Raw genomic sequence first — 115,343 nt, forward strand, 5'->3', positions numbered from 1 at the left:
AGACATGTTATCGAAGTGCTGAATGAGAGACATAAAAAAATCCGATATTATTTCTAATATCGGATTTTGAAGCCATGAAAAGATCAGTCAAGTGATCATAAAAATATTCTTAACTGATCTGCATTAAGCCATTTGGCTCGCTTTTTATTTTCTATTCTTGTCGGTAATCTTTGAAAAAACGCTGCATTTTCATCATTGCACTCGATAAATCATCTTTATTAGGTAAAAATACCAATCTAAAGTGATCAGGCTCTGGCCAGTTAAAGGCGCGCCCATGCACTAATAATATTTTTTCTGCTTTTAACAAATCAAACATCATTTGTTCATCGCTTTTAATATTGAATTTAGCGGTATCCACTTTAGGGAAAGCATAAAGCGCCCCTTTTGGCTTTTTACAACTAATTCCATCAATCGCATTTAAGCCGCGCCAAGCAATATCTCGCTGCACATATAAACGCCCACCGGGGTCTATTAAGCTATCAATTGATTGAACCCCTCCCAGTGCTTGCTGAATTGCATATTGTGCAGGCACATTGGCACAAAGACGCATTGAAGCAAGAATATCTAAGCCTTTAATTAAATCTGTCATTAATGCCGTGCGACCACTTAACACCATCCAGCCCATTCTCAGCCCAGCAGCACGGTATGTTTTAGCTAAGCCATTAAAGGTGATGATAGGGAGATCATCACATAATGAACCAATAGAAGTATGGGTAACGCCGTCGTATAGAATTTTCTCGTATATTTCATCGCTTAACAGCAGTAGTTTGTGCTCTCGAGCAATATTGATCAATTCTTCAAGCAAAGCGTCACTGTACACAGCCCCGGTTGGGTTGTTGGGATTAATCAGCACTAATGCTTTGGTTTTAGAAGTGATTTTACTCTTAATATCATCAATGTCAGGAAACCAATCTTGCTCTTCATCACACAAGTAGTGAACCGGATTACCACCTGCTAATCTTACCGAGGCTGTCCAAAGTGGATAATCTGGGGCAGGAATTAACACTTCATCATCATTATTCAACAGTGCTTGAGTAACCATTTGGATAAGTTCACTCACACCGTTACCAATGTAAATATTATCAACGTCTAAATTGTGTAAGCCACGCTGTTGGTAGTGCTGATAAATAGCAACACGCGCAGAATAAAGACCTTTAGAGTCACAGTACCCTTGAGCTGAATATAAATTACGGATGATATCGCGATGCATATCTTCTGGCATATCAAAACCAAATGCGGCGGGGTTACCTATATTAAGCTTTAATACCTTTTGGCCCTCATCCTCCATTTTTTTAGCTTGCACTAAAACGGGACCTCGGATGTCATAACAGACGCCGTCTAATTTATGACTCTTTTTTATTTCTGACATTGTTACCTCTAAAGAGCAAGTTAGTCATTAGACTAACGCAGTAAAGCCGTGAATTACTAGAAAAATTAAGCGCTTAAAACTGAAAAAAATTCACGTTAACACTCTTTTTTATTACTGTTAAAACACGCTTAGCGTCCAGCTAACCATGCATTTAGTTTTGCTTGTGAACCAGTAACTTGTGCCATTAATCCATGGGCTGCATTAACAGCCTGCTCGTCATTCCCGTTATTTAAATTATATTCAATTAAACGGGCAACTTCGGCTAAACTTGCCGCACCAAATTGAGCGGCGTTTGATTTAAGGCTATGAGAGTGGCGAATAGCAGCCTCTTTATCTTGCCCAATCGCAGCAATTGCTTCGTTACCCAATCGCTCAAATTCCGCACAACAAAATTCCAGCGTATCTGGAAATTGTTCTCCTAATAGCGATTCCATACTTTCTAAAGCGGATTCGTCAATATTGATCTCTGTCATATTCATGCCCTTCAATACGGTCCATCGATTTTCTTCTTATCTCTTACTCTATATCTAAGCACAAAAAAAACCAACTTTATTAGTGCAAAAATGTATAATTACGCCAAATGTACTAACGACATAGTGTATTCAATGGCACGCCCTCTTTGTAAACAGTGTAACTTTTCGCTAAGCACTTGTATTTGCAGCGCAATTACCCGTGTTAATAACCAAACTCAGGTTATTATTTTGCAGCACCCCAGTGAAGCAAAAGTTAGCAAAAATACGGCGCAGCTATTAGCTTTGGGTTTAACCCACTGTAAAATTATTAGAGGCGAAAATAATCAGGACTTCGCCAGTTTACAAGACCTGCCTATTGAATCGAGCGTATTACTCTACCCAAGCGAGAGCGCCGTAAAATTAGACCGACCGAATAGTAAAGAAAATCTACAAGAGATTACGCATTTAATTGTGATTGATGGTACATGGAATAAAGCCTTTAAAATTTTGCAATTAACCTCGTTATTACAACAGTTTAAAACGGTAAGCTTTAGCCATATCCCCACCAACCGTTATGCTATTCGTAAAGCCCCTAGAGCAGATAGTTTATCGACACTAGAAGCTGTAGCACATAGTTTATGGCTCATAGAAGCACTAAACCCTGCCCCCTTGTATGGTTTATTAGAGGAATTAATAAAAAAACAAACCCAACACATGCCCGCTCACGTAAAAGCACGTTACTTGTAATAAGCTGAAATAAAATAACCGATGCGTAATACCACATCTCGATTAAAACGCGGGTTTTCTCGCCAAGGTCCCGACTATCGTTTTGACGATCAAGTCGATTTTAGTGATATAAGAACCACATTTGGTTTTCGTTCTATGGTGGTTGGTAAATGGGTTACTAAAGAAGAGCGCTTTATTAGTGCCAACTTAATTTATGATGCGCTGGCTGATTTAGCGCAGATTTTGCATTTACCACCCACAGCCATTGGCCTGCGTGGCAAGCTTAATTTCGCTTTTGGTCACGGTGGACAAAAAGGCGTGCAAGCACATTATAATGCGTATGACCAAACCTTAGCACTGGCTAAAAATGCAGGCGGTGGCGCTTTAGCCCATGAATGGTTTCATGCTTTTGATCATCATATTAGTGAGCATTTGTTTAAATCAAAAACCCGCTTTGGTTTCGCTTCTAAGTTATGGTTATCAAACTCACCCGACTTAAGCCATCCACTTAATGATGCACTTAATCAATTTTATAAACAGGTGTTTTTAGAGCAAAGCGGTGAACATGCCAATGAATTTGTAAATAAATGCATTGCGTTTGATAAAGCGCATAATCAGCTGTATATGAGTATGCCAGAGGAGCTTGCTGCTCGGTGTTTTGAAGCCTGTATCAACGAGCATCAAACAATCAAAAACAGTTTTTTAGTCGGCGGTTTAAGTAATAATAACTTAATTTATCCTGAGCTAAATCACACGTTACACGCCAATGAAGCGCTTAACCATTATTTTCAACTATTAGGTTATGCGCTTCATCAACTAGAAAAATAAGCCATTGTTTAGCTCAGTTATTTATCGTCACTGATACGACTTGCTACCGCACTATTCTGATCTTTATATTTTGCATCAATGCGGGTGTTATAAGGGCTTTCACACGGACCGGTAAGTGTTTCAAAACTCATTGCGCCAATTTTCATCATAGGTCTGAGTGCAAGCGGCAGCTTACCAGAGTTATAAAACTCTAAAACAATATTACCACTCCAACCAGGATCGATTCTGTGTGCTGTAACATGCACCATTAAACCCAAACGTGCCAGCGATGAACGCCCGTCTAACCAACCAACAATGTCTGCAGGTAGGGTTACTTTTTCATAGGTTATTGCCAACGCAAGCTCGCCAGGATGTAGAAAAAACGCTTCGCCTTCAGCTAATACAATTTCGTCGCTCATGATTGATTCTAACGCTTTATTAAGCTGATCTTTTGGACCACTTAAATCAACATAAGCGGCATTATGGGCATGAAATGTTCTAAACTTATTACCTAAGCGAAGATCAGCGGTAACCCCTGAAATCATTTCACTCGTTGGCGCGGGCTCGATAACAATGCGCCCATCGTTTAAGTATTCTTTAATATGTGTATCTGAAAGTCTCATTTTTAATCTTCCGTAATCACAACGTCAATCGCGTTGTGATGTTGTTGATAGTAAAGCGTGCTGGCAACCAATCGCGCGGCCGCGCTGTAAGTTTTGCTAATAACCGCATCTGTATCATCGGCAATCAACTTACCTTGCTCAGAGGATTCTCTGATATCAATCGCAAGCGGAATATGCGAAAGCACAGGCACACCATGTTTAAGGGCTAATTTTTGCGCACCGTCTTTACCAAATACATGGTTGGCCTCGCCGCAATGCTCACAAATGTAATGGCTCATATTTTCAATCAAACCGAGCACTGGCACATTTACTTTATTAAACATAGCAATACCCTTTTGCGCATCAGCAAGCGCTAAGTCTTGTGGCGTCGTGACAATCACGGTGCCACTGGCTGGCACTTTTTGGCTCATGGTTAATTGAATATCACCGGTACCTGGCGGCATATCTACAATTAAATAATCAAGTTCACCCCAATCGGTTTCATTTAAAAGCTGACTAAGCGCCCCTGAGGCCATTGGACCGCGCCATACGGTGGCATCATCGCTGGGGACTAAAAAACCGATAGATTGCGCTTTAATACCATTGGCATCAAACGGTTGTAATTGTTTATTGTCTTTTGTAACCGGCTCACTGCCAACTAATCCTAACAACATAGGAATTGACGGACCGTAAATGTCGGCATCTAGTATGCCTACTTTTGCGCCTTCATTTTTAAGCGAGCCCGCAAGATTTACAGCCGTAGTAGATTTACCCACCCCACCTTTTCCTGAGGCGACTAAAACAATATGTTTAATGGCTTTAAATTTCGCAGCCTCTTTAAGGTGAACACTAGCCGTTACGTTTACATCAATCTTTAAACGCTCAGTCAAAAATTGAGCCACATGCGGCATTTCAGATTGCGCCGCAAAAGGGAGATTGAGTTTAACCGTAATTGATTTATCAGTGTTTTGAGTGATATCAGCAATGAAATCTTGCTCAATACCCACAGCGAAAGCGGCACTGCGATAGGCCGCTAGAGCAGAAATAATCGGTTGTTTTTGCACCGATTTTGCAGAGAATAGTTTCGACAGTCCAAACATAGCAATAAAATAGCGTTTCTTTGATGAAAAGTGCCACGGAATTATGTAACATTCAGGGCATTAACACCAGTCAATTAGTAAATATCGATAAGCAGTGTGCTTTGTTATCACTTTGCTTATCGATAATGTAATAATTTTCATCTGTTCCTGACTAGGAACGCTTAATTCGGAATGATTATGGCACAGCGAAAGATCCTGATTACTAGCGCATTACCTTATGCCAATGGCCCTACCCATTTAGGGCATTTATTAGAGTATATTCAAACTGATATTTGGTCGCGTTTTCAAAAACTACAAGGCCACGAAGCGTACTATGTGTGCGCCGATGATGCTCATGGCACACCTATTATGCTTAATGCGCAAAAACAAGGGATCACGCCTGAGGAAATGGTAAAAAACGTTAGTATCGAGCGCCAACGCGACTTTGCTGACTTTAATATCAAATTTGATAATTACCACAGTACCCATAGCCAAGAGAATAAAGAATTTAGTGAGCTTATTTATAATCGCCTTAACGATGCCGGTCATATTAAAAAGCACACTATTTCACAGTTATTCGATCCAGAAAAAGGCATTTTTCTGCCAGATCGCTTTGTCACTGGCACGTGTCCTACATGTAAATCAGAAGATCAGAACGGGGATAGCTGTGATGCCTGTGGCGCAACCTACAGCCCAACCGAGCTGATTAACCCACGCTCTGTTATGTCGGGTGCTGAGCCTATCTTAAAAGATTCTGAGCATTACTTTTTTGATTTACCCGCCTTTGAAGACATGCTTAAAGAGTGGCTACATTCAGGCACAATTCAACAAGAAATGGCTAACAAGTTAGATGAGTGGTTTGCCGATGGTCTCCAGCAATGGGACATTAGCCGTGATGCACCTTATTTTGGTTTTGAAATTCCAAACGCACCAGGTAAATACTTTTACGTATGGCTAGATGCGCCTATTGGTTATATGGCGAGCTTTAAAAACTTATGTGATAAACAGGGCATCGACTTTGATGCATTTTGGCAAGAAGGTTCAGACGCTGAGCTTTATCACTTTATTGGTAAAGACATCATCTATTTCCACAGTCTATTTTGGCCTGCCATGTTAGAAGGCGCTCAATTTAGAAAGCCAACTAACGTATTCGCCCATGGTTTTGTTACGGTCAATGGCGCAAAAATGTCTAAATCAAAAGGTACGTTTATTAAAGCGCGTACTTATTTAGATAACCTAGACCCAGAATTTTTACGTTACTACTACGCAGCTAAACTTAATAGTGGCATTACCGATTTAGATTTAAACCTTGAAGATTTTGCACAACGTGTAAACTCAGACTTAGTAGGTAAAGTAGTGAATATTGCCAGTCGTTGTGCTGGTTTTATTACTAAAAAGTTCGACGGTAAGCTGAGCAATACAGTTATGCAACCTCAACTGCTTGCAGAATTCCAGAACGCATCAGCGACAATCACCGAATATTACGAGAACCGTGAATACAGCCGTGCAATTCGTGAAATCATGGCACTTGCTGATAAAGCAAACCAGTTTATTGATAATGCCGCGCCTTGGGTGCTTATTAAAGATGAGTCAAAGCAAGAAGAAGCGCATCAGGTTTGCTCACTAGGACTTAACCTATTTCGCGTGTTGATCACTTACTTAAAACCAGTGCTACCTGGCATGGCAAGTAATGTTGAAGCCTTTTTAAATGATGAATTATCTTGGCAGGGTGCCCAAACAGCGCTAGTAAACCACCCTATCAATAAATTTAAGCCGTTAATGCAACGTGTAGAAATGGATAAAGTGAATAAAATGGTTGAAGAATCAAAAGAAAGCTTAGTTGCTGAAAAAGACAAAATCGATCCTAATAGCCCACTTGCAAAAGAGCCTATTAGCGAAGAGATTGAGTTTGATGACTTTGCAAAGGTAGACCTGCGTGTTGCTAAAATTGCCAAAGCAGAGCACGTAGAAGGCGCTGACAAGCTGCTTAAATTAACCCTTGATTTAGGCGGTGAAACTCGCCAAGTGTTTGCTGGAATTAAATCGGCTTACGCACCAGAAGACATTGAAGGTAAACTAACGGTAATGGTTGCTAACCTCAAACCACGTAAAATGCGTTTTGGAATGTCTGAAGGCATGGTACTTGCGGCAGGCCCTGGTGGTAAAGAAATTTACATTCTTAACCCAGACGACGGCTCTGAGCCGGGTATGCGCGTAATGTAATTATTATCGCTTAAAGCCGCTAATATTTAGCGGCTTTTTTTTCATCTGTTATTTAGCTATTCTAATGAGAATTTTTAACACTGCTATTCTCTGGTTTGCTCCCTGAAAATGATTAAGCATTATTGCGATTTGGTACTACTGCAACAACTTTTGCTAAGTGAATCACCAAGCTTTGCGAGCTAATATACACAAACCAGTTTATATAGCGCACTTGAGGGTAAAAGCCTTGCCCCTGATTACCATAAATCCAAAAAGCACCAATAATAGCATCAGCCAATGCAGCAAGGAAAAGTCCTAAGCTCACCCACACTATTGATTTGGGTGCGTTAATCCCACCATAGGCAACAACTAATACCAGACCCATAAGCCCAACAGCCGTTATCACTAAGCTATAAACCCCAGTCATAGCTAAAATAGTATCTCCTGCCCCCTCAAGATACATAGTAGAGAACGACGCACTAGTTAGCACCAACACAACAACAAAAAAAAGTGCACTTTTTATAAGCGACACCCGGCGTTTTAGATTAAAAGCTAACACACAGGCTATAAATAAAAGGCTGTAACCAGGTGCAAAAAATAAGATTGAATCCACTAAGTAATCATGTTTTATCAAGGTACTATAGCGATAATAGTGTTGGGGTAAATTAAAATTAACCACATCACCCGCGATACATAACAGAAAAGCGCCACAGCCTAAAAGAGCAATAAAGCGTAATTGTTGGTCTTTAAAACGTTTAAATACCCAAGCTGACATCGTTACACTATTAAACATAAGTAAGCAGAGCGAACTCAGAGTCAACAGCATTAAAACACGTTTATTTTCAGGCGCAAGTAGCCCTATTAACATCACAGCTAAAGCGCACAGCCAAGCTATAAAAGTAATAATTTGATGCGGATGTTTTATAGATAACGGATTAATTGCACTATCCAACCTTTAAAATTAATAACGTTAACTTAGCAAGTTTTTATCGCCCAAGGCTATTTTTTGTTTTGCATGTGTTGCATTTCTTTTTGTATTTTTAGCCGACATTGCGCTAACTGTTCGAGTCGAATTGCTTTAATAGCGGCTAATGGATCTTGTGCATTAAGTCCACCAGCATCATGGTTATTTTGTTGGTTTTTTATTTTACTCTCACCGTGCTTATTGTGCATATCTTTTCTCTTGAAACTGTTTATCGATTTTAGGCGCGGTGCCTTAAGTAAAAAAGTGCTTAAACGCTAAACGATTTACTTGAAAAACACCTGATACCCTGTATATTAGAATATTCTAATATTTAAAGGTGTATTATGCGCATTATTTTGCTTTTTTCCAGTTTATTTCTTTCATCCGCTGCTTTTGCTAACGATACCGACGAGGCACGACAAACCATTAAGGCATTTTCAAGTGATTTAAAACAGGTACTGGTTAGTACTATGAAACAAAGCGGCCCACTAGCGGCAATAAGTGTATGTAATACAGCTGCACCCGCTATCGCTTCACAACATAGCAATAGTCCTTGGCAAATTAGCCGTAGTGCTTTGAAAACTCGTAACTCAGATAATCAACCCGATGCATGGCTCAAAAATATTTTATTAAACTTTGAACAACGTAAGCTCAATGGCGAGCCGGTAGCAAGCATAGAATATCAAGAGCAAAGACCGGATGGCTGGTATTTTGTAAAAGCGATTCCTACTCAAAAAGCGTGTTTAGCGTGTCATGGCAGTCAGATTGACCCCACAGTTTCTAAAAAAATAACGACTTTATACCCTAATGATCAGGCAACTGATTTTAAACTGGGTGACATTCGTGGCGCATTTGTTGTTAAAAGGGCCAGTGAAAATTACCAATGATAATTCATTGACGATCAGCTATTAAATTTTACCGCATCGGATGCAATACGCTTTTTACGCCTAACATATAAAGCATGTGGCAGCATAAGTAATTGATTTAATAAAATAGCTAATACCAATGCAAACAACACTGCACTCGCGGTTAAAGGGATACCTAACTTAAAGTTATCAAGTGTATTTTGTAATCTGTCAACGCGCTCAGGGGAGAACATATACAGCATTTTTTGCACTAAATTACCTTGTTCAAAAATAGCCATCCCTTTTTTTAAATCGGCAAATTGCAGTAATGTTTGCTGTTTTTGATTTGCATCGGCTCTGACACTCGGTTCAGTGTTTGCTAAATGGCGGTTTATCATCGCTTGCGTGCTAGAAAAGTTATATTGCTTGGCCGTTTTTGCATAGCCATCAACTTGCCACTTGGTCGCATGATACAAACCCGCTAAATGTTGTTGGTAATGATCACTCAGCTGCGGTAGTTGCAATGAAACAATAAAAGCGCAAGCAAATAGTAGTTTATCAAACATCTTAATAATCATAGTTATGCCTTTTGCAGCTCTGATTTAAAAATGAGTACAGGTAACTATAACATACACTCATTATTTGCTAATTGAATTATAAAAGGACAGCTCGCTGCTTTTTTAGTTACCTTGCTTGGTGAAATTGGCGGTGCAAAGCATGAACTTGCTCTGCAAGTGCCGGTACTGGACCATAAACCGCCGCATTGGGAGAAATAGCCTCAATAGGCAAAGGATTGACCGGTGCTGTAGCAACGTGCATTTCACTTAGCCACGTGTTAACTGTGCAGTAGAACTCACATACATAATTCGCCCTAAGCCAACCCAAGCATGTGCCGCAGCACACATAGGACAGTCTTGCTTAGCCATTATAATAGTAAGTTTTTTATTCTAAACGCTTCAAAAATCGGTCACTTTTTGGCAAGTAGTAATCATCATAATCAAGCGAGACAATCACACGCTCTGCCCGACCAAGCAACTCATCACGTGGAATTAATCCAATAACCCGTGAGTCCGCACTGTTATCGCGGTTATCACCCATAACAAGATAATGATCTGCTGCTATCGATGTTGCCGAAAACTGCACTAAGCTTGCTGCCGATTTGGTAAGCCGTATGGTATGAGCATGCCCCTTTAAGTGCTCAGTTTTATCTAGCCACTGAATGCTCTTGTTTAAAGTGCTATAACTTACTTTCTCACCATTAATGGTCAATTCGTTGTTTTGAAATGAAATTGTATCACCTGGTGTGCCAATAACGCGTTTTATTAAACGGTTACCCGCCACCTTAGAATCAAATACAATAATATCGCCGGTTTTTGGTTCTGCCAGTCTTAACAGGGATACATGCGTAAATGGTATACGTAAATCATACACCATTTTATCGGTAAGGATTCGGTCGCCTTCTTCAATAGTCGGTTTCATTGAACCTGTTGGTACTTCGTACCAATCGGCGACGGCACTACGAAACACGCTCATTAAAATAATAAAAACAATAGGGCCTGTTGACCTTTGCGGATTGGAATTTGTTCAAACAAGGGGCGATTTAATCGCGGCGCGAGGTTTGTAACCTAGTGGGCTAAGTAAAAACCGAGTAACAAAGAGTTAATCGCCCCTTGGAAGAACCCTTTGGGCAATGCCTGTTTGGCATTGATGCTACGTTATCGCCTATTTATGGGGAATAACCACACCACATAGGCTCTGCCTTGCTTAAATACCAAACAGACTACTGCAAATTCAACCTTGAAAGGTTAACAGGCCCTTAAGAACGGTTATTTTTCCAAAATTTATAAAGTCGCTTCATGTTTTGTCTCTGCTATAGGTTAAGTATTTATTTAATTGTATAAATGCAGAGCCGTTCAAATGAGTGTGTAACAAAACATGTTTAGGGATAGAGACAAGCATAAAACATGCCTCTAAAGATAGTTTACTGCTGGTTTAACTTGTCTTTCGCTTCTTGTACTTTTGCAAAATCTAAACCTAATTCATCCGTTGCTTCTTTAATTAAATGAGGTTGGGTCATTACTACCGCCATCAATTGCTGCAGTTTTTCAGGTGGTATGCCCAGCTCTTGTACTAAAGCCATAGCCATCATTGGGTTTTGGGTAAATGCTTCAAATAATGCAGCTACTTTTTCATCGCTGACATTGTGCTCTTTTAATATTGCAATAATTGGATTCATTATTAACCTTAAAATCGAAATAGTTTGTTAAAGTATATGGCCTCATACAGGGATTAACAATATTAATCCCTGTGGCATTACTTGTTTCACTCTACCAACAATACAACTTTACCTGAGTTTTCATTACCCTCTAAAATGGCATGTGCCTCACTAGCTTGTTGCCATGGCATGGTTTTATAAATATTAAAGTCATACTTTTGATTGGCAATATCATCATAAAAGCGCGCTACAAATGCATCTTTTAACGCGCGTTTAAACGCAATACTGCGATTACGCAATGTGGAGGCATGAAACGAAATGCGCTTTTGTAATAAGCGTGCAAAATCGACTTCGGCAAAGCGACTATCTAAAAATGCGAGCATCACAATCTGACAATCCATTGCGGCCACTTTGGCATTTTTATTCAAATAGCGGCCAGAAACCGGATCGACTATGGCGTTTGCACTTAAGTTATGTGCCTTCATATATTCAACAAAATCAGTGGTTTTATAATTAATCACATGGTCAGCACCCAAGCCTTTAGCGTGTTCACATTTTTCATCAGACCCTGCTGTTATTACCACCTGTGCACCGGCACTTTTTGCCATTTGAATAGCCGCTCCGCCTACGCCACTGGCACCGGCATGAATAAGCGCCGTTTGCCCTGATTGTAGTTTTCCTAACTCAAAGAGTGCGCCAAAGGCAGTTAAATACACTTCACTAATAGCAGCACCTTGTGCCATAGAAATATTATCTGGCAATTCCATTAATTGCTGCGCATCTACCGCGACATATTCACTGTACGCACCACCGGCACATAGAGTAAAAATACGCTTATCTTGCCATTTAGGGTCTACCTCACTGCCAAGCTCACACACGGTACCTGCACATTCGAGTCCTAGTATAGGGCTATCCCCTTCAGGAGCAGGATACTTACCTTGGCGCTGCATACAATCGGCGCGGTTAACGCCAATCGCTGCTACTTTTACCAATACTTCATTACTGCTAATCTTCGGCTTGTCGGTTTGTTCAAACGCTAACTGCTGATCTTGATGTGAAATGTACTGCATAAATCTCCTCGTATTTTATTCTATTTGATTTTCGCCATACTTCGGCTTCAACTAACTCGTTATTTTCTGTGTAATATAATTAAAGTGTGTAGCGGTTAGTAATTTTATTGATGTAACCTCGGGGTTTTGGCACTGGCAAACACAAAGCCTGACAAAAAAAGCGAAGCCAACTAATATAAACCTCATAATACTCCTTTTGGAGTTAACAGCGCCTTAAGTACAAAAATTTAGCGCTGATTTAATCAGTTTATTGGCCTTTGTGGACTAAACTTTTTTCAATTTAGGCCGAACTCGTTGGGCAGTGCATGTTCTGCATTTATGCTGCGTTATCAGCAATTGCAGGGGAAGCCTTGCCTAAAAACACAACTTCGAATTTAACTATGAAAGATAAACAAAACTATAAATTATTAAAGCGCCAGCTTTGTTTATAAGGATATACATCAGGAAGCTGACCTTGCTCAATACCTTGCTGAGTCATTTGCCAGTACTTTGCCGTAAATAAGTCACTATGATAATGATTAAAATGGCTAAAGGCACTGCTGCTGGCACTAAAAAACACCTTAAATTGACTCGGGAATATATCATTTTGGTCTATATCAAAATAAGAATGTGAGCTTAATTCCTCTAACGCGTTGTCAGTATTTGGCACTTCTCTAAAATTACAATCAGTAAGAGGGCAAATTTCATCGTAATCATAAAATACCACTCGCCCCCAACGTGTCACGCCAAAGTTTTTCATTAGCATGTCACCGGCAAAAATATTTGCACTGGCAAGCTCTTTTATCGCTTTACCATAGTCAACCATCACCTGCTGCAGTGATTTACTGGTACATTGACCGATATATAAATTAAGCGGTGTCATTTTTCGCTCAACATAGACATGTTTGAGTATTAACGCTTTGCCCGAAATAATTAAGCTATTACCAATGTGTTTTTTCATTTCAGTAAGCAGTTCATCACTAAAACGACTTAAATCAAAGGCTAGGTATCTAAATTCATGAGTATCAACTAATCGCCCTACTCTATCAGCCTGTTTTACAAAGTTATACTTATCTTTTACCTGCTGTTTTGTCGCCGTTTTTGGTGCACTAAACTTATCTTTTATTACTTTGTACACATAGTCTAGGCCATCAATTGTAAAAACAAGCATCACCATACCTGGTGTACCTGGTGCTAAATGATATTTATATTGCTCGGGGCTACTTTTAGTCGTGTCCACCTTATAGCGATAAAATTCTGTTTTCGCATGTTTAATAAAACCAATCGCATTAAACAATTCAAACCGTTGTTTGTGAGGCATTAACACACTTAAGTAATCTACATACCGTGCAGGTTGGTCGGTATCTACCATAAAGTACGTGCGCGCAAAGCCAAATAACAAGCTCAGCTGATCAGCGCCCATCATTACAGCATCAATTGTAAGCCCGTCTGGGGTATTTAAAATGGCAATTGCAAAGGGCATATTATCGCCATTTTTAGCAATACATCGTCCTATTACATAACACGCTTTATTTCGGTAAAAGTGTGAGTTAGCGTACTCAATATAGCCGTCATTTAAACTTATTAGCTCATACACTTGTCGGCATTGTTGCTGCGCCCCTTGGGTTAACGTTGCTTGTAGTTTAGCTAAGTCCTCGTTTAAACTTTTAAATGGCACTCTAAACACTTGTTCATCAACTAAGGTTTTAACTGCGCTATCAAACCCTTCTTTTAAGGAAATACGACTCACAAGCCCTTCATAAGAACGTGGTTGCCCCCGGTACTTTGCTTTTAAGACAAATAAATGCACCGTACGAATTTTTTTATCATCCCAAATAGCGCCAAAAGTAGAATTAAAAAACGTATGTGCAATTGGCTGGTTTTCATGCTCTTTAACCATTTCGCCATAAATATTTTTTGCACGTTGCCATGTTTGCGGACAGTTTAGTTCATCATAGGCAATCACTTTAACGGCCTCACTCACCTGCTTTACTTGACGCTCATATACTTGCAAGCGCGCTCGCATTGCCGCTTGCACCTCATGATATTGGCGTTGTTCAAAGCGACTTTGTGCCCCTAAGGTAATATTTAAAAACTGTGCAAACATAGCTTCAAAGCCAGCAAATACAGCGCGTGCTAACTTAGTGGCTATGAGTTCTTGTATAGGATTGTGGGTAGACGTTAACGACGTGCTAGGCATAGTATAGGCGCTTCTATTTTTAGCAATTATGCTGATTATTTTTTATTAGAGGTTTACACCTTAGCAAGCACGCTTTAATTTAGATAATTAATACAGCAAATAAATAAAATTGATCATATGAATATAAGAAATGTCGATCTCAACCTACTCGTCTATTTAAATGTATTAATTGATGAAAAAAGTGTGTCTAAAGCGGCCAATAAACTCGCATTAACACAACCAGCTATGAGCAATGCGTTAAAACGCCTAAGAGATTTATTTGACGATCCTTTGCTGGTACGAGCTGCGGGCTCCATGACTCCAACAGCTAAAGCCCTTGCCCTTAAGCCCGAAATTGAAGCGCTGTTAAAAATGGCAGAAGAGATCACGCAACCAAGTGAGCAGTTTAATCCGGCTACCGCCCACGTGACGTTTCGTATTATGGCAAACGATTATTTAGAATCGACGCTAATTGCCCCCTTTATTTGCGAGCAGCTAGCTAAAAATCCGGGCATTGACTTCGATGTACTTAGCCCCAGCGACGTGAACCTACAGGATATGGAAAAAGGCACTATCGATTTGGCAATAAACCGTTTTAATGGTCTGCCGCGCTCTTTTCATCAAGCTACTGTATGGCGAGATAACTACTGTTGTTTAACCCATCCACATAATCCATTTTTAAACGATGCAAACTTAGACCAATACTTAAAAAGTGAACATATTTGGGTTAATCGAGCCGGCTGGGGCCCCGAACCCGCTGTAACCAATAAATCAGGTAAACAAAAATTAGGCTGGGTCGATGAGGCATTATGGCAATTAGAACAAACACGTAAAATAAGAGTGTTTACTCGTCATTACATGATTGCCAGTTTACTGTGTCAATCTGAGCAACTCATTGCAACCCTTCCGCGCCGTCAAGCAAAGCTTTTAACTAGCCATACTAATTTAGTGATTAGCCCTGTGCCATTTCAAATCGTCCCCATAGAAGTAAAAATGATATGGAGCCCGTTGTTACACCATACACCAGCGCACCAATGGCTTAGACGCGAGTTGTTGGCGTTTGCAAATACAGTGATTGATAGGTAAAGAATTAAAATATTGATAAAATCAATATCAGTTATTGAAAACAACAATTTCATTAATATTACACTTAGCGCTACAGTGAAATTAAGCCAACAAACTAAGAGTAATAATTATGCAAACATCAGCGAGCTTCACACAACAAGACGGATTATTCATTGATGCAAATTTACATCAATTCATTGAACAACAATTGTGTCGTAAAACAACACTTCAAACGCAACACGTTTACCAAGCGTTAGCCACGTTAGTTGATGAGTTTGGGTGTACATGTCGTAAAACAAAACACCAAGAAAACGACATTCTCGACGTGAATACTTTATTAAATGCATATCAACGTAAAAGTCATCCACATTGTCATGTAGATGCACAAACAACCGCAGCGGTTCTAGATGAATACTGTTGCCAAGTGCCTGCAATTATTGTGGTTGCTTTAATGGATACGCTTAGTGGCACACTCTGTGATGAGCCAAGCGCCCATAAACTTTACCACAGAGCTGCAGAGCTGACAGAGCGTCCATGCGTTCATCGCAAGCAAACAGCTAACGCCTCTGCAGCGTAAAATGCTGCCCTTTAAAAGTGCTCGATAACCTTGTTGGCAAATTGTTTGCAACTTAAGGTTGTCGAGTTATGATTTGATTGAGCTAAATCAAATGTAACCTGTCCACTGGCAAATGTGCTTTCAAGCGCGTTTTCAATTAAACAAGCAGCCTCACTCCATCCCATAAACTTAAGCATTAACACCGCACTCAATAAGCTACTGCTCGGATTTGCCTTATCTTGCCCTGCTATGCGCTCAAATGTACCATGTGTGGGTTCAAAAAACGCAACTTCGGTATTTAAGTTTGCCGCCGGCATAATCCCTACTCCACCGACTTGTGCACTGAGCATATCGGCCAAAAAGTCTCCGTTTTGATTAGTGGTGGCCACCACATCAAATTGAGCAGGATTCATTAAACACTGCTGAAGCATATTATCGGCAATTACTTCTTTAATAACCAGCGGCGGTAAATCAGCACGTTGTATTTCAAGCCAGCGCCCGTTTTGATGCTCAACGGCAGCATATTCACGTTTGGCCAGTGCAAATCCCCAACGCTTAAATGCGCCATCGGTAAACTTAAGTACATTACCTTTGTGAACTAAAGTGAGTGATTCACTATTATTTTTTAGGGCATAATTAATTGCATAGCGTATTAATCGCTCTGATCCCTCTTTAGAGATATTTTTAATACCTAAACCACATTCTTGGGTAAAACGAAGCCGTGTTACGCCCATTTCTTCACATAAAAAATCGAGCATTTTTTCACTTTCAACACTGCCCGCTTGCCACTCAATTCCTGAGTACACATCTTCACTGCTATCACGCAGCACAGTAATATGCGTGGTAAATGGGTTTTTTAAGGGTGACGGTAATGCACTAAATCCTTTAATGGTTCGCATATTTACATACAAATCCATTTCATGACGAAGCGCGACATTGAGCGAGCGAAACCCGCCTCCAAGCGGTGTGGTTAAAGGGCCTTTAATCGCGATTTTACACTCTCGTACTGCATTAATCGTTTCTTGAGGGAACCAATCACCGTCATAAAGCTTGGCAGCTTGCTCACCATTGTAAACTTGCATCCAATGAATTTTGCGTCTTGCGCCATAACTATGCTCTATGGCGGCATCCACTACTTTTCGCATCACTGGCATCACGTCCAGCCCAACGCCATCACCATCAATATAAGCAATAATAGGGTGTTCGGGTATATGCCACTGTCCTTGTTCATCAATAAGTATATTTTCACCATATTCTGGCACAGTAATATGTTGATATTGCATTGTTAACACCTAGAAAAACATCCTCTTTCCATTAAAGCATGTTAGTTAATAGGTGTCTGTAATTGCATTTTTATAATTGATATCACCGCAGCGAATAACTGCACGGTATTCACTATTAGTAAAAATGAGGGAACGATTTTTTAATCAAGATGGCATCAGACATTTTATTTAACACCCGACCAAATAGAACATTACTGAGTAGAGCATAAGTGCAGATTAATTTTAACCACCGGATAATTATAAAATTAACCTGCTAAATGAGATTATTTGTAATAGGCAAATAAGTATTTATTAAAACTATATTGGCTTTGTATAACCGCAATAACAAATCCAAGTCAGCAATTTGTTGATGTACATGGCGTAATAAAGACTGATCACGAGATTTTTTTGTGCTCAGTTTTATATTTTTATTGGCTTTTTTTGCGGCTAATTGTAAATCCAGTATCCACTTTTTTAGCCAAGCTAGGGTCATTTTGATAAAGTCCCATGGCGTAATATCTAAACTACCCTCCGCAGGATTTCCAGGTAATAAGAGGAAATCTATTGGCCATGTTTGCTATTGATCATTAATATATTCTTCTAGTGCTATAAAACTATGCGGCTTTAATGCTTTTTGCCATGTAGATAAAGGTGAATCGACTGGGCGTTGTAACTTAGTGTAAACCGTTTCTATTGTTTTAAAACTATTTACATAAGCACCAAACCAAACATGTAAGCCATGCTCTTCAATACGCTGCCCACGAGCCGCATTACGACCACTTGCGCCTTTACCACCTAAACGCCAACCTTGTTGGTATACAGTAATAGTTCGATGCTGTTGCCAATCACGCTGCTCAGTTAAATACAGTGCAGCAGTCATAGCCAATACACCACCAATTATCACAATTTTTTCTTGGCCCATGATAAATCCTTCTAAGCAATTTAAATTTTAGTTGTGGCTAACTGGTCAAAATCCATTTGAACATAAAATGGTAAGTGCAGCGTTTGACTACCTAACTTCAGACCAAACATATCGGCAAGGGGGAAACTATCTAATTTATTAAGATGTGAAGTAAACTCAGGTTTCAAAAATTTAAAATGATGTATTTTTTTAATCATAGAGGGTGAGTGCATTACGCTTTGGTATACCGCTGAATCACTACTGCCATCGAGAAATTGCTTAAACAATATTTGATCCATTTGTGGATTAACAAACCCACTCAATAGCTGCTTTAATAATGACAAATCAATGCCTAACTGTTTACGAGAAAACAAATTTGCTACTTGCTCACCAAAATCATCTAGGACAGAGAAAAAATCATTTTCGTGCCCCTGAGAATTTATTGTAATTGTAAATAGCTCATGCATTTGTAGCTTTGATTCAGTCGAAAAATGATCAATGCATTCTAAAGATAGTGAAAAATTCGAAAGCTCAGTTACACACTCGGGCATAATGTAATCACATAAGTATTTAATTATAGCCCCACGTTTCGCGACCATTAATGAGTGCATAAATGTTATTAACGCAGATAAATGCAGGATACAAATATAGGTAGGTTATATCCTCATCTTCAACTTTAGCGATAGGCAACCAAATGATAATATCTGTTTCTTGCATCCAACAATGCTGTTCGAAAGGCGGTGTCATTGAGACTATTTTTTCAATATCTGTAAATGTAATAAGTGCAAACTCGCCAAGTATTTTAAAACGAATATTCCCTTTAACGCCTACGTTTAGCGTTGAATCAATATATCTTTGTGATTTAGCTAATTCTATCTCAGCAAAAAAACCATACATAGTCGCAATGTGCATACGACAAGGCGGCTTTGCTATTGGATTAGATAAAAAATGTTGATATGGCGTAGATAGTGAGCTCATTTGACCCCCTCAGTTAAAAACTGAGTATAGTCAGATATATTCTGGTCTGTTGACCTTTGCAAATTAATATTTATGGCTATATGCGAATTCCACTCGATTCAAAGTATTTTAATAAATTGCTTGCAAAGTAAAATATTGTGAAGTAACATCGCTGCTTGGCTATAAAAAGCCCTAGCGGTTAACCTCTTTACCCTGATCCAGTAAGCCCCGCAAAACGTATATTCAAAAGCTAAGTTATTGTACGGCGAGAACCCCTATTAATACCTTGATGATTTATTTTTAATATCATCGTAAAAGTGTCATAAAGATCGTCAACACTGTAATGAAGCTAAACACAATGTGATTATTTATCATCTGTAATGTGCTTTAAGAAAAAGCCCAGAATAAATAACAAAAATAAAGTGAGTTTTATTATGTCATACAAATATAACGGATCTATGATCCAAATAGCACATCCAGTGCAATCAATTTCGGTTAACAAACATCGTGTAATCTTTAGCGATACACAAGGTTTGAAAAATGCATTGTTTCAAAAAGCAAGTGATGCACGTCAATTTGTAAAGTGGCTCAAAGCCAGCTAATTATCATTGATAAGTTAAACACTTATAAATAAATCTAAATGCCAGCGTGAAGCTGGCATTTTACTTTTTGGTGTATTATTGACTACACTTAAATCCTTGTTTATTTATTCGTTGTAGTGCCAATGCGGTTTTCGTGGTTAATACTGTTAGTCTGTGTATTTTTAAGCACAAAGTGTAATGCCAGAACAATAAAATGGTTAACACATGATTTTGCGCCCTACTACATTATAAGCGGGCCCAACAAATCCCAAGGTCGTGACGAAAGTATTATTTCGCTTTTAGAACAACAGCTGCCGCATATTACCTTTGAAAAAGTGATCATCCCCTCAGGTAAAGTGATTCAGGAACTCGCAAACCTGCAGTCTAATGCCTGTGCTTTGTCGCTCTATAAGAATAAATACCGCGAAGAGCGTGTTTATTTCACACATCAAAGCTCTACAGCAGGGCTTTCGCCATCGATTGCCATGCATACCAAGCTAAGTAGTGCGCTTGAGATTGAAGACGCAAAACCGGTGTCATTAACCAATTTATTAGTTAATAAAAAGCTTACCTTAGGTGTACCTATGAATCGCTCCTATGGCAGTGAAATTGATAAAATAATCAACACCACACCCGGTATAAATCTGGTCATTCGGCCAACCCGCGATACCCTCAGTACGTTAACATATATGCTTAACCTTAAAAGAATTGATATTTTATTAGGTTACCCAAGTGAACATTATTATTTAGCAAAAACAATGGGCTTTACTGATAATTTAACCCAGCGGGTGCTCACTGAAGCACCAGAAATAAGTTATGGTTACATTGGCTGTACTAAAAACGAGCAAGGTGCAGAGGATATTGCTACGCTTAATCAACAACTCAAACTGATTAAGCAGACTGAAGACTATAAACAGATATTAACTCGGTGGTTACCAAGTCATTTCAAACCCAAATTAGAAGCGCATTTACAATAATAAAAAGCTAAGCGTGTTACTAATTAGCGCTTAGCTTTTTTAAAATAGTCTTACTGGCGAATACCTTCAATAAATAAACCAATATCAACATGGGTAGATGCTGGGCCTAAGTTATAGTCAATACCGTAGTCGGCCAGTTTTAAGCTAGTTTCTCCTTCAAAACCAACACGGTAACCACCCCATGGATCTTTACCTTCACCAATTTTATCTATTTCAAAGGTAATTGTCTTCGTAACACCGTGTAGAGTAAAGTCACCGGTTACTGTGGCTTCTTCACCGTCTTCGTCAAACTTAATCGCTGTACTCTTAAAGCTTGCCTGTGGGTATTTGCTTACATTTAAAAAGTCACTACCACGTAAATGTTTATCACGTTCTGCGTGATTTGAATCTAGGCTTGCCGTATCAATATTTACACTAATTTGAGACGCATTTGGATTTTTAGCATCGTAGTTAAATTTGCCGTCAAAGGAATTAAAACGCCCGTGCAGCCAGCTATAGCCTAAATGTTTAATCTTAAAGTTTACAAAAGCATGCGCACCTTTTGTGTCAATAACATAATCTGCGGCATTCGCAGTGGTCGCTGTCATAAACATCGCTGCTGATAACGCTGAAGTTAAAAATAATTTTTTCATTTTAATCATCCTTTTGTAATGTGATCATTCTAATTAATGTTTTATCTTTATCGATAAAGTGATGTTTTAGCGCACCTAACACGTGCAATACTACAAATCCAATTAATAAGCATGCGCTATAGAAATGGATTTGCCCAGCTATATCAGCCTGAGAATCAAACGCAAAGTCGATAGCTTTTACATAAAAAAAGCCAAATACTTCTATGGGTCGTCCATCAGCCGTCGAAATTAAATACCCTGACACCATAATGATCAGTAAAAACAGATACATTAAAATATGTGCTGTTTGGGCTAATTGATTTAACTGCTTGTTACTGCCAATCGGACTTGGTTTAACACTAAAGTGTCGCCATAACAGCCTAAAAACAAAAACCGCTGCCAAGCTAAGGCCAATGCTTTTGTGTAGGTCTAATGATCCTTTATACCAACTATCATAATAAGTCAGCTCAACCATATATAAACCTAAACCAAACAGACCAAACACGGTCAGCGCCATTAGCCAGTGTAAAAATATAGCCACCACGCCATAGCTGGTTTTTGAGTTTTTAAACATTCCCTACTGCCAATCTCTTATTTAGTAATAACACTACGATATAATGATTTAGTGGTGATTAAAATAGCATATGTAAACACTTATCGTGCGTATACGCACAGTAAATGGTATAAGGTTAGTATAATTGCAAATAACGTTGAGAAGGAATTAGCTAGCAGCTGACTCGTTAAGAGACACGTATATTTGGCTATCAGGTTCAACCTGTAAGCAGGCAATCAGGCCCTCTTTTATTAGTTCTAACATAGCGATAAAACTAACAACAACCCCACTGCGTCCCTCTTCAAAGGTAAATAGTTGAGTAAACGCAACCGGCGCTTTTGATTGGGATAAGGTATTTAAAATCAAGCTCATGCGCTCACGCGTTGAAAGGCTTTCAGCGCTAATTAAATGATGCTCGAATGTTTTTGCACGCGCCATCACATCACTTAAAGCCAACAATAAGTCTTTAATGGCAAGGTCAGGTAATGGCTGGTTTTTTTCTGCTAGCTCTGGCACGCTTGCCTGCGCTATAAAGATATCGCGGCCAACACGAGGTAGGCTGTCTATATTTTCGGCCGCTTTTTTAAATTGTTCGTACTCTTGTAAGCGTTTTATAAGTTCGGCGCGGGGATCGTCTTCTTCTTCTAACTCTTCATGAACAGGCAGTAACAGCCTAGATTTAATTTGGGCCAGCAATGCCGCCATTACTAAATATTCACCCGCGAGTTCTAGCTGGAACTCGCTCATCATTTCTACATATTTTACATACTGCTCAGTAATGCTAAAAATAGACAACTCAAGAACATCTAGCTTATGCTTTTTAATTAGATAAAGCAGCAGATCCAAAGGCCCTTCAAAGGTTTCTAAAATAACTTCAAGCGCATCAGGCGGGATATATAAATCTTCGGGTTTATCAACAACGGCTTTACCATGTAAAAAAGCCAGAGGGAGCTTTTGCTGCACTGGCATATCAGGTGTTGGCGTTGATGATAGCGTCTCAGACTGTTTCATTGTTATTCAAATGGCGTTGTATCACCGCAACCAACACGAAGAATTTGAATATCATCTTCTGATAAATCAATCACTGTGGTCGCCTGCTCAGGTAAATACCCACCATGAATAATTAAGTCCACATGTTTATCAAGGCGCTCTAAAATGTCATCGGGATCAGCTTGAGTAAACTCTTCGCCTGGTAAAATAAGTGAGCACGACATTAAGGGCTCACCCAGCTCAGCTAATAAAGCACACGCTATTGGGTGCTCTATAACACGTATGCCTATGGTTTTTTTCTTGTCGTTTAATAACCGCTTAGGCACTTCTTTTGTACCTTTAAAAATAAACGTGTAAGGCCCTGGGGTATTATTTTTAATAAGCCTAAACATTTGGTTATCAACACGCGCATAAGTAGACAGCTCAGATAAATCACGGCATACCAAAGTAAAATTGTGATGTTTTTCAATACCACGAATACGTTCAATGCGCTCTTTAGCTTGCTTATTACCTAAATTACAGCCTATCGCGTATCCTGAATCTGTAGGATACACAACTACGCCGCCTTGTTTAATAATATCAACAGCTTGAGAAATTAATCTAGGCTGTGGATTATCTGGATGTATATGAAATAATTGACTCATAATGCAACTCCTTCGTGCTTTTCCCATGTTTGCCAAACCCCTTGGCAATCTTTAGGTAAGTATAAATTTTTTCCAAGTTCTAAATAGCTAGTCGGAAAATGAAAATCAGAGCCTTGTGAGCAAAGTAGCTCGTATTCTTGGCTCAATAGCCCTAAAAACTGACGTTCACTTGGCGCCTGCTGCGGCTGCGCAACTTCCATTGCATCTCCGCCTACTGATTTAAATTCCACTAACAATTTACGTAGCCACTTGTTCGACATTTTATAGCTACTTGGGTGCGCTAAAACGGCCACCCCACCTGCGGCATGAATCGCCGCAATAGCTGTTTGCATATTACACCAATTACTTGGCACGTAACCGGTTTTACCTCGCCCTAAATACTTTTTAAATACCCCAGGAAAGTTTTTAGCTACACCACGCTCAATCAATGCTCTGGCAAAGTGAGCACGGGTAATTTGTGCATTTTCGGCCAGCTCGCGAGCTTGTTGGTAAATACCATCGAATCCGTTTTTATTTAGTCGATGGCCAATCTCTATTGCGCGGGTTTCGCGTTTTTGCTGCTGCTCGCTCAGTAATGTATGCAAGGTACTATCGTTGGTATCAATATTTAGTCCAACAATATGAATTTCAAAACTTTCCCACTTGGTTGATATTTCAACCCCGTTAATAAGTTTAAGCGGCAAGTTTTCACGTTTGATAAAAGCCTGTGCAGGTTCAATAGCAGCCACCGTATCGTGATCGGTAATAGCAAATACATCAATATTTTTGTCGACTGCTCGCGCTAATAATTCCTCAACGGTTAAATGGCCGTCTGAGTGCGTGGTGTGGCTATGTAGGTCGTATTTTATCAAATGAAAACTACTTAAATTTAGGGTTTAACGGTGTTTTACTCAGTATAACAAGTTTTTTAACTAAATTGTTTTAAATAAACACTTGACACAAAAGCAGTTGATACGTTTTACTGTAGCCACTTTTAGACATTAATGAATTAACAACAATGAAAAATACAATTCACAACATCATTTGGTGGTGGCACTCTTAAAATCAAGGGTGATGAATTGTCGTGTCTAATCAAAAAATTCTAACCCGCTACCATGCGGGTTTTTTTATCACTAAATTTTGCAATACAAGATTAACAGGAATTAAAAACATGAATAACGTAAACACTCTTACACATCATTGGTGGTGGCGCCTGGCATAGCGGGACGGTAATGGTCTATCTATAATTTAGACATCGTTATTCAAACCCCGCACTGCTTAGCATTGCGGGGTTTTATTTTTTAGGGGATGAGGTTTGATTTTTAGTCATATAACAACAACACCAGGTGAAGTGACCAGCATAACGCAAGTACGAGACTACATAAGTAGCCCACTTGCATTGTATGCCACACTTGATAAACCTAACTCACTATTACTTGAATCTGCAGAGATAGATTCTAAAGATAGCGTAAAAAGCTTAATACTCGTTGATTGTGCACTGCGTATTGTCTGCCAAGGCAATCAAGTGAGCGTAACAGCACAATCAAATAACGGGCAGCAGTTACTCAGTTATTTACAAGCTAATGTAAAAAACTGCGCATCACAGTTATCCGATACCACACTAACACTGGCGTATCACCCAACAGATGACACAATAGACCAAGCCAGTAAGCTGATTGCAGATAACGCTTTTAGCGCATTACGCACCTGTTTAAACAGCATTAAAAGTACCACTAACAATCCATTCTCGGTGTTTTTAGGCGGTGTATTTGCCTACGACATGGTGGCTAATTTTGAACAGCTAACCGATGTACCCGACGGGGAAAACACCTGTCCAGACTATGTTTTTTATTTAGCAGAAACTCTGGTTGTTATTGATCATCAAAAACAAACAACGGAATTAATTGGTAACGTATTTAATGGCCCTGATGTACATGCAAACTGCTTTGAAGTAGGCAAACAATTAGAGCGCTTGAATACATTATGCGACCATGCTGCTGATTTCAGCGCACCAAGCCAAACTGGCGACTGCCCAGTGAGTGTTGATATTAGTGATGAGCAATACTGCCAGCAAGTAATTAAGCTCAAGCAACACATAGTCGATGGCGATATTTTTCAAGTGGTGCCCTCTCGTACCTTCTCACTACCCTGTCCTGACTCTTTACATGCCTACAGCCAGCTAAAAAAACAAAACCCTAGTCCGTACATGTTTTATATGCGCGATGAAGATTTCTCATTATTTGGCGCATCTCCTGAGTCCGCGCTTAAATACGAAGTTAAATCCCAACAGGTCGAGGTTTATCCGATTGCCGGCACACGCCCTCGCGGCAAATTTGCTAATGGACAAATCAACCCTGATTTAGATAGCCGTATTGAGCTTGAGCTTAGAAACGATCAAAAAGAACGTGCAGAGCATTTAATGCTGGTTGATTTAGCGCGTAATGATGTGGCGCGCATTAGCATGCCGGGTACGCGCCATGCCAAAGAGCTATTAAAAGTAGACCGTTACTCACAAGTAATGCACTTAGTGTCGCGCGTGGTGGGGAAATTAAAACCCGAACTAGATGCCCTACATGCTTATCAAGCCTGTATGAACATGGGCACATTAGTGGGCGCGCCAAAGGTAAGAGCTGCAGAGCTTGTGCGCCAAACCGAAGGAAAGCGCCGCGGCAGTTATGGCGGCGCAGTTGGCTATTTAACTGGTGATGGTGCAATGGACAGCTGTATTGTTATTCGTGCAGCCTTTGTTAAAAATAATATTGCTTATGTGCAAGCTGGCGCTGGGGTTGTGTTTGATTCAGACCCAATGTCAGAGGCTAACGAAACCCGCGCTAAAGCACAGGCAGTGATCACCGCGATTAAATCGACATATGAGGCTGTATAAAATGAGTGAAGCACACCCTATTAAAATTTACTTTTTAGATAACTTTGACTCATTTAGCTATAACCTTGTTGATGAACTAACAATGCTAGGTGCTGAGTTAGTTGTTTACAGAAATAACATTAGCGCTGAAGTAATATTCAACAAAATGCAGGCAGAGCACAAGCAGGTATTACTGGTTTTATCGCCAGGTCCAGGGGCACCCAGTGATGCGGGCTGCCTAATGGAATTAATTAGCTTGTGCAAAGGTAAATTTCCAATGCTAGGCATTTGTTTAGGCCAACAAGCACTAACACAAAGTTATGGCGGAGTAATCGGTCATGCTGGTGAAACCGTACATGGTAAATCATCAATTATTGAGTTAGACGATCACCCGGTGTTTAACGGAATGGGCAGCACTATGCCAGTGGCGCGTTATCACTCATTAATGGCCACAAAAGTACCTGATAACTTAGCGGTTATTGCAAAGTATCAAGATATTCCAATGGCTATTTATCATCATCAAGACACTGCGCTGGGTTATCAATTCCACCCAGAATCTATTTTAACGCCCAATGGCGCTATGCTGCTGCAGCAAAGCGTTGCCTATTTAACGCGTGCCAAATAAAGGGAACATTATGACTACACAATTACAAAACTCGCTTAATGTTCAACAGGCTATTGAGCACGTTATTGCCAAGCAATCATTGAGCTATGCACAAGCAAAAACACTTTTTGATCAAATAATGCAAGGGAATATGAGCGATATTGAGCTCTCTGCACTGTTAATTAGCCTTAAAATGAAAGGTGAAATAAGCGATGAAATCGCCGGTGCCGCGGCCTCAATGCGTGAAAACGCCGTGGCATTTATAACCAATAAAACTCAACTTGCCGATAGCTGTGGTACCGGTGGCGATGGTTCGAACACTATTAATATCAGTACAACCGCGGCAATTGTGGCAGCCGCTGCCGGTGTTAATATGGTAAAACATGGCAATCGCAGTGTATCGAGTAACTCAGGGTCTGCTGATTTACTCAAAGCCTTGGGGATCAATATTGATATGACTCCCACGCAAGCGGCTAAATGCCTTGAACATACAAATTTTACCTTTTTATTTGCACCGCACTATCACAGCGGCGTGCGCCATGCGATGAATGTACGAACCACCTTAAAAACTCGTACTATTTTTAATATTCTTGGGCCGCTAGCTAATCCCGCGGCCCCAGATGTTCAATTACTGGGGGTATACGATGAATCTTTGTGCCTACCTATGGCGCAAACTCTTCATACTCTGGGCACTAAGCGCGCTATGATAGTTCACGGCTCTGGCACCGACGAAATCGCCTTGCATGGCCCAACACAGGTTGTTGAGCTGGATAACGGCAAAATCACCCAATACACACTCAATCCTAGTGATTTTGACCTTGCAAACTATTCACTTGAACAATTAGCCGGTGAAGGCCCACAATACAATGCAAACGCCAGCCTTGCCATTTTACAGGGCAAAGGTAGCGAGGCACATAACGCCGCTATTATTGTTAACGTTGCTGCATTGCTGTACTTAACTGGCCAAGCACAATCGTTAAAACAAGGTGCACAAATAACACACTCATTATTACGTTCAGGCAAGGCCATGGACACACTAAATGCAATTATTGAGGTAAGTCATGGCTAATGTATTAGACAAAATTATTGCCGATAAAAAAATAGAACTCATTGAACGCAAAGCAGCGCGCCCACTTGAGAGCTTTAAGCATCAAGCTAAACCCACCACACGTAGCTTTTATCAAGCGTTAGCGGCACCTGGCACGCAGTTTATTTTAGAGTGCAAAAAGGCATCGCCTTCTAAAGGGTTAATTCGTCAGCCGTTTGATTTAACAGAAATCACCCAAGCGTATAAGCAGTATGCCACTTGTATGAGTGTATTAACTGACGAAAAGTACTTTCAGGGTAGCTTTGATTACCTTGAGTTTGTGCGCAGCCAAGTAGAGCAGCCACTTATTTGTAAAGACTTTTTTATTGATGAATACCAAGTCTATATGGCACGTATTTATGGTGGTGATGCTATTTTACTGATGCTATCAGTGCTTGACGATAAGCAGTATAAAGCACTGCATGCCGTCGCCGATTCGTTAAATATGTCGGTACTAACTGAGGTGAGTAACGAAGAAGAAGTGCATCGTGCACTGGCACTCAATGCACAAATAATAGGTATTAATAATCGTGACTTGCGCGATTTAAGCACCGACTTAGCCACAACCGAACGACTACGTAAACTTATTCCTAACGATAAAGTGGTTATTTCAGAGTCAGGTATTTATACCCATCAAGATGTAAAACGTTTAGCGCCTTTATGTAATGGATTCTTAATTGGCAGCTCATTAATGGCTGAGGCTGATTTATTACAAGCGTGCCGCCGCGTAATCCTAGGCGAAAACAAAGTCTGTGGATTAACCCGTAATCAAGATGCCATTGCGGCTTACGACAACGGTGCCCTTTATGGCGGATTAATTTTTTATCCAAAATCACCGCGCTTTGTCGATTTAGATTGCGCCAAAGAAATCAGCCAAAGTGCCCCTTTAAAATTTGTTGGGGTGTTTGTTAATGCCGCCATAGCAGAGGTTGCTGAGCACGCTAAACAACTAAAACTGTCTGCTGTTCAATTACATGGCCAAGAAGATGAACATTACATTGCATCCTTACGTAATGAACTACCACGTCATTGTGAAATATGGAAAGCACAGGCCATCAAAGATGCTTTACCACAACCGATTACAGGAGCCGATCGCCATTTATACGACACCCACAGTGATTCACAGGCTGGCGGCACAGGCAAAACATTTGATTGGTCGGTACTTCGCGATGCCACGACCCCATTTATGCTTGCTGGCGGCTTAAACCCAGACAATATTAGCGATGCACTTTTTCAAGGTGCTCTTGGGCTTGATTTAAATTCAGGTGTTGAAGAGTCTCCAGGTAAAAAGTGTGCAAACAAACTACATCATGCTTTTACAAGTATCAGAAATTATTGAGGTTAAAATGCAAAATCCAGCTTATTTTGGCGAGTTTGGCGGTATGTTTGTACCCCAACTGCTTGTCCCTGCGCTTAAGCAGTTAGAAAACGAATTTAATAAAGCACAAAAAGATCCTGAATTTCAGGCAGAGCTAAGTAAATTACTCAACGAGTATGCGGGTCGTCCTACCCCGCTTACTTTAACGCGTAACTTAGTTAAAAACCCAAAAGTAAAACTGTACTTAAAGCGTGAAGATTTACTCCACGGTGGTGCGCACAAAACAAACCAAGTTTTAGGCCAAGCACTACTTACCAAACGTATGGGTAAAAAAGAAGTGATTGCTGAAACAGGCGCCGGCCAGCACGGCGTTGCAACGGCACTTGCCTGTGCGTTACTTGGACTAAAATGCCGCATTTATATGGGTGCAAAAGATGTTGAACGCCAACAACCAAATGTATTTAGAATGAAGCTAATGGGCGCTGAAGTTATTCCGGTAACCGCAGGCTCGGGTACATTAAAAGATGCGGTTAACGAGGCACTGCGTGATTGGTCTGCCAATTATCAAGAGGCTCATTACCTTTTAGGTACTGCAGCGGGTCCTCACCCATTCCCGACTATTGTACGTGAATATCAAAAAATTATTGGTGAAGAAGCAAAACAACAAGTACTTAAAGCCGAAGGCCGTTTGCCTGATGCGGTTATTGCGTGTGTAGGTGGTGGGTCTAACGCAATTGGTATGTTTAGCGATTTTATTGATGAGCCAAGCGTTAAACTCATTGGCGTTGAACCTGCAGGTAAAGGGTTAGACACGCACGAACATGGCGCAACTATCTGTAAAGGAACAAAAGGTATTTTGCACGGTACTTACACTTATATTATGCAAAATACAGATGGCCAAATTGAAGAGTCTTACTCTGTATCGGCGGGACTAGATTACCCCGCAGTTGGCCCTCAACATGCCTTTTTGCACGAAACTGGCCGTGCTCAATATGTCGGTATTACCGACACCAAAGCACTTGATGCCTTTCAAGCATTAGCTAAACACGAAGGGATTATTCCTGCGCTTGAATCAAGTCATGCGCTAGCCTATGCCCTCGAATATGCAGAAGAGCAAACGCAAGACAGTATCATTGTTATTAATTTAAGTGGTCGTGGCGACAAAGACTTAGCCCACGTACACAAGGTATTATCAGAGGAAGGTCAACTATGAGCCACGTAAAAACTGACCGTTATGGACAAATGTTTGCCGCGCTTAAAGAGCAAAACCAGGGTGCTTTTGTACCGTTTGTGACCATTGGCGATCCAGGTAAAGCGCAAAGCATCGAAATTATTAAAAGCTTAATTGACGGCGGTGCTGACGGGCTTGAATTAGGTATTCCTTTTTCCGACCCGATTGCCGATGGCCCTGTCATTCAAAAAGCCAATATTCGTGCCTTAAACGTGCATATTAATACGCAAGACTGTTTTGATATTATTAAAGAGATCCGTGAATATAACGCCGACATTCCAATTGGTTTGTTATTGTATTCAAACTTAATATTTAAACGTGGCTTAGAAAAGTTTTACACCGATGCAAAAGCAGTGGGTGTTGACTCTATTTTAGTGGCTGATGTGCCATTACATGAGTCTAAAATGTTTAGAAAAGCCGCCATGGCCAATGGTATCGACCCGATTTTTATCGCTACACCGAACGCCAGTGACGATACCCTGCGTGAATGTGCATCATACGGCCGTGGCTACACCTACTTGCTTTCTCGTGCTGGGGTAACAGGTACAGACACCAAAGCACAAATGCCAGCAACCCATGTGGTTACGCGCTTACAAGAGTACCACAGTGCACCTGCATTATTAGGCTTTGGTATTTCAACGCCTGAAGATGTAAAAGCGGCACTTAAAGCCGGTGCTGCGGGGGCTATTTCGGGCTCTGCTGTGGTAAAAATTATTGAAGCAAACTTAGATGATTTAGATGCAATGACCACGCAGCTAAAAACATTTGTAAGCGATATGAAAGCCGCTACTGCACTTTAATAGCAAGCTGTGTTTTATCATTATCAATAAAAAAGGGCATGTAATATGCCCTTTTCTATTTAAAAGCCCACAGCTAATGCGCTTGGTGCTTACCTTCAAGTATTTCTTCAATAAATTTTGCATTAAATGCATCTAAATCTTCAGGGCTGCGGCTAGTGACTAAGCCGTTATCAACACACACCTCTTGATCTACCCAATGAGCTCCGGCGTTAATTAAATCGCTTTTAATACTAGGGAAAGAAGTCACTTTTTTATCTCTGAGCTTATTAATTTCAGCTAATAACCACGGCGCGTGGCAAATAGCGGCCACGGGTTTGTTTCTCTTAGCTCCAAAAAAGCCATCAACAAACGCTTTGGCATCTTTATTTTGACGTAAGCTATCGGGATTAAACAAACCACCTGGCAATAAAAGTGCATCATAGTCAGCGGCATTGGCATCTGATGCTAATTTATCAACGGTTACTTTTTCACCCCAATTATCTTTATTCCAACCAGTGATCTGCCCTTCTTTAATAGACACCACCTCTATATCGGCGCCCGCCTTTAGTAATGCGCTTTGCGGCGAAAGTAGCTCGCTTTGTTCAAATCCATCGGTGGCTAAAATGGCAATTTTTTTACCTTGTAAACGGGTGCTGCTATGTAAATTACTCATTAAATACTCCTTATCTTATTTTTGATACACAGAGCAGTTTGCATACCACATACCAAAAATAACATACTGATAATATTGGCGTTTTATATAAGGAGATTAGAGTGCTATGTAAATTATTTACAGTGGTTGCAGATACTACACGACCACTTAGGAATAATAAAAATAGCCTGCAAGGTACATGCTTTGTTTGAATAACAAAACTCCCTTACAGGCATTGACAATTAAAGGCTGTCTTTTAACGCTTTGGCTGGCTTAAATACGGCTTTATTAGCCCCTTCTATTTCTATTGCTTCGCCGGTTTGTGGATTACGACCTGTACGGGCTGGGTAGTAACTTAATGCAAAAGTGCCAAAACCAGATATTTGTACCTGATCGCCTTCAGACAATGATTTGGTAATCACCTTTTGTAAGCTGGTTAACGCTGCTTGTGCGTCTTTTTTTGTTAACTCGCTCGTGTGTGCCATGGCTGTAACAAGTTCTGCCTTATTCATTTTTTGCTCCTAAATACACGCGCTGGCTTTAGCCAACTAGCGTGGCAATACAATGATGTAAAAATAAAAGCAGGCAGGCTAAGGGTTACAAGGGGGTAAGTCAACCTTAACCAAGCCCAAAGTGCATAAGGGGTAATGAGTGGCGTTAAATATAATCAGCTTGGCTGTTTTATAGTCATAAAGATGACTTAATCGCTTGCTAAAGTGAAATAAAAATCACCGTGAGCAAACGTGAACGCTAATCAATACCGCTGGTTTGAATTTACCTTTATTTTTATCATCCTGCCTTTAATTGGCTTTAATATTCGCCAGTATTTATCTAACTGGCTTATTCCAGCACTGATCATTTTAATGAGTGTGTGCTGTATGCTGCTGCTAAACGACATTCACTTTAAGCGCATTAGATTAACCAGTATGGGGCACTTTTCTGCTGTGAAGCGCCGCATGTTTAGCTTTTTCTTTATTGGCGCATTATTTTCAGGGGTGTTTTATAACCTACTCTACCAAGGACACTGGTTTACTTTACCGCGTGAAAACCTCACCGATTGGCTGATGCTATTGCTGCTCTACCCTTTGTTGTCGGTGATCCCGCAAGAGTTAATATTTAGAACGTATTTTTTTCATCGCTATAAGCGCATTATGCCCAGTAAATGGTTGCGCATTATTATTAGTGCCAGTGTATTCGCATTGGCACATATTATATACGCCAATTGGATAGCTGTTAGTTTAGCGTTTGTCGGTGGCTTACTATTTGCCTATACCTACGCGCAAAGCCGCTCAACTTTTGCCTGTGTTATTGAGCACAGCTTATGGGGTATTTGGATGTTTACCCTAGGGATTGGTGACTACTTAGATTCGGGTGCACTGAATTAACTAACCGCAACAAAAAAGCCGCGACAAGCGCGGCTTGATTAAATTAAGTTTAATTAAAAACCAAAAATACTGATATTAAAAAACTTGGTCGCAACGGTGTTTACAAAAATAAGCAGTAAAATCGCTGGAATAAACGTTTGCAGTGAAAAGTTAACGTACTTTTCCATAAAGCTATTCGCATAATTAGGCGAACCTTGTCTTAGCTCTTCACTTAAACGAACCTTCTTCCATTTATACATTACAAACAAACACACCATTAAACCATTGAGTGGTAAAATAGTGTCGTAGAACACGTCATATACAATATCAAAAAAGCTCTTGTTACCACTGCCGTAGCTAGTAAGGGTTGTGAGGCTGTCAATCATACCAAACGACATAATACACATAATGGTTAACACACCGGTTGATAAGGTAAGTATGCCTAGCGCTTTTTTACGGCTAATACCTTTACGGTCACTTAGTGTGGCAGTCGGCACTTCGACAATCGATACCAATGATGTAATTGCGGCAAAAAATACCAGCAAAAAGAAAATAAACGCCACGGCAGAGGCACCAAAGTAGCCAATATCGTGTTGTAACGCTAATAATATTTTTGGTAAGTACACAAAAATCATTGAAACTGACGAGTCAGATAACTTTGTTGGATCGGTATTTGGGTCAAAGCTAAAAATAGCCGGTAACACCATTAAGCCTGCAACAAAGGCAACTAATGAGTCGGTAATGGCAACCATTTTCGCACTACCCACAATGTCATCTTTTTTAGAAATGTAAGAGGCATACGTAATTAAAATACCCATACCTAACGACAACGAGAAAAACGCTTGGCTCAATGCGCCATTAAGAACACTGGCATTCATTTTACTAAAATCAGGAATGATATAGTACTTTACACCCGCCATTGCGTTATCAAGGGTGAGTACGTAACCCACTAATATAATAAGCATGACAAATAACGCCGGCATCAAAAATTTAGCCGCTTTTTCTATGCCATCTTTTACGCCACCGACCAATATTAAGTTAACAATCACCACAACCAGTGCCATGTAACCAAACACCGTGTAGCTATTAATAAACTCATCAAAGTGCCCAGGGTTTGCCAACTTATCCAAATTACCAAATGCGGTTTGGCTTAAGTAACCAAAAATCCACACTGTGATCACCATGTAAAAAACGGCAATCATAAATGGCGTTAACACGGCTAAAAAGCCAGCAAACTTCCATTTTTTGTCGTTATTGGCTAACGCCTTGTATGCACCAAGAGGATCTTTTTGTGCGTGGCGACCCATAGCCATTTCGGCCATCATGACGGGTAAACAAATGAATGCGACGAACAAAGCATAGACGAGCAAAAATGCACCACCGCCATTCTTAGTCGCAGAAACTGGAAAGCCTACTAAGTTACCAATGCCCACAGCAGAACCCGCCGCTGCTAATATAAATCCTAAGCGGGAGCTAAAGTGCTCTCTATTTTCACTCATGTAATAACCTTGTTATTATTTATTTTATCCAAGGGACTCTACCAGTGTTACACAACGCTTTTCAAGCAATTACCGCGTAAAAAAACATTCTTGCTGTAAACATCGCCATAAACACTTTTAATTCACCAATTATCAACGCTATGCTAGTATGCAGTTAATTAAATTTAACAAATTTTGAGAGTATTTTTATGTTGTATATGATTTATTCAACGGACGTCCAGAACAGCTTAGAGCACAGAAAAGCCGCTCGCCCTGCTCATTTAGCACGTTTACAAACGCTAGAAAACGAAGGCCGACTATTAACAGCCGGCCCCCTTCCAGCGGTTGATAGTGAAGACCCTCAAGATGCAGGCTTTACTGGCTCTTTAGTGATTGCTGAATTTAACTCTTTAGAAGATGCCAGAGAATGGGCCGCAGATGATCCTTATGTTGCGGGTGGCGTATATGAAAACTCAATCGTTAAGCCATTCAAAAAAGTGTTCCCTGCTTAATATCAATGTGGGATCCCCTGTTTAACTGCAACCAGTAATTCAGGGTTTGTTCACTCATTTTTAATTAGACTTTGTCTTATAAAATTTAAATACCCAGTAGAGTATTTAAATTTTAGTGGCTTAGTTTTTAGGCTAAGCAGGTATGTTCTAGGAGTTTCGTAATGCGTGTATTATTAACACTCAATTTAATCGCTGTTTTTTGTTTGGCTAGTTTTGCCCATGCAAATAATACTAACAGCACACCCGATAAAATTGAGATAAGCAAAAAGAAAGCAGTAATACTTGCAAAACAAACCACAGACGGTACAACATTAAAAATCTCTGAAGAAACACAATTTTATACAGTACGAATTTTAAAAGCTGACGGCCACGTCGTCGATTTGAAGATAAACAAAAAAACTGGCGAAGTGAAAAAGGATTAACCAATGCGAATTTTAGTAATAGAAGATGATCTACATTTGGCAGACAATCTGCGCAATGCATTAGAAAAAGAGCGTTACAGTGTTGATTTATGTCACGATGGCGAAGCGGGCCTTTTTCATATAACAGAATACCCTTTAGACATGGCGGTGGTTGATTTAGGTCTGCCTAAAATAGACGGCATTGAGCTTATTAACAAAGCCCGTGCCCAAGGCATCACTATCCCTATTTTAATCTTAACGGCACGCGATCGCTGGCAAGACAAAGTTGAAGGCCTAGATGCCGGCGCTGACGACTATCTTACTAAGCCATTTCATGTTGAAGAACTCATTGCTCGCTGTAATGCGCTTATTCGTCGAAGTGCAGGTAAAGCAAACCCAGAAATGACAGCCGGCCCTATTAAAATTCATACGCGTTCACAACAAGTGTGGGTAAATGACAAAGAGCTGAGCTTAACCGCATACGAGTATAAAGTACTTGAATACTTAATGGTTAACCCGCAAAAAGTAATTTCAAAGTCTGAGTTAACAGAGCATATTTATGACCAAGATTTCGATCTTGATTCAAACGTCATTGAAGTGTTTGTACTGCGTTTACGTAAAAAGCTCGACCCAGACGGTGTGCTTAACCCAGTAGAAACGCTGCGTGGGCGTGGTTACAGGCTTAAAAGCCAGTGGTAGCACCGCAGATTTCGTTAAAAATAAGGCAAGGATTTATCCTTGTCTTTGTTTTATTAGTCGCCTTACCTATTTTGTTTTACTCCATAGGTAAGGCGTATTACGCGTCACTTGTTGATGCCACCGAAAAAAACCTCGAAGCGCACCTGTACTCACTCATCTCCGAGGTTGATTTTACAGAGCGCGGTATTATCATGCCCAGCTCTATCTTAACGCCCGAACTCAACAACTTAAATTCTGATACTTATGCCATGATTTACCGTGACGATGTGCCTATTTGGCATTCTGAGTCTGCGGTTAACGTTAATTTTGTACCTCAGTATATAGAGCCCAAAGCCGGTGCCGCAGATTTTAGACGCGTGGTTTATAACAACACCGCCTATTGGCAGTTAAGCTTAACGGTCATTCTTAATAATATTGACCAATCAGAACAAGCACGATTTATTTTACTAAAACGCAACGATGCCCTACTGCGTTTAATGGACGGGTTTAAACAAACCTTAGTCGATTGGATGTTTATAATGGGGATTGCCATTGCAGGGTTAATGGCTATTGGTTTTATTTGGAGTGCAAGGCCGCTGCAGCGCCTAGATAAAGAAATAAAAGCCATTGAATCGGGTGATATTCAAGAAATTAAAGGCTTATACCCCGTTGAGCTACAAACAATAAAAGCCGACCTCAACCTATTGTTAGAGTCGCAGCAACGCCAAAAAGAGCGCTACCGCGCCTCACTCAGCGATTTAGCACATGCACTTAAAACGCCGTTGGCGGTATTAAAATCAAGCCCACTGGCCAACGATGCCGACGCACAAGAACAACTCGACAGAATTAATGTGATGATCGAGCACCAATTAAAACGTGCTGCTACTGGGGCTTCCGATACATGGAAAAAGCAAACCCCCATCAAACCGGTTATCGACTCTATCTTAAGTGCAATGGGTAAGGTTTATCGCGATAAAGACATCATATTTAATTGCAAAGTGAGTGATAAAGATTACTTTTTAGGCGATAAAACCGATTTAATGGAGTTATTAGGTAACTTAATAGATAATGCCTGCAAAGCCTGTCGATCCCAAGTAAGTATTGACGTTTCACAAGCTAAAACGCTCAGCATTAGTATTTGTGATGACGGCCCCGGTATTCAACCAGATAAACGCGAGTCATTGCTTCAACGCGGTACTCGCCTTGATACTTACGAGAGTGGCCATGGTGTTGGCATGGCGATTGTATCTGACTTGGTGAAGTCGTATCACGGGTTGTTAACTATTTCTCAGTCGCAACGTTTGGGCGGCGCAAAATTTATTCTCGAGTTTAATTACCATGAAAAAAAGTAAGTATATCCTTTGTTTTACTCTAGCCTTGTTATTTGCTTGGGCTGTTCCAAGCGTTGCAGCGCCGCAAGAATGCACACTTGAAAAGAACGCCCTACCCGAACAAATCAAAGCATATACACAATGTTTAGATGCCAAATTAAATACAGTACAGCAAGAACAAGATAGCTGGATCCAAAAGCGTACCTTTGAACTATCGGCATTAGAAAGCGAAACCGGCAACACCCAAATTTTGTCATTATTTAAACTAAGTATTAACGCAAAAGACAACTACATTCAAAGAAGCTGCCAATGGCGCTACATGCTAAAACAACCTAATGCACAACAAGCCGTTGTTACCTACAAAGAGTGTGAAATAGCAATGACCGAGCAGTTTATTCAGCAGCTTAAAATGGGGCTTTAATTAGTTTATAGGTAAGCGATGTGTGCTTAGGTTTGGTTTGATTTGGTAATTAAGTGAATAGTTTATTGGTGTTTTGGGAACTGCAGCCTTAAAGACTGCATTTTTGTAGTTATATAGTTTGCAATGTGATTACTCTGACCATACCGCAAATTCATTTCCATTAGGATCGCTGAAGTGAAATCGTCTACCACCGGGAAATGAAAATGTAGGCTTAATTACTTTGCCTCCAGCTTTTTCAATTTTATTTTGAGTCACTTCAAGGTCATTACTGTATAACACAATTAACGGGCTTCCGTTTTTTAGTAGAAACAACCAAGTCAGATTTAAAGAAACCACCATCAACCCCTTGTGCGGTAAAACTACAATATTCTGGGCCATAATCTACAAATGACCAGCCAAACACCGTTAAATTAGAACACGCTTTTAGCGAAGTGAAAAACCTCTCCAACGGCTGGCATATAAGCGCTAATTACCAAGTGAGTACGCAGCACTTTACTTGCGAACAGTTACTGTTGGCGTTACCCCCTAGTATGATCAGCCAGCATTTAACTCCGCATTTATGGGCTGATAATGTTTTAACACAGCGTTTAGCGTCGGTGCCTACGTGGATGGCAGGCCAAGCAAAGTTTGTTGCCACCTTTGAGCACGCTTTTTGGCGAGATAAAAATTTATCTGGGCAATGTTTTAGCCGTGTAGGCCCATTGGTAGAAATACATGATGCCTCAGCAAGTGATCATGCTCATCCTCCTCTATTTGGCTTTATTGGCGTGCCTTACTTACAGCGAAGTCAAGTAACTCGCGAGCAATTAAGCCAAGCCTGCCTTGATCAGCTTGGCTATTTTTATGGTGAGCAGGCTTATACTGCCACTGATTGCACGATAAAAGATTGGGCTGAGGATGAATTTGTGGCCAACAAGGATGACCAACTAGGTGTATCGCAGCATCCTGAATTTAATTTTTCAGGGCTCAGCGAGCAACTTAAACAGCTGACAGTGCATTTTGTGGGGAGTGAGTTTGCACAACAGGAGGCTGGCTATTTAGAGGGGGCTATAAACGCCGTAGATAGCGCCTTAGCTAATTTAATAAATACTTAATACCTTACAAAGGCGTGCTTAGGCACGCCTTTGTAAGGTATTAGTCTTCTGATTTAATGACGGTTTCTTCACCTGTGCCAAGCATGGTTGCTAACCAACGCCCCTCATCACTGGCTTCTAGCGCTATTTTTACAATCATGGTTAACGGCACTGATAACAACATACCCACAGAGCCTAATAACCAGCCCCAAAATATTAACGATAAAAACACCACTAACGTAGAAAGCCCTAATCCTTTACCCATGTATTTTGGCTCTACAATATTACCCATTACGGTATTTATAGTTAAATAACCCGCGCCAACGAGGCCTGCCACTAAAGGACCTTGAGTAATAAGCGCCAGTAACAGTGCTGGCACAGCCGCTATGATTGAACCAATGTTAGGAATGTAATTAAGCATAAATGCCAGTACGCCCCATAGTACAAAGTAATCAACATCGAGTATCCACAAGTAAAAACCAGCAATTACACCGGTGGCTAAACTTACTAGGGTTTTAATGGCCAAATAAGAGTTGATAGAGTCTAAAAAGCGGTCAATTTGCTTAATTTTACTGTCGGGGTCGTCTAGTGCTAAATGTATTTTTTTACCAAGTATGGGCCCTTCAAACAGCATAAAAACAACCGTTAAAATAATTAAAAACATATTGGCCATTACGCTACCTAAGCCGGTTAACATATTGGTGGCAACATCAACCATTTTACCGGGGTCGAACATAGACAAAATTTGTTCTTTATTAATTAAGATATTGTATTGCGACGCCATATCAACCAGCCATAAAAATTCTTCTTTTAACTGTGCTTTGTATTCAGGTAACTGCTTTGAAAAGTCATTAACCGACTGCCCCACTAAACCGCCTAAGCTGACACCTAAGCCCATAATAATAAGCACCACAAGCACAACCGCTATGCCTTTTGGAATACGGTAGCGAGCAAAAAAATTAATGAGTGGGCTACAAATAATGGCGATGAATGCTGCCAAAATAAACGGAATAACAATAGCACTTGCGGCTTTAATGCCCGCCAATACAATGACCAACGCCGCAAAAATAATTAAGCTTTTATTTACCCCAGTTAAACTTGCCAATACTCTTATCCTATTACTGTTATTTGGCTTTAGTGTAAGGCAAAACCCAATAGAATGAAATGTTAAAGGGTCTGTTGGCCTTTCAAGATTAGATTTGCAGCCGTCTTTTTGGTATTAAGGCAAGGCAGAGCCTATGTGGTGTGGTTGTTCCCCATAAATAGGCGATAACGCAGCATTAATGCCAAACAGGCGCTGCCCTTCGGGTTCTGTCTAGGGGCAATTTACTCTTTGTTGCTCGGTTTTGACTTAGCCCACTAGGTTACAAACCTCGCGCCGCGATTAAATCGCCCCTAGTTTGAACAAATATTAATCCGCAAAGACCAACAGACCCTAGGTGATCATAATAATGATTAGTACGTATAAATTTGCAAATCGTTGAGCTGGAGAGTATAAATTTTAAACATCCCGCTTTATTTATAATTTTGGAGTTGCAATGCATATATTTTTTACAGGCGCCACGGGCTTAATTGGTAGGCACCTTTGCCCTTTCTTGTTGCACCATCACGACATTACGGTACTAAGTAGAAACCCAACCAAAGCTAAAGTGTTGTTAGGCCACAGAGTAAATGCTATTAGCAGCTTAGACGATGTCGATTTTAATACGGTCGATATTGTCATTAATTTAGCCGGCGAACCTATCGTTAATAAACGCTGGAGTGATAAACAAAAAGCAAAAATACGCGATAGCCGAATTATTATTACCCAAGCCATAAGTGATGCAATTAGTCAATGTCATACACCGCCACATACGTTTATTTCAGGCAGTGCAATAGGCTATTATGGTCGCCAAGGTAAAACCCAAGTTGATGAAAACAACACAGAACCACACGATGAATTTAGTCACCAACTTTGTAAAGATTGGGAACTCGCTACATTAAAAGCTGAGTCTGACGATACTCGTGTTTGCTTACTTCGCACAGGTATTGTACTGGCTAAAAAAGGCGGCGCACTTGGAAAAATGTTGCCTGCATTTAAGCTTTGTTTAGGCGGGCCAATTGGCAATGGCGAGCAAGGTATGTCGTGGATCCACATTGATGACATGGTGCAGCTCATTTTATTTTTGATTCGTAATCAAGATATCTCTGGTGCTATAAATGCAACTGCCCCGCATCCGGTGAGCAATAAACAATTTAGCCAATCATTGGGTAAAGCATTGTCACGCCCTGCCTTTATGCCCATGCCTGCAGCTGTGCTCAATGTTTTAATGGGAGAAATGGCAGATCTACTTACAACAGGCCAATTTGTGGTGCCTAAAAAAGCATTAGAAAATAATTACCGTTTTCACTTTTCTGAAATCGATGCCGCATTAAAAAGTTTAGTTTAACGAGAGGTCTTAAAGGGTTAAGATTGTAGCGAGGGAGTATAAAGTTAATACTTTTTACTCCCTTGCTATTTTAGTGTTACTACCTAATAATGAGTTAAGCGTTATTTCTTATTCAGCTAAAAGAGCAACTAAAACATGCTTCATTTACCCACATTAATTAGCCTCTGTTTTATTCTTAACTTGTTTATTGCGGTGTTCTTTTTTTCTGTGTATTCATATAAAAAACAACCTAGCTTTTTATTTTTTGCTACTGCCTGCTGCTCGTTTATAACTGCAATTGCCCTAATTGGTTCAAGAGGGCTGATTGACTATCCACTTTTAACTTACTTTTTTGCTTACCTATTTATTATTTTAACCCCACTCCTGCTTATTTTAGGGTTAATACCACAAAGCACGGTACCTGCAGTAAAGCTAACGCCTTTATATTATGCCTGTGCTATATGTTGCACATTGCTACTTGCTGCGTATCTCATTGATGCGGGGCAAATTATTACCAGTATTATTACTGCCGTATTATTTAGCTACGCGGCCTATTTAACGGTCAAAACCCCCAGTGTTGCTAAAGTACAGCAACGACTACTAATTGCCTGCTTTTCACTACACAGTGTAGTAATGCTGTTGCAAGTTGTACTTCTTGTTTTACCCTACTTTAGCCAAATTAGTCAGGCGAACTTAGCCGCGGGATTACAACTATTATTGGTCTCGCATTTATTTTTAACCACAGCCAGTGCATTAATTCTGCCGTTTATTGCTTTTGCCAATGAAGAATCAAAACTAATAAACTTAGCGAATCACGATCCGCTCACACAATTATTAAACAGGCGAGGCTTTTTCCGTCTGTGTAAAAAAATAACCCACACTGCACCGCTTGACAGCAGAGTGTCGTTAATTATGCTCGATATCGATCTTTTTAAACAAGTGAACGACCAATATGGCCATGAAATTGGCGACGAAGCAATAAAGTGGATTGCACAACATATTAACGAATTGTTTTTTGAAGCAGGCATTACCGCTCGAATTGGCGGAGAAGAGTTTGCTATTTTCCTTAACCAAAAAAATCTTACTCAAGCAAGGCAGTTAGCCCAAAAGCTATGCAAAAGTATTGATCAATATCCCTTTTATTTTAATGGTAATAGCATTGCACTGTCTGTTAGTGCCGGAGTAAGTAGCGCACTTATTCGCGATTTAAATATGCAAGCGCTGCTATTACAAGCTGATAAACGCCTTTATCTTGCCAAAGAAACGGGTCGCAATAAAGTTGTTACTCATGATGAAAAAAGCGCACTCATGAATAGCCCCACTGCTATTATTTAATTTAGTAATAAAAAAAGCGGGGTCAAACCTGACCCCGCTTTATAATCAAACCAATTAATTTATTACTTACTGATCCAAGGTGTTACTTTAACTACCTCGTTAATATCAGCCAATACTTTGGTGTCGTTTTGCCAGTTGTCTGTTACTTCAAAATAACACACTGATTTTTCGCATGTTATGTGCTCATCATCAAATTGTTTAGGCGCATTAAAAGTAACAACCACCCCTATTTGCTCAGGCAGTAAAAACCACATTAGTTTACTAACAAAAAAGCCCGACAAATCTGTTAAAAGCGCTTCAAGCTCATTATTAATGGTTAATAATGATTGCTTTGAAAAGGTTAGCCCTTCTAGCTCGTTGGCCTCTATTTGAAGCTTTAACTGACAATCATGAACCGGATTTTTAGGCTGAACCACAATCACCGCTTTGTCGGTATCGAGCTGCTTATCATACGGTAATAACAATTGCGCTTTGTCGGTGTAATTAAGCGGGTACTCATTTTTTTCAGTTAGGATAGTGCCGCTTTTAATACTACACACCTCATTTGTACCAATATCGCTGATATAAAAGTTTACACGGGCGTATTGAAAATCACCTTTGTTTACTACTTTTAACCGGTCGTAAAAACCGTCATACGACATAACAAACTCTTTGGCATAGGCGTTATTTGCCGCTATTGATAAAAAACAGGTCGCTATAGTCGTCACTAATTTTAATACTGGTTTATTCATCAAAGTACGCTCGGTTTTGATTGATCATCGTATTTAGCTCTTCAATGTACGCTTCACCACGCTCTGAGTAGGACATCAGCCCAAGGGTTAGCTTAGTCGCCTTAATTGGCTTTTGCTGTGCGCGTAAATCTTCACGTATACTGCGTAATTGTTTATAAGCATTATGTGTATTAATATTTCTAAAATATGACGTTACTGCAGCGCGAACCGATTTAAATGCAGCCACTTCATGCTCGGCTTCATTATTACGTCTTCTTGGCACCATGCCACAGCCTTTTTTGTAGCACCATTGGCCAAAAAAATTTAAGCCTATTTGGGCAAAGCGAGAGGTACCCCATGCCGACTCATTAGCTGCTTGCATTAGCGCAAGTTCTTTAGGAATAATATCTACACGGCGCAGCGCTTGAGTTAGTGTAAGCGTGTCTAAGGTTTCAGGTAAGCGGTATAATTTAAGTATTTTTTTAATATCGCTCGCTTGTTTTTTACTTAACGGCTCGTCGTGTTCTAGCATCATGCGCGCAATTTCAATGTTTGCACGTTGCTGTAAAATCTTTTTGTTTTCGGCTTCTACATGAGGCTTAATGAAGTTAAAAAACGCATGCTTTTTCTCTTTTACATCGGTGTATTCTGAGAATTTTGGCAACTTAACATTGTGCAATGGTTTTTCTTTCTTCTTTTCTTTTTTAATGTCGTCGGCACGTGTTTGTTCATCTGAAACAAACTCATCAGTTTGTATAAATGGATGAGTAAGTGCCCAAATAACAAGGGCGGCTAACAACAACTGAAAAATAGTTTTTAACATGTATTATCTCAATTAAACTCTAAGTTATGTATGGTGTAGTCACATACATACGAACGCTCATTATACCTAAGCCACTTTATAAACGCGAATACCGAACAACTGAATAAAATTCATACGCCTATTGTGAGTTATTTATAATATACTAAGCGTTAAAGTCGTAGATATAGAGATAGGTTGTGACATGGATAAACAGTGGCAAAATAGAATAATTGAACAATATAAGCACCGCCCAAACGATAACCGCTCTCCTTGGCAAATAGACCGCTCTCGAATTATTCATGCTGCAGCATTTAGACGCCTTCAAGCCAAAACTCAAATAATGGGTATTGGTTTAAATGACTTTTATCGCACACGTCTTACCCATTCTTTAGAAGTATCGCAAATAGGCACGGGCATATTACGTCACTTAAAAGCCCAGCACCTTCGTTTTGAACATTTTCCATCAACCGGATTACTCGAAACCTTATGTTTAGCTCACGACATCGGCCATCCGCCCTTTGGGCACGGCGGAGAAATTGCGCTTAACTACATGATGCGTGATCATGGTGGGTTTGAAGGTAACGCACAAACGCTACGAATAGTTGCCAAACTAGAGCCTTACAGTAATGGCTATGGCATGAACTTAACAAGGCGCACATTATTAGGGTTTATAAAGTACCCTGGTTTTATCAACCAGCTGTGGTACAACATTCCCAAAGTAGATAAACAACGCGCGTTTATAAAAGCCGACGACTGGCGACCTGCTAAAGGCATTTACAACGACGATGCACCTATATTTAATTGGATCATTGAACCACTAAGCCAAAATGATAAAGCATTATTAACCAGCCAAAATATTGTAGATTCATACCGAGCTAAAACACGCTATAAATCTCTCGATAGTGCCATTATGGAACTGGCTGATGACATTGCCTATGCCGTACACGATCTTGAAGATGCCATAGCCACCGATGTATTAAGCCTAGACGATTGGTTAACCCATGCATTGCCGCACTTACAAGCACTCAACTATGATTGGTTAAATACGCTACTTAAATCACTTACAGAGCGATTATTTTCAAAACACGAACATGAGCGCAAAGATGCCATTGGTGAATTAGTAAATACCTTTATTATCCATATTCATTTAGACATACAAAACGATGCCTTTGAATGCCCTATTTTAAAGCACACCGCTAAATTAGATCAGCAATACCAAAACGTATTACAAATACTTAAACATTTTGTATTTCAACGCTTGATACGCGACCCACAAATGCAACAAATAGAATTTAAAGGGCAAAATCTGCTTATTGAACTGTTTACCGCATTTGCCAGCGATCCAATGCGGTTATTACCCGAAACCACGCAAGCACTTTACCTAGAAGCCGAAAAACACCATCAAGGCATGCGAATTATTTGTGACTACTTAAGCGGTATGAGTGACGAATACGCTTATAAAACTTATCAACGGTTGTTCTCTCCCATACAATAAAGTAGTGAGCCTAAAAAAAGCCGAGTCACTTAAGTAACTCGGCTTTTCGTTAGCTTATAAAGTCACATTAAAGTGATTTAATGCCCATGTTGTAAAGCGTAAAACCGTACATGTCGGCATAAAGATCAATAATTTTACTGGTTGGTGTACCTGCACCATGGCCTGCATTGGTTTCAATACGAATAAGCGTTGGGTTAGTACCCGCTTGCTTCGCTTGAAGCTCTGCTGCAAATTTAAATGAATGCGACGGTACAACGCGGTCATCATGATCGCCTGTAGTGATCATCGTCGCCGGATATTCAACCCCTGCTTTTACATTATGAATTGGCGAGTAGCCTTTTAAGTAATCAAACATTTCTTTACTTTGGTCGCTTGTACCGTAATCGTATGCCCAACCAGCGCCCGCTGTAAAGGTATGATAACGAAGCATATCCAATACACCTACCGCAGGTAACGCCACTTGAAATAAGTCAGGTCGCTGGGTCATTACGGCACCGACTAATAACCCGCCGTTTGAACCACCTCGCAGTGCTAGGCGCTTTTTAGAGGTGTATTTTTTATCTTGTAAGTATTGTGCGGCGGCAATAAAGTCGTCAAATACGTTTTGCTTTTGCAATTGCGTACCTGCTTTATGCCACTCTTTACCATACTCACCGCCACCACGAATGTTTGCCACTGCGTATACGCCTCCTTGCTCAAGCCAAGCCGCTGTTGTAGAGCTAAAGCGAGGTGTTAAGCTTATATTAAAGCCACCATAGCCATATAAAATAGTTGGGTTGCTACCGTCTAATTTAATATCACTTTTGTAAGTAATAATCATCGGTACTTTAGTGCCGTCTTTAGAGGTATAAAATACTTGCTCTGAGGTGTAGTTGTCGCTATTAAAATCAATCCCTGACTTACGATATACTTTTGACTCACCGCTTTGTACATCAAAGCTGTAAGTCGTGCCAGGGGTTTTATAGTTAGTAAATGAGTAATAAAGCGTAGTTTGCTCTTTTTTACCGCCAAAGCCAGCCGCCGTACCAACGCCTGGTAAACTAATATCGCGGATCAATTCGCCCTGCTTGTTGTACTGCTTCACTTTAGAGATAGCATCAACCATGTAGTTGGCAAAGAATGTGTTACCGCCAAGCGTTACATTAAGTACGTTTTCGGTTTCTGGAATAAAGTCTTGCCAGTTTTCAGGTTGCGGGTTGCTTGCATCAACCGTCACTACTTTTTTATTTGGGGCATTTAAGTTAGTAACCAAAAATAGCTTGCTGCCTTCGTTATCAATCACGCTGGTATCAGAGTCGGTATTACCCACTACGGTAACAAACTCGCTATCTGGCTTAGTTAAATCTTTAATAAATAATTTATTGCCTGAGGTCGATACGCTAGCACTAATAAACAAATAGCGGCCATCTTTGGTCGCTTTAGCGCCCACATAACGGTGTTTTTGCTCAGCGGTATCGCCAAATACTAGCGTATCCTCGCTTTGGGCTTGGCCTAATTTATGGTAGTACACTTTATGTTGATCAGTTTTTGCAGAAAGCTCACTGCCTTCTGGTTTGTCGTAGCTTGAATAATAAAAACCATCATTTGCCAACCAACTTACGCCACTAAATTTAACATCAACCAGTGCTTGCTCTACTTGCTCTTTGGTTTCGGTGTCTATAACAATGATTTTACGCCAATCACTGCCACCTTCCGATATTTGGTATGCTAACAATGAGCCGTCTTCTGAAAATGATAAGCCCGACATTGAAGTGGTACCATCTTCACTAAAGGTATTAGGATCTAAGAAAATCTCAGCCTCGCCGCCGTCTTTACTGCGGTATAAAACGTACTGATTTTGCAGGCCATCATTTTTGTAAAAATAGGTGTAATCACCTTCGGTGAACGGCGCGCTGATTTTTTCGTAGTTCATTAACTTTTCAAGGCGCTGCTTTAACGTATCTCTGTACGGTATTTGCTCTAAATAAGAAAAGGTTAGGTTATTTTGTGTTTTAACCCATTGAGCCGTTTCATCACTCATATCATCTTCTAACCAACGATACGGATCAGCCACATTTTCACCAAAGTAAGTGTCAACCACTGTGCCTTTTTTAGTTTCAGGGTAATTTAGATAGTTAACTGCTTTCATCGCTGTTTTTACTTCATTTTGAGTGGTGTTTTCTGCAGGTTGTGAACAACCCGCAAGTGCGATTACAACCGCACAGGTCAGTGTTTTTTTTAGCATTGTTATTTTATTCCCTTGTTGATAATCACTCTAAGTTATTAACTTTTACTGCTTTTGTCTATTAAGATGCGGTAAACGTCATTTATCGCTGTTAACCTGCGCTTAGTTACGCTTAAATACTTTAATGAACAACGTTAAAACACCAATAGGCTAAGTAATGACAGAAACCCAATCCTTTACAAGCTTTAAACGCTTTTACCCTTATTACTTAAAAGAGCATCGTAATCAAACCTGTCGTAGATTGCATTTTATAGGCAGTAGTTTAGTACTGTTACTAACAGGCTATGCGTTTTTTAGCTCACAACTTATGTTGTTATGGTTATTACCAGTGATTGGTTATGGCTTTGCGTGGGTTGGGCATTTCTTTTTTGAAAAAAACCGCCCTGCTACATTTAAGCACCCGTTGTATAGTTTATGGGGCGATTGGGTAATGTTTAAAGATATGCTCACAGGTAAAATCAAATGGTAAATGGCGACTTACGCTACAAGCTACTCAAATACTCCACCTGCCACTGTAAATAAATTGTAGATTGAATGTAATTCAATTGACCTTGGTTGTAAAAATGGTCTACCTTGACAATAGAAATTTCAATTAGTTCATTAATAATTGAATTACCTGTAGAGCATTGAATGAGGGAAACTAATCATGCAACTAAAACAGCTATTTACAGCAAAAAAAACCATTACACTCAGTGTTACCATTGCACTACTTGGATCCTGGTCGGTAAATGCCGCACAGCAAGACACACAAGCAGAAGAAAATATTGAACAAATTAGTGTAATTGGCTCTCGCCGACTCGGCCGCACAGTTGAAGACAGCCCAGTTCCGATTGATATCATTAGCGGTGATGCCCTAAAAAGTTCAGGGCAAACTGAAACCAATGCACTACTGAGCACTTTATTACCAAGCTTTAATTTCCCTCAGCCATCAATCACCGATGGCAGCGACCATGTGCGCCCCGCTCAACTGCGTGGCTTAGCACCTGATCACACCTTAGTGCTCGTCAATGGTAAACGTCGCCATAGTAATGCACTGCTTAATTTAAACGGTTCAACCGGTCGTGGGTCATCATCGGTTGATTTAAACGCTATTCCAGCCAATGCCATTGAGCGAATAGAAGTATTGCGCGACGGTGCCGCAGCGCAATATGGCTCAGACGCTATTGCCGGTGTGATTAATATAGTCCTTAAAAGTAATAGCAGTGGCGGCAGCCTAGGTGCTGTATATGGAGCAAACATAACTGAAATGCAGGGTGTGCCTCAACTAGAATCCGTTTCTGAAGACGCCAATGGCAACTTAGCCTTTAATGAAGGCAGCGACCGCTCGCTGACCGACGGCCAAACCTTAACCCTGCAAGGTAATATGGGGTTTGAATTGGGCGATAACGGCTTTTTAAGTATTTCTACTGAATATCGCGATCGTAGCTCAACGAATCGCTCTGATTATGACCAGCGCGAAAATTACGCCCGCCTACCTGATGGCTCTCTTGATCCGCGTGAGTTCACATGGGATCGTTACAATCATAACTTTGGCAATGGCACCGTTGAAGACTTTGCGCTGTTTTATAATGCTGGTTATCAATTAACTAACGATGCCGAGCTCTACTCGTTTGGCTCTTACAGCAAGCGTGAAGGCGAGGGCGGAGGTTTTTATCGTCGCGCACAAGACAGCCGTAACGTAGCAGATATTTATCCTGATGGCTTTTTACCGGTGATCACCTCAGATATTGACGATTTTTCGTTAGCACTTGGCGTAAAAGGTTTTGCTAATGAATGGAATTACGACGCTTCTGCTGTATACGGCCAAGATGCCTTTAACTTCGGTGTTATTGATAGCTTAAACACCTCATATGGGCCTAGCAGTCAAACCAGTTTCGATGCCGGTACACTTACTTACGATCAGCTGACTATTAACCTTGATTTTAGCCGCGAGATTGATGCTGACTTTTTAGCTAGTGGAATTAACGTCGCAGTGGGCGCTGAGTATCGTCGTGAAGGCTACGAAATTCAAGCAGGCGAAGAAGCCTCATACGCACAAGGCACTTTTGGCCCTGGTGGCGCAGTAACCGATCCAGTTAATGGCCCATTTGGCTCTGCAGGTTCGCAAGTATTCCCCGGTTTCACACCTGAGTCTGCGGGTGATAACAGCCGCCATAACGTTAGCCTTTACGTTGATTTAGAAGCCTTTATTACAGATAACTGGAACGTTGCCGTCGCAGCGCGTTACGAAGACTACTCTGACTTTGGTGATACGCTTAATGGTAAAATTGCTACCCGTTATACGCTAACAGAAGATTTAGCATTACGCGGCTCTGTATCAACCGGCTTTAGAGCGCCCTCTCTGCAACAACAATATTTTACTTCAGTAGCGACCGTGTTTGTTGATGGTATTCCAACACAAACAGGGACGTTTGCCCCAAGTAGTGATGTAGCCGTTGCATTGGGATCACCGGGCTTAGATGCAGAAGAAGCCACCAACTATGGGGTAGGTTTTACCTGGTCAACCGACTTTAATTTCAGCTTATCTGTTGATTATTACCAAATATTAATTGATGACCGTATTGTGTTATCAAATAACCTGTCGGGCGCAGGTGTAGCAAGCTTACTTGAGGGCACAGGGGCTAACCAAGGGCGGTTTTTCTTAAACGCGATTGATAGCAAAACCCGTGGCGTTGATGTGGTTGCCTCTTACAACCTAGTGACCGATAACTACGGCGATGTAGCGTTTAATTTAGGCTATAACTACGGCAAAAACGAAGTGACCAATATTATTGCCCCACCCGCTGAGCTACAAAGCGTAGGTGTTGAACAAGATAATTTGTTTTCGGGTAATGAACTGCGCCGTTTTGAAGTAAGTACCCCGCGTAATAAATACAACCTAAGCGCTACATGGACACTAAACGAATGGCGTACCACACTTCGCAGCACTCGCTATGGTGAAACACAAGACCCATCAGAAATTCCAGAGCGTAACGAAGTGCTCAAGCCAAAGTGGATCACCGACTTAGATGTTGCCTATTCACTTAATAACAACATTACTCTGAGCTTAGGCGCGAATAATGTGTTTGATGTATACCCAGATCCAACTCGTGATTTAGTGAGCGATGTAACCACTTTCTCTCGTTTGTTCTCTTACTCGGGCTTTTCGCCATTTGGTTTTAATGGCCGCTATGTTTACGGCAAAGTTGAAATGAAATTTTAAGCTGCAGCTAAAAACAAAAAGCCACACTATTTAGTGTGGCTTTTTAATAGATTAGGGTCTGTTGATCTTTCAAGGTTAAATTTGCAGCAGTCTGTTTGGTATTTAGGCAAGGCAGAGCCTATGTGGTGTGGTTATTCCCCATAAATAGGCGATAACGCAGCATCAATGCCAAACAGGCGCTGCCCGAAGGGTTCTGCCTAGGGACGATTTACTCTTTGTTGCTCGGTTTTTACTTAGCCCACTAGGTTACAAACCTCGCGCCGCGATTAAACCGCCCCTAGTTTGAACAAATTTTAATCCGCCAAGGTCAACAGACCCTAGAACCCGATTAAATTTTAGTTAACCAACCGTGTGTATCTTCACTTTTACCCCATTGAATATCGTTCAATGCTTGACGTAAACGTGCTGTTGTTGGCCCTGGTTCACCATTACCCACTTTGTATTCTTTATCGTTATGGATAAACGTACCTACTGGTGTTAATACTGCTGCAGTGCCTGAAAGTGCTGCTTCAGTGCCTGGTTTTGCTGCACGCTCTAAAAGCTCAGTTACGGTAAAGTTACGCTCGCTTACCGTCATTCCTAAATCTTTCGCAATGGTTAAAATACTATTACGAGTAACACCATGTAAAAAGGTGCTGTCGAGTGCTTTAGTAATTATTTCGTTGCCATCAATTAATATAAAGTTGGCCGCGCCGGTTTCTTGCACATCGCCACCTGGGCAAAATAAAATTTGATCCGCTTTGTATTTAGTGCGCGCTGCTGAAATTGGTCCTAATGCACTGGCGTAGTTACCACCACTTTTGATCATACCCATATGCGGGGCACAGCGCATGCCGTCTTCTTCTAATAAAACACGTAACGCGGTAGCGCCACCTGAAAAGTAATCACCCACTGGCGATAATAAAGTGTAAAGCAGTGAACTCATTGAAGGCGCAGCCGCTTTGCCAATGGCAGCTTCAGTACCAATGTGCGTTGGGCGAATATACATAGAACCAGGAGGAAGCGGCGTTTCATCGGCGTATTCACGAACAATATCGATGATCATTGTTTTTAGCATCTCGCCATCAACCGCTGGTAAACTTAATAATTCAGAACTTTGCTGCATACGTGCAATGTTTGCATCCATTCTAAAAATATTTACTGAACCATCTTCATGGCGAAAGGCTTTTAACCCTTCAAAACATGTACTTGAATAATGAAGAACGTGTGCACCTGCATGCAACTCAAGCTTATCGCAAGGAACGATTGAGCTTTCGCCCCACTGATTGTCAGAAAACTTAGCTTGAATCATCTGCGGCATAAACACAGTACCAAATGCGGCCATTTTTATTCTCTCTTGTGTGGTCTATTTTTCCCCATTGTATGACAACCCGCTACTATTTAACCATAGCAAAACAGGCTGTTTTTAAATTAATTAGACGAATTTTTTGCATGCACTGATGGTTATTTAATCAAAAAAGCGTTTACCAACACTTTAATGCAATAATCAGCTAACAATTTAAGGTTAGCTGATTATTTAATGCATACATCATAGTAGCGGCTATTTTATTAACCTCTATTTAAATGAATAACGAAATATACGTTTTAACATCGAGGTATATTGGTGAAAAAACCGCCGGTGTTGTATACAATGCCCTGGTTTGTAAAGCAGCTTACACTTGTGGTGTTATTTCTTGGTAGCGGGACGATAGCATATCAGGAAATAAATGGTGTTCAATTTGAAAACTCAAGTGCCCCGTTAAAATATGAAACCAACGTGCCCCTTTAATGTTTGACGACCCAAGCGCTTGGCGATAATACCACTGACCTTGGCTTTCGTTTTACAATCTTGCTCGTAAAAGATATGCGTTTGCTCGGTAAAATGGCCACAAAAAATAATGGTTGATGTCCATAAATTACGAATTAAGTTTGCTAATAAGTTACCGCTTAGCACCCATAAAAAAAGAGGTCCCGCTAAAAGTGGAAACAAAACATAGTCTTTAATTAATTGGCGCGCCCTTTTACTAAAAAAGCGTTTTTTTAACGTGCTATGCGCTACAGCCCCTTCGCGGTTTGGCTTCTTTTACCTATAAACACACGCTCACCCGCCAGCTCGTGGTACGACACGCCCCATAAACTGCCAAGTATTTTTTAAACGCCATTTAAAGTCATTACTTAATCTTAATAAGCCATAACCAAAGTTAAGATCTTTGCCGATAATATTAGTGTAAGTATGGTGCTCAAAGTTATGAACGCGGTTCCAGCTTTGGCTGTCGCAGGCTATATCCCACTCGTAGCTTTTAGAGTTAAGCTGTTTGTCGTTCATCCAATCGTATTGACCATGCATTACATTGTGGCCAATTTCCATGTTGTCGAGAATTTTAGCTAAACCAAGTAACAACACACCCGCTAGCCACAATAAAGGCTTTACAAACCCAAGCATCAATAAAATCCGTCCGCCTATTGCGCAAAGTCGCTGCTTGCGCACAACTGAGCGACACTAATTAGCACCCTTTTACCCTACTTTGGCAAGCGTCGACATTTTTATGCCATCTAAATCATCGGCTAACTGTTGATAATTTATAGTTGTCATAGCTGTAACTCCAAATCGCTAACGGCTTGGCTAACACACAGTGAATAAACTGCTCGCCGTTATCTGATAACTCACCGGTTTTTAAATTGCGCCCCACGCCCGTTTTTTTAATGCATTGGCATTGATGACAAATACCAATCCCACACCCTCGCTGCACAGGTAGTTTTTTTTGCCTCAAACTGAGTTAACAACACCTCATTCGCTGCTACGTCGTGGTGATCATTTTTAATTTTTACAGTAAATTGACTGTCATCATTTAAGCTTGTCAATGCAAGGCCAAAGGCTTCTTGGTAATAGGTTAAATGATGCTGGTTTGCAAAATGTGCAATTTTTTGCATAAACGCTGCTGGCCCACAGCAGTAAATATCAGGATTGTCACCGATGTTTATATGCGTAGTTAATTGCGGGCTTATATCGCGAGTGAGTAACAAGTAAGAAAAATGCGCATAACGCTCTGCTAATGCGGCAAGTTCTTCAACGCATTGGTGCTCATTAGCTTTTGCAAAATACAGTAATTTGATGGTGTGCTGAGTATTTGGTGCTAATTGCTGGCTAAGCATTGCCAGCATAGGTGTAATACCCGAGCCACCAGCAACAAGGATGCTGGATTTATGCCAGCTTTTAAATACAAAGTCGCCACTTGGTGCAGAAATATTACACCACGACGGCGCCTTTAATGCGATTTGCAACTAAGCTGTAAAACGTCCTTGCTCATTGGTTTTAATTAAAACTCGCAGCAATCCGGTTGCTTTGTATTGCGCGGGGCTGCAAGCAAGCGTAAATACACGGGTAAGCAAACGCCCGTTGAGCTCAAGCGTTAAACTAATATGCTGGCCCGCAATGTGGGCGCGCCACTGTTTATTGGGTTTAAGCGTTACACTTAAAAACTGACCACTCAACGCGTATACATCAACAATTTGAGCACGAAAAAAGCCGGCTCGCCATGCAGGTTTAACGACCTGTATTAAAGGCTCTATGTAAGCGGCAAAGCTTTAATGGTGTAAAAACCATTTCGAAGATTGGTCTAATACCGAAGTTAGCATGGTTATTAATTCTCTAATTAAATCGATTACCCATCACTTTGTGTTAAGCGAATTCACGCGAACACATGTGCTGGGCTTTAAATATTTTAGCCTACACGTGTAAGCCCAACTTTCAGCGCACAAGTGTACGCTCGAATTTTTAAATTTCAACCCTAATAGAGTAATTATTCAATTTTTTTAAAGCGGTCTTTAATTCCTATACCCGTAAAGTTAGTTATATACCTGAGGGACATAAACAAGCTCATTAAGCTAAAAACCAACATTAAAGCGGTTAAATAGCGTGCAATTTCATTCATCCCAAATACTTAACACTGTAATTAATAGCGTGCTAAGGTAGTTAAAATTTAGTTAATTTTGGTAGCCATTATGAACAAAGTAACAACGCGTAAAAAATTTTCTACACTCGCCACAGCTAGTTGTGCATTGGCATTTTCGGCGCTTACTAGCCTCAGCGCTTATGCAGTTGACTTTAAAGAACTGGATAAATTAGCGCTTAATGTAAAACCGGTCACTGTTGCCCAAGGGATTTCTATTCCCTGGGCTATTGAGGCTCTACCAAACGGTAATTTATTAATAACCGAGCGCAGTGGCACCTTATATTTATTGCGTAAAAATACCACCAGCTTAACTAAAATTTCTGGGCTACCTAAAATTGATGCCAACGGCCAAGGCGGCCTACTTGATTTAGAGCTGCATCCTGATTTTGCTAATAATCAATGGCTGTATATCACTTACTCAAGCAGTGAAGGTGACGGTGCTGGCAGTAACACCGCACTTATGCGCGCAAAATTAAGTAACGATCACAGCCAATTACGCGAGCAACAACAATTATACAAGGGTGAGCATAACTCTAAAAAAGGCCAGCACTACGGCAGCCGTATTGTGTTTGATAACCAAAATTATGTGTATTTTTCGATTGGCGATCGCGGCTCGCGAGATATTAACCCACAAGATTTAAGCCGCGATGGCGGTAAAATTTATCGTTTACACGACGATGGTAAAATTCCAACCGACAACCCATTTGTAAACCAAAAAGACGCAAAACCAGCGATTTGGTCTTACGGGCACCGTAACCCACAAAGGATGTGGTTCGATGGTGAAAATAATGTATTTTGGGCACACGAACACGGCCCCCGTGGCGGCGATGAGCTTAATATGATTAAACCTAAAACTAACTACGGCTGGCCAGTGGTGAGTTACGGTATTAACTACAGCGGCACCTCGTTTACCGATTTAACCGAAAAATCAGGCATGCAAGCGCCCACATTGCAGTGGACACCGTCTATTGCCCCTTCTGACATGCTGCTCGTAAAAGGTGACAAATATCCTGAGCTTAAAGGAAAATTTTTACTCGCTTCAATGAAATACGCCTTTATTAGCATACTTGAAATAGCAGATGGCAATGTCGTTAAACAAAGTAAATTACTGGAAGGCATTGGCCGAATTCGCAGCCTAGCACAAAGTGATGATGGCACTATTTACTTAGGATTGGACGGCCAAGGCATTGTGCGCCTTGACCCACAGTAATCTTTTAATACGCTAATTACAGTAACAGCAAACTTTTTGCGTCTTCACTGCGTATTGTTACTGTAACTAGCTAATTAACAACGAGGGTGTTGATGTTTTCATTTTTAAAGCCAGATCCAATCAAAAAATTACGTAAAGAATACGACGTAAAATTAGAACAAGGCATGCAAGCGCAAAGAAAAGGCGATATAAAAAGCTACGCTATGTTAACCGACGAGGCTGAAAAAATCTGGAATGAAATAGAAGCGCTCGAAGCCAAAAAGGCCCAGTAAACATTAAACATTAAACATTAAACATTAAACATTAAACAAATAAGTTTAAATTTATCCCCCGCATTAACAGTGCGGGGTTTGTATTTCCCCGACTAAATAACTTCGATAAACATTTACCCAACTAAGTAAAATTAAATACACTTCTTATAAGTTCACTTTGCATTTCCCCCATCACGTTATTACAGCCCTATTGGTGCGACACTCAAAAGCCATTTTATTTCTCGCATAATCAGTTGTTTACATTAAAGTTAATTAGTGGAATTATTAACCAATAATTACTTTCCTCTGTTTGAGGGATATCCACTTTTAGGTCACGGGGTATTTATGGAATTTAAGCAAGCACAAAAAGACATGGATCTCGCCTATTTTGGTGGCGCAACAGGTGTTGTTATTTCTGGGTTAGTTTGGTGTTGTGCTGGTTTAATTGCAGTACTGTACTCAACTAAAGCGAGTATGCTTACCCTGTTTATTGGTGGTATGTTTATACACCCGCTGGCTATGTTGCTATCAAAAGTACTTAAGCGCCCTGGACAACATGACTCCACAAACCCATTAGGCAAACTTGCTTTAGAAAGTACCGTTATTTTATTTGTTGGTTTTTTCCTCGCCTTCTATGTTTCTAAGCTGCATCTGCAATGGTTTTATCCAATAATGCTGTTGGCAATAGGTGTGCGTTATTTAATTTTTAATACTTTATATGGTGTAAAAGTTTATTGGCTTTTAGGTGCTGTGCTTATGCTAGCGGGAGTAGTTTGTATATTATTAAATGCTAACTTCGTCATTGGTGCTTTTGTTGGCGGCATAACAGAAGTTATATTTTCTATTGTGATCTTCAATAAATCAAAAGAGTCAGCAGTAAAAGTCTCGTAACGAATTGTTATCTAAAAGGAAAGTTACAGATAAAGATACTCTTAGCTTAACACTATGCATCATTAACTTTAACGTCTCCATTATTTAAAAAATAGCAGTACACTGTCGGCACAAATTTAACTTAAATTTTTGCTAACAGTTCACTAATTCTCAGCCTATTTATATTCTACCTTGGCGGTTAAGCGATTAAATAAACTAGGGAAAAACCGTTTTATAAACGGTGCCCAACCACTTAACCCTTGACCTATTACTACTTCATCCTTTTTATTGTAGATTGCAGTGAGCATTTTTGATGCGGCTACATTTACGTTCATACCATTTTCTATTGAAGGCTCAGATTTGTTTTGTGCCTCTCCCTGCTCGTTTAATGAGTTATGGGCAATAGCCGTTTTAATGGAGCCTGGGCAAATAGTTAAGCAATGTATGTTGTGCTGCGCCACTTCGGCGCGTAAGCAATCCATAAAGCCTACCACAGCGTATTTACTGCCTGAATATCCGGTTCTGAACTTAGATCCTACTTTGCCTGCCACACTACTAATAGCCACTACAGAGCCGCTTTTACGCGCTACCATTGAAGGTAATACCGCTTTAGTGAGTGCAATTAAGCCAAAGTAGTTTACTTCCATAAGTTGGCGATACACTTTAAAGTCGTTTTCTAAAAATAAGCTACGTTGTGATACACCGCCGTTATTTATTAAAATATCAATCGGGCCTAAACTGTCTATTTGTGCTGAAACATCGTGCAAAACGGTTTCAGGCATTGATAAATCAAGCGGGATAATACGATGCCCCTCGCCTTTTAACTCGTCTTTTACTTGGTTGAGTTTATCGGTATTTCGCGCTGATAAAATAACCTTTGCACCTTGCTCTGCAAATTGTTTTGCAAGTTCTTCACCAATACCTGATGATGCGCCGGTTATCCACACTGTTTTATTATTATAATCCATAGTTTACCTTATATTTATTAACTGATTATACTTTAGTTGGGCCCGCTATTTCATTCACTTGCTGTTCTAAATTTTTATAAAAGCCCATCAAAAACAACAGCTCAACAGTGACATACAAAGGGCCAATAATTAAGCCAACTAAATCATCAACAAATGCGGGCTTTTTACCTTCAAAATAATGACCAATAAATTGTAATACCCAGCCAAATACAAACACCCCAACTCCAATTGCTAACCATGGCACCAAAGCCATAGCAGCAATTGGTTGTGCAGCTACCAGTAATAAAGTGAAAATAATTCCCATGATTAAACCAAGCGAAAAGCTCAACATGAAATAGTAAACCACAGAGGCTAATACAAAAATTTGTGCGCCATCAATGCTAAAATTAGCAATAGGGATTTCAATTCGGGCGAGTAAGCATAAAGCGGCAAACACAATGAGTGGAATACCAAAAAAATGAGTTAATACGTTACGCTTTGAACGATGATACAAGCCATACTGGCCAAGTTGTTGTTGTAGAGTTTTCATCGGTTGATCCCGTTGTTATTTTTATAAGCAAAATTCACCTTATAAAAAAGTGCGCACAATAACAACAAATACCGATGGTTATAAATTAAAAGGCTAACTAATGGCTCCGTAATTGGGTATTGATGTAAACTATTTGAAATAAATGTTTAACTGTTGGCCTTTGTAATTTAAGGAAATCATCATGTTATTAAAAGCCCTAGCCATAGGCTTATTACTTGCTTTAGGCGAGAAAATTAATGGCAACATTCGGGTGCGAGTTCTGCATCGATTATATGGGCAACGACGCGCTAAAACACTTAGTTTACTCTCAGGCATCGCCATTATTTTTGCTATAACTTAGTTAGCCCTGCCATGGGTTGCCCCTGCAAATTACCTAGATTCTTTAAAGCTAGGCTTAGTGTGGCTAATGATAATGCTTAGTTTAGATATTTTTTGGGTAGGTATTTATTTAAATATAAGTGGCAGAGAATTTTTGATGACTTTAATCTCTTTAAAGGCAACTTGCTTAGTGTAGGCATGTTGATACTTTTTATATGCCCAAGCTTGGTTTTTTGGTTGCAGATGAAAGTTATGGTTTAGATCACTGCTCTATAAGCGCAGCGTCTCTTTGGCCTATTTGTGCATAATTCTTAAAATCTGTTTAAAATCAGATGTAAATGAGCTTGCAACGTGTCGTTATCTAAGCTAACGCGGTTACAAGCTTGCCATTTTCATGCGTAGGTTGCATGACCATTCGATCAGTGCCTTTTTCGTATTCTTGCTCTAGCATTTTTTGTAACTCTGCAAGCTGCTCTTTAATGGTGTCTATATCAGCACCTTGCTCTTGGAGTTTTTCAGCCAATGCTTCGATTGCAGCTTTTAACTCAGCAATTGTTTCTTTATCAACCCCTAATCGTTGATAAATAAGCGCCTCTTGCGCATTTTCTAAAAAGCTTTTGTCTTGTGGCTTAGTGCTTGCGATTTGTGTTTGTTCGCTATCACTGGCTTTAGCTGTTGCCACAGGGCCAGAAGTTGCCACTACTTTGTTAGCTTTTGCCGGTTTATTTATTGTACTAACATAAGTATTATATTGATTTTTAAAGGTTATTGATGTCATCAGCTCAAATCCATTTTTGCGTTAAAATATCTATCTTTAACTATTTTCACTTAGATACGTGTATGGAATAACTACAGCAACTTTAATACCAACTTATATTTGTTATTCGCTTCGCTTTAACTCTTTATTTTAAATTAAGCCCATTTAGCTCATTACGCACCCATTGCTTATCGAGATATTGCTCTAAATTCAGCTGGGCAAATTTTAAAAAGCTGCGCGCAGCATGAGAAATATGCCTGTCTGTGCGCACTACAAAATACCAATGGCTTGCTAAGCAGGTGTCGGTTACATTGAGCACTTTAAAACTGTTATCACCTTTTGGTAATACATGATGGGAAAGCACCGCAACCCCCATTCCCGAGGAAACAGCAACTCGTATGGCTTCGTTACTGGCCATTTGCACGCTATCGCTAAGGACTAAACCACGGCTTTGTAATTCGCTTTCAAAAAGCATACGCGTAGCAGAGCCTGGCTCTCTTAATAAAAATCGATATGGCATTAAATCAGCTAATGTTAATGCTTTTACATCGGCAAGCGGATGATCAAGCGGCACAATAAAGACCAAGGGGTTATGTAAAAAACGCGCAGCTTGGGCATGTTCAAGTGATGGTGGGTGGCTAAACACATAAATGTCGTCTTCTCCACGTTCAAAACGCGCTAATACTGCAGAGCGGTTGCCAATTTCTAATGGCAGCTCTACATGGGGATGGGCATTACTGTAAGGCCCAAGTAACTTAGGCAAAATATATTGTGCAGTGTTTACCATGGCAATTTTACAGCGCCCGCGCTCCCCGCCTTTAAGCTCGGCTAAATAGTCTTGGTAATCATCAAAGTGGCCAAACACTTGCTCACAAGTTCTAAATAATTGTAAGCCAACCTCGGTAACCTGTAATTTTTGCTGTTGCATAACAATTAAAGGCTCATTAACGGCTTCTTGTAAGCGCTTAATTTGCAAAGAAACGGTAGGCTGAGTTAAATGCAATTGCCGAGCAGTTTCGCTAATGGAGCCGGTTTTAACTACACTCATAAAGACTTCGAGTAGCCTAAATGATAGTTGCCTTATGTTCATTACTCACCTCATAGATTTTTATCTATAAGATACTATCATTCATTTTATTATTTACTATACAAAGATAGGTTTACAATAGCGCCGCTTAACAAATTGAGTAACTAATAACAAAAAGGAGAACAGTGTGCCTGATATCGTCGTAATGTTTTTTATTTTAGGATTAGTGGCGGGGATTTTACGTTCTGATTTAGCGATACCTAAAGCCACTTATGACACACTAAGTCTATTGTTAATGCTCACCATAGGGTTAAAAGGTGGTATGGTGCTGCATGGAAACTTAAGCTGGCAGCTTCTTCCTGAAATGGCCTCGGTTATGTTACTCGGTGGCCTTATTCCCCTCACTCTTTACCCTATTTTAAAATATATTGTTAGACTCAGTGTGGCCAATAGCGCCAGTATTGCCGCGCATTATGGCTCGGTAAGTGCAGGTACCTTTGCAGTTGCATTGGCTTATGCAGAGTCGGCTAAATTAGAGGTAGGTGCTGAGGTTACACTGTATTTAGTGATGCTCGAATTACCTGCCATTATTGTCGGTTTAATGCTGTATCGTAAACTCGACCAACAACATAGCCAAAGTAATACACTGTCGCTCAAAGCGCTTTGGCACGAAACACTCACTAACAAAAGCGTGATTTTATTGGTAGGCGGTGTGATAATCGGAATGATGTATGGCACACAGCAAGGCAGCCAAGTAACCAGTCTTTTAACCAGTAGTTTTAAAGTAGTACTGGCGTTATTTTTACTTGAAATGGGTTTAGTGGCTGCGCAAACTCTGCGCCCATTTCCTTGGCAGCATTGGAGACTCGCTGCATTTGCTATTGTCACTCCGCTATTTTTAGGTACTATCGGCGTAACTGTAGGCACACTATTAAAATTAGAATTAGGCTCGGTGGTGATACTCGGTAGCTTAGTGGCTAGTGCGTCCTATATTGCAGCCCCTGCAGCGATTAAAGCAGCTGTTCCCAAGGCTGATATTGGCCTAGCTATGCTGAGCTCTTTAGGGGTAACGTTTCCGTTTAATGTGATTGTTGGTATTGGTTTGTACCATAAGCTTGCGCTTGCCATGCACTAAAATAAACACCAATAAAGCCCAACATGGGCTTTTATTTTTTAACTATGCCCCGCCATTATTAAGTTATTACCCTTTTTAAAAACTCAACAAATATAAAACAAAAACGCTAACTTATTTCTACAATCAGATTGCAATTAAGCGATTAGTTTACGTAAAAAACATTTTAAAAATTATTTTTGATTGAGCAATTAAAAAACACTTTACTTGGTATAAAAAGCAGCATAAATTCTCAGCCAAATTAATCTGCTTCAAATAATCGCGCCACTATCACACCTAAATCAGCAATTATTTAAACCCTTTTTATCGGAATAATCTAATGGTGGAACTTGCCGCTAATAGTAAATCAAATAATCCTTTAGCCCCTGTTATTGGTTTATCTTTTTTTGCTATTGCTTCGGGCTTTTTAATGAGCCTAATCCCGTTATCACTGAGTGCTTTTAAGTTAAGTATTGATCTTGCGCCTTGGCTTGCCAGCGTCTTTTATTTTGGTTTACTTATTGGCGCGCTGTGTATTGAGCGTGTGGTAGTAAAAATTGGCCACCGTATGGCATTTATCGCATTTTTAATGTTGCTGATCATCAGTGTTATTGCACAGATCATTTCCCCTACAGCCACTATGTGGTTAACTGCTCGCTTTATTGCTGGTATTGCTGTTGCGGGAGTATTTGTCGTGGTTGAGTCGTGGTTGTTAATGGCAAATACTCCTAAGGCGCGAGCTAAACGCTTAGGTTTATATATGACCTCTTTATATGGTGGCAGCGCTGTGGGGCAATTAGCAATCACACCGCTTGGCACTGAAGGTGCCGTACCGTATTTATTTGTCGTAGCCCTTTTGGCGTTGGCTATTTTAGCTCCATTATTAATTACCACAGGCCAACCTAATGCTCAGCAATTACAAAAGCTGCCACTTAAAGAGTTAAAAACTCTAAGCCGCCCTGCTATTTTAGGCTGTTTAGTATCGGGATTATTACTAGGCCCTATTTACGGGTTATTACCAGTTTATATAGCCGCGCAAACTGATCAAGCCCAATATACCGGCTTACTTATGGCGGTGATTATTTTAGGTGGTATGCTGGTGCAACCTTTAGTGAGTTATTTATCAACCCGTATTATAAAAAGCTTACTTATGGCTATTTTTTGTTTTGTTGGTGCTGCCAGCGTAATGGGAATATTAAACGCACATAGCTTTGGCGGATTAGTTGTAAGTTACTTTGTATTAGGTGCGTGTAGTTTTGCACTTTATCCGATTGCAATTACTTTAGCGTGTGACTCCTTACCTATGGCAAAAATAGTGTCAGCCACTGAAATAATGCTGCTCAGCTACAGTGTCGGCTCTGTATTAGGCCCGTTGTTGGCAACACATTTTTCTGATGCAAGCCATGGTGTGCTTATTTATTTAGGTGGTTGTTTAATTACCACCTGTATTTATATGCTCATAAAAAGTATGAAAAAAATACCTACAGGTAACACCCCTGTTGCAGGTTAACTAACGCGATAAACCGCTTAAGCTTATTCGTTTGCCACTAAGCGGTTTTTACCTGCGCTAACACTGTACTGCTTATGTTTTTTAACTCTTTTAGCTCAATTTGATGCTCGTTTATGAGCTCGTCAACAAAACAGCTGCGGTTGTTGTCATCACTTATGATAAACACCTTGTGTTTAGCACGAGTGAGCGCCACATAAAATAAGCGTCGCTCTTCGCTATGGGCATACAAATCTTTAGCGGGTAAGAGAGCTTCTAACATTGCAGGCGATGGCTGAGTGCTTGGAAATCCAAATTGCCCGCCATGCATACCTAATATAACTACATAATCGGCTTCTTTACCCTTTGAACCATGAAAGGTATCACACTCAATTTGTAATGAAGCAAAGGTGTGCTGCAAGGCGTTAATATCGGCTTTAGTAGGTAACTGAAAGCGATAGCGTGCCAGTAAATACACAACAGCGGGCTTATTTTTGTTGATAGTGTCGAGTAAATGGGCAAGTGCCCCATTATTAAGCTCAGCTATTTTTGTATTTTTGCTTGAGACAACATTCGCTGTTTTTAATACGCTAATAGCGGGCTCTGTCACTTGTGATAACGAGTTAATTTGCTTAGCTAACTGGGCAGGGTTTTTCATGATAAAACATGAAGCAACCTCACTAATTTTATTATTAAAACGAAACGTAACATCCAATATGGTTTGTGTGGTAAAACCAAAATGTGCGGCAAATTCTGTGGTAAGGCGCATATCAGCACCACTAAAACGGTAAATAGCTTGCCAGTCATCGCCTACTACAAACAATGAGCTTCTAGGCTTACTATCGCGCAGCGCTTTAACCAACGCCGCACGCGTAGGCGATATATCTTGAAATTCATCAACCATGATATAACGCCAAGGTGATATAAACTTTCCTGTATTAACATAATCGAGGGCTTTGAGGATCATATCGTCAAAGTCTATTTCACCTTGAGTATCTAAATAATGGTTATAGTTGGCTAATAATGGCTTTAATAATTTCCAAGCCTGCTGTATCTGCTTTGAATCGTTCTCAAGCGTTATATTTGCTGTTTTATACACGCTAATTAATTGACTAAATAATGTCGCTACTTTGGTTAAATAACCGCCAGCTTTTATCTCTTTTAGAAGCGCTATATGATTAGGCTTTGCAGTGCTTAATTCAAACCCACTTTTAACGTCATTAAGATTGTTATTTATATAGTTTACCAATGCTTTAGCATACTGTGGCTTAGCATTAGCAAGCGATTCAAAACACCTTTCAACCCATTTTATTTTAGCTTTTTCGTTTTCAGCAAGTTTAGATATTTTAGGCGTTTTTCTCTCAACCTCACCAATAATTGTTAAACCTAAGCTGTGAAAAGTGGCGGTTTTTATAGCCTGTGTTTTCAGCTTAGTTTTAATACGTTCGTCCATTTCACTGGCTGCTTGCTTACCATAGGCGAGTAATAAAATATCATCGTAATTAGCTTGCTCACTGTTAACTAAATAGCCCGCTCGCGCCACCATTACACTGGTTTTACCTGTGCCGGCTCCGGCTAATACGAGGTTATTATCGTCATCGATAATACATGCCCGTCTTTGCTTTTCAGTAAGTGGGTTTGCTTCAACGTTATCGAAAAAACCAGCATAACGCTGCAACTGTGTCTGTGTGTATTTATGCTGTAAAAAGCGAGTTAATGAATCGCTCCACTGACTATATTGTTCGAGTAGTTTTATTTGCGTGCTAACGACTGCCAATGCCTCACTCTTTTTTATCCAAGGTAACCAGCGGTTGTATTGTTGTTTAACGCGCTGTTTTATATCTGCCACATAGGATTGACGCAAAAATTGATGATGTGCAAATTGGTTAATATTTTCTAGCAGCTCATTTAATGGTTCAATATTATTAGTGACCCATAGCTGATCCGTCTTGGCTTTAAGTATTCGGTGACTGCCATACGCCCTCATCCACACTCGATACTGCCCAGACTGTGTTGAAAAACGTAGTGTTTGTCCAAGCACCCCATATTCATAACAAATAGGCGAGGTTAAATCGCACCAATTCAGTGTATCTGTGAGCTTTTTGTTGTTAATGACTAAACCTTGTTGATTAATATCAACAGCGAGGTGTGGGGTAAACAGGCGGCCAAATACGCTGGGGAAAATAGAATTCATTAACAGCAGAATTCCTTTATAAAAATGAACCAATTAACGCTATTTTAAGGTAATACGCGCTGTAAGGATAATAAATCTGGCGGTAAAATTTTCAACGCGTTAAAGTAGAACAAAAAACAACCAGTCAATTTATCTATTTCCTTAACATAACTTCCTACTGTGACTAATATTTACTCTACATACAAGACAACGCGATGAAAAGGCAAACCGAAACCTTTTTTTGAAGCCGTTACCGTTATTTTAAATGCTGACAGAGACATATACCAAGCACGTATTGCACTGAAAAATCTACTCAGTGCCACAGGCGATAATGAGACCAATAAAGCAGAGTTTTCAGAAAACGCTGAACAAGTCAAAGACCGCTTCACAAACTAACTTATTAGCGTTAAATGCCGCGATTGAGGCTGCCAGAGCTGGTGAGCAAGGCCGAGGTTTTGCCGTTGTCGCTGATGAGATTAGAATGTTGGCTACCCGCACACAACAAAGCACCGATGAAATAGATACAATGATCCAACGCTTAAATAACAATGTAAAAGCGTCATCAGATTCTTTTAAAAACAGTCAAACAAATGCTAATGCCACACTAAGTAATTTTGATGCCGTTATTAGTATTTTTAGCAACCTAACTCACGCCTTTGAAAAAGTGCAGCAAATGTCGGCCGAAACCGCACAAGCAACACAAGAACAATCCCATGTAGCAAATGAGATTAATAGAAATTTGGTATCGTTAAAAGAACAGTCAGCACAAATGAAACAAACCTCTGAGCAAATAACACTGCAGTCAAAAAATATATCAGCGCTTTACAAGCAAATGAAATCGCAAGTAGATAGCTTTAAGGTATAGTGTTGTAAGCTTGTAAAACAATGGCGCAGCGTTTACTGCGCCATTAAGATAAACCCAACTAAGCCGAATAGCCTAGGCTAGTGTATCAATAATAATTATTTCACACTCTGTTGTTGCAGTTAGCGTGATAAAATCAGCATGAGTAACCTCAGCACCATCCCCTTTGTTCATGGTAATTACACTGTTTTTGTCATCTACAGTAAATACACCATCAGATGCAAGTACATAAGCTTGATGATCAATACGCTGAGTGATGGTGGTACCTTTTGCAAGCTTTCCACCATAAATGCGTGTTTGTTGATTGATAAATAATGTGTTACCCGCATCTTCTGCATAACCCGATACTAAAAGCGTAAGCTCGTTAGCTACGTCGGTCGGAAATTTTTTACTTTCCCAACGCGGCGGCACATCTTGTTTATTACTTTGAATCCAAATTTGATAAAAAGTAAGAGGCTTATTGGTACGATTATACTCAGAATGCACAATGCCTGTGCCTGCACTCATTACCTGCACTTCTCCTTGCTCGGTTATACCTTTATTACCCATACTATCTTGATGAGTAATGGCACCACTGCGTATGAAACTAATAATTTCCATATTTTTGTGTGGATGCGCTCCAAATCCCATTTCAGGTGCAACCCAATCATCATTAACAACGCGTAATGTACCAAAGCCCATACGTGCTGGATTATAGTAATGTGCAAAACTAAAATGATGTTTAGATTTAAGCCAACCGTGATCGGCACTGCCTAAGCTATTCTTTGGATAATGATTGATCATGGTCTTTCCTCAAAAAGAATAAACATTAATTAATATGGACGTTCACGGTCGTGTGGAGCATCAAAATGATGCTTTGCACCCAGCGGTACTATTTGTGTTGGATTAATCGTTAAGTGGCTTACATAGTAATGCACCTTTGTGTACTCTAAATCGACGGTTTCTTTAACACCCGGTACTTGGTACAGCTCGTTAACGTAATTGCTAATATGGTGAAACTCGCTTAATTTTTGACGGTTACACTTAAAATGCCCGTGATACACCGCATCAAAGCGAATAAGGGTTGTAAATAAACGCCAATCAGCTTCTGTAATAACATCACCAACGAGATAGCGCTGCTTAGCTAAACGCGCTTCTAGCCAGTCTAAACTATCAAATAGTGCGGTGTAAGCCTCGTTGTAAGCCTCTTGTGTAGTAGCAAAACCGGCTTTATATACGCCATTATTAATGGTGTTATAGACACGGTTATTCACGGCTTCGATTTCTTCACGAAGTGGTTCTGGATAATAATCATCAGTATTGCCAGTTAGCTCATTAAACGCACTATTAAGCATACGAATGATCTCTATTGATTCATTATTTACAATAGTTTGCGTTTTTTTATCCCATAAAATCGGCACAGTAACCCGCCCTTCATAACTAGGATCGGCTTTTAAATATAATTGATAGGCGTAATCTAAGTTATAAAGTGGATCGCCCTGCTCGCCAAATTCCCAGCCGTTTTCCATCATTGGCGCTTCAACAATGCTCATAGAAATAATATCTTCGAGCTGCTTCAATTTACGAAAAATAATCGTTCTGTGCGCCCATGGGCACGCCAGCGATACATATAAATGATAACGCCCCGCCTCAGGGGGAAATTTGCTTTGTGGCGCTGATGAAATAGTATCCCTAAAACGGCTGTCTTGACGTACAAATTTACCGTCGCTTTTTTCGGTGTCGTACCATTTATCGACCCATTCACCGTTAACAAGTAATCCCATGTCCGTCTCCTAAGTATGTAGAATGTGCCAACCTTACGCAGATTGGCAGCTTAAAGTTCAATCAGTTATATGATCAGCTTATTGGTTTAATTTGTTATGAATTTTTCCATCAAGGGATAGCTTTCCAGCTCCTTGAATAAATAAGGCTAAGGTAATTGCCAACAACGATAAACCAAACTCGTAACCGTTGTTGCTCATAAATAAGCCGTTATCTATATGTACGGTAAAAATAGCAACCACCATAGTGATAGCCAGAACAAAACTCGCAGGACGCACCAGCAAACCAACGATGAGTAGTAATCCACCAAAAAATTCAGCGCCACCCGCCATTAATGCCATTAAATAGCCCGGTGCTAAGCCAATCGACTCCATCCATTGCCCTGTACCTTCCAAGCCATAGCCACCAAACCATGCAAACAGTTTTGTGCCCCATGAGCACTAAACACTAATCCTGCAATAAGCCTTAATGGTAGAGTTGCAAAAGACTGTTCAGTTTTTGTGATGGCAGCTGTGATATTTTTAATCGTCATAATGTTTACCTGTATTGTTTTTGTTGATTATGCAGCTATTGTATAAGTTGAATTAAAATTAAATAACTCCTATTATTTGCTTTATATGTTCAAATATTTTGAACAGTTAATATTTGGTATGATGATGAATACACCCCCTATTAGCATAGAAGCTTTACTGGTATTAGACGCCATTGAGCATCGTGGCAGTTATGCAGCCGCTGCAGAACAACTTAATAAAGTGCCATCAGCCCTGTCGTATATTGTTAATAAACTTGAAGAGCAATTAAATGTAACCTTGTTTCAGCGCCAAGGTCGGCGAGCAGTTTTAACCCCCGCAGGTAAACATTTACTGAGCGAGGGGCGTAAAGTGCTCAATGCTATAAATAATTTATCGGAGCAAACACAAACCATTGCTAATGGCTGGGAGCCTAGAATACGGATTGCTTGTGACTCAATTATTGACGTAACTAATATTTTTGCTGCTTTGCAACAATTTTTAATTGAACATAAAAGCATTGAAATTGATGTAAAAGAAGAGGTCATGAGCGGTACATGGGAGGCATTAATAGAAGACAATGTTGACTTAGTGATTGGTGCACCCGCCCCCGTGCCTGCTCAAAAAGGGATCAGGGCAGTGAAAATAACGGATATTCAAAATGTACTTGTGGTTCACCCATCCCACCCTTTAGCAAAAGAGCAAAAACCAATCAAGCCTAGTGTTCTTGGTCAATACACCACTGTGATAGTTCATGATTCTGCAAAACAAAGTATTCCGTGGTCAGCTAATTTAATCGAAGGTAGTCAACGTTTTTATGTAAGCTCCGTAAAACAAAAAATTACCGCTATTTTATCGGGAATCGGGATTGGTTATTTACCAGTAAACCTTATTGCTGAACATATTAAAGCTAAAACACTTCATGTTGTGGAGCTCATTGAACCACGTCCTATTCAAGACTTATACCTTGCATGGAAAATAACCAACAAAGGTAAAGGATTAAAAAAATTGACTCAACTTTTAATCGACAATAATTTACAGACATGAAATAAGCCAACTACATAAATGCAAAAGCCCATGCTAACAAAATTAGCATGGGCTTTTTTAATCACTAATAGATGTTATAGAGCAAGATCTTGCTTAGCACGTGTTAAGTTGTGCGACACTAACTCGTTACCTGATATTTGCTGTGCTTCGTAAAAGTCAGATAACGCTGCGGTTTCGTTTTTAGCCATTAAACGGCCAACACCGCGGTTACTTAAAGCAAATGAAGTCAGCTCACGTACTTTAAAACGTGGGCCTGTACTTTGCTGTAATAATGTAATTGCTTTTGAGCAAATTTCTTCAGCTTGGCTGTAGTTTTTTGATTTTACATTTAATGCGCAACTGTTAAATGCAACTTCGAATTCTTGTGGGGCTGTTGCAGCCTCTTCAATAACCATTAACTTGTAGTCACTTTGATCAGCCATTACAGCAGCTGAGCAAGTTAATAAAGAGCCAAGAGCGATGGTTTTGATAAGTGAGCGTTTCATGATTAGTTTCCTATTTGGTTAGTCGTGCTTGTTGCCGACAACTAAACTTTAGAGTGTTTACTTAATCTCGACAAACGATTAAAAACAAACCAATAAGTGAAAAAAACTAACCTATAGACTTTAGTCTAATTAAACTGAGCATATTCGTTTTAATAAAAGCGACAAATAACCGCTCGTTTAACTAGGCTGCAAACCCGGCTTGATTATTTACTGATTTAAGTATTCAATAGCTTCTTCTTGTAAATCAATATATTCATCTTCAGACATATTTAACTTTTTAAGTATAAACGGTTCAAGGCGCTCCCAATCTTTAATTTTTTCATCACGTAAAATACTATTTACTATGCTTTCAGAGAGCTTTAATACACAAAAACAGAGCTGTTGATTAGGATCGGATGTATCCTCAAGTAAACTTAAATCATGATGGCGTAAAATAAGCTGGCAAATATCTCTTGGTAAATGCCAACTCGATGCTAAGTAATAGCCGATAATGGCATGGTTAGCGCCATAAACACGATCTTCAATATCAACTAAACTTTCTTTACTGCTTCTATTTGAACCATGCAGCACATTGATGTAGTCGTCATATTTAATCGCCATCGGAACTATGCCACAATCATGAAATAAACCGAGAGTGTATAAGTATTCAACTGGAATTTTATTTTTTACTCGCTGTCCAACAGTCATGTTTACATTAGCAATTTCAGACGCGTTATCCCAAAAACGCTCTAAACTAATACAACATGTTTTTTGTAAAAACATTTGCTTTAATTTAAGCGCAGGAATAAGTGCTTCTATGCCATTTCAACCTAAAAACATGATGGTTTGTTTAATATCAGACACACTACGTACTAAGCCATAAGCGGGTGAATTAACAATTTTTAAAATAGCAGACGCTATAGCCACATCTTTAGCAATGATTTCTGCGGCGTCTGAAAGCGAGGGCTCTTGTGCAGATGCTAATAATTCAAGGTCATTTAAAATTTGCGGTTTTGGGGGAATAATAAAGTTTTTATTTACATCTGATAATACCTGCTCATTAACGACAAACATCGATGTCTAGCCTCCAGCTAAGCTATATGGATTATTTATTTAATTCCATTTGAGCTTTTATACTAGAAGTTGCTTAAAGATTTATCAATTTGTAGGTGCTGAAATTGGTAGGGTAAAATAATTTTTAAAAACCAAAGCAGCACACGCCCGGTATATAGACGTGTGCTTTGAATACTAGCTTATTAGAAGTAATAGCCAATATTAATGTTGAAGCGGCGTTCAGTTTCGCTGCTATCGCCCGCTAATGAACCACCAACAAACGGCATGTTTTTACCATGAACTAAATCAAAGTATGTAAATAAACCACCTGCAGCGACCGAGAAACCGGTTACGTTCATCCAGGTATCTTTGCTGTTGTCTGATTTGTCGTAAATAGCGCTGTAGTCATTATAAAACTGTAAGTTTGTTACTGCGCCCCATTGCACCGGCACACTGTATGCTACGTTTGCACTCGACATAGTTGCTTCCGCTGCCATGCTATCGTAAAACGAGTAAGCGCCTACAGCAATACGGTTTACGTTATCAATATCGTAGTTGTATTCGCCATGTTGTAATTGCAAGTTCCAAGGGCCCATATTACTGTTTAAATGTAATGCCCACGCGTTGTAGTCACCTGCGCGGTCAACACCATCATGCAAGCCACCAGCAAGCGCTGACACACCAATTTCAGTTTTACCACCCTCATGCTCTAGGTGGTAGCCGTAACGACCTGAGAACGTATTATATTCACCAATTGGATTGGTCGGCTCAGCGTAAACACCATCCCCGGCTTCTCTAAAACCAACAATGTCGTAAGAATAGCGATCGCTGCGGTTATCTACATAACCATCAACACCACCTAATTCATCATTTTTGAAAAAGCCTAAATCAAGCTGCCAGTTATCGGCAATTTTACGCTTAAATAACACCCCTAAATCGTGGTCGTCTTCAAGGCCAACGTAATAGTTAGTGCTGAAAAAGTAGTTATGTGAGTTGTATGGCCAGTTACCAAAAGGAACCTGAGTAATACCTGCTTGAACTTGCCAATCATCAGCAAAATCGTAAGCTGCATAAGCGTATTTAACAGCGGTCATATAATCAAAAAAGCGAATTTCAGCGTTTAATTTTACATCACCCACATCGCCTGAGAAATTTAGACGAAAAATATCAAAATCAAAATCGCCACCGCGATTTTTATTATCGTCATCATACGAGGTGTGGCTATAGTTGGTTCGAACAGCACCGCCAATTTTAATTCCCTGAGGCTTGTGTTCATGTTTAGCTACTTTAACTTCAGCTATATCTTCTTTCTGTTCAATGGTGCGCTCGATTAATTTTTCACTTTTTTGCTCTGCTTTTGCAAGTTGCTTTTGCAGCATTTCCACTTGTTTTTGTAAGCTGCTTAATTGCTGCTTTACTTTATCAAGATCTGTATCTGCATGTGCCGGATGTGAAAAAACAACCATAGCCACTGCCAGTGCTAAAGGTTTCATAGGTGTCATAATTTGTCCTTGCTTGCCTTGTTGATGTTATTAACTCGAACTTGGTCAGCGTGAGCTAAGTACCTGCTTGATTTTACATGTTGTTTTACAATGATAACGTATTTTTACAACTCTTCAATTACACTTTATGATTTTGCGCAACACACACACTACTTTTTAGCGGGGTAAGCATAACAATTAATCATCATTTTAATAAATGAAAGCAGCAGCTAGCAAAATTAAAGCTTAAAAAATAGCAGGATGATCATGTACCTATTTTTAATGTGTTATTATTTAAAAATCATATTTAAAACAGCCAGTTTGTTGCTACATATATAAATTAAGGACTCTCAAAAAATGAAAAATAACGATACCTTTAACACCATTGCTACGTTAATTTTTAAGCATCTTTATAATAATTTTCCAAGCCCAAGTCAGTTAGATCCTAAACAAGTAATTAGCGATGCCTCAGATCAACAAAGTGAAGAAATTAAAGGCACTATTGCCTTTCTTATTCATGAGGAGTATATATTTTCAACACCCAGCGCTACCTTTTTGCTTACTGAAAAAGGCTTTAGCCACGCTTTGTGTCCAAAGTTTTGATCTAACTTTATTTTTAAACACTAAAGCTTAAGTGAATTACTATAAGAAGTTACAACAATGAGTGATTTTATTTGGTTACTTCCAGCAGCGGTACTCACTATCATTTTAATTAAACTGATTAAACAATCTAAAAAACTGCCTTAGCTTTTTATTTAATGAGTACGCTTTAGCAATTTTTGGATTTGCGCGTTTACCATTCTTGGCTCATCATTTTGTGGATAGTGGTAACTTTTACCGGTTAGCACTGTCTCACCTTGAGGAAAAGCATTAGCCCAGTTTGCATGCAGTTCTCCCAACATTTCACGCCCTTTATCAGTAAAAAATAACACCGACGGATTTTCATACTTTTTAACTGAGGCAATAACCGTCACAGGAATATCAGCTATTTGTGGGTAATCGGGCAAAGGTCGCTTAGACCAAAAGTCTACATACTGATTTGACATACCGTTTTTCATATCATCACGTTTTATCGCGGCAATTTCTTTTTCAGCGCGCGATAAATCAATCTTACGCATAATATCAACATCATGCTCTGAGGCGGGTTCAATTAACATTAACGCTTTAATGTTATCAGGCTAGCTTGCTGCAAATACTCTTGCGATATAAGCTCCATAAGAATGCGCCACATAAATCACCGGCTCTTCAATTTTTAATGCTTTAAGTAATAGTGAAGCCTCAGCAGCATACTCCTCTGAGCTATAGTTTTTCTTTATTTGCGCTGAGCCGCCATTGCCAATTCGAGAATAACGAATTACTTTTGCATGCTTGGTAATCGCTTTATAAATGGGTTCCCAATCACTTAAACCGGCAGAGCCAACTGCCTCAAGTAAAACAGTGTGTTTACCACTACCCGCCATTTCATATTCAATATCAAAGCCATTTACTTGCACTTTAGCAAGCTCAGCAAACACAACGCTTGAGGTGATTAATACCCAAATAGAATCGTTTTTATTATTAGTTTCATGTTGTTAAAGCTAATTAGTAGTTAGCTTAAGTGTATAACATTAAGCACTATGTTTATAAATAAATTCTCTAACGCATACCCTTAAAAATAAATAATCACATCAATCATGCTTAAATCATGTTTTGGCTGATAGATTTCCTTATTCAAACCTATAAACCTCTGTGACCCTATGCCATAATCTAAATAATTCATAAATTTAGTAACTTGGCGGAATACCAACCGTTTCAAGCTAACTTATAGGGTGTTTAAATGGCTTATCAAGAGCAAAATCAAGCAACAATCTATTGGCACGACTACGAAACCTGGGGGGCAAGCCCGCAAAAGGATAAGCCGAGTCAGTTTGCCGGTGTACGCACCGATCTTGATTTAAATATTATTGGCGAGCCGCTTATTGAGTACTGTAAGCCTCAAGCGGATTATTTACCGCATCCTGAGGCGTGTTTAATTACTGGTATTACCCCACAAGTTGCGATGCAAAAAGGCTTAGTTGAGGCTGAGTTTATTGCTAAAATTCATGCCGAATTTAGCGTGCCCAATACCTGTGTGGCTGGTTATAACAGTATTCGCTTTGATGATGAAGTAAGCCGATATAGCTTTTATCGTAACTTTTACGACCCATATGAGCGTGAATATAAAAACAATAACAGTCGTTGGGATATTATAGATTTAGTGCGTGCCTGCTATGCACTTCGGCCTGAGGGTATTGAGTGGCCATTAAAAGAAGATGGCAGCCCAAGTTTTAAACTTGAGCATTTAACTGTCGCTAATGGTATTGAACATGCCGCTGCGCACGATGCATTAAGTGATGTAACGGCTACCATTGCACTGGCTAAATTAATAAAAGAAAAGCAACCTAAGCTGTATCACTTCTTTTTTAGTTTGCGCAATAAAAAAGCCCTTGTTGAATTGGTGGACGTGTTTAACATGACCCCATTAGTGCATACATCGTCGCGTATTCCAGCAACCCAGGGTTGTACCACGTGGGTGGCACCTATGAGCTTTCATCCTGTTAATAAAAACGCAGTTATTTGTTTTGATTTAACCCAAAACCCACAGGTATTACTTGATTTAAATGTAGAAGAGCTACGCAAGCGTTTATACACCAAACGTATAGATTTAGCAGAGGGTGATTTACCCGTAGGTTTAAAATTGGTGCATTTAAACAAGTGCCCTATTTTAGCGCCAGCTAAAACGCTACTGCCTGAAAACGCTGCTCGCTTGGGTATTGACCGCGAGCAATGCTTGGCTAATTTAGCCATTTTAAAAGCCAATACTGAGCTTCGCGATAAAGTCACTGAGGTATTTAATGAGCAAGGCGATTTCAGCGCCACTACAAACGTGGATTACTTATTATATGATGGCTTTACTAGCCATGCTGATAAAGCCAAATTTGCGATTATTCGTGATGCAAAACCTGAAGACTTGGCAAGTTTAAAGCTTGAATTTGAAGACCCTAAATTCAATACTTTATTATTTAGGTACCGCGCCCGTAACTGGCCACAAACGCTAAACCAGCAAGAGCTTGATCAATGGCGTCAATATTGCCAAAGCAAGTTAATGCATGGCGAAGATCAGCCATCAATCAGCGCGCAAGATTTTATGATCACTCTTGAAAACCTAGCGCATGAACATGACGACAGTGAAAAAAATCTTACAATTTTAAAAGCGCTGTATAACTACGCGCAAAGCATGTAATTTGCTTTAGTGTATATAACCCATGAAAAACGCGACACTTTAGCAAAAAGTGTCGCGTTTTTTGTATATAGTTAGGTAAGCGAAAGTTAATCCCACAAAGAGAAGTACTATAGGAGTAAATGAGAAAAACATAAAAACAACATTCATTTTTTATGTGTATCACTTTCTCTAAAAACGCAGCGTCTCTTAGCCTCTTTGTGAACAGTTTACTTTTACCAATTACATTACTTTTTATGCAGTGCTTCAATACGCGCTAGTAAACTTGAGGTATCGTACCTGCCGCCGCCAAGTGCCTGTACATCGGCGTAGTATTGATCGACCGTTGCAGTCATTGGCAGCGTTGCACCGTTATTTTTAGCTTCATCGAGTGCAATACCTAAATCTTTACGCATCCAATCTACAGCAAAACCAAATTCGTACTCGCCTGCCCACATTGTTTTGTAGCGGTTTTCCATTTGCCACGAACCAGCTGCGCCTTTAGAAATGGTTTCTATTACTTTTTCGCCATCAAGCCCTGCTTGTTTAGCAAAATGTAAGCCTTCAGCTAACCCTTGCACTACACCAGCAATACAAATTTGGTTGACCATTTTACATAATTGCCCTGAGCCAACTTCCCCTAATAACTGGCTAAAACGGCTAAACGCCGCCATGATAGGTTGTGCTTTAGCAAATACCGTTTCGTTGCCACCGGCCATAACGGTTAACACCCCGTTTTCAGCACCTGCTTGACCGCCTGATACTGGCGCATCAATAAAGTCGATATGCTGTAAAGCCGCTTTTGCCGCAACTTCACGCGCTACCTCAGCAGAAGTAGTTGTGTGATCGATTAAAATCGTGTTTTTGTCCATACCAGCTAAAACGCCATCATCGCCGTATACCACTGACCGTAAATCGTCGTCATTGCCAACACACATAAATACCATATCGGCACCGCTTGCAGCTTCACGCGGGGTAGGTGCAAAACTGCCGTTAAAATCTTCAACCCATTTTTGTGCTTTAGCTGCTGTGCGGTTATAAACACATACGCTGTGCCCTGCTTTTGCTAAATGCCCCGCCATTGGGTAACCCATTACGCCTAAACCTATAAATGCAATTTTAACTGACATAAAAATGACCTATTTAACTGATAACTTAGAAACATAAGCTCGATTATGTCAATCGGCCGCAAAAAAAGCGAATGAAAGTCTTTTAAAATTTCCCTCATACGGAAATTAGGTAGGTAATCTATGGATAGTATTTATCAATTTAACGCACCACTTTGTAATAACGATGATTTTTCTTTGAGTCAGCTAAAAGGAAAAGCGGTTCTTATTGTTAATACCGCCAGTAAATGTCATTTTTCTGCGCAATTATGCGCGCTAGAAAAGCTATATCAACAATACAAAAACGATGGGTTTACTATTTTAGCCTTTCCGTGTAATCAATTTGATAAAAATGAGCCATTAGAGGGAATGGCCATTAAAGACTATTATCAAAAACATTTTTCAATTAATTTTGAGGTGTTTAATAAGGTCATGGTAAATGGCCCAGATACGCATCCACTGTTTAGTTATTTAAAATCTCATACAAGGGGTATTGCACAAAACCGAGCAATAAAATGGAACTTCACTAAGTTTTTAGTTAATGCACAAGGGCAGCTGGTTGCTCGCTATGCACCGCGAACTAAACCGGAGTCATTACATAATGTAATAACAAGCTGCTTAGAATCAGTGCCCGTTATAAAACCGACGACCGCTCGTTTAGGAGTCCGTTCGGCTGTATTAAAATAATCCTGTCGTAATTAAAACAACAAGAGTGAAGCATCTATAGTAAGAATAGTTTATGGTAATAAAATAATTGATTACTTGGAGCTAGTTAATGGATATTGCTTTTTTTAGTGCTCAGAAATATGAGCGCCCTTTTTTTGAGCAAAGTTTAAATGGCTTTTCTAACATCACTATTACTTATTTTGAGCAAAGTTTATCGGCGCAGACGGCAATATTAGCTAAAAACTTTGACGCTGTGTGCGTATTTGTCAACGATTCTGTTGATAAAGCGGTAATTGAGCAACTTGCCACATTGGGTGTTAGCGCTATTTTATTACGCTGTGCGGGGTTTAATAACGTTGACTTGCCCGTTGCCAAACAGCATAACTTAAGCGTATTACGCGTACCCGCCTACAGCCCTGAGGCAGTCGCGGAGCATTGTGTTGCCCTTATGCTTACCCTCAGCCGTAAAACACACAAAGCTTATAACCGCGTACGCGAAGACAACTTTGATTTAAATGGCTTACTTGGGTTTAACTTACATAACAAGACCATAGGTATTATAGGCTGCGGTAAAATAGGCTTGGCACTGTGTAACATTTTAAATGGTTTTGGCGCTAACGTTTTAGTGTGTGACCCTTTTGCAAAACCAGGCAATTACACTATTACCGATTTAAATACCCTACTTGCCCAAAGCGATATAATTTCACTGCACTGCCCGCTGAGCGAAGATACGCATCATTTAATCGATGACGTTGCATTTAATAAAATGAAAACCGGGGTCATGCTCATTAATACTTCGCGCGGTGCGCTGGTAAACAGCCAAGCGTGTATTAAAGCACTTAAATCACAAAAACTGGGGTATTTAGGGCTTGATGTGTACGAACAAGAATCAGAGCTGTTTTTTAAAAACCACAGTGAAGAAATAAATCAAGACGATATATTTTCTCGCTTAGTGAGTTTTAGAAACGTGTTAATAACAGGGCATCAAGGCTTTTTTACTCAAGAAGCTCTAACCGAAATCGCTAATATAACATTACAAAATGCAAACGAGCTTGCTCAAGGGCAAACGCTAACCAATCAAGTATTGTAATATCAAGTCATTTAAACTGTAAAAAGCGAACTTTCGGGTGACTCCCAATAGTTCGCTTTTTAAAACGGCATTTTTAAATTCGCGTTTAAAAGTTTTTAACCAAACGCTACATTTACAAATACTAAGGTCATAAGTATAGGACACACAAAGCGAATATATTGTGCAAACCAATAGTGCGGCCCACTACTTGCCTTGTGCAGCTTATTACCACGTTGCCATAGCCAGCCTACCGTTATAAAGTAAAATAGCCCCATTAACGGCAATTGGTATTGGGTAAATACCATAATCACTAAACCAAACAACCAATCAAAGTTTAAAATAATGGTACTGGCACAAATAAGCACAACAGCACTGACTGCCCATGTTGCTTTGGTTCTATCTACACTGTGGTTTTCAACCAAAAATGCCACAGGGATCTCAGTTGACGAAATAGTTGAGGTAACTGAAGCTATCGACATCAATACAAAAAATAATAAGCCAACCAATAAACCAATTTCACCCATAGTGCCAAATAGCTCAGGTAATATGGCAAAAATAAGTTGTCCCTCACCAATTAATTTACCGTTATTAAATACTTCAACGCCATTGTACTGGGCAACATAAATAGCCGGAATTATTAATAAGCCCGCCAAAAACGCCACGCTGGTATCAAGTAGCGCAACACTTGCGGTTAATTTTGGTAAGTTAGCTCCGGGTTTTAAATATGAGCCGTAAATCATCATACAGCCTACCCCAAGCGACAACGAAAAGAACGCTTGCCCCATTGCGGCAATAATTAAATCAGGGTCGAGTATTTTGCTAAAGTCAGGCACTAAATAGGCAGCAAACCCTTCGCTTGCGCCATCTAACGTTGCAATATAAATAATAAGCCCAATGAGGAGAACAAGTAAAAGCGGCATTAAACGGCGTGACCAGGTTTCTATTCCCGACTTCACCCCTTTTAAAATAATACTGGCGGTTAGAATAAGCATAAGCGGCGTAAAAATAAAATTACGTAACATAGAGTCACTATGTAAAAACTCACTCAAGCTCTGCAAGCCAAAAAAGCTACTTATAGGCTCTATAGCGTAGGAAAGCATCCAACCGGCCACAATTGAGTAAAAACTTAACATAACGATGGCACCGGCAAGGCCAATATAGCCTGCTGCGGCTCCCACTTTAGGGGCGTGATCTTGCCATGCTTGGCTTAGTGCTTTAACAGGGTTAGCTTGGGCTTTGTAACCTAAATACAGCTCGGTGTACAAAGCAGGTAACGCCAGCAAAAAAATAACGATAAAGTAAACCAGTAAAAATGCGCCGCCACCATGATTAGCAGCCTGCGTAGGAAAACCCCATATATTACCTAAGCCTACCGCTGCACCGGCTGCTGCCAATACAAAACCTAGTCGACTTTGAAAACCATCACGCACTTGTGCCATACACCTACAAATCTGTTATTATTTTAACGAATGCGAATTAAACCATATTTAAGAGCGACTGAGTAATAAAAATGTACTTAGCGCTCACAACAACTAACAACCGCTCACAAACTATCCAGCTTTGGGTAATAAATATGTAATCGGTCGTCATTTATAACGAGCAATGATGAGTGTAACTTACTTTGAAAACCAGCTAGAAATCACGCCCGCTTTAGCAAATAACAGCCATTGCATTGCGTTGCTTAACGCGACCACCCTCAATGTGGGTGAATTTGATTTACCCCACTATTTAAGCCCTTTTGAGCTCAATGTTATTAATCGGCGTAAAAACCCACAAGCTAAACAAGAATATTTAGCCACACGTTTAGTGCTTAAATACCTAGTAAAAACCGCTTGTTCTTCTTATGCATCATTAAAGCTGTGTGATATTAGTTCTGAATTTAACCCCGATAACAGTAAATTAGAATTACATATTAAAAATACAACAGGCGTTATCAGTTGCTGTATTTCTCATTCTCATGGTTTTGTAGGTGCAGCGTTAAATGTAGCATCAACTCAATTTGGCTTTGATATTGAAAAAATTAATTTAAAGCGCCCTTTTAATAAACTCGCTAAACACTTTTACCATCCAGCCGAAGTGAGCTTAATAATCGATTCAGATAACATAACAACTCAAGCACATCATTTTTTTAGGATTTGGACATTAAAAGAAGCGCTGGCTAAAGCCACCAGCCGCCCCATTGCTCAATTATTAAGCCCTAATGTGTTTAACGAACTTAATAACACTCAGCTTACAGCTTGTAGCAATACCGTGGTTGGAGCACATAACGACATGTTTGATATTAGCGTTGTGGCAAAAAAAAGCACCGACTGGCGGTGCTCAATAATAACTATTAACGATTTACGCAGCGCAATCACTTTCTAGTAATCGACTATGAATCGCTTGAACCACGGCATCAGACTCGCTTTGCTCAACTAAAAAGCACAAGTTATGTTTACTTGCACCATGGCAAATGAGTCGAATATTAAAATCACTTAACACTTTCATTAAATTCATTTCATGTTGGCGCAAAACAATTTCAGAGCCAATTAATGCCACCAGCGTTAAATTGTTTTCAACCGATACATGGCAAAATTCAGCAAGCTTATCTAAACATGCTTGATCTAGCTCTGGGCGTGATGCATTAGGCGCATTATCAAGGGTAATTGCTACACTAATTTCAGAGGTGGTGACCAAATCTACCGAAATATTGCACTCACTTAAAATAGTAAATATACGCGCTAAAAAGCCACTGGCTAATAACATTTCTGGGCTTTTAAGGGTTAATAATATTTGATTTTTACGTTGCGTTACCGCACGAATACCAGGTAGCTGCGATTTTTCACGTTCAATCCACGTACCGCCAAGTTCTGGCTCTGTGCTTGAGCCAACAAACACATTAATATGGCTGCGACTGGCAGGCAAAATTGTAGCTGGGTGCAACACTTTAGCGCCAAAGGTCGCCATTTCTGCTGCTTCATCAAAACTTAAACGCGCAATAGGAGTGGCTTTTACACACAAACGAGGATCGGTGCTAAAAATACCCACTACGTCAGTCCAAATATGCACACTTTTAGCGTTAATAGCCTCAGCAAGCAGTGCAGCACTATAATCTGAGCCACCTCGACCGAGCGTGGTCGTTAAATTGTTTGCATCGCTACCAATAAACCCTTGGGTCACAATAACGCTATCATCAAGCAGCGGAATTAAATGTGCTTTAGCGGCTTGCGCTGTGGCGCCCACATTTGGTGTTGCTTTACCAAATTGGCTATCGGTTTTAAGCACCTGGCGCACATCAAAACGAGTGGCATTTAAACCCTTTAACCTTAGTACTTGGGTAAATAAGTACGACGATAAACGCTCGCCAAAGCTAAGTAGCTCATCGAACTGCTGCTCAGTATTGAGTGTTTGTGCCGCCAACGTTTGAAATGCATCAAGCGTTTGATTAAACCCAAGGGCTAAATCATCATCTAACGACAGGTCATTTAAAATAGCCTGCTGAATCGCAAGTACACCATCAATATGCTGTTGGCGCTTAGCGGCTTCAATACCCGCTTTGCAAAGCTCCACTAAATGATTGGTCACTCCGGCACTGGCGCTTACTGCAACAATACGTACATTTTTATCGTTTACGATAATTTCGCTACAACGGCTCATCGCCTCAAAGTTAGCAACGCTGGTGCCACCAAATTTGGCAACAATGTAATCTGATTTTGTGCACTGTGAACTTTGTGGCACTGATTGGGTAGTCATTTCGTCTCCTTTCGCGGCATCCAAACCGCAATAAAACAAGAAGAACTTGGCAGGAAATAAAGATAAGAAAAATCTACTGCCAGAAGCTCTCCACCTAAATTGGTGACAGTTTTGAGGATTCAGCCCCATAAACCGAAAAACAATGGTAACGACCCATTATTTTCCTCGGCGAGTACTTCCCTCCTTAATGGTCGCAGGCTGTCGTTGCCTCACATTAAGTACCTAAGTATCGCACCTCTTCTGAATGTATTATTAACCTGTGGCTAATAAAACAAAACCGCACTAAGAGTGCGGCTTTGAAAGTTATCGTTTAGACGTCTAGCTGTCAAGTCGTTTTACTATAAATTCAAATAAAACTACCCATTAAGTAAGAGCCCGCATAACCAAAGGTGTAACACAGTAATAAATACAGCGATAAGCGAAGGTAACTTGCAAACGTCAGCTCTTTTACCTTACTCATGGCTATAATACCGGCCGCCGAGCCAATGATTAGCATAGAGCCACCTACACCGGTTGCATACGTAAACGACAACCAATGCTGTTGACTCATTACAATGTCGGCTTTTAATAACGCTGCCGTTAGTGGCACGTTATCAACACCTGCAGATAAAATACCCATTAAGTAGTTTGCGTACTCTGGCGCCATTACCGTATACAAATTAGTAAATTGGCTCAGTACCCCAACTTCTTTTAACGCACCAACAAGCAGTAACACACCCACGAAAAACAATAAGGTGTCGTACTCTATGTCGCGTATAAAATCGATCATATCTTTGTTGATGTCTTTTTTGCGCATTAAAAATTGCGCGACTAAAAACATAATAGATAAACCCAATAAAAAAGTAAGCAGAGGCGGTACACTGTATAAAACGCTCAATGTAAGCGTAGCAATAACCGTAGTGAAGAAAATAACCGCAATGGTTATGTCGGTTTTTTCAATACGTTTAAATTTAGTTTTTTTAAACTCGAGTTGCTTATTCATGCCAATTGATAACAAAGTAGCCAGTAATAATACACTTAGTAACGCAGGCACAATTAACAGTAATAAATTGCTAATTGATACTTTACCATCAAGGAAAATCATAAGTGTGGTTACATCACCCGTGATAAGTGATACACCACCGGAGTTTACAGCAAATACAATAAGCGTGGCGTACTTAACTAACTTTTTGGCTTCAAGCTTTAATGACATAATCACTGCCAGTGATATTAGCGTGGCCGTAACGTTGTCGGAAATAGATGAAAATAAAAACGCAAAACACCCCACCAAAAACATCAGCTTACGCTCACTAATGCTGGTTGGCATAATCCGGTTCACAACATTTTCGATAAGTCCTTTAGAGTTTAAATAGGCAACAAAGGTCATTGCGGCCATTAAAAACAGCCATAAAGAAGCAATTTCTAAAATATTGTGGTCTAGGAGGGTTTGAATCGTTTCGGGGCTTTGCCCATTAAGAGGAAAAATAAAGGAGATAATCCAACAAAGTGTACCAAAAAATAATGTCGTTTTTGCTTTGTTTACGTGGATCACATCCTCAATAACGATAAGCAAAAATGCAATCGCTATCAGCGTCAGGATAATCGAGGAAACCATGATATTAAACAACCTTCGGGGTTAAGTAAAAATTGAAACCATGTAAAAAATATACCCACAAACTCTATGTGCCTATATTCGGCGCGGATACTATCACTAAGCGGGTGTAAAAACTATTATTAAATCGTCGCAAAAACGAATACCATATAAGTTCGAGAAATATAAAATAACGAATACTAGGAAGTTGCAACGCCTTATGATCCCAGCTAAAAAGCTACTTAATACCCTAAATGAACACTGGGGTGTATTAGAGCTATTATTTAAGCGCTTTAAAATGGCCGACTTTAGTATTAAAGATCTTCAAAATGCCATTAAGCAAAAGCAACCCACGTGGAATAATGAGCGTATTTATAAAGAAACCAACCGGTTATTGAATCAAGAAATTATTATTCCGCTGGCTAAATCGTCACAACTGGAAATTAACCGCGCCATTGCCGACTTTGCCACCTTTTTACTGCAAGAAGAACATTTAGGCTTAGCACAAGAAATTAGTGTCTTGGTTGATGATTTGGCCCGTTTAGGTAATCGGCTATTCAATGCCGGTGAAATGGAAGATTTTGATGATTTACGCCGCTTTAGCCGTATTATGGATGATCGGGTTCGTAAAATAATTAAGCTGTTTTTACATAACGAAAACGCTATTTTAAATATTGTTGAGCAAGCCAAATCTAATAATGCGGTGCAGTCGCTACAAAAACGCTATAAAGCCGTGATAGAAGCGTTTGATGAGTATATAGAACCCATGCTGGAAATGGTGGATATTAGAGGCGACTTTCATGCCTGCTTTACCCTTATTGAGCAACAAATTAGCACCCAAATAGAACACATTGAACGCTCAGGCAAAGCGTACAACGATAAACGCATGCTTGAGCAATTGCGTACCCGCATTCTAGAAATGCACTTAGTTGGCCGGACAAGCTTACGAAAAAGTGCCGATATGCTTATGCCACTGCGTGAAGAGTTGCGTCGTAACAACCTTGTTACCCGCCAAGTAGCAAAAGTATTAGGACTAATACGTAAAAATGGGGTAAATAATATGCTCAGCGCCGTGCAGCCACATTTTGTAAGCGATGCGCAAAAGTATTCATTGGGTCAACAGCGCCATATAGTAGCCTACATGGCAAGCCTGGCTGAGTTTGAGCATCACGAATATCAGCTACCAGAGCAAAACGATGTGCCTGCGTTTGTCACGCCAAACATTCCTGACTATCACGATGTAAAAGCGCAGTTTGCAAAACGCTTCAAAAAGCAGCGTAAAAAATCACAGCCTTTGCTGCAATTTTTAGATGAAAGCTATCCTGAGCTTGAAGCCGATGAAATGCTGTTTTTGTATCAAAAGTTGGTAAGCGATAGCACCCTAGAAATTAGCCAAAGCGATAAGAAAGCCCGCGTTAACATTGCAGGCCAGCACTTTTCTTTGTACCCCTTTAATTCAGAGCCTCAGGCTGATAAAGCCGAGCACGAGTAATGACCATGACACAGATAAACTTAAATGAGCTTTCTCACTTACAAGCCATTAATAAAAAATTAGTCGCGGGTTACCACATTTGCGAACAAGACACCGTAATGTGGCAAGAGCTTGACCAACAAATTGAAGCTTACAGCGCCTTATTCACAGCATTAGGCCATGATTTAAAGCACGATAGCCGTGGTTTTTATTATTTTGCCAGCGATGAAAGCACCCCAAACATGGGTAAAATTTCCCGCGCTGTAGCGCTCACTATTTACATTTTAATAGAGCATTTTGCCAATATAGGTAAAGACCCAATGCGCGCATTATTTGACGAGCCAAACGATTTAGAGCTAATGCAAACCTTGGTGCAACTTAATAAACATTTATTTGATCAGCTTGAAATATTCTCGGGTTCAGACTTACGCAAAGATGTGTATTTACGCATGGTACGTTTAGGCCTTGCCCGCGAAGTGGAAGGCGGCTTTATGCTACAGGCGCCAATTCATCGCTATATTGATGCCTTAATGGAAGTAAATGAAGAAACCTTTTTAGGAGAGGACGAGGAATGAAAAACTTATACGGACTGAGTAAACTCGCCCTACTTAATACTGCAGGCTATGCAAAGTGTGTGATCCCACTTGATAAAAGTAGCTCGATTTGTGCGCCTAACAACACAGGTAAAAGCTCAGTAATTAATGCACTGCAATTTCCGCTAATTAACGATTTACGCCTAACCGAGTGGGATGGCCACGATTTAGATGAAACCCGTAAGTTTTATTTTTCATCAGATCAATCGTACATTTTATTGCAAGCCGATTTACCCCATGGCTCAGTTGTCATTGGCGTAGCCGGCTTAGGTAAAATTGCCGGTTATGCACACCAATACTTTTGCTATCAAGGCAAACTTGATTTAGCCCAGTACACCCAAGGCAATACCATTATTAAGTTTACCAAGCTGTTTAATCACTTAAAGCAGCAAGGTTACAACCCGATAGAGCTTAAAGCGCAAGAGTTAAACGCCCTACTTACAGGCGGTGCAACGCAATTTGATGGTGAGATCAATTTAAAAATGATCCCCCTTAACAACGTTCAAGACTCTGCAATATACAAAGAAATATTTCGTCGTATTCTTAATTTACATAAATTAGGTGCAAACGACGTTAAGCGCTTTATGTTACGTGTGTTTGAACGCCACATGTCAAATTCAAAGGTCGACTTTTACGAAGTATGGCGCCGGTCGTTTGATAAAGTAAACCGCGCAAAACGTGAATTAAAAGCCCTCGAGTCAATGCAAGAGCCCATAGCCGCCCTTGAATCAATGCTTGAAAACCAAACCGTTCTTAAAGGTAAACTGGCCGCTTATGCGCCAAAAATTGACCAAGCACTGATTGATTTTGATACGTATCAGGAAGAGCAACTAAGCGAGCTCAACATCGCTCTTGAAGATATTGAGCACGAAAAGCACGAGTTCGAACAAAAGCAAGGGCTATACGTGCAACAATCACGCGATATAGAGCGCAAACAAACCCAAATTGAACAGTGGTTTTTAGATTACAACGCCCTTAAAAGTGAGTTTGAGCTGGTTAATAAAGCCACGCTAAAAACCGGCTTAACGCAGTTAAAAAATGACTACGAGTCGTTGTCACACTCAATAACGAGTGCTCAAGGGCAAAGCCTGCACACCCTTGATTACCGCATTGGCGAAACACAAAAACAAATTAAAAGCTTAAAGTTACAACTTAAAAACTTAGAATATAATTTATTCACTCGTATGCGTGAAGACTTATCACTGAAAGAAGTTGAAGAAATATCGCGGCTATTAAACCCCGATCTTCTCTCCTTTGCCACCACCAGCAATGGCGATATAACCATTGATGATGACGACGCTTTCGGGGAATTTTTATCACAGCTTAGTGAAAACATGAAAGGCGGTGTGCTCACCCTGCCCGGTGCCAGTATTAAACTTAAAAAACTCTCACCTGTGCAAATGCAAAGCGGCGAAAACAAAGAGCAACTGAGTGCTCAATTAACCGCGCTTGAGCAATCATTAAAAGAGTTTAAACAACAGCGCGAAGTGGCCGCCAATGTTGCAGATAAGCAAAAAGAAAAAGACGCGCTATACGATGAGCTTATTAGTGCTGAAAGTGCACTTAAACGCTTAGAGCAATTTGAAGTGATGCAACAATCGGTTGACGCGCAGGCGATGCTAAAAGAGCAGCTTTTAGCCGAACGCGAACAAGTTGACGACTACCTACAAGATATTCAAAAAAACAGTGGCTCAATTGCTGACAGACGATCACTAATCAAATCAAAACAAGCGCAAATTAATCGTCAAACAGAGCGCCTGCGCCAAGTTAAAACCGAGCGTATTGACCACACGTTAGATTTATACAGTGGTAAAGTGACGCCTTACATGATTGATATAAAAATCGATTTTGATAATTTAAGCGATTTAATTCATCACTTTAATAAAGACTGCCAAGAGCTTCGTAATTTCGATATAAATGTACGTAATACCTATATGCATATTTACAATGCAGGTATTACCAAGTTCGATAACGAAAACGATGAGTTTAGTAAATACCAAAAACTTATTAGCGCGTTTCATAATATTGATAACGAACGTGATGCCGTTGAGCGCCAAGGTCGCGTTGCCCTCACCGAAGTGGCCGCCACGATTAAAGGCTTACGTGAAGATTTAGACCGCCTACGCCGTGAAATGAATAGCTTTAATAAAGGCATAAGCCAGCACCGCATTTCAAACCTGCAAGCGTTTAAAATTAATATTATCCCGCGCAAAATGTTGGTAGATAGCATTGATACCATTATCAGTACATCTAACCAAATTGAACAAGGCGATACCCTGGATTTACTCAGCCATGAGCCGTACAGCGAAAGTGCGGTAAACGACGCAAAAGATCATTTAATTAAACTCGCCTCAGACAAAGCAGGCCTGACCCTCACCGATTTATTTGATATTCGTTTTGAAGTGGTTAACCGCGCGGGCGAAACCGAACACTTTGAAAAAATAGATTCGGCTGGTTCAAATGGTACGCGTATCACCATTAAGCTGTTATGTGGCATGTTGTTTATTCGTTACTTATTAAGCGATCAGGAACAAAACTTATACCGTATACCTATTTACATAGATGAAGCGGCTGATATCGATCCGCAAAACCAAAAAGCAATTATAGAAACCGCCCTGAGCTTTGGCTTTGTGCCAATATTTGCTTCGGTTAAACCGCAAATAAGTTGTGATTATATTGTGCCAATTCGTTCAGTAAAAGACGGCGCACAAAACTGGGTAGATGAAAAAGATTGGATTGAGGTTGAACATAAAGCCTCTCTACTGGACTAAGAATTAATTGGCTATTCATCTTAGCCAGCTACACTTATTTTTAGATTTTAAATTACCCTCGCCCATGGTAGTTTAAACAAACGCACTTTATTGGAGCAAACGGTATGAAACATATATTTATTGTCGCAGCACTGGCGCTACTTACCGCCTGTACACAAACGCCCGATTGGGATTACGATAAATCAGCAAACTTTAGTAACTACAAAACGTTTGCTTGGGTAGAAAACGCGAGCCTAACCAAAGACACGAATAACTACCAAATCAGTGGCCTTATGGAAAAACGCGTTCGCAATGCGGTAAACAACCAACTAAGCCAACAGTTAGGTATGCAATTGGTTGACGTAGCGCAAGCTGATGTACTTGTTAATTACCATGCAAGTGTTGATAAAGAGCTAGAAGTAGATACCTTTAACGTAGGCTACGGTGCACGTTGGGGTTACTGGGGCACAGGCTTTAACCACGATGTAAGCGCACGTGAGTATGAAGTAGGCACGTTAGTTATCGATATTATTGATCGTGAGTCAAACCAATTAATTTGGCGTGGTGCTAAAGATGGTCGTTTAAAGAAAAAACAAACACCATCACAACGTGAAGCCGCTATTAAAGAAACGGTTGCCAATATTTTAAGCAACTTCCCGCCAAAAAAGCAGCAGTAAGTTTTAATTAATATTTAAAAAGCCCGCAGGCTCGCGGGCTTTTTTGTGAGAAAAGGAATTTTTCGGTGACATTTAAAAAGCTCCTAACCCTTAGCTTATTTTTACCCCTGCTTTGTGCGTTCCATGCGTACGGCACTCAACTACAGTTAAAGCCTGGTATATGGCAAGGAATTTATAAAGATCATTTTGAGTACAATGTACTGGAAATTAAAGAAAACGGAGAACACCGTTTAATAATAGCAAGTATCGCCAATGCATTTTATAGAAATAAATCAATTGCGTTTAGCAATAATGATATCAAATGCAGTCGCATTAATTGCACTATCAAACTTGTTAGCCCTAATAAAGAACATCTGCAATTTACATTGATTTTAAGCCCCTTTTTAGATAATTCATTCGAGGTGTTAGAAATTTATTCTAATGCAGACGATAATTTTGTAATGTCAAAAACGTACCGATTGGAAGAACAAAAAGGGCAATCTACCGTTCGTACATTTATAGGTAAATACCGCTCTAAAATAGATGAGTTAGCTGCTATAGAAAAGACGGGCCTACATGGTTTTTGGGTAGGATTATTAAATTTAGACGGCAAGCAAGAACTAGCAAGTATTGAATTTCACCCCAATAAAAAGTCGTATTTCAATTATTTTACAAATGGGACCAATGACATAATTAGCACCTCTTTTATGCCACAAGATATTCAAGAAAAAGAGAGGATATTGGAAATAACCACCAGCCACCCACTTTTCGCAAATAAGCTAATTATTCATAAAGACAACCGAGAACTTAAAGGCTATATGTACTCAAACCACAAAGGCACAACACTTCAAACTGGCTCGTTCAAATTATATCGTTTTGAAAGACCTGAGTACCCTTAAAGCTATCACGATTTATACTTGTGCAATAAATCAAGCGGGATATGGCAATAATCATCAGGGTGATTGGTTAAACGGTCTTGATGCTCGGGATCGCTAGGGACATAATTAGTCAATGGCGCTACTTGTACCGCTATTTTTTTTGCATCGTCCCGCTGGCTAATATAGTCTCTGGCGATGTTTAGATGATTACTGTCTTGGCTAAAAATGGCGGTACGGTATTTTTCGCCTACATCGTTACCTTGTTTATTGATACTGTATGGGTCAATAATTTCAAAAAAATAGCCGATTAATTCATTTAAGGTCACTTCTTGGCTATCAAAGGTTACTTTCACGCATTCGGCATAGCCATCGTATTCACCTTGTGTTGTGTTACTAGTGCCATTGGCACGCCCCGCCTCAGTAGTCACTACTCCAGGTAAATACTTCATAAATTCTTGCACGCCCCATAAGCAACCACCAGCAAAATAAAGTGTGTGCTGATTTAATGAATGGCTCGGTTGTTGTGTTTGCATAATAAAGTGACCAATGTAAATAACTTATAGGATGCAGAGTTACTATTTTGTAACGCTAGATTTGATTATCAAATGCAGTTTTTTATCATTAATGTACAATAGCGCCCAAAATCACCCTAGCTTAGTGAGCTTACCTTATCATGTGATAAAAAATGAAAGGTATTTAATTGTTAGCGCCATTGCATAAAATGAGAGTAATGATATGAATCGTGCCCCGCACCTTATAATACCGGCCGTACTAGCCAGTATTTCAACTGTTGCTTATGCAGAGCAGAGTAAAGAAACAGCAACCATAGAACAAATAACAATTGAGGCGTCACCCACCGCCAATACATTACCTGTTGGTACATTTGATTCGCCTATTTCAAATTTAGAGTACGACCCGCGTGTTGACTTGCAATCACGCAATATGGCTGAAGCACAAGCTGATGTAACGATACGCGGGGGTATTTTTGAAAATACCGGCTTTAGAGTCGGCAGTGCAACTCTACTAGACCCGCAGTCTGGTCACTACTTTGCAGAAATTCCTATTGCACCACAAATGCTAACGGGTGCCAGCGTATTAACCGGAGCCGATAATGCACTTTATAGCATTAATAGCTCGGTAGGTACTGTGTCGTTTACTTGGAAACCAATAACAACGGGTGGCAGTGTCTCTTTGGGCGCTGGCTCAAATGACTTTAACCTACAAACAATTCATGCAGGTGTGAGTACTCCAATTGAAACAAACGCTAATTGGCGTATTGGTTTTGAAGGTGAATATTCGCACTCACAAAGTGATGGTTCAATTGATTTTGGCGATCATGACTTTACCCGTACTTCTGGAAGAGTGCAGTTAACTGGGAGCGATTCACAAACTGATTTATTTTACGGCTTACAAGAAAAGTTTTTTGGTTGGCCAAACCTTTATACCCCCTTTGGTGTAAATGAAACCGAAGACTTAGAAACCCAATTATGGATGCTCAACCATAAGCAAGCCTATGCTACCAACAGTAAATTTGAAGTATCGGCTTATTATCGCAAGCATAACGACCATTATGTTTATTCAAGAGAAAACCCAAGCGCGTTCCAAGCATTTCATGAAACACAAGTAACATCACTGGCTATTTCAGGTCGCCATGCGCAAACAAAGTCAGTTGCGGTTAATTACTCTGCGCTATATATAGAAGACAGTATTGACTCCACCACCCTTGAAAATAACTTTACTTCACGTAACTACTTTAAGCTTAGTGTATTGCCTGAATACACAACAGCACTAGCAAGCAACCAGCAACTAACGTTGCGTTTAGGGGCTGCGTTTGATAACACCAGTCGTGATGATTCTGAGCTATCGTTAATTGGTGATGTTAGTTTAAATACCCAAAATAACGATGGCACTGAGCGAACATTGTATTTGTCTTATGCTGAGGCAAGCCAAGTAGCCGGTTATACTGCTATTGGTGGCAGCGAGACTGGTGGGTTGTTCAGAAGTAACGCTAATCTTGAGCGCGAAACCACCAAAAACTTAGAGCTGGGCTTATTACTCGAGCAACAAAGCTGGCAACTCAATTCAGCGCTTTTTTATCGTAAAGATAATAACCTAACCGATTGGACATTTAACTTTGATTCAAGCTCAGCACGATTTGCACAGCCTGTTGATATTGATGCCACAGGCCTTGAGTTTTTAGCCACTAAGCAATTTGATAACGCAGAAATTATTGCCAGCTATGCGTACTTACATAAAACAGAAACCTACGGCGCTGAAAATATTGATGCTAGCTTTTACGCCTTAAACTTTCCTGATCATCGTGTAACGCTCGGTGCAATTTGGAACCCGACGGATATGTTAGAGTTTCGAGTAGATAATGAATGGCGTAAACAGCATAACAATGCGCTACGCCGTTCAGGTGACGAGGCGTTATTTACTCAACTGACAGTAAAAATAACTCCACCAGCCCTGCCTAACTTCTTTATTAGTCTTGCAGCTGATAACTTGTGGGATGAGTCGTTTGAAGAAATTCCAGGCACGCTGGGTCGCGGTGAGCAATATACGCTAAGCGCCACGTATAGCTGGTAACAATTTAGCTCGGCGAGGGTGTATCCCACGCTGAGCGTGTTTTTTAAATTGAAATAATAAACAGACTAGCAACAAACTGACTTAAAAATTTTATACCACAGCTCACCCTACTTTACGTACTCTAAAAGCCCAGCGCCTCTTCGCCCTTTTTGTGCATTTATCATTAAAAACGGTATGAACAAAGAGGATTGAATGAGAAGAAAGTGAGAAAAAGACGACTCACTAAACCAAGTGATTTTGTGTCTAAGTCACTTACTCTTAAAGCGCAGCGTTTCTTTGCACTCTCTTAGTACTATTTTTAGAAACAAAAAGTACGTGTCTACACTTTTCAAGCGTATAAATTGTAAATATATGTGTATTTAATACAATAAATTAGGTTAATTGCTCTAATTCTGTAATTAACGTTAATGCATGTTCATTGGTTGTCCCGCATACATCTAAAGTGGCGCTAAAATCACTACACACTTTAGGGCGCGACTCATCACCAAATAGCTTACATAAATTACGCTCATCTAGCTGAATACAACGTTCTCCGGCCTTTTTACCATTTGGCATACCCGGTATTGGCGAGCTAATACTTGGTGCAATACAACATGCTCCACAGCCTAAACGGCACGCCATTGATTGTGTTTTCATTATAACCTCAGTAATAAATTTCAATTCTATTGTTGCTGTTTTGCATACAAACAGAGCAATTTGTTCTATTTGCAACTGCATTATGCAATGACTTGTTACATCTTCAAACACACTGTAAACACTTTATTGCGTATCATTAGCCCATCAGCACAATTTATGAAGGAATGCCCTGTGGCGACTAAAAAACAAATAATACTCCCTATCGCGGTCCTTGTTGGTGGCATCGCCCTCGCAGCGGGCTTTTCAGCAATGAAAAAACCACCAGAAGAAAAACCAGAACAAGATACTCGCCCATTGGTTGCAGCACAACCTATTCACCTTGATGCAATCACTCTCGATGTTAAATCGTACGGTATTGTGCAACCTAAAGACCGCACTGAACTCATTGCTCAGGTAAGTGGCCAAGTTATTTCTGTTGCAGGGCAATTTGTTGAAGGTGCCTTCGTAAAGCAAGGGGATATTTTAGCACGAATTGACCCAAATGATTACGAAGCTGATTTAATTGAAGCTGAGGCCGGGCTCGCCCAAGCAAGTTCAGCGCTTGAGATTGAACGTGCACAAGCGCATGTTGCTAAAGCTGAATGGGAACGAATTAAAGCAGACTCAAGCGATATTACCGCTTCTGCGCTTTATTTACGTAAGCCGCAATTAGCAGAGAAAATGGCGCGTTATCGCTCAGCACAAGCAAGTGTAAAACGTGCTAAACGTAATTTAGAACGCACTTATATTAAAGCCCCCTACGATGCAATTATAAACGCGCGTAGCATTAGTTTAGGTTCTGTTGTAAATCCAGGTAATAGCTTTGGCTCACTCAGCGCCACTTCGGTCGCTGAAGTACGTTTACCGGTTGCCGATAAAGAGCTGCAATATTTAAATAATGGCGGTATTGGTGCAACAGTGTTATTTAGTGCGCAGTTCGCGGGCAAAGAAACCACATGGCAGGCTAAAGTGGTACGCAGTGAAGGGGTGATAGATCAAAAAAGCCGTATGAGCTATTTAGTAGCACAATTACCAACCCCATATGCTAACAAAACTCAACCATTGCGTTTTGGCTCCTATGTTAACGCTAGCATAGAAGGTCGTGCAGTTAATAACGCCATTGTTGTGCCACATCATTTAGTCAAAGAAAATAAAATTGCGATATTAAATGACGATTTAACCCTGTCGTTTAAAACTCTTAACATTATACGTGAACAAAACGGCATGGTGATCGCAGACCAAGGGCTTAATGAAGGTGAACAGCTAATTACTTCTGCCCTTGAATACCCTACCGAGGGAATGGCGGTAAAAATTGAAGACGTTGTAACAACCCCAGACGTTACTCAACTTGCATTGAAACAGGAGTAACTTATGTCTACACGTGAAAAAGGCCTAATTGCATGGTTTGCGCGCAACCCTGTTGCAGCAAATCTATTGATGATATTTATACTTATTGGTGGCATTTTAACGGCGTTTACTATTCGCAAACAAATGTTTCCACAATTTGAAAGTAACTGGATCAGTGTCTCTGCGGTATACCCTGGCGCAGCCCCGCAAGAGGTTGAGGAAGGCATTACTATAAAAGTTGAGGAGAACCTTGAGGGTATAGAGGGAATAAAGCGCCTTATCACCTACTCCAATAGAGGCTCTTCACAAGCATGGATTGAAATAGAAGAGCAGTTTGATCCGCAAGAAGTACTCGATGAAATTAAAGTACAAGTGGATTCAATCAATACGTTTCCTGCGGGTATGGAGCGCCCTATTGTTCGTCGCGATAAATACGAACAAGAAGTAATGATACTTGCGCTTTACGGTGACATGAGTAACTACCAACTTAAAGAGCTCGGTAATGATATAAAAGATGAGCTTCAGGCACTGCCTAATATTAATTTAGTTAACTTTAATGGTGGCCTTAATTACGAAATTGGTATTGAAGTAAGCCCAGACAAACTGCGTGCTTATGGATTAACGTTTAGAGATATTGCCAGTGCAGTGCAAAGCTTTTCTGCCAATATGTCAGCTGGGCAAATTCGCTCTGAAAATGGCTATATTTCAATGCGCGTTGAGAAACAAGCCTACCGTGGTAGCGAGTTTGCAAAACTACCACTGATCACCCTTGCCGATGGCGCGCAAGTATATTTAGGTGACGTTGCCACTATAAATGATGGCTTTGAAGAAGGCCTGCAATACTCAAAATACAATGGTAAAAACTCATTGTCGTTTGAAGTAAACGCCTCTAAAGATCAAGATATTACCGATGTTGCTAAAGTACTTAAAACCTATATGGCTGAAAAAGAATCGCAACTGCCTGCAGGTGTTAAGCTCTCTCCTATTGTTGATTTAACTTACTACCTCGAAGGTCGCCTCGATATGATGGTCGACAATATGATTTGGGGTGGCTTACTAGTTATGTTGGTATTAGCGCTGTTTTTACCATTACGTTTAGCTTTTTGGGTAATGATGGGTTTACCTGTGTCATTTTTAGGTGCCTTTTTGTTTATGCCAATTGGCTTTTTAGATGTCACCATTAACTTAGCCTCGTTATTTGCCTTTATACTGGTGCTTGGGATAGTGGTTGATGACGCCATTGTTGTGGGCGAATCTGCTAGTGCTGAAATAGAAAAACACGGCCATACACTCGATAACGTAGTACGCGGCGTAAAGCGCGTGGCAATGCCAGCAACATTTGGCGTACTTACCACTATTGCGGCATTTTTACCGCAAACTCTTGCTACAGGTCCAGGTGCGGCTTTTTCTAAAGCCATTGGTGGGGTGATTATTTTATGTTTAATTTTCTCACTAATTGAATCAAAACTTATTTTGCCGGCACATATTGCGGCAATGAAAGACCGTAAACCAAATCCAAAAAACCCGCTTCACCGTGCACGTAAAGTAATGGATAACGCCCTAAAAAGTTTTGTTGATAACTACTACACCCCGTTTGTTGGTCGCTGCATTCATTATCGCTATACCGTAATTGTCGGTTTTATGTGTTTACTGATTGTCAGTGCGGGAATGTTTGCCGGTGGTTTAGTTAAATTTGTGCCTAATCCTAAAATACCGCACGATTTTCCACGCATTGATATAGAAATGAACTTAGCGTCTTCTGAGCAAGCAACGCTTGAGACAGCTAAAAAAGTAGAGCAGCTAATATTGAGCGTTGATAATCAGCTCAAAGAGCAATACGGTAAACCGATGATCCGCGATTTATCAGTTAGCTTACGTGGGCGAACGCAAGCAAACATTATGGCTATTTTAGTTGAACCCGACCTGCGCCCTATTGATACCTTTGCACTGAGTGCCTTATGGCGCGAGCAAATGCCTAACTTACCGGGTGTTAAAACCCTAACCATTCAAGACAGTATTATGAACGGGGGTCGAGACGATGGCGATGTAAGCTTTAAACTCGAAGGTAAAAATGCACAAGTACTTAAAGAAGTCGCTGGTAAACTTAAAATCAAGTTACAAAGTATGGAAGGCGTAGGCGATGTTAATGACTCAATGCAAAGCGCCACCGATGAAGTACAGCTAGATTTAAAACCACTTGCTTACAGCATGGGGCTAACCCTTGCCGATGTGGCGTCACAAGTAAGCTTTAGTTATTATGGTCTTGAAGCACAACGTATTCTTCGCGAAGGTGAAGAAATTAAAGTGATGATCCGCTACCCAGAAGATGAGCGTAACTCAATCAGCGATATCGACAGCGTACGTATTATCACCCCCACAGGCGCTGAAGTACCATTAAGTGAAGTTGCTAATATTTCATTAGTTGATGGGGTTAATCGTATTCGCCGTGAAAATTCAAAACGTACAGTAAACGTGTGGGCTGCAGTAAATACTGACCAAGTAGAACCCTTTGCCATTGCACAACAAATTCGTGATGAGTACTTACCTTCATTACTTAAAAACTACCCAGGGGTACAAAGTAATGTGGCTGGTCGTATTCAAGAGGAAATGGATAGCGCTGATGAGCAATTACGTGACTTTGCGCTATCGATGATCATAATTTTTGCATTATTGGCTATTCCTCTGCGCTCTTACTCGCAACCATTAATTATTATGTCGGTCATTCCATTTGGTGTGGTTGGCGCCATGTTTGGCCACATGGCACTAGGTATGACCATGAGCAGCTTATCGATGTTTGGCATTATTGCGGTAGCCGGTGTGGTGGTTAATGACTCACTCGTGATGGTAGATTTTGTAAACAAAGCGCGTGCTGAAGGTGTGGCAATAAAACAAGCGGTAATGCAAGCCGGTGCACGTCGCTTTAGAGCCATATTACTAACTTCAATCACCACCTTTATTGGGGTCATGCCGATTATTATGGAAACCAGCTTACAAGCAAAAATTGTAATACCTATGGCGGTATCGCTCGCTTTTGGTGTGCTGTTTGCCACGGTAATAACGCTTATTCTTATACCGTGTCAGTATGTTGCGCTTGAAGATGCAAAACGCCTGATCCGCAAATGGCGCGGTAAAGATGCCCTAGTCGATGGCCAACCAGCAACGACGAATCACTAAATTAAGTAAAATCCCAACCAAAAAGCTCGGTATTATTATGCCGAGCTTTTTATTTATAGTTATAAAATAGCATTCAACTATTTGCCAGTTTGTCTCCCTACTGGTAATTTAACTCTAAATTTTGCTCTTAAAGGATTAACCATGGGCACATTTCAGCTTATCTTATTTATCGTCTTTGCCGTATTGACTACTCTGGGTTACAAAAAGAACAACCGTAATTTAATGCTATTGAGTGCAATAACTATTTCTTTTGCATTTGTAGGGTTAGAATTTTTACTCGGGTTTGATGAGGGATTATCAGGGACTGACTATGAATAAAAAAGTAATACATTGGCCAAGTATATCACTCTATTTAATCGCCTTATTCACGTTTATCGGTGGCATTATTGACTCCACCTATTCGAGCTTCCTCATTGGCTTTGGCTTTAGTTTTATGGGCTTTGTAAGCATTCGCTTAATCCCAGCAAACTTTCTTACTCGTAAACTAACTAGCCCTATAGCGGAAACTCTCGTTCGTAAAAGAGATATAACAACACAAATTATCGGATTTTTATTACTCATTACTGGGTTAGCTTTATCTATGCTGTTCAACGTTTAATTGCGTGATTAAAAAGATCCTATGATGAGCATAATAAACTGCTCGTTTTTTATGCCTTTTACGTTATGGTATTTAATAATCATAATAAATAAGGCACAACTATGAATTCCCCTCAGTCTGAACACATTCCTCAAGAAGCATTTGATTGGTATGACGAATACGCTCACGGTTTAATTGATAGACGCACGTTTGTGAAAAAGCTTGGTGGCTTAGCCGCATTGGGCTTTTCAATGACGGTGCTTACAGGTGCATTATTACCTAATTACGCACAAGCCGAGCAAGTCTCATTTAACGACGATGACATAAAAGCCACTTACCAAGTATTTGATTCGCCTGATGGCCATGGTTCAGGCAAAGGCTATTTAGTGGTTCCAACAAATACACAAGGCAAACTACCTGTTGTATTAGTAGTACACGAGAATCGCGGCTTAAATCCGTATGTAAAAGATGTTGCAAGGCGACTGGCTAAAGCCGGGTTTATTGCTTTTGCACCTGATGCGTTGCACCCACTGGGTGGCTACCCAGGCAACGACGATGAAGGTCGAGCCATGCAGCGCACGATGGATCGCGTTAAAATACAAAATGATTTTGTTGCCGCCGCGCATTTTTTGAAGGCGCATCCAAATAGTAATGGTAAATTAGGTGCCGTTGGTTTTTGTTTTGGTGGCTATATTGTTAATTATTTAGCCTCAGTAGGCAGTAACTTATTGACCGCGGGCGTGCCCTTTTATGGCACACCTGCAAGTGAAAGCTTACACAAAAATATAAAAGCGCCGTTAATGATTCAATTAGGTGAACTTGATAAACGCGTTAACGCCACATGGCCTGAATATGAGCAAAGCTTAAAAGCTAACAATGTTGAGTTCACCATGCACATGTACGAAGGCGCGAATCATGGTTTTCATAACGATTCAACTGGCCGCTACGATGAAAAAAATGCCGAACTTGCATGGCAGCGTACATTAGCATTTTTTTATAACCACTTAAGTTAACATTACTAAGCGTGTATTTGTTACTCGTTAATTAATACACGTTTATCAACAATTCCCTCTTTTACTAGCTGATTCAATAAGTGAGCGGTTTTTTCTCTGCACACATCGCGTAGTAGTCGTACAGCGGGAGTAATCGATTGTCTGCTTGGGCAAATAAGCCACAGCTCCCCTTGGGTGTGCTGATAGTTAGGCATCACAGTAACAACGCGTTTATTTAATAAGTCATCAGCAATATCTAACGCCGATTTAACCGCTAAACCTTTACCTGCCAAACACCAACGCCTGACTAAATCGCCATCATTTGAGGCACGTCTGCCCTGCATTTTTACTTTGTATTTTTTTTGGCCATCGGTAAACTCCCATACATTATTGATAATATCTTGCAGCTGATAAAATAACCCTTGATGCTGCGCTAAATCATCAGGGTGCTCTGGCTCACCATATTTAGCTAAATAGGTAGGTGTAGCACAGAGTAGTCGCGGTACGTTGCAAATTTTAAATCCATAAACACTGCTATCACTTGGGGAGCCATAACGCAGTGCAATATCAACCGAATCACGAAAAAAATCGATATTGCTATCGCTAATGTGCGTACGCAAGCTCACACTTGGGTACCTATCCATAATTTCATCAATCCAGGGGATCACTAGGTTGCGCCCTAAATCAGATGAAGTAGCCACCCGCAATTCTCCCTCAATAGCATCATGTTCTCCTTTGAGGTTTTGCCTTGCCGTTTCAAGTACAGCCAGCGCTTGTTCGCATTGGGGTATGTACCGCTCCCCTGCACTGGATAAACGCAAATGGCGAGTTGTTCTAATAAATAATTCGCAGCCAAGGGCTGATTCTACGCGCTTAATAGCCGCACTGGCGGTTGCTGTGCGCATATCTAACTTGGCTGCTGCTAGCGTAATACTTCGACACTCAGCTACTTTTAAAATCAGTTTTAAGTCATCAATCTGCATATTATCTATTTTTATTTGATAATGATTCAATAATTATGCTATTTATTTTAAATAAAGCAAATTGTATTATGCTGCTCATACACTCAATGAACACTGTTTATTAGCCCTTTTTTATTATGGAGAGACTATGACTCACCCTATTATTCGCGACCTTGAAAGCCGCCATACTGCTAAACGTTACGACGCGACAAAGCGCATTTCTCAAGACGATTTAGCGGTATTGTATGACGCGATGCGCCTTTCTCCTTCGTCAATTAATTCACAGCCTTGGAAATTTATTGTGATTGAATCTGAAGCCGCAAAAGAGCGTATGCACACTACCTTTGCTAATAAGTTTCAATTTAATCAGCCACACATTAAAGCGGCGTCGCACATTATTTTATTTGCTCATAATCCGCAATATACTCGTGAAGATTACGGACACGTAATTGATGCCGATATAAAGAATGGCAGAACTCAAAAAGAAAACCGCGAGCAAGCTTTTGGCGCCTTTGCGTTTGTTGATTTAAATACCGATGAGCAAGGTAATAATGCCGCGTGGACCAAAGCACAAACCTACATTGCTTTAGGCAATACTATGCATGCAGCAGCACGCTTAGGGATTGATACCACGCCGATGGAAGGCGTTGATGCACAGCTGATTGGTGAAGAGTTTGCAAGCGAATTAGACGGCTACATCTGTGATGTGGCACTTGCGCTGGGTTACCATGATGCAGAAGAAGACTACAATGCTAAGCTGCCAAAATCACGTTTAAGCAAAAAACAAGTAATTCAGGTTTTATAAGTCAAAGCTGCTCACTTTAAATTGTTAGTGAGCAGCTCACTTTATTAGGCTAGTTTTGTGACCACAGACGCACTAATAACTTTGCCTTGATCAACATCTGCGGTAACAGTGCATAAAGCTCCATTGATTAAATTTAAATTAGGAGGGATGTGACCAATATCGGCATCAATGATCACCGGAAATAAACACCCGCCAAAAGCGGCATTTAAGCCTTGGCGATAATCAAACCCTGGGTCTTGCCCTTGTAAGGTCACATGACGACCAATAATCACCCCGTTTATATCATCAAACATGCCCGCTAATTTAAGTGACAATAAAAACCTTGCAACGGTCGCTGGCGTGAGCTCTGCGCTTTCTAAATAAAGCACAATACCTTGCGAGGCATTATGCTTTTTAAACTCATGCAGTGCTAAAAAAGGCGAATCAAGCAACAGCCCAACCGTATCAAGACATCCACCAAACAATCGCCCTGACATTTCGATACTGCGCTTATCGGTGTAATTTAAACATTGCCATTGGGTGGGAACGCTGTGATCAAATAATGCATTCGGGTTTTGTGCGTAATCAAGCTTGCTATGTTGATGGTAAGTCGAGGGGGCTTGCTCAAACTCACTATTAGCCTCATAGCTTAGACTTTCAAAAATTTGTAAACAATACGGATCTTTTTCATCGGGGTGTAACTGAATTAAATTGGCGCTATGCAGTGTTGCCCAATTACATTTTGCTGTCAGTGCACAGGCAATCGTGCTGACATCTGAATAACCCACCAACCATTTAGGTTTGGCATTTTTAATTGCGCCAAAATCAAGTAACGGCAATATTTCCATTGCCAGCTCTCCGCCCATTGGCGGCATAATCGCATCTATTTTATCATCCAATAAAAAGTCCATTAATTGCTTGGCATGCTGCTTAGCAGTAAGTTGAGTTCGCGGCTCGTTTTGACGTAAAAACTCCCCTTCAACAACCTCATAACCTCGATGTTTTAAGCCATTAATGACGATGTCTAACCGTGGGTGATATTTTGATTTGATCCCCGCTGATAAAGAACACACGGCGATTTTAGATCCCACTTTTAAAGGTGCTGGATACAGTATATTTGCCATATTATTTCCTTATTGAAGAATAGGTTACTACCATAACAACATAGCCTACATTTACAAACAATGAATAATAATTGACAGGTATCTAAACCAAATATAAAAACCAAGCATAAAAAAACCAGTGCTTATTGCTAAGCACTGGTTTTTATAAAACGTTAAAGTGAGTTAACTAATTAAATATACTCAACCTCAATGATTTCGTACTCTACATCGCCTTTTGGCGTTTTGATAATCACAGCGTCATCCGCTTGTTTACCAATTAAGCCGCGAGCAATTGGTGAATTAACAGAGATTAAATTACTTTTAATATCTGCTTCATCATCGCCAACAATCTGATATTTAACTTCAGCGTCGGTTTCAACATTAACGATGGTTACCGTAGTCCCAAAAATCACTTTACCTGTATTAGGCATCTTTGTTACGTCAATCATCTGCATGTTTGAAAGTTTTGCTTCAATTTCTTGAATACGGCCTTCACAAAAACCCTGTTGCTCACGCGCAGCGTGATACTCAGCATTTTCTTTTAAGTCACCGTGTTCACGTGCATCAGCAATATCAGATACAATTTTTGGACGGGTAACAGTTTTTAATTCGTTAAGTTCATCGCGCAATAATTTTGCGCCACGAACTGTCATTGGAATTGATTGCATACTTTTCTCACTTAATCCCAAGGCCGTGGTTACGGCCTTGGCACATTTCCTTAGTTCAATCGCAGGTGTAGTTCTTGAACAGACGTCACTTTACTGCGGTCATCTGCTTGGTTAGCAGTACAGTTAGCAAATGCCGCATTCAATGTCGTAGTATAATTGGTTTTGTGCTGCAATGCACCACGACGTAACACCTTCGAATCTTCAATCGCTTGGCGACCTTCGGTGGTATTAACGATATAGCTATACTCGCCATTTTTGATTCTATCAAGAATGTGCGGACGACCTTCATATACTTTATTTACACGGCGAACCGTAATTCCAGCATCTTCAAGTGCAGCAGCTGTTCCACCTGTTGCATCTAGCTCAAAACCAAGGTCTGTCATGGTTTTAGCTAGTTCTACAATACGTGGCTTATCGCTATTACGTACAGATAGTAACGCGCGACCACCACGTGGTAAAGTGTTGCTTGCACCTAATTGTGCTTTTGCGAACGCTTCGGCGAAAGTATCACCAACACCCATTACTTCACCCGTAGAGCGCATTTCTGGGCCACGGATAGGATCCACACCTTGGAACTTAGCAAATGGCAATACCACTTCTTTTACGCTGTAGTAAGGTGGAATCACTTCTTTAGTAATGCCTTGGCTTGCTAAAGATTGACCCGCCATACAACGTGCCGCTACTTTTGCAAGTGCTACACCCGTTGCTTTAGATACAAATGGAACTGTACGTGCTGCACGCGGGTTTACTTCGATTAAATATACTTTGCCATCTTTAACCGCAAACTGTGTATTCATCAAACCCACTACGCCAAGCTCAAGGGCCATATCAGTTACTTGCTTACGCATCACATCTTGCACTTCTTGCGTTAGCGAGTGAGCTGGTAATGAACATGCTGAGTCACCAGAGTGAACGCCCGCTTGTTCAATATGCTCCATGATACCGCCAATAATCACTTGCTCGCCGTCGCAAATTGCGTCAACGTCAACTTCTATCGCGTTATCTAAGAAACGGTCTAGTAATACTGGCGCTTCATTTGATGCAGATACCGCTTCGGTCATGTAACGACGTAAGTCTTGCTCATCGTATACAATTTCCATCGCACGACCACCTAATACGTACGAAGGACGCACTACCAGTGGGAAACCAATTTCAACTGATTTAAGTAGTGCTTCTTCAGTAGAGGTAACCGTCGCATTTTCTGGCTGCAGTAAATCCAAACGCTCAACAAGTTGTTGGAAACGCTCACGGTCTTCTGCACGGTCAATGGCATCAGGTGAAGTACCAATTACAGGCACACCGTTAGCTTCAAGCTCACGCGCTAGTTTAAGTGGTGTTTGACCACCGTACTGAACGATAACGCCTTTTGGCTTTTCAACACGTACAATTTCTAGTACGTCTTCAAGCGTAATTGGCTCAAAGTATAAACGATCAGATGTGTCGTAATCGGTAGAAACCGTTTCAGGGTTACAGTTAACCATGATGGTTTCGTAGCCGTCTTCGCGAAGCGCAAGCGCAGCATGAACACAACAGTAGTCAAATTCAATACCTTGGCCGATACGGTTAGGACCGCCACCAATTACCATGATTTTATCACGGTCAGATGCGTTCGCTTCACATTCTTCATCGTAAGATGAGTACATATAAGCAGTGTCTGAGCTAAATTCTGCGGCGCACGTATCAACGCGTTTGTACACAGGTACAATATTGAGTTGATGGCGCTTTTTACGAATTTCAGCTTCTGACACACCAGCAATTTCTGCAATACGGGGATCTGCAAAGCCTTTGCGTTTAAGTTTACGCAAGAAGTCTGCATTTAAGCCGGCCATACCGACTTCTGAAATTTTAGCTTCATCTTTTAGGATGTCTTCAATTTGTACTAAGTACCAAGGGTCAATCTTAGTTAATTCAAATACATCTTTAACGCTCATACCATGGCGCATTGCATCGGCAATGTACCAAATACGCTCTGCACCTGGCTCACGTAATTCACGAATGATTTTTTCTTTTGCTTTCGGGTCGTCAAGCGCCACAATTGGGTTAAAGCCCGTTGCGCCTACTTCTAAACCACGTAATGCTTTTTGTAATGACTCTTGTTGGTTACGACCAATCGCCATTACTTCGCCTACTGATTTCATTTGCGTCGTTAAACGGTCGTTTGCACCGGCAAATTTTTCAAAGTTAAAGCGAGGAATTTTTGTTACCACGTAATCGATTGAAGGTTCAAACGATGCTGGTGTTTTACCGCCAGTAATATCGTTTTGAAGCTCATCAAGTGTGTAACCTACAGCCAATTTTGCTGCAATTTTAGCAATTGGGAAACCCGTTGCTTTAGATGCAAGCGCTGATGAACGTGATACACGCGGGTTCATTTCAATGATAACCATACGGCCATCAACGGGGTTTACACCAAATTGTACGTTTGAACCGCCGGTTTCAACACCAATTTCACGCAATACGGCCATAGAGGCATTACGCATGATTTGGTATTCTTTGTCGGTTAATGTTTGTGCTGGCGCAACCGTGATTGAGTCACCTGTGTGCACACCCATTGGGTCAAAGTTTTCAATAGAACAAACGATGATGCAGTTGTCTTTTTTGTCACGAACAACTTCCATTTCGTATTCTTTCCAACCAATTAACGATTCATCAATTAATAACTCGCTGGTTGGAGAAAGATCTAAACCGCGCTCACAGATTTCTTCAAACTCTTCCATGTTGTAAGCCACACCGCCACCGGTGCCGCCCATTGTGAAAGAAGGACGAATAATACACGGTAAGCCGATACGGCTCATAGTATCGCGAGCTTCATCCATTGAATGGGCAATTTCAGCACGTGGACATTCAAGGCCGATGTTACGCATAGCAACATCAAAACGCTCACGGTTTTCTGCTTTATCGATTGCATCCGCCGTTGCGCCAATAAGCTCAACACCATGCTTTGCCAATACACCGTGCTTGTCTAAATCAAGCGCACAGTTTAATGCTGTTTGGCCACCCATTGTAGGCAGGACAGCATCTGGCTTTTCTTTTTCAATGATTTTTTCTACCACTTCCCAGTGAATTGGTTCGATGTATGTTGCATCGGCCATTTCTGGGTCAGTCATGATAGTTGCAGGGTTTGAGTTAACTAATATAACTCTATAGCCTTCTTCTCTTAGTGCTTTACACGCTTGAGCACCAGAGTAGTCAAATTCACAAGCTTGACCAATTACAATTGGGCCTGCGCCTAAGATAAGAATGCTTTTTATATCGGTACGTTTTGGCATTATTACTCCGGTTAAATTAGTGGTTACGCGCTTGCATCAAGTCGATGAAGTGGTCAAATAATGGGGCTGCATCGTGCGGACCAGGACTTGCTTCAGGATGACCTTGGAAGCTAAACGCTGGTTTATCTGTACGGTGAATACCTTGTAATGTACCGTCAAATAACGATTTGTGCGTAGCACGTAAGTTATCTGGTAATGTGGCTTCATCTGCAGCAAAACCGTGGTTTTGTGCAGTGATCATTACAACATCGCGGTCAAGATCTTTAACTGGGTGGTTACCACCATGGTGGCCAAACTTCATTTTTACTGTTTTAGCACCTGAGGCAAGTGCTAGTAGTTGATGCCCTAAACAAATACCAAAAATTGGCGTGTCGGTTTCTAAAAAGGTTTTAATTGCATCAATGGCATAAGTACATGGCTCAGGATCGCCAGGGCCGTTTGATAAGAAAATACCATCTGGGTTTAAGGCTAGTACGTCAGCGGCAGAGGTTTGTGCTGGGACAACGGTCAGTTTACAACCACGATCAACAAGCATACGTAAAATGTTACGTTTAACACCGAAGTCGTAGGCAACAACATGAAACTTTTCATCATCAGCGTGTAAGGTTTTAAACCCCTCGCCTAATGTCCAGCTTGATTCGCGCCACTCAAAATTTTCCTTGGTTGAGACAACTTTTGCTAAATCCATACCTTTTAAGCCTGGGAAGGCTTGCGCGGCTTCGAGCGCTTTTTTCTCGTCTAGTTCGTCACCAGCAACAATACAGCCATTTTGTGCGCCTTCGTCACGCAAAATACGGGTTAGTTTTCTGGTGTCGATGTCCGCAATACCTAAAATATTACGTTCTTTTAAGTAATCATCTAACGATTGCTCGTTACGAAAATTACTTGCTAGCAGTGGCAAATCACGGATCACTAGGCCTTTAGCCCAAATGTGACTCGCTTCTTCGTCTTCGCTGTTGGTACCCGTATTACCGATATGTGGGTACGTCAAAGTTACGATTTGTTCCGCGTACGATGGATCAGTCAAAATTTCTTGATAACCAGTCATAGACGTATTGAATACTACTTCACCGACTGACATGCCGTCAGCGCCGATTGCAGTACCGCGAAACACTGTGCCGTCTTCTAGGACTAACAGAGCGGATTTAGTCAAGTTAAACCTCCTAACAGTAAAAAACGGGAGTAAACAAATTGCTTAACACCCCGCCAATACCCAAATAATTGGTCAAAACCTGATTTCTGTGAGCTTAAATTGTTTTACGCAGTCTTAAATGATGCCGATGTAAACCACTAAACCTTCATTCATTTTTCTTGCCTAAAACTCTTTTTATTCCCACACAAACCCCGGTTTTGCTAACCATATGAGTATAATTGGAAACACGCATTTAGTAATTTTTGGCAAATTGGCTGCATTCTACATGAAGTTGGCTTTTAGGTCTAACGCTAATTAGTAAATTGCAATAAATAAGTGGTTATAACAAAAAACCACCTCAAAGCGTTAAAAAAGGAACTTAACTACTTTAAATCTAGCACATCTTGCATATCATAAAGTCCTGCTGGTTTATTTTTCAACCACTGCGCAGCTCTTATAGCACCTAGGGCGAAGGTCATTCGAGAACTTGCTTTATGGGTTAATTCAAGTCTTTCGCCCATTGTAGCGAAGTAGGCCGTGTGTTCACCTACTATATCGCCGCCTCTTAGCACCGAATAGCCAATTTCATTTTGTGATTTGGCCTGCTCTATATTGTTACGATCATAAACAGCAACCTCATCATGATCCCACCCTTTAGCCTGTGCAATCGACTCGCCAATAGCTAATGCTGTACCCGATGGCGCATCGATTTTATGGCGATGATGCGCTTCAAAAATTTCAATATCTAAATCATCGCCTAATTTTGTCGCTGCTGTTTGCACTAAGTTAAGCAGTAAATTTACGCCCACGCTATAATTACGCGCAAATACGATCGGGATATGTTTAGCGGCATCTGTTAATAGCGCCATATCGTCATGAGTTAAGCCGGTGGTGCCAATTACCATAGGTGTTTTTTGCTCAACGGCTGTTTTTAAATGATTTCTCATGCCTTCAGGCAAAGTAAAGTCTATAAGCACATCTACATTTTCAACCTGCTGTTCACTGCTAAACTTAATCTCTTTTGCCGCTGCGCTATTAAGCTGATTAACTGGCAGGTCTAATAACGGTGACTGACTGCGCACATAGGCCGCCGCTAATTGTGAATTTTTATTGATTGTTGCTGCTTCAACAAGTGCCAGTCCCATACGGCCATTCGCACCAAACACACCTACTCGATTCATCTTTTTACAACCTATGTATTTTTTAGTTAGCTAGATTTTATCTAAAACTCATGTAATAGTCAGGAAAGCTTATAAAAAAGCTTCGATTATTTTAGGGTCTGTTGACCTTTGCGGATTAAAATTTGTTTAAACTAGGAGCGGTTTAATCGTGGCGCGAGGTTTGTAACCTAGTGGGCTCGATAACTGCTCCTGCGTTATTCTACTGGCTTACATCCATGTAAGAATAAGTAAAACCGAGCAAAGCTTCCGCGTCCTGCTCACGCCCCTTATCTACATCCATGTAGGCAACAAAGAGTAAATCGCTCCTAGGCAGAACCCTTCGGGCAGCGCCTGTTTGGCATTGATGCTGCGTTATCGCCTATTTATGGGGAATACCACACCACATAGGCTCTGCCTTGCCTAAATACCAAACAGACTGCTGCAAATTTAACCTTGAAAGATCAACAGACCCTCATAATAATAACAGATAGCCTTTGCATTTAGCCATCTATACATTTAAACTTCTTTTTTTTGCGCCGATTTGGTCTTTGGCTTGCGGGCGCTGTTGGATTACTTATCTGGTTAGATAGTAAAACAAACAACTAAATTCAGCTAAAAGAGGGATGCTTTGGCTGTTTAATATATCAATCGACTTCGATTGCTATGAATAATTAACGAGGATTATGATGCAGCCATCATTTGATAAAAATAAAGCAAGATTTTCTTTGCTTCCCCTACTCACCTTTGTTGCTATTTTTTTAGGCTCAGGCTTATATTTACAATCTCAAGGGGTTGATTACGCGTTTTATCAACTCCCAGCACCAGTCGCTATTTTACCCGCGATTGTTTTAGCCTTTATTTTAAATAAAACCAGCATCAACCAAAGCGTAGAAACCTTTATAAAGGGCGTAGGTAATAACAATATTATTACCATGTGTCTTATTTACTTACTAGCGGGTGCTTTTTCGGCGGTTGCTGGTGCTACCGGCGGTGTAGATGCGGTTGTTAATGCCGGACTTTCACTTATTCCCCCTTCGTTACTACTACCTGGTTTGTTTTTAATAGCGGCGGTTATTTCTACTGCTATGGGCACATCAATGGGAACTATTGGTGCTATTGGCCCAATTGCCTATGCAGTATCTATTAAAACAGGAATTGATCCTGCTTTAATGGCCGGTACCATTGTATCTGGCGCTATGTTTGGTGATAACTTATCAATAATTTCTGACACCACGATTGCTGCTACGCGTACGCAAGGCTGTGAAATGAAAGATAAGTTTAAAGAAAACCTTAAAATTGCAGTTCCGGCCGCCATACTCACTATTGCATTGCTATTATTTTTAACGCCTGCAGCACAAGTAGTTGATACCAAAGACTACGATATTTTATTAGTACTTCCGTATGCCTTTATTTTAGTCCTGGCGGTAATGGGCTTTAATGTGTTTGTTGTGCTGTTAAGCGGTATTGTGTTTGCCGCATTAATGGGCTTTACCGGCAGCTATGAAGGTGCAAGCTTTGTAAAAGATATTTACAAAGGCTTTAGTGAAATGCAGGAAATATTTTTACTGTCTATGTTTATTGGTGGCCTCTCTGAGTTTATTCGTATTAATGGCGGCCTCGACTACATCGCTCAAAAAATTCAAGCTATTACTAAAGTCATTGCTAAATGGCACCGTAAAGTAGCCGATCAGTTAGGGATCGCGGCATTAGTTGTCACCAGTAATATGTGTATTGCCAATAATACCGTGTCTATTATTGTGACAGGCCCTATTGCTAAAAAACTGGCTGATGATGGCGAAATTAGTGGTAAACGCTCTGCCAGTTTATTAGATATTTTTGCCTGTGTAACCCAAGGGTCTTTGCCTTATGGCGCGCAAGCATTATTACTCGGTGCTACATTTAAAATTAGCCCGTGGGATGTTTCAACCTCATCTTACTACTGCTTTATTTTAGCCTTTACTGCTATTGCTGTTATTTGTTTGCGCCGCAATAAAGCATAATCTCCCTTTTTACAGTGTATTAGCTGCGTGCTAATGCACTGTTTATCACAATAAATAATTAACAAATTAACCGTGTTTGCTATAATGTGATATTAAGCGTGTCACATAAAATATGGCTATGAAAATTAAAAACTTACTTCCTCTCGTTGCACTAAGTGCGTGTGCATTAAGTTCAACAGCTACCGCTGCTAATTGGAGCAATACGGCGCTTCATATTAATAACGGCAACCACAAAAACCCATTTACTGAACAAAAATCTAATACCACGGTGTACTCAATTGAGCATGCTTCTGGGCATGATTATGGTGATAACTTTTTCTTTATTGATTACAGTACCGACAGCAACGATGATGGCTTTCAAGATCAAGACTTTTACTTTGAAGGTTACTCTACGCTTAGCTTATCTGCGGTAATGGACGAAAAAGTAGCGTCAGGGGCGCTTGTTGATGTTGGCCTAACCATGGGTATTAATGCTGCAGGCGATGCCAAAGTAGTTAAATATTTACCAGGCGTAAAATTAAGCTGGGATGTGCCTGGTTTTAATTTCTTTTCAACCCTTATCAGTGCATACATTGATGATAGCGAAGGCGTTGCAAAAGGCGGTGCACCCATTGAAACTAACAGCTGGATGTTTGATGTAGCCTTTGATTACCCGTTCATGATTGGCTCGCAAAAGTTTAACGTAAAAGGACATGCAGAGTACATTGCTGAACGAAAAGATGAGTTTGGTAACGATGTGCGTGCTTGGTTTTTAGCCCAACCTATTATTGTATGGGATATGGGACATGCGCTAGAAATGAAAGAAAATACCTTACTGTTAGGTATGGAATGGCAATACTGGCACAATAAATTTGGTACTGATGTTAGCGAATCCGTGCCGCAAGTTCATTTAGAGTGGACGTTCTAGGTTCTAGTAACATGATAATTGAAAAGCCTGTCAGTTTAAATCTACAGGCTTTTTTAATTGTCTAACGACTATTTAAATCACAACCTACACTGCGGATTTTTACCTTGTGCTTTAGCTGTTTTTTGCTCGCTAAGCGCTTTACTCATTTGCGATTGTAAATTTGCAATACGGCTCGTTGGTGCTGGGTGAGTTGATAAAAACTCTGGCGTAGCTCCACTGCCCGCTTGGCTCATATTTTGCCAAAGCGTTACAGACTCTTTAGGGTTAAACCCTGCTTGCGCCATAAGATCTAAACCAATTGTATCTGCCTCTGACTCATGTGAGCGACTAAAGGGTAAAACCACACCATATTGAGCGCCTAAACCAAGGCCTTGCATAATTTCATTACGGTATTGCACGTTACCCATTTCAAGCGCCGCATTGCCCAGCTGCATACCCGTTTGTAAAATAGAACTTTGTGAGACCCGTTCATTTGAATGCTCAGCAATCACGTGTCCAACTTCATGGCCCAAAACAGTGGCAACCTGATCTTGATTTGTGGCTATTTTTAAGAGCCCCGTATGTACACCAATATAACCGCCAGGCAATGCAAAGGCGTTTGCAGATTCATCTTCAAATACCACCACTTCCCAATTTTGAGATGCATATTCTGTAGGAAGCACGGCCACTACTTTTTCAGCAATGCAATTGACGTAACTGTTTACTTTTGGGTCTTTATTTATCGGCTGCGTTTTTTTTATCTCTGCAAAACTGGCAGTGCCCATTTGAGTCATTTGCTGATCTGAGTAAAACGCAATTTGCGTGCGCCCAGTTGGTGATGTTTTACAACCTACTAATACTGCACTGGCAAGTACTGCCAAAACCAATTTCTTCATTATAATGCCCTAAAAAAGTTTGTTACTGAGTATAGAATAGCAAACGCAGTGTTAGTTTAAAATCTTTGCTTTTTGCGATTAAACAATTAAGTTAGCAGGCAAACTAAGTTTATCCAACGCCATTGCCCTGCTATACTGCCCAACCTATATTCGTTGTTTTGAGTTTTTAAATGAGCGCTTCGGCTTCTTCTTTTAATACCCGTATTTTATTGCCTTTATTAGCCAGTATTGTAGCAATCACGCCTTTAGCCATCGATATGTACTTACCGGCTATGCTGGTAATTGCCAACGATCTCAATACTAGCATGCCAAATGTTCAAATCTCGTTGAGTATCTATTTAGCAGGTTATGCATTGGGAATGTTATTTTTTGGCCCCATAGCCGATCAAATTGGCAGGCGTAAACTGGCACGAATAGGGCTCAGTTTATTTGGCTTGAGTTCACTCGCTTTAGCATTTACCACTGAAGTGCATACTTTTTGGCTGTTAAGAGCAGTACAGGCATTTACAGGGGCGGCAGCTACGGTTGTAGTTCCAGGAATTATTAGACACATATATCAAAAAAATACTGCTAAGGGTATGTCGTACGTGTCTATGATTATGATGATAGCGCCGTTACTTGCCCCCTCTATCGGCTCGGTTATTTTAGGCTTTTCGGTATGGTCGACTATTTTTATTGTTTTAGCGACCTATAGCTTTGTTATTTTACTTTTTGTGCAACGTTACTTAATCGATATTCCAATATTTAAAAATGAGCGAAAAGGATTAGCATTATTCTTCTCAAGTTATAAAGTGGTATTAAGTAATACGCACGCCCGCGCCGATATTTTAAGCTCGATGTTTGTGTCGTTTGGCTTTTTTTGCTTTTTAACGTCCGTCCCTTATATTTACCTCGACCTATTTAAAGTATCAGAACAATTGTTTGGCCTGTTATTCGCTTTTAATGTAATGGCGTTGATGTTTGGTAATTTTTTAAATACTCGCGTAGTGCCACGTATTGGCTCACGCAAAATGCTTTATTATGGCTTAATGTGTGGCTTTATCTCTGGCGCAGCATTACTTAGCTTTAGCGTATTAAACTTGTCACTTTACTTTATTGTTGCGGCTATTGCTCCGTTGATGATGAGCCTAGGTATAATAGCAAGTAACGCAGATTCATTGATTTTGATGAAATTTGAGCAAAATACAGGGACTGCAACGGCGGTTATTGGCACCTTACGTTTTGGTAGTGGCGCATTAGTAGGCCCTATATTAGCGGTAATGCATGCACAAAGTGCAGTTCCATTTTCAAGTTTAATGTTCAGCGCAGTTGTACTCACTATCCTAGTGCAGTTAGTTCATTATTTTAAAGACAAAAAAAATGCCTCATAATGAGGCATTTTTTAATTGTATACTTAATTAAGCATCAGCTGCTTTTGATACCATAACCATTGCAGGACGTAATAAACGACCGTTTAATGTGTAACCTTTTTGCATTACTGCTAACACAGTATTAGGCGTCACATCATTACTTGGCTGAATCGACATTGCTTGATGAAAATCTGGGTTAAACTGCTCACCTTGTGGGTTTACAATTTCAACGCCAAATTTAGCCACTGCATCGTTAAAGCTTTTTACTGTCATATCAATACCTTCTAACAAAGGCTTAAGCGTTTCATTTTCTTTATCAGAGAACTCAATAGCACGCTCTAAGTTATCTATAACAGGGAGTAATTCATTAGCAAACTTTTCAAGTGCAAATTTGTGTGCTTTCTCAACATCTTGTGCAGCACGACGACGCATATTGTCAACGTCAGCAGCAGCGCGAACGACGCTATCTTTCTGATCTGCAATAGTTTGTTTTGCCGCTTCTAACTCAGCATATAACATTGCAATTTCTGCTTCAGGGCTTTGCTCTTGCTCGGCGTGTTGTTCTGCTGCTTCTACTGCAGCCTCAACGTCGGCTTCCATTTGCGCCACTTCTTCGTTCAATTCTACTTCTTGCTCTGGGTTTTGTGTCTGCTCAGACATAAAATATACGCTCCAATTCTTTACAACTGCGGTAATTATGGGGATTGAATAAAAAGATTCAAGAGCCCGATGGCTCTAATAATTTAAATTCTTGGATTATTTTCTCTAA

At 40.3% G+C, this 115,343-nt stretch carries 106 protein-coding genes, 8 pseudogenes and 1 riboswitch (1 of these 115 running past the window's edge); of the genes and pseudogenes, 54 read left to right on the forward strand and 60 right to left on the reverse strand.

Features of this window, described 5'->3' with window-relative positions:
* Positions 1–151: 151 nt before the first annotated feature.
* Positions 152–1,369 (reverse strand): pyridoxal phosphate-dependent aminotransferase, encoded by a 1,218-nt coding sequence (locus MTN97_RS03170; RefSeq protein ID WP_036982532.1) that lies wholly within the window; start codon positions 1,367–1,369, stop codon positions 152–154.
* A 128-nt stretch (positions 1,370–1,497) separates the two neighbouring features.
* Positions 1,498–1,842, reverse strand: a complete 345-nt coding sequence (locus MTN97_RS03175; protein WP_036982530.1) for an Hpt domain-containing protein — start codon at positions 1,840–1,842, stop codon at positions 1,498–1,500.
* 132 nt (positions 1,843–1,974) lie between these two features.
* Here MTN97_RS03175 and MTN97_RS03180 point away from each other — a divergent pair, with 132 nt between their 5' ends.
* A complete protein-coding gene (locus MTN97_RS03180) occupies positions 1,975–2,568 on the forward strand; it encodes a tRNA-uridine aminocarboxypropyltransferase (protein ID WP_036982528.1) in 594 nt (197 codons plus the stop codon).
* Positions 2,569–2,589: 21 nt separating this feature from the next.
* A complete protein-coding gene (locus tag MTN97_RS03185) occupies positions 2,590–3,375 on the forward strand; it encodes a CLCA_X family protein (RefSeq protein WP_036982525.1) in 786 nt (261 codons plus the stop codon).
* A gap of 17 nt (positions 3,376–3,392) precedes the next feature.
* Here MTN97_RS03185 and dcd read toward each other — a convergent pair whose 3' ends face one another.
* The gene (gene dcd, locus MTN97_RS03190; protein WP_013465052.1) at positions 3,393–3,977 is read right to left on the reverse strand and encodes a dCTP deaminase; all 585 of its coding nucleotides are present in this window, start codon (positions 3,975–3,977) and stop codon (positions 3,393–3,395) included.
* 2 nt (positions 3,978–3,979) lie between these two features.
* Positions 3,980–5,056: an iron-sulfur cluster carrier protein ApbC gene (gene apbC / locus MTN97_RS03195; RefSeq protein WP_248473673.1), complete on the reverse strand. Its 1,077-nt coding sequence runs from the start codon at positions 5,054–5,056 to the stop codon at positions 3,980–3,982.
* Positions 5,057–5,233: 177 nt separating this feature from the next.
* Between apbC and metG the strand changes: the two genes are divergently transcribed.
* Positions 5,234–7,258: a methionine--tRNA ligase gene (gene metG / locus MTN97_RS03200; RefSeq protein ID WP_013465054.1), complete on the forward strand. Its 2,025-nt coding sequence runs from the start codon at positions 5,234–5,236 to the stop codon at positions 7,256–7,258.
* 112 nt (positions 7,259–7,370) lie between these two features.
* Here the strand turns inward: metG and MTN97_RS03205 are convergent, their stop codons facing one another.
* Positions 7,371–8,012, reverse strand: coding sequence for a hypothetical protein (locus tag MTN97_RS03205; RefSeq protein WP_248473674.1), 642 nt, complete (start codon positions 8,010–8,012; stop codon positions 7,371–7,373).
* A 224-nt stretch (positions 8,013–8,236) separates the two neighbouring features.
* Positions 8,237–8,410: a hypothetical protein gene (locus tag MTN97_RS03210; RefSeq protein WP_248473675.1), complete on the reverse strand. Its 174-nt coding sequence runs from the start codon at positions 8,408–8,410 to the stop codon at positions 8,237–8,239.
* A 135-nt stretch (positions 8,411–8,545) separates the two neighbouring features.
* Here MTN97_RS03210 and MTN97_RS03215 point away from each other — a divergent pair, with 135 nt between their 5' ends.
* Positions 8,546–9,088 (forward strand): DUF3365 domain-containing protein, encoded by a 543-nt coding sequence (locus MTN97_RS03215; protein ID WP_248473676.1) that lies wholly within the window; start codon positions 8,546–8,548, stop codon positions 9,086–9,088.
* A gap of 14 nt (positions 9,089–9,102) precedes the next feature.
* Here the strand turns inward: MTN97_RS03215 and MTN97_RS03220 are convergent, their stop codons facing one another.
* From MTN97_RS03220 to aceK, 6 genes are all read right to left on the reverse strand, one after another.
* The gene (locus tag MTN97_RS03220; RefSeq protein WP_248473677.1) at positions 9,103–9,624 is read right to left on the reverse strand and encodes a DUF2937 family protein; all 522 of its coding nucleotides are present in this window, start codon (positions 9,622–9,624) and stop codon (positions 9,103–9,105) included.
* 106 nt (positions 9,625–9,730) lie between these two features.
* Positions 9,731–9,865 carry a hypothetical protein gene (locus tag MTN97_RS17860; protein WP_282447296.1) on the reverse strand — a complete coding sequence of 45 codons (135 nt, stop codon included), beginning with the start codon at positions 9,863–9,865 and terminating at the stop codon, positions 9,731–9,733.
* 123 nt (positions 9,866–9,988) lie between these two features.
* Positions 9,989–10,597, reverse strand: coding sequence for a signal peptidase I (gene lepB, locus MTN97_RS03225; RefSeq protein WP_312842958.1), 609 nt, complete (start codon positions 10,595–10,597; stop codon positions 9,989–9,991).
* 430 nt (positions 10,598–11,027) lie between these two features.
* Entirely contained in the window at positions 11,028–11,282 is a 255-nt protein-coding gene (locus tag MTN97_RS03230) for a DUF2999 family protein (protein WP_008113615.1), read from the reverse strand.
* Positions 11,283–11,368: 86 nt separating this feature from the next.
* A complete protein-coding gene (locus tag MTN97_RS03235; RefSeq protein WP_069439533.1) occupies positions 11,369–12,331 on the reverse strand; it encodes a zinc-binding dehydrogenase in 963 nt (320 codons plus the stop codon).
* A 397-nt stretch (positions 12,332–12,728) separates the two neighbouring features.
* Complete coding sequence (aceK, locus tag MTN97_RS03240; protein WP_248473679.1) at positions 12,729–14,510, reverse strand: bifunctional isocitrate dehydrogenase kinase/phosphatase; 1,782 nt, start codon at positions 14,508–14,510, stop codon at positions 12,729–12,731.
* A 117-nt stretch (positions 14,511–14,627) separates the two neighbouring features.
* Between aceK and MTN97_RS03245 the strand changes: the two genes are divergently transcribed.
* Together MTN97_RS03245 and MTN97_RS03250 are read left to right on the forward strand one after the other, a co-directional pair.
* Entirely contained in the window at positions 14,628–15,575 is a 948-nt protein-coding gene (locus tag MTN97_RS03245; protein WP_036982498.1) for a LysR family transcriptional regulator, read from the forward strand.
* A gap of 109 nt (positions 15,576–15,684) precedes the next feature.
* The gene (locus MTN97_RS03250) at positions 15,685–16,131 is read left to right on the forward strand and encodes a hypothetical protein (protein ID WP_036982496.1); all 447 of its coding nucleotides are present in this window, start codon (positions 15,685–15,687) and stop codon (positions 16,129–16,131) included.
* A gap of 11 nt (positions 16,132–16,142) precedes the next feature.
* Here the strand turns inward: MTN97_RS03250 and icd are convergent, their stop codons facing one another.
* The 5 genes from icd to MTN97_RS03275 form a co-directional block, all read right to left on the reverse strand.
* Positions 16,143–17,393, reverse strand: coding sequence for an NADP-dependent isocitrate dehydrogenase (gene icd / locus MTN97_RS03255; RefSeq protein WP_248473680.1), 1,251 nt, complete (start codon positions 17,391–17,393; stop codon positions 16,143–16,145).
* A 253-nt stretch (positions 17,394–17,646) separates the two neighbouring features.
* The gene (locus MTN97_RS03260; protein ID WP_036982493.1) at positions 17,647–17,865 is read right to left on the reverse strand and encodes a hypothetical protein; all 219 of its coding nucleotides are present in this window, start codon (positions 17,863–17,865) and stop codon (positions 17,647–17,649) included.
* Positions 17,866–17,949: 84 nt separating this feature from the next.
* A complete protein-coding gene (locus tag MTN97_RS03265; protein ID WP_248473681.1) occupies positions 17,950–18,294 on the reverse strand; it encodes an NAD(P)-binding protein in 345 nt (114 codons plus the stop codon).
* A 20-nt stretch (positions 18,295–18,314) separates the two neighbouring features.
* Positions 18,315–18,824, reverse strand: coding sequence for a hypothetical protein (locus MTN97_RS03270; protein WP_248473682.1), 510 nt, complete (start codon positions 18,822–18,824; stop codon positions 18,315–18,317).
* 19 nt (positions 18,825–18,843) lie between these two features.
* A complete protein-coding gene (locus tag MTN97_RS03275) occupies positions 18,844–19,251 on the reverse strand; it encodes a hypothetical protein (protein ID WP_248473683.1) in 408 nt (135 codons plus the stop codon).
* Between the two features lie 413 nt (positions 19,252–19,664).
* On the opposite strand from MTN97_RS03275, the gene MTN97_RS03280 reads away from it, so the two are divergent.
* Together MTN97_RS03280 and MTN97_RS03285 are read left to right on the forward strand one after the other, a co-directional pair.
* Positions 19,665–19,832: a hypothetical protein gene (locus MTN97_RS03280; protein ID WP_007375427.1), complete on the forward strand. Its 168-nt coding sequence runs from the start codon at positions 19,665–19,667 to the stop codon at positions 19,830–19,832.
* Positions 19,833–19,954: 122 nt separating this feature from the next.
* Positions 19,955–20,788, forward strand: coding sequence for a transporter substrate-binding domain-containing protein (locus MTN97_RS03285; protein WP_248473684.1), 834 nt, complete (start codon positions 19,955–19,957; stop codon positions 20,786–20,788).
* A gap of 50 nt (positions 20,789–20,838) precedes the next feature.
* Here the strand turns inward: MTN97_RS03285 and MTN97_RS03290 are convergent, their stop codons facing one another.
* From MTN97_RS03290 to rnm, 5 genes are all read right to left on the reverse strand, one after another.
* The gene (locus MTN97_RS03290) at positions 20,839–21,420 is read right to left on the reverse strand and encodes a YceI family protein (RefSeq protein WP_036982490.1); all 582 of its coding nucleotides are present in this window, start codon (positions 21,418–21,420) and stop codon (positions 20,839–20,841) included.
* A 1-nt stretch (position 21,421) separates the two neighbouring features.
* Positions 21,422–21,973 (reverse strand): cytochrome b, encoded by a 552-nt coding sequence (locus MTN97_RS03295; RefSeq protein WP_024603087.1) that lies wholly within the window; start codon positions 21,971–21,973, stop codon positions 21,422–21,424.
* Positions 21,974–22,120: 147 nt separating this feature from the next.
* Positions 22,121–22,963, reverse strand: a complete 843-nt coding sequence (locus tag MTN97_RS03300; RefSeq protein WP_248473685.1) for a ScpA family protein — start codon at positions 22,961–22,963, stop codon at positions 22,121–22,123.
* Positions 22,964–22,965: 2 nt separating this feature from the next.
* Entirely contained in the window at positions 22,966–23,586 is a 621-nt protein-coding gene (locus MTN97_RS03305; protein WP_013465078.1) for an L-threonylcarbamoyladenylate synthase, read from the reverse strand.
* Positions 23,583–24,437 carry an RNase RNM gene (gene rnm / locus MTN97_RS03310; protein ID WP_248473686.1) on the reverse strand — a complete coding sequence of 285 codons (855 nt, stop codon included), beginning with the start codon at positions 24,435–24,437 and terminating at the stop codon, positions 23,583–23,585. The genes MTN97_RS03305 and rnm overlap by 4 nt, the downstream gene beginning before the upstream one ends.
* 443 nt (positions 24,438–24,880) lie before the next feature.
* Here rnm and MTN97_RS03315 point away from each other — a divergent pair, with 443 nt between their 5' ends.
* From MTN97_RS03315 to trpA, 6 genes are read left to right on the forward strand one after another with little or no spacing between them, the layout of a single operon-like run.
* The gene (locus MTN97_RS03315; RefSeq protein WP_248473687.1) at positions 24,881–26,449 is read left to right on the forward strand and encodes an anthranilate synthase component 1; all 1,569 of its coding nucleotides are present in this window, start codon (positions 24,881–24,883) and stop codon (positions 26,447–26,449) included.
* Position 26,450: 1 nt separating this feature from the next.
* Positions 26,451–27,053: an aminodeoxychorismate/anthranilate synthase component II gene (locus MTN97_RS03320; protein WP_013465081.1), complete on the forward strand. Its 603-nt coding sequence runs from the start codon at positions 26,451–26,453 to the stop codon at positions 27,051–27,053.
* Positions 27,054–27,063: 10 nt separating this feature from the next.
* Positions 27,064–28,101 carry an anthranilate phosphoribosyltransferase gene (gene trpD, locus MTN97_RS03325; RefSeq protein ID WP_028835139.1) on the forward strand — a complete coding sequence of 346 codons (1,038 nt, stop codon included), beginning with the start codon at positions 27,064–27,066 and terminating at the stop codon, positions 28,099–28,101.
* Entirely contained in the window at positions 28,094–29,458 is a 1,365-nt protein-coding gene (trpCF, locus tag MTN97_RS03330) for a bifunctional indole-3-glycerol-phosphate synthase TrpC/phosphoribosylanthranilate isomerase TrpF (RefSeq protein WP_214551978.1), read from the forward strand. Before trpD ends, trpCF begins: the two co-directional genes overlap by 8 nt.
* 7 nt (positions 29,459–29,465) lie before the next feature.
* Entirely contained in the window at positions 29,466–30,650 is a 1,185-nt protein-coding gene (gene trpB / locus MTN97_RS03335) for a tryptophan synthase subunit beta (RefSeq protein WP_036983443.1), read from the forward strand.
* On the forward strand, positions 30,647–31,468 hold the full coding sequence (gene trpA / locus MTN97_RS03340) for a tryptophan synthase subunit alpha (RefSeq protein WP_028835137.1): 822 nt from the start codon (positions 30,647–30,649) through the stop codon (positions 31,466–31,468). The genes trpB and trpA overlap by 4 nt, the downstream gene beginning before the upstream one ends.
* A 73-nt stretch (positions 31,469–31,541) precedes the next feature.
* On the opposite strand, the gene MTN97_RS03345 is transcribed toward trpA, so the two are convergent.
* Together MTN97_RS03345 and MTN97_RS03350 are read right to left on the reverse strand one after the other, a co-directional pair.
* On the reverse strand, positions 31,542–32,120 hold the full coding sequence (locus MTN97_RS03345; protein WP_248473688.1) for a type 1 glutamine amidotransferase domain-containing protein: 579 nt from the start codon (positions 32,118–32,120) through the stop codon (positions 31,542–31,544).
* Positions 32,121–32,341: 221 nt separating this feature from the next.
* The gene (locus tag MTN97_RS03350) at positions 32,342–32,611 is read right to left on the reverse strand and encodes an HU family DNA-binding protein (RefSeq protein WP_036954530.1); all 270 of its coding nucleotides are present in this window, start codon (positions 32,609–32,611) and stop codon (positions 32,342–32,344) included.
* Between the two features lie 231 nt (positions 32,612–32,842).
* Here MTN97_RS03350 and MTN97_RS03355 point away from each other — a divergent pair, with 231 nt between their 5' ends.
* A complete protein-coding gene (locus MTN97_RS03355) occupies positions 32,843–33,484 on the forward strand; it encodes a CPBP family intramembrane glutamic endopeptidase (protein WP_036982473.1) in 642 nt (213 codons plus the stop codon).
* A gap of 53 nt (positions 33,485–33,537) precedes the next feature.
* On the opposite strand, the gene MTN97_RS03360 is transcribed toward MTN97_RS03355, so the two are convergent.
* The gene (locus MTN97_RS03360) at positions 33,538–34,962 is read right to left on the reverse strand and encodes a sodium-dependent transporter (RefSeq protein WP_036982471.1); all 1,425 of its coding nucleotides are present in this window, start codon (positions 34,960–34,962) and stop codon (positions 33,538–33,540) included.
* Positions 34,963–35,150: 188 nt separating this feature from the next.
* Between MTN97_RS03360 and MTN97_RS03365 the strand changes: the two genes are divergently transcribed.
* The 5 genes from MTN97_RS03365 (at position 35,151) to MTN97_RS03385 (ending at position 38,284) form a co-directional block, all read left to right on the forward strand.
* The gene (locus MTN97_RS03365) at positions 35,151–35,453 is read left to right on the forward strand and encodes a YciI family protein (RefSeq protein ID WP_016900387.1); all 303 of its coding nucleotides are present in this window, start codon (positions 35,151–35,153) and stop codon (positions 35,451–35,453) included.
* Positions 35,454–35,614: 161 nt separating this feature from the next.
* Positions 35,615–35,875: a PepSY domain-containing protein gene (locus MTN97_RS03370; RefSeq protein ID WP_036982469.1), complete on the forward strand. Its 261-nt coding sequence runs from the start codon at positions 35,615–35,617 to the stop codon at positions 35,873–35,875.
* 3 nt (positions 35,876–35,878) lie between these two features.
* The gene (locus tag MTN97_RS03375) at positions 35,879–36,553 is read left to right on the forward strand and encodes a response regulator transcription factor (RefSeq protein ID WP_008109187.1); all 675 of its coding nucleotides are present in this window, start codon (positions 35,879–35,881) and stop codon (positions 36,551–36,553) included.
* Positions 36,547–37,884 (forward strand): ATP-binding protein, encoded by a 1,338-nt coding sequence (locus MTN97_RS03380; protein WP_028835133.1) that lies wholly within the window; start codon positions 36,547–36,549, stop codon positions 37,882–37,884. Before MTN97_RS03375 ends, MTN97_RS03380 begins: the two co-directional genes overlap by 7 nt.
* Positions 37,871–38,284, forward strand: coding sequence for a hypothetical protein (locus tag MTN97_RS03385; RefSeq protein WP_036982467.1), 414 nt, complete (start codon positions 37,871–37,873; stop codon positions 38,282–38,284). Before MTN97_RS03380 ends, MTN97_RS03385 begins: the two co-directional genes overlap by 14 nt.
* Positions 38,285–38,413: 129 nt before the next feature.
* On the opposite strand, the pseudogene MTN97_RS03390 reads toward MTN97_RS03385, so the two are convergent.
* A pseudogene (locus tag MTN97_RS03390) lies at positions 38,414–38,744 on the reverse strand (VOC family protein).
* On the opposite strand from MTN97_RS03390, the pseudogene MTN97_RS03395 reads away from it, so the two are divergent.
* Positions 38,680–39,378, forward strand: a pseudogene (locus tag MTN97_RS03395) (FAD-dependent oxidoreductase); the annotation flags it as partial. The pseudogenes MTN97_RS03390 and MTN97_RS03395 sit on opposite strands and share 65 nt — an antisense overlap.
* A gap of 40 nt (positions 39,379–39,418) precedes the next feature.
* Here the strand turns inward: MTN97_RS03395 and MTN97_RS03400 are convergent.
* The gene (locus tag MTN97_RS03400) at positions 39,419–40,462 is read right to left on the reverse strand and encodes an AI-2E family transporter (protein WP_248473689.1); all 1,044 of its coding nucleotides are present in this window, start codon (positions 40,460–40,462) and stop codon (positions 39,419–39,421) included.
* A 433-nt stretch (positions 40,463–40,895) separates the two neighbouring features.
* Between MTN97_RS03400 and MTN97_RS03405 the strand changes: the two genes are divergently transcribed.
* Positions 40,896–41,786, forward strand: a complete 891-nt coding sequence (locus MTN97_RS03405) for a TIGR01777 family oxidoreductase (protein ID WP_248473690.1) — start codon at positions 40,896–40,898, stop codon at positions 41,784–41,786.
* A 135-nt stretch (positions 41,787–41,921) separates the two neighbouring features.
* Positions 41,922–43,100, forward strand: a complete 1,179-nt coding sequence (locus MTN97_RS03410) for a GGDEF domain-containing protein (RefSeq protein WP_248473691.1) — start codon at positions 41,922–41,924, stop codon at positions 43,098–43,100.
* A 62-nt stretch (positions 43,101–43,162) separates the two neighbouring features.
* Here MTN97_RS03410 and MTN97_RS03415 read toward each other — a convergent pair whose 3' ends face one another.
* Positions 43,163–43,831, reverse strand: coding sequence for a DUF2987 domain-containing protein (locus MTN97_RS03415; protein ID WP_069439552.1), 669 nt, complete (start codon positions 43,829–43,831; stop codon positions 43,163–43,165).
* On the reverse strand, positions 43,824–44,633 hold the full coding sequence (locus MTN97_RS03420) for a glucosaminidase domain-containing protein (RefSeq protein ID WP_036982462.1): 810 nt from the start codon (positions 44,631–44,633) through the stop codon (positions 43,824–43,826). Before MTN97_RS03420 ends, MTN97_RS03415 begins: the two co-directional genes overlap by 8 nt.
* A 181-nt stretch (positions 44,634–44,814) precedes the next feature.
* Here MTN97_RS03420 and MTN97_RS03425 point away from each other — a divergent pair, with 181 nt between their 5' ends.
* Positions 44,815–46,107, forward strand: coding sequence for an anti-phage deoxyguanosine triphosphatase (locus MTN97_RS03425; RefSeq protein ID WP_069439553.1), 1,293 nt, complete (start codon positions 44,815–44,817; stop codon positions 46,105–46,107).
* Positions 46,108–46,174: 67 nt separating this feature from the next.
* On the opposite strand, the gene MTN97_RS03430 is transcribed toward MTN97_RS03425, so the two are convergent.
* The gene (locus tag MTN97_RS03430; RefSeq protein ID WP_069439554.1) at positions 46,175–48,331 is read right to left on the reverse strand and encodes a prolyl oligopeptidase family protein; all 2,157 of its coding nucleotides are present in this window, start codon (positions 48,329–48,331) and stop codon (positions 46,175–46,177) included.
* A gap of 157 nt (positions 48,332–48,488) precedes the next feature.
* On the opposite strand from MTN97_RS03430, the gene MTN97_RS03435 reads away from it, so the two are divergent.
* Positions 48,489–48,800: a DUF962 domain-containing protein gene (locus MTN97_RS03435; protein ID WP_036982453.1), complete on the forward strand. Its 312-nt coding sequence runs from the start codon at positions 48,489–48,491 to the stop codon at positions 48,798–48,800.
* A gap of 177 nt (positions 48,801–48,977) precedes the next feature.
* Positions 48,978–51,533, forward strand: coding sequence for a TonB-dependent siderophore receptor (locus MTN97_RS03440; protein ID WP_248473692.1), 2,556 nt, complete (start codon positions 48,978–48,980; stop codon positions 51,531–51,533).
* 328 nt (positions 51,534–51,861) lie between these two features.
* Here the strand turns inward: MTN97_RS03440 and MTN97_RS03445 are convergent, their stop codons facing one another.
* The 3 genes and pseudogenes from MTN97_RS03445 to MTN97_RS03455 all read right to left on the reverse strand — a co-directional run bounded on the left by MTN97_RS03445 (position 51,862) and on the right by MTN97_RS03455 (position 55,148).
* Complete coding sequence (locus tag MTN97_RS03445; RefSeq protein WP_288369064.1) at positions 51,862–52,863, reverse strand: branched-chain amino acid aminotransferase; 1,002 nt, start codon at positions 52,861–52,863, stop codon at positions 51,862–51,864.
* A gap of 225 nt (positions 52,864–53,088) precedes the next feature.
* Positions 53,089–54,105 (reverse strand): annotated as a pseudogene (locus MTN97_RS03450) (acyl-CoA desaturase).
* Positions 54,102–55,148 (reverse strand): annotated as a pseudogene (locus MTN97_RS03455) (flavin reductase family protein). Before MTN97_RS03455 ends, MTN97_RS03450 begins: the two co-directional pseudogenes overlap by 4 nt.
* Positions 55,149–55,514: 366 nt before the next feature.
* On the opposite strand from MTN97_RS03455, the gene MTN97_RS03460 reads away from it, so the two are divergent.
* From MTN97_RS03460 to MTN97_RS03470, 3 genes are all read left to right on the forward strand, one after another.
* Positions 55,515–56,675, forward strand: coding sequence for a PQQ-dependent sugar dehydrogenase (locus tag MTN97_RS03460; protein ID WP_248473693.1), 1,161 nt, complete (start codon positions 55,515–55,517; stop codon positions 56,673–56,675).
* Positions 56,676–56,767: 92 nt separating this feature from the next.
* Positions 56,768–56,947 carry a DUF6435 family protein gene (locus MTN97_RS03465; RefSeq protein WP_036982442.1) on the forward strand — a complete coding sequence of 60 codons (180 nt, stop codon included), beginning with the start codon at positions 56,768–56,770 and terminating at the stop codon, positions 56,945–56,947.
* Positions 56,948–57,271: 324 nt separating this feature from the next.
* Positions 57,272–57,817, forward strand: a complete 546-nt coding sequence (locus MTN97_RS03470) for a DUF7010 family protein (RefSeq protein WP_076922284.1) — start codon at positions 57,272–57,274, stop codon at positions 57,815–57,817.
* A 155-nt stretch (positions 57,818–57,972) separates the two neighbouring features.
* Here the strand turns inward: MTN97_RS03470 and MTN97_RS03475 are convergent, their stop codons facing one another.
* On the reverse strand, positions 57,973–58,764 hold the full coding sequence (locus MTN97_RS03475) for an SDR family oxidoreductase (protein WP_248473694.1): 792 nt from the start codon (positions 58,762–58,764) through the stop codon (positions 57,973–57,975).
* A 25-nt stretch (positions 58,765–58,789) separates the two neighbouring features.
* Complete coding sequence (locus MTN97_RS03480) at positions 58,790–59,293, reverse strand: DUF962 domain-containing protein (RefSeq protein ID WP_248473695.1); 504 nt, start codon at positions 59,291–59,293, stop codon at positions 58,790–58,792.
* Positions 59,294–59,474: 181 nt separating this feature from the next.
* Here MTN97_RS03480 and MTN97_RS03485 point away from each other — a divergent pair, with 181 nt between their 5' ends.
* A complete protein-coding gene (locus MTN97_RS03485; protein ID WP_248473696.1) occupies positions 59,475–59,633 on the forward strand; it encodes a hypothetical protein in 159 nt (52 codons plus the stop codon).
* Positions 59,634–59,972: 339 nt separating this feature from the next.
* Here the strand turns inward: MTN97_RS03485 and MTN97_RS03490 are convergent, their stop codons facing one another.
* Together MTN97_RS03490 and MTN97_RS03495 are read right to left on the reverse strand one after the other, a co-directional pair.
* Positions 59,973–60,389, reverse strand: coding sequence for a hypothetical protein (locus MTN97_RS03490; RefSeq protein ID WP_248473697.1), 417 nt, complete (start codon positions 60,387–60,389; stop codon positions 59,973–59,975).
* Positions 60,390–60,513: 124 nt separating this feature from the next.
* On the reverse strand, positions 60,514–61,458 hold the full coding sequence (locus tag MTN97_RS03495; RefSeq protein ID WP_069439561.1) for a LysR family transcriptional regulator: 945 nt from the start codon (positions 61,456–61,458) through the stop codon (positions 60,514–60,516).
* A gap of 124 nt (positions 61,459–61,582) precedes the next feature.
* Here MTN97_RS03495 and MTN97_RS03500 point away from each other — a divergent pair, with 124 nt between their 5' ends.
* Positions 61,583–62,530, forward strand: a complete 948-nt coding sequence (locus MTN97_RS03500; RefSeq protein ID WP_248473698.1) for a sodium-dependent bicarbonate transport family permease — start codon at positions 61,583–61,585, stop codon at positions 62,528–62,530.
* Between the two features lie 316 nt (positions 62,531–62,846).
* Positions 62,847–64,016 carry an MFS transporter gene (locus MTN97_RS03505; RefSeq protein WP_036982433.1) on the forward strand — a complete coding sequence of 390 codons (1,170 nt, stop codon included), beginning with the start codon at positions 62,847–62,849 and terminating at the stop codon, positions 64,014–64,016.
* Between the two features lie 37 nt (positions 64,017–64,053).
* Here MTN97_RS03505 and helD read toward each other — a convergent pair whose 3' ends face one another.
* Positions 64,054–66,186: a DNA helicase IV gene (gene helD / locus MTN97_RS03510; protein ID WP_248473699.1), complete on the reverse strand. Its 2,133-nt coding sequence runs from the start codon at positions 66,184–66,186 to the stop codon at positions 64,054–64,056.
* Positions 66,187–66,547: 361 nt separating this feature from the next.
* Between helD and MTN97_RS03515 the strand changes: the two are divergent.
* Positions 66,548–67,030: pseudogene (locus MTN97_RS03515) on the forward strand (methyl-accepting chemotaxis protein); the annotation flags it as partial.
* A gap of 72 nt (positions 67,031–67,102) precedes the next feature.
* Here MTN97_RS03515 and MTN97_RS03520 read toward each other — a convergent pair.
* The 3 genes and pseudogenes from MTN97_RS03520 to MTN97_RS03530 form a co-directional block, all read right to left on the reverse strand.
* The gene (locus MTN97_RS03520) at positions 67,103–67,810 is read right to left on the reverse strand and encodes a pirin family protein (protein WP_069439566.1); all 708 of its coding nucleotides are present in this window, start codon (positions 67,808–67,810) and stop codon (positions 67,103–67,105) included.
* 29 nt (positions 67,811–67,839) lie between these two features.
* Complete coding sequence (locus MTN97_RS03525) at positions 67,840–68,790, reverse strand: glutathione S-transferase family protein (RefSeq protein ID WP_069439567.1); 951 nt, start codon at positions 68,788–68,790, stop codon at positions 67,840–67,842.
* Positions 68,791–68,868: 78 nt separating this feature from the next.
* Positions 68,869–69,320 (reverse strand): annotated as a pseudogene (locus tag MTN97_RS03530) (DoxX family protein).
* A gap of 124 nt (positions 69,321–69,444) precedes the next feature.
* On the opposite strand from MTN97_RS03530, the gene MTN97_RS03535 reads away from it, so the two are divergent.
* On the forward strand, positions 69,445–70,344 hold the full coding sequence (locus MTN97_RS03535) for a LysR substrate-binding domain-containing protein (protein WP_248473739.1): 900 nt from the start codon (positions 69,445–69,447) through the stop codon (positions 70,342–70,344).
* 74 nt (positions 70,345–70,418) lie between these two features.
* Here the strand turns inward: MTN97_RS03535 and MTN97_RS03540 are convergent, their stop codons facing one another.
* The 3 genes and pseudogenes from MTN97_RS03540 to MTN97_RS03550 all read right to left on the reverse strand — a co-directional run bounded on the left by MTN97_RS03540 (position 70,419) and on the right by MTN97_RS03550 (position 73,363).
* On the reverse strand, positions 70,419–70,829 hold the full coding sequence (locus MTN97_RS03540) for a hypothetical protein (protein ID WP_013465125.1): 411 nt from the start codon (positions 70,827–70,829) through the stop codon (positions 70,419–70,421).
* Between the two features lie 207 nt (positions 70,830–71,036).
* Positions 71,037–71,882, reverse strand: a pseudogene (locus MTN97_RS03545) (HDOD domain-containing protein).
* 182 nt (positions 71,883–72,064) lie between these two features.
* Positions 72,065–73,363: a porin gene (locus MTN97_RS03550; protein ID WP_248473700.1), complete on the reverse strand. Its 1,299-nt coding sequence runs from the start codon at positions 73,361–73,363 to the stop codon at positions 72,065–72,067.
* Positions 73,364–73,699: 336 nt separating this feature from the next.
* On the opposite strand from MTN97_RS03550, the gene MTN97_RS03555 reads away from it, so the two are divergent.
* Complete coding sequence (locus MTN97_RS03555) at positions 73,700–73,945, forward strand: hypothetical protein (RefSeq protein WP_248473701.1); 246 nt, start codon at positions 73,700–73,702, stop codon at positions 73,943–73,945.
* A gap of 152 nt (positions 73,946–74,097) precedes the next feature.
* Here the strand turns inward: MTN97_RS03555 and MTN97_RS03560 are convergent.
* Positions 74,098–74,909 (reverse strand): annotated as a pseudogene (locus MTN97_RS03560) (alpha/beta fold hydrolase).
* Positions 74,910–75,158: 249 nt separating this feature from the next.
* On the opposite strand from MTN97_RS03560, the gene sbcB reads away from it, so the two are divergent.
* Positions 75,159–76,604, forward strand: a complete 1,446-nt coding sequence (gene sbcB, locus MTN97_RS03565) for an exodeoxyribonuclease I (protein WP_248473702.1) — start codon at positions 75,159–75,161, stop codon at positions 76,602–76,604.
* 224 nt (positions 76,605–76,828) lie between these two features.
* Here the strand turns inward: sbcB and MTN97_RS03570 are convergent, their stop codons facing one another.
* Entirely contained in the window at positions 76,829–77,710 is an 882-nt protein-coding gene (locus MTN97_RS03570) for an NAD(P)-dependent oxidoreductase (RefSeq protein WP_058154791.1), read from the reverse strand.
* A 120-nt stretch (positions 77,711–77,830) separates the two neighbouring features.
* Between MTN97_RS03570 and MTN97_RS03575 the strand changes: the two genes are divergently transcribed.
* Together MTN97_RS03575 and MTN97_RS03580 are read left to right on the forward strand one after the other, a co-directional pair.
* On the forward strand, positions 77,831–78,373 hold the full coding sequence (locus tag MTN97_RS03575) for a glutathione peroxidase (protein ID WP_036982413.1): 543 nt from the start codon (positions 77,831–77,833) through the stop codon (positions 78,371–78,373).
* Between the two features lie 88 nt (positions 78,374–78,461).
* Positions 78,462–79,442, forward strand: a complete 981-nt coding sequence (locus tag MTN97_RS03580; protein WP_036982411.1) for a 2-hydroxyacid dehydrogenase — start codon at positions 78,462–78,464, stop codon at positions 79,440–79,442.
* Positions 79,443–79,537: 95 nt separating this feature from the next.
* On the opposite strand, the gene MTN97_RS03585 is transcribed toward MTN97_RS03580, so the two are convergent.
* Positions 79,538–80,860, reverse strand: a complete 1,323-nt coding sequence (locus tag MTN97_RS03585; protein ID WP_138626938.1) for a sodium-dependent transporter — start codon at positions 80,858–80,860, stop codon at positions 79,538–79,540.
* A gap of 166 nt (positions 80,861–81,026) precedes the next feature.
* On the opposite strand from MTN97_RS03585, the gene MTN97_RS03590 reads away from it, so the two are divergent.
* The gene (locus MTN97_RS03590; RefSeq protein WP_248473740.1) at positions 81,027–81,785 is read left to right on the forward strand and encodes a 4'-phosphopantetheinyl transferase superfamily protein; all 759 of its coding nucleotides are present in this window, start codon (positions 81,027–81,029) and stop codon (positions 81,783–81,785) included.
* Here the strand turns inward: MTN97_RS03590 and lysC are convergent.
* A complete protein-coding gene (gene lysC, locus MTN97_RS03595) occupies positions 81,762–83,153 on the reverse strand; it encodes a lysine-sensitive aspartokinase 3 (protein WP_248473703.1) in 1,392 nt (463 codons plus the stop codon). The genes MTN97_RS03590 and lysC overlap by 24 nt on opposite strands.
* Positions 83,154–83,228: 75 nt before the next feature.
* A riboswitch (Lysine riboswitch) is annotated at positions 83,229–83,401 on the reverse strand.
* Between the two features lie 98 nt (positions 83,402–83,499).
* On the reverse strand, positions 83,500–84,747 hold the full coding sequence (nhaD, locus tag MTN97_RS03600) for a sodium:proton antiporter NhaD (protein WP_036982403.1): 1,248 nt from the start codon (positions 84,745–84,747) through the stop codon (positions 83,500–83,502).
* Positions 84,748–84,943: 196 nt separating this feature from the next.
* On the opposite strand from nhaD, the gene MTN97_RS03605 reads away from it, so the two are divergent.
* The 5 genes from MTN97_RS03605 to MTN97_RS03625 all read left to right on the forward strand — a co-directional run bounded on the left by MTN97_RS03605 (position 84,944) and on the right by MTN97_RS03625 (position 91,092).
* Positions 84,944–86,215 (forward strand): hypothetical protein, encoded by a 1,272-nt coding sequence (locus MTN97_RS03605; RefSeq protein ID WP_248473704.1) that lies wholly within the window; start codon positions 84,944–84,946, stop codon positions 86,213–86,215.
* A 5-nt stretch (positions 86,216–86,220) separates the two neighbouring features.
* Positions 86,221–86,769 (forward strand): condensin complex protein MksE, encoded by a 549-nt coding sequence (locus MTN97_RS03610; protein ID WP_248473705.1) that lies wholly within the window; start codon positions 86,221–86,223, stop codon positions 86,767–86,769.
* Complete coding sequence (locus tag MTN97_RS03615; RefSeq protein WP_248473706.1) at positions 86,766–89,558, forward strand: ATPase; 2,793 nt, start codon at positions 86,766–86,768, stop codon at positions 89,556–89,558. Before MTN97_RS03610 ends, MTN97_RS03615 begins: the two co-directional genes overlap by 4 nt.
* A gap of 104 nt (positions 89,559–89,662) precedes the next feature.
* Entirely contained in the window at positions 89,663–90,214 is a 552-nt protein-coding gene (locus tag MTN97_RS03620; protein WP_036982398.1) for a DUF4136 domain-containing protein, read from the forward strand.
* Positions 90,215–90,279: 65 nt separating this feature from the next.
* Positions 90,280–91,092 (forward strand): hypothetical protein, encoded by an 813-nt coding sequence (locus MTN97_RS03625; protein ID WP_033103309.1) that lies wholly within the window; start codon positions 90,280–90,282, stop codon positions 91,090–91,092.
* A gap of 5 nt (positions 91,093–91,097) precedes the next feature.
* On the opposite strand, the gene MTN97_RS03630 is transcribed toward MTN97_RS03625, so the two are convergent.
* Complete coding sequence (locus tag MTN97_RS03630) at positions 91,098–91,604, reverse strand: peptide-methionine (S)-S-oxide reductase (RefSeq protein ID WP_036982396.1); 507 nt, start codon at positions 91,602–91,604, stop codon at positions 91,098–91,100.
* A 202-nt stretch (positions 91,605–91,806) separates the two neighbouring features.
* On the opposite strand from MTN97_RS03630, the gene MTN97_RS03635 reads away from it, so the two are divergent.
* Positions 91,807–93,660, forward strand: coding sequence for a TonB-dependent receptor plug domain-containing protein (locus MTN97_RS03635; protein WP_248473707.1), 1,854 nt, complete (start codon positions 91,807–91,809; stop codon positions 93,658–93,660).
* A gap of 372 nt (positions 93,661–94,032) precedes the next feature.
* Here MTN97_RS03635 and MTN97_RS03640 read toward each other — a convergent pair whose 3' ends face one another.
* Positions 94,033–94,296: a YkgJ family cysteine cluster protein gene (locus MTN97_RS03640; RefSeq protein ID WP_008109286.1), complete on the reverse strand. Its 264-nt coding sequence runs from the start codon at positions 94,294–94,296 to the stop codon at positions 94,033–94,035.
* Between the two features lie 171 nt (positions 94,297–94,467).
* On the opposite strand from MTN97_RS03640, the gene MTN97_RS03645 reads away from it, so the two are divergent.
* From MTN97_RS03645 to MTN97_RS03665, 5 genes are all read left to right on the forward strand, one after another.
* The gene (locus MTN97_RS03645) at positions 94,468–95,643 is read left to right on the forward strand and encodes an efflux RND transporter periplasmic adaptor subunit (protein WP_024602956.1); all 1,176 of its coding nucleotides are present in this window, start codon (positions 94,468–94,470) and stop codon (positions 95,641–95,643) included.
* Positions 95,644–95,646: 3 nt separating this feature from the next.
* Complete coding sequence (locus tag MTN97_RS03650) at positions 95,647–98,796, forward strand: efflux RND transporter permease subunit (protein WP_076922480.1); 3,150 nt, start codon at positions 95,647–95,649, stop codon at positions 98,794–98,796.
* 141 nt (positions 98,797–98,937) lie between these two features.
* The gene (locus MTN97_RS03655) at positions 98,938–99,114 is read left to right on the forward strand and encodes a hypothetical protein (RefSeq protein WP_175610051.1); all 177 of its coding nucleotides are present in this window, start codon (positions 98,938–98,940) and stop codon (positions 99,112–99,114) included.
* Entirely contained in the window at positions 99,107–99,394 is a 288-nt protein-coding gene (locus MTN97_RS03660) for a hypothetical protein (protein ID WP_248473708.1), read from the forward strand. Before MTN97_RS03655 ends, MTN97_RS03660 begins: the two co-directional genes overlap by 8 nt.
* Positions 99,395–99,495: 101 nt before the next feature.
* Positions 99,496–100,386, forward strand: a complete 891-nt coding sequence (locus tag MTN97_RS03665) for a dienelactone hydrolase family protein (RefSeq protein WP_248473709.1) — start codon at positions 99,496–99,498, stop codon at positions 100,384–100,386.
* A gap of 20 nt (positions 100,387–100,406) precedes the next feature.
* On the opposite strand, the gene MTN97_RS03670 is transcribed toward MTN97_RS03665, so the two are convergent.
* Positions 100,407–101,348 (reverse strand): LysR family transcriptional regulator, encoded by a 942-nt coding sequence (locus tag MTN97_RS03670; RefSeq protein ID WP_076922477.1) that lies wholly within the window; start codon positions 101,346–101,348, stop codon positions 100,407–100,409.
* 127 nt (positions 101,349–101,475) lie between these two features.
* On the opposite strand from MTN97_RS03670, the gene MTN97_RS03675 reads away from it, so the two are divergent.
* Positions 101,476–102,132 (forward strand): nitroreductase family protein, encoded by a 657-nt coding sequence (locus tag MTN97_RS03675; RefSeq protein WP_248473710.1) that lies wholly within the window; start codon positions 101,476–101,478, stop codon positions 102,130–102,132.
* A gap of 44 nt (positions 102,133–102,176) precedes the next feature.
* Here the strand turns inward: MTN97_RS03675 and MTN97_RS03680 are convergent, their stop codons facing one another.
* The 5 genes from MTN97_RS03680 to dapB all read right to left on the reverse strand — a co-directional run bounded on the left by MTN97_RS03680 (position 102,177) and on the right by dapB (position 109,464).
* Positions 102,177–103,235 (reverse strand): S66 peptidase family protein, encoded by a 1,059-nt coding sequence (locus MTN97_RS03680; protein ID WP_248473711.1) that lies wholly within the window; start codon positions 103,233–103,235, stop codon positions 102,177–102,179.
* Positions 103,236–103,405: 170 nt separating this feature from the next.
* Positions 103,406–103,882, reverse strand: a complete 477-nt coding sequence (greA, locus tag MTN97_RS03685) for a transcription elongation factor GreA (RefSeq protein WP_010388635.1) — start codon at positions 103,880–103,882, stop codon at positions 103,406–103,408.
* A 50-nt stretch (positions 103,883–103,932) separates the two neighbouring features.
* Positions 103,933–107,151, reverse strand: coding sequence for a carbamoyl-phosphate synthase large subunit (gene carB, locus MTN97_RS03690; RefSeq protein ID WP_248473712.1), 3,219 nt, complete (start codon positions 107,149–107,151; stop codon positions 103,933–103,935).
* A 16-nt stretch (positions 107,152–107,167) separates the two neighbouring features.
* Positions 107,168–108,304: a glutamine-hydrolyzing carbamoyl-phosphate synthase small subunit gene (gene carA / locus MTN97_RS03695; RefSeq protein ID WP_248473713.1), complete on the reverse strand. Its 1,137-nt coding sequence runs from the start codon at positions 108,302–108,304 to the stop codon at positions 107,168–107,170.
* A 362-nt stretch (positions 108,305–108,666) separates the two neighbouring features.
* A complete protein-coding gene (dapB, locus tag MTN97_RS03700; RefSeq protein WP_008463955.1) occupies positions 108,667–109,464 on the reverse strand; it encodes a 4-hydroxy-tetrahydrodipicolinate reductase in 798 nt (265 codons plus the stop codon).
* A 665-nt stretch (positions 109,465–110,129) separates the two neighbouring features.
* Here dapB and MTN97_RS03705 point away from each other — a divergent pair.
* Complete coding sequence (locus tag MTN97_RS03705; protein ID WP_013465160.1) at positions 110,130–111,443, forward strand: Na+/H+ antiporter NhaC family protein; 1,314 nt, start codon at positions 110,130–110,132, stop codon at positions 111,441–111,443.
* A 118-nt stretch (positions 111,444–111,561) separates the two neighbouring features.
* Entirely contained in the window at positions 111,562–112,350 is a 789-nt protein-coding gene (locus tag MTN97_RS03710; RefSeq protein WP_024602952.1) for a nucleoside-binding outer membrane protein, read from the forward strand.
* Between the two features lie 77 nt (positions 112,351–112,427).
* Here the strand turns inward: MTN97_RS03710 and MTN97_RS03715 are convergent, their stop codons facing one another.
* Positions 112,428–113,225 carry a M48 family metallopeptidase gene (locus MTN97_RS03715; RefSeq protein ID WP_248473714.1) on the reverse strand — a complete coding sequence of 266 codons (798 nt, stop codon included), beginning with the start codon at positions 113,223–113,225 and terminating at the stop codon, positions 112,428–112,430.
* Positions 113,226–113,395: 170 nt separating this feature from the next.
* On the opposite strand from MTN97_RS03715, the gene MTN97_RS03720 reads away from it, so the two are divergent.
* Complete coding sequence (locus tag MTN97_RS03720; RefSeq protein ID WP_013465163.1) at positions 113,396–114,595, forward strand: Bcr/CflA family efflux MFS transporter; 1,200 nt, start codon at positions 113,396–113,398, stop codon at positions 114,593–114,595.
* Between the two features lie 27 nt (positions 114,596–114,622).
* Here MTN97_RS03720 and grpE read toward each other — a convergent pair whose 3' ends face one another.
* Together grpE and MTN97_RS03730 are read right to left on the reverse strand one after the other, a co-directional pair.
* Complete coding sequence (gene grpE / locus MTN97_RS03725) at positions 114,623–115,234, reverse strand: nucleotide exchange factor GrpE (protein ID WP_013465165.1); 612 nt, start codon at positions 115,232–115,234, stop codon at positions 114,623–114,625.
* A 58-nt stretch (positions 115,235–115,292) separates the two neighbouring features.
* Positions 115,293–115,343 carry the end of an HrcA family transcriptional regulator gene (locus MTN97_RS03730; RefSeq protein WP_248473715.1) on the reverse strand. Its footprint extends 915 nt past the window's final position, so 51 of the gene's 966 nt are visible here — the last part of the coding sequence; its start codon lies beyond the right edge, outside the window; it ends in the stop codon at positions 115,293–115,295.

The organism is Pseudoalteromonas sp. 2CM36K, assembly GCF_023161865.1.
GTDB lineage: Bacteria > Pseudomonadota > Gammaproteobacteria > Enterobacterales > Alteromonadaceae > Pseudoalteromonas > Pseudoalteromonas tetraodonis.

Bases quoted from the DNA above. Each gene is read 5' to 3' on its own strand.
- helD (WP_248473699.1), bottom strand. From the start codon at position 66,186: ATGAATTCTATTTTCCCCAGCGTATTTGGCCGCCTGTTTACCCCACAC.
- MTN97_RS03170 (WP_036982532.1), bottom strand. From the start codon at position 1,369: ATGTCAGAAATAAAAAAGAGTCATAAATTAGACGGCGTCTGTTATGAC.
- MTN97_RS03440 (WP_248473692.1), top strand. From the start codon at position 48,978: ATGCAACTAAAACAGCTATTTACAGCAAAAAAAACCATTACACTCAGT.
- MTN97_RS03260 (WP_036982493.1), bottom strand. From the start codon at position 17,865: ATGACCCTAGCTTGGCTAAAAAAGTGGATACTGGATTTACAATTAGCC.
- lysC (WP_248473703.1), bottom strand. From the start codon at position 83,153: ATGACTACCCAATCAGTGCCACAAAGTTCACAGTGCACAAAATCAGAT.
- MTN97_RS03235 (WP_069439533.1), bottom strand. From the start codon at position 12,331: ATGCAGTACATTTCACATCAAGATCAGCAGTTAGCGTTTGAACAAACC.
- MTN97_RS03305 (WP_013465078.1), bottom strand. From the start codon at position 23,586: ATGAGTCAATTATTTCATATACATCCAGATAATCCACAGCCTAGATTA.
- MTN97_RS03385 (WP_036982467.1), top strand. From the start codon at position 37,871: ATGAAAAAAAGTAAGTATATCCTTTGTTTTACTCTAGCCTTGTTATTT.
- MTN97_RS03555 (WP_248473701.1), top strand. From the start codon at position 73,700: ATGAAAAATAACGATACCTTTAACACCATTGCTACGTTAATTTTTAAG.
- MTN97_RS03615 (WP_248473706.1), top strand. From the start codon at position 86,766: ATGAAAAACTTATACGGACTGAGTAAACTCGCCCTACTTAATACTGCA.
- MTN97_RS03285 (WP_248473684.1), top strand. From the start codon at position 19,955: ATGCGGTTTTCGTGGTTAATACTGTTAGTCTGTGTATTTTTAAGCACA.
- MTN97_RS03640 (WP_008109286.1), bottom strand. From the start codon at position 94,296: ATGAAAACACAATCAATGGCGTGCCGTTTAGGCTGTGGAGCATGTTGT.
- MTN97_RS03525 (WP_069439567.1), bottom strand. From the start codon at position 68,790: ATGGGATTACTTGTTAACGGTGAATGGGTCGATAAATGGTACGACACC.
- MTN97_RS03505 (WP_036982433.1), top strand. From the start codon at position 62,847: ATGGTGGAACTTGCCGCTAATAGTAAATCAAATAATCCTTTAGCCCCT.
- MTN97_RS03715 (WP_248473714.1), bottom strand. From the start codon at position 113,225: ATGAAGAAATTGGTTTTGGCAGTACTTGCCAGTGCAGTATTAGTAGGT.
- MTN97_RS03635 (WP_248473707.1), top strand. From the start codon at position 91,807: ATGAATCGTGCCCCGCACCTTATAATACCGGCCGTACTAGCCAGTATT.
- MTN97_RS03630 (WP_036982396.1), bottom strand. From the start codon at position 91,604: ATGCAAACACAACAACCGAGCCATTCATTAAATCAGCACACACTTTAT.
- MTN97_RS03480 (WP_248473695.1), bottom strand. From the start codon at position 59,293: ATGAAAACTCTACAACAACAACTTGGCCAGTATGGCTTGTATCATCGT.
- MTN97_RS03710 (WP_024602952.1), top strand. From the start codon at position 111,562: ATGAAAATTAAAAACTTACTTCCTCTCGTTGCACTAAGTGCGTGTGCA.
- trpCF (WP_214551978.1), top strand. From the start codon at position 28,094: ATGGCTAATGTATTAGACAAAATTATTGCCGATAAAAAAATAGAACTC.
- grpE (WP_013465165.1), bottom strand. From the start codon at position 115,234: ATGTCTGAGCAGACACAAAACCCAGAGCAAGAAGTAGAATTGAACGAA.
- MTN97_RS03540 (WP_013465125.1), bottom strand. From the start codon at position 70,829: ATGAAACGCTCACTTATCAAAACCATCGCTCTTGGCTCTTTATTAACT.
- MTN97_RS03275 (WP_248473683.1), bottom strand. From the start codon at position 19,251: ATGAGCTCACTATCTACGCCATATCAACATTTTTTATCTAATCCAATA.
- MTN97_RS03210 (WP_248473675.1), bottom strand. From the start codon at position 8,410: ATGCACAATAAGCACGGTGAGAGTAAAATAAAAAACCAACAAAATAAC.
- MTN97_RS03205 (WP_248473674.1), bottom strand. From the start codon at position 8,012: ATGTCAGCTTGGGTATTTAAACGTTTTAAAGACCAACAATTACGCTTT.
- greA (WP_010388635.1), bottom strand. From the start codon at position 103,882: ATGCAATCAATTCCAATGACAGTTCGTGGCGCAAAATTATTGCGCGAT.
- MTN97_RS03655 (WP_175610051.1), top strand. From the start codon at position 98,938: ATGGGCACATTTCAGCTTATCTTATTTATCGTCTTTGCCGTATTGACT.
- MTN97_RS03485 (WP_248473696.1), top strand. From the start codon at position 59,475: ATGTTATTAAAAGCCCTAGCCATAGGCTTATTACTTGCTTTAGGCGAG.
- MTN97_RS03290 (WP_036982490.1), bottom strand. From the start codon at position 21,420: ATGAAAAAATTATTTTTAACTTCAGCGTTATCAGCAGCGATGTTTATG.
- metG (WP_013465054.1), top strand. From the start codon at position 5,234: ATGGCACAGCGAAAGATCCTGATTACTAGCGCATTACCTTATGCCAAT.
- MTN97_RS03415 (WP_069439552.1), bottom strand. From the start codon at position 43,831: ATGAATAAACCAGTATTAAAATTAGTGACGACTATAGCGACCTGTTTT.
- MTN97_RS03295 (WP_024603087.1), bottom strand. From the start codon at position 21,973: ATGTTTAAAAACTCAAAAACCAGCTATGGCGTGGTGGCTATATTTTTA.
- MTN97_RS03370 (WP_036982469.1), top strand. From the start codon at position 35,615: ATGCGTGTATTATTAACACTCAATTTAATCGCTGTTTTTTGTTTGGCT.
- MTN97_RS03650 (WP_076922480.1), top strand. From the start codon at position 95,647: ATGTCTACACGTGAAAAAGGCCTAATTGCATGGTTTGCGCGCAACCCT.
- MTN97_RS03320 (WP_013465081.1), top strand. From the start codon at position 26,451: ATGAGTGAAGCACACCCTATTAAAATTTACTTTTTAGATAACTTTGAC.
- MTN97_RS03585 (WP_138626938.1), bottom strand. From the start codon at position 80,860: ATGGCACAAGTGCGTGATGGTTTTCAAAGTCGACTAGGTTTTGTATTG.
- MTN97_RS03495 (WP_069439561.1), bottom strand. From the start codon at position 61,458: ATGAACATAAGGCAACTATCATTTAGGCTACTCGAAGTCTTTATGAGT.
- MTN97_RS03405 (WP_248473690.1), top strand. From the start codon at position 40,896: ATGCATATATTTTTTACAGGCGCCACGGGCTTAATTGGTAGGCACCTT.
- dcd (WP_013465052.1), bottom strand. From the start codon at position 3,977: ATGAGACTTTCAGATACACATATTAAAGAATACTTAAACGATGGGCGC.
- MTN97_RS03465 (WP_036982442.1), top strand. From the start codon at position 56,768: ATGTTTTCATTTTTAAAGCCAGATCCAATCAAAAAATTACGTAAAGAA.
- MTN97_RS03490 (WP_248473697.1), bottom strand. From the start codon at position 60,389: ATGACATCAATAACCTTTAAAAATCAATATAATACTTATGTTAGTACA.
- MTN97_RS03610 (WP_248473705.1), top strand. From the start codon at position 86,221: ATGACACAGATAAACTTAAATGAGCTTTCTCACTTACAAGCCATTAAT.
- MTN97_RS03680 (WP_248473711.1), bottom strand. From the start codon at position 103,235: ATGGCAAATATACTGTATCCAGCACCTTTAAAAGTGGGATCTAAAATC.
- MTN97_RS03410 (WP_248473691.1), top strand. From the start codon at position 41,922: ATGCTTCATTTACCCACATTAATTAGCCTCTGTTTTATTCTTAACTTG.
- MTN97_RS03535 (WP_248473739.1), top strand. From the start codon at position 69,445: ATGAATACACCCCCTATTAGCATAGAAGCTTTACTGGTATTAGACGCC.
- MTN97_RS03460 (WP_248473693.1), top strand. From the start codon at position 55,515: ATGAACAAAGTAACAACGCGTAAAAAATTTTCTACACTCGCCACAGCT.
- MTN97_RS03425 (WP_069439553.1), top strand. From the start codon at position 44,815: ATGGATAAACAGTGGCAAAATAGAATAATTGAACAATATAAGCACCGC.
- MTN97_RS03670 (WP_076922477.1), bottom strand. From the start codon at position 101,348: ATGCAGATTGATGACTTAAAACTGATTTTAAAAGTAGCTGAGTGTCGA.
- MTN97_RS03665 (WP_248473709.1), top strand. From the start codon at position 99,496: ATGAATTCCCCTCAGTCTGAACACATTCCTCAAGAAGCATTTGATTGG.
- MTN97_RS03220 (WP_248473677.1), bottom strand. From the start codon at position 9,624: ATGATTATTAAGATGTTTGATAAACTACTATTTGCTTGCGCTTTTATT.
- MTN97_RS03570 (WP_058154791.1), bottom strand. From the start codon at position 77,710: ATGTCAGTTAAAATTGCATTTATAGGTTTAGGCGTAATGGGTTACCCA.
- MTN97_RS03280 (WP_007375427.1), top strand. From the start codon at position 19,665: ATGTCATACAAATATAACGGATCTATGATCCAAATAGCACATCCAGTG.
- MTN97_RS03360 (WP_036982471.1), bottom strand. From the start codon at position 34,962: ATGAGTGAAAATAGAGAGCACTTTAGCTCCCGCTTAGGATTTATATTA.
- MTN97_RS03350 (WP_036954530.1), bottom strand. From the start codon at position 32,611: ATGAATAAGGCAGAACTTGTTACAGCCATGGCACACACGAGCGAGTTA.
- MTN97_RS03300 (WP_248473685.1), bottom strand. From the start codon at position 22,963: ATGAAACAGTCTGAGACGCTATCATCAACGCCAACACCTGATATGCCA.
- MTN97_RS03660 (WP_248473708.1), top strand. From the start codon at position 99,107: ATGAATAAAAAAGTAATACATTGGCCAAGTATATCACTCTATTTAATC.
- MTN97_RS03230 (WP_008113615.1), bottom strand. From the start codon at position 11,282: ATGAATCCAATTATTGCAATATTAAAAGAGCACAATGTCAGCGATGAA.
- nhaD (WP_036982403.1), bottom strand. From the start codon at position 84,747: ATGGTTTCCTCGATTATCCTGACGCTGATAGCGATTGCATTTTTGCTT.
- MTN97_RS03180 (WP_036982528.1), top strand. From the start codon at position 1,975: ATGGCACGCCCTCTTTGTAAACAGTGTAACTTTTCGCTAAGCACTTGT.
- aceK (WP_248473679.1), bottom strand. From the start codon at position 14,510: ATGCCTAGCACGTCGTTAACGTCTACCCACAATCCTATACAAGAACTC.
- apbC (WP_248473673.1), bottom strand. From the start codon at position 5,056: ATGTTTGGACTGTCGAAACTATTCTCTGCAAAATCGGTGCAAAAACAA.
- MTN97_RS03185 (WP_036982525.1), top strand. From the start codon at position 2,590: ATGCGTAATACCACATCTCGATTAAAACGCGGGTTTTCTCGCCAAGGT.
- MTN97_RS17860 (WP_282447296.1), bottom strand. From the start codon at position 9,865: ATGCACGTTGCTACAGCACCGGTCAATCCTTTGCCTATTGAGGCTATT.
- carB (WP_248473712.1), bottom strand. From the start codon at position 107,151: ATGCCAAAACGTACCGATATAAAAAGCATTCTTATCTTAGGCGCAGGC.
- MTN97_RS03550 (WP_248473700.1), bottom strand. From the start codon at position 73,363: ATGACACCTATGAAACCTTTAGCACTGGCAGTGGCTATGGTTGTTTTT.
- MTN97_RS03365 (WP_016900387.1), top strand. From the start codon at position 35,151: ATGTTGTATATGATTTATTCAACGGACGTCCAGAACAGCTTAGAGCAC.
- trpD (WP_028835139.1), top strand. From the start codon at position 27,064: ATGACTACACAATTACAAAACTCGCTTAATGTTCAACAGGCTATTGAG.
- MTN97_RS03175 (WP_036982530.1), bottom strand. From the start codon at position 1,842: ATGACAGAGATCAATATTGACGAATCCGCTTTAGAAAGTATGGAATCG.
- MTN97_RS03420 (WP_036982462.1), bottom strand. From the start codon at position 44,633: ATGTTAAAAACTATTTTTCAGTTGTTGTTAGCCGCCCTTGTTATTTGG.
- MTN97_RS03605 (WP_248473704.1), top strand. From the start codon at position 84,944: ATGATCCCAGCTAAAAAGCTACTTAATACCCTAAATGAACACTGGGGT.
- MTN97_RS03345 (WP_248473688.1), bottom strand. From the start codon at position 32,120: ATGAGTAATTTACATAGCAGCACCCGTTTACAAGGTAAAAAAATTGCC.
- MTN97_RS03270 (WP_248473682.1), bottom strand. From the start codon at position 18,824: ATGCCCGAGTGTGTAACTGAGCTTTCGAATTTTTCACTATCTTTAGAA.
- MTN97_RS03520 (WP_069439566.1), bottom strand. From the start codon at position 67,810: ATGATCAATCATTATCCAAAGAATAGCTTAGGCAGTGCCGATCACGGT.
- MTN97_RS03375 (WP_008109187.1), top strand. From the start codon at position 35,879: ATGCGAATTTTAGTAATAGAAGATGATCTACATTTGGCAGACAATCTG.
- MTN97_RS03580 (WP_036982411.1), top strand. From the start codon at position 78,462: ATGGATATTGCTTTTTTTAGTGCTCAGAAATATGAGCGCCCTTTTTTT.
- MTN97_RS03620 (WP_036982398.1), top strand. From the start codon at position 89,663: ATGAAACATATATTTATTGTCGCAGCACTGGCGCTACTTACCGCCTGT.
- MTN97_RS03590 (WP_248473740.1), top strand. From the start codon at position 81,027: ATGAGTGTAACTTACTTTGAAAACCAGCTAGAAATCACGCCCGCTTTA.
- MTN97_RS03675 (WP_248473710.1), top strand. From the start codon at position 101,476: ATGACTCACCCTATTATTCGCGACCTTGAAAGCCGCCATACTGCTAAA.
- MTN97_RS03265 (WP_248473681.1), bottom strand. From the start codon at position 18,294: ATGGGCCAAGAAAAAATTGTGATAATTGGTGGTGTATTGGCTATGACT.
- MTN97_RS03475 (WP_248473694.1), bottom strand. From the start codon at position 58,764: ATGGATTATAATAATAAAACAGTGTGGATAACCGGCGCATCATCAGGT.
- MTN97_RS03215 (WP_248473676.1), top strand. From the start codon at position 8,546: ATGCGCATTATTTTGCTTTTTTCCAGTTTATTTCTTTCATCCGCTGCT.
- sbcB (WP_248473702.1), top strand. From the start codon at position 75,159: ATGGCTTATCAAGAGCAAAATCAAGCAACAATCTATTGGCACGACTAC.
- dapB (WP_008463955.1), bottom strand. From the start codon at position 109,464: ATGAATCGAGTAGGTGTGTTTGGTGCGAATGGCCGTATGGGACTGGCA.
- MTN97_RS03245 (WP_036982498.1), top strand. From the start codon at position 14,628: ATGAATATAAGAAATGTCGATCTCAACCTACTCGTCTATTTAAATGTA.
- trpB (WP_036983443.1), top strand. From the start codon at position 29,466: ATGCAAAATCCAGCTTATTTTGGCGAGTTTGGCGGTATGTTTGTACCC.
- MTN97_RS03435 (WP_036982453.1), top strand. From the start codon at position 48,489: ATGACAGAAACCCAATCCTTTACAAGCTTTAAACGCTTTTACCCTTAT.
- MTN97_RS03720 (WP_013465163.1), top strand. From the start codon at position 113,396: ATGAGCGCTTCGGCTTCTTCTTTTAATACCCGTATTTTATTGCCTTTA.
- MTN97_RS03470 (WP_076922284.1), top strand. From the start codon at position 57,272: ATGGAATTTAAGCAAGCACAAAAAGACATGGATCTCGCCTATTTTGGT.
- trpA (WP_028835137.1), top strand. From the start codon at position 30,647: ATGAGCCACGTAAAAACTGACCGTTATGGACAAATGTTTGCCGCGCTT.
- MTN97_RS03705 (WP_013465160.1), top strand. From the start codon at position 110,130: ATGCAGCCATCATTTGATAAAAATAAAGCAAGATTTTCTTTGCTTCCC.
- MTN97_RS03430 (WP_069439554.1), bottom strand. From the start codon at position 48,331: ATGCTAAAAAAAACACTGACCTGTGCGGTTGTAATCGCACTTGCGGGT.
- MTN97_RS03250 (WP_036982496.1), top strand. From the start codon at position 15,685: ATGCAAACATCAGCGAGCTTCACACAACAAGACGGATTATTCATTGAT.
- MTN97_RS03575 (WP_036982413.1), top strand. From the start codon at position 77,831: ATGGATAGTATTTATCAATTTAACGCACCACTTTGTAATAACGATGAT.
- icd (WP_248473680.1), bottom strand. From the start codon at position 17,393: ATGCAATATCAACATATTACTGTGCCAGAATATGGTGAAAATATACTT.